This is a genomic window from Limnohabitans sp. 2KL-1, from assembly GCF_003063435.1.
In the GTDB taxonomy this organism is placed as follows: domain Bacteria; phylum Pseudomonadota; class Gammaproteobacteria; order Burkholderiales; family Burkholderiaceae_C; genus Limnohabitans_A.
Map to the genome: position 1 here is coordinate 1 of NZ_NESL01000009.1, position 115,343 is coordinate 115,343.

Below are 115,343 nucleotides of genomic sequence, written 5' to 3' on the forward strand. Positions count from 1 at the left end.
ATGGCGTGCCAAGTTAGCTATCGGGGTTGTGGTCCCCAAAAAAGTTTCTCGGCATCTACCCTTGGCTCCTCCACCCTCAAGTTTCTTTCATCATTCGGGGCGTCGCTCTGGATTCATGACAGTTAGCACTCAGAACCGATATGATCAAAGGGTGGGGTCAACCCGTGTTGCGCAGCCCCGCCGCAATCCCGTTGATGCTGATGTGAATCCCGCTCTGCACGCGCTCGTCGGCCAGCCCTGCCCGGTAGCGTCGGATCAGCTCGACTGGCAGTTGGTGCAGGGGGGGCGATGCAGGGGAAGCGGTGACGGCAAGCACTCAACAGTTCAGACAACTGCTGTCAGGGCTCACAAAATTAGTTAGTTGACAGAATCGGGGACAACGGTCTCTTGGGCATTGGCTTTGGCAAAAGTCAGAATGATCTCTCGGATGATCTTGCGCTGCCCTATCGGGAGCTTTAGAAAAGCATCAAAAGTTTCGCGCTCCAGATAACTCACCCCATCATCCCATCGCTTCTTGCGCTCTTGAATGGTGTGATGCACGGTCTCACCAAAACGCAAAATTTCAGGCGGAATGTTCAACGCAGTGGCCAAAACCACCAATTTGTCCTGTTCGGGAATGGCCTCGCCCCTCAACCAGCGCGATGCAGCCTGAAAGCTGACAGATCGTCCCCAATAGTTGGTGTTGAAGACATTCAACAAAACACCCGGCCGCGGCTCCAAGCCCGCTGCCTGCATGGCATCACGTAATCGCTGACCAAATTCGAGCTTGTTGTCCATGGACGCACTTTGAATTTTGGTTGCAGTTTTTATGAACTTTTTGTTGTATGATTAGTTCACTTGTTGATTTAATTGATCATTCAACTGCTTCAACCATTGAAAGACTGTACGGTCCGTTACAGCAAGCGCGGTCTTCCAAATGAACACCCTGAAAAGGTGATCTGTAACACATCACATGTTCGGTGGGTGGTAAGCGTGCAACCTGAATCCAATCTAGACACAGATAAAGCCAGTATCAGCAGGGTGCAGGTCTTGTGATGCAGTTGATTGCGGTCAGGTAGTAAGTGAATTCCGAATAAATAAGATTTTTAATCAATTAATCAAATCAGACTTTAAAAATGAATTCATCAAAAGCCATCGATCATGATAATGACAATTATAAATATTCGTTCATTTGTTGTGTTGAAGCTGGAAGACTTTAATACCAAACTTGTTTGATGATCAGCACCTTCAGGAAAAATGCAGGTGAGAAATTGAAGAATTCTCCTTTATATGTTGTATCTGGTAGGAGTGGTTCGCGATTGTCAAATCAAACCATGGAATTTTTCGTGAAAAATAATGTGCAGTATGTTAAGGCACATAAAAATAATCCAAAACCTTGGTTTAATTATTCAAATAAAGTGGCAGCGGTTAGTTGGGCGCAGGCGAATTTAAAATCGGAATATATAGCTTGGCTGGATTCGGATATTTTGATTGCCGGTGATTTTATTGATGATCTATCAGGCGATTTTGATTTTGCGGGGCGCTGTGAGACACATGCGCCGGTCGTTGCATATGGAGATGAAAAGTATATTTCATATTGGAAAAGGATATGCGATCTAGCCCATTGTAGTTTTGATCAGATACCCTGGATGAACATTGAAAATATAGAGTCAAAATTAAAGCTGTATTTTAATTCTGGATTTTTCATTTGGAAGAGGTCATCTGTTTTTGCTGAAAAGTACAGGGAGGTTTTTGTTGATTTATTGAATTCAAGATATGCTACATCAGATGGTACTGCATGGTTTGCTGATCAGGTGATCATTTCACCGATAGTTATTGCTAATAGATTGAATTGGCGGCATATTTCACTGAGGAATCATCATATGGTATTTTCAGGACATATTGATGGTCAAGATCCTTCTCCTGACATGAGAAATTCCAATTTAATTCATTATTCAAAATATCTGACGGGGGATTATAAAAGTAGGATGATGGCGAGACTCAAAATTGAATTGCCTGAAATATATAATCATGTACTTCATTTTGAAATGAATTTCACTATATCTGATAGTTTATTTAATAAATTAAATCTAATTGCGATTTTAAGGAAATTTCGCCAAATGTTATTTATGAAAACTGCGCTGAAGGTTTGATTTTTAATTAATTAATTAATAAAACAAAATTTGATGAGCGTCGTAAATTTTTTATTTTGAAATTAAGATATGCAATCTATTCAGATTATAAATCACAGCCATCTTGATCCAAATTGGTACTGGCTTGAAAATCTCGCGAATCTACCACAATGTGAATGGCACCACTTTAGTTCATTGAGTCACCGAAATTTGGCCAAAATTCCGTTGGTAGGAACATACAGCACACGTTTACTGGCTGCACACAATGCAGTAAAGATTGCTGAAAAAATGTCCAATCCAATGATGGTTTCACATGGACCACGTCCAGGTTATTTTGCTGAACGATTCATTCAACGTAGAAAAAGCAACTCCATTCCTCACCTGATTTTTTCATTTAATTTCACATCACTTCCAAAAGATAGACAGCGCTTGGCGATGAGTCGAGCTTACAGCACAGTCTCTCGTTTCACTGTTTTTTCAAATATGGAAAAGCAGTTGTATGCCGATTATTTTGATATTGATCCAGCACGAATAGACATGTTGCACTGGGGGGTTCAACTTGCTGAGAAATCGAAGCTTCCTGCCTCAACGATCTCAGGCAGGTATGTTTGCGCCGTTGGAAGTCAGGGCCGAGACTATGCCGTTTTAGCTGAGGCCGCTGAACGTTTACCAACTGTGCCCTTTCATTGGGTCATTCACCCCGAAAATATCAAAGGACTCAGACTGCCTCCTAACGTGACACTGCATACCAGCGTTCCCTATTTTGTCGCCGCATCAATTGTGGCCCATGCGGACATTATGGTTTTACCTCTTGCGCACGGTAAGGTCCCGTGTGGCCATGTGACCGCAGTGATGGCTATGCAACTCGGATGCCCGATAGTTGCGACCGATTCTCTCGGCTTACACGACTATTTACAACATGGAAAAACAGCTAACTTGATCGAACCTGCAAATACTAAGGCTCTTGCCGATGGTATTTTGGAATTATGGGAAAATTCAACACTAGCATCAGAGTTAGGGCAACGTGCTCAAGTCTTTGCACAAAGATATTGCCTGGAAAAAAATACAATAGACTACTTTGAGTCTTTCATTCAAAAATCTTTCCAATGAGGTTGGTTGGAAAAAATAACGAAAGAAGAACGTTCGTTATTTTTTTATACTAATTTGATTGACTCAACCCTATGCGAAGTCGTTCGTCTTCTGATCATTTCAATAAAAAATTCAATCGAATCGTGATCATATGAAGATGAATGATCCGAATGATTAGCGCTTGTTTCACTTGAGCGATATGCCGCACGATCATGACCGTCAGACTGTCATGATTCCACTTCACCCCGTATTCCTCAATCCCGCCGCAATCCCGTTGATGCTGATGTGAATCCCGCGCTGCACGCGTTCGTCGGCCAGGCCTGCCCGGTAGCGGCGGATCAGCTCGACTTGCAGGTGGTGCAGCGGATCAATGTACGGGAAGCGGTGGCGGATCGAGCGGGCGAGAGCCGGGTTGCTTTCCAGGCGGTTTTTCTCACCCGTGATCTGGGCCAGCGCATCGGCAGTGCGGTGCCACTCGGCCTCGATCGCGGCAAAGATCTTTTTGCGCAGGCGGCTGTCGCTGACCAGCTCTGCGTAGCGCGAGGCCAGGGCCAGGTCGCTCTTGGCCAGCACCATGTCCATGTTGGACAGCAGGGTGCGGAAAAACGGCCATTGGCGGTACATTTTTTGCAGCAGGGCCAAGGCGGCTTTGCGCTCGGCCGCGTCGGGCTTGTCCAGGTAGGCTGCCACGGCCGAGCCAAAGCCCAGCCAGCCGGGCAGCGTCAGGCGGCACTGGCCCCAGCTGAAGCCCCAGGGAATGGCGCGCAGGTCTTCGATTTTTTCCAGCGCTTTGCGCGAGGCGGGGCGCGAGCCGATGTTCAGCTGGGCCAGTTCTTTGAGCGGCGTGGCACCAAAAAAGTAGTCGGTGAAGCCGGGGGTCTCGTACACGAGGGCGCGGTAGGCGTCCATGCTGGCTTCGGACAGTTCGGCTGCCGCGTCCAGAAAGGCCCGGCTGGCGGGCTTGGTGGGTTGCAGCAGCGTGGCTTCGAGCGTGGCGGCGACCAGGGTTTCCAGGTTGCGGCGGCCGATTTCGGGGTTGGCGAATTTGGCACCGATGACTTCGCCTTGTTCGGTCAGGCGGATTTGCCCGCGCACAGTGCCAGGTGGCTGGGCCAGGATGGCTTGGTAGCTCGGGCCACCGCCCCGGCCCACGGTGCCGCCCCGGCCGTGGAACATGCGCAAGGTGATGCCGTGGCTGCCTTGGAGTTTGTCAAACAGTTCCACCAAAGCGATTTCGGCGCGGTACAGCTCCCAGTTGCTGGTGAAGATGCCGCCGTCCTTGTTGCTGTCGGAGTAGCCCAGCATGATGTCTTGCTCGGCTCCCGAGCGCTGGATCAGCGCAGCCACACCGGGCAGGGCATAAAAGTCGCGCATGATGGGTGCGGCGTTGCGCAGGTCTTCGATGGTCTCGAACAGCGGCACCACGATCAGGTCGTTGTGGGCTTCGCCGTCCAGTGTGCCGCGCAGCAGTCCCACTTCCTTTTGCAACAGCAGCACTTCCAGCAAGTCGCTCACGGTTTCGGTGTGGCTGATGATGTAGTGGCGAATGGCTTGTCGGCCAAAGCTGGCCAGCATCCTGCGGGCGGTCTCGAAGATCGCCAGTTCCGACACCGCATGTTCGCTGTAGGCTGCGCCGGGCACGCGCAGAGGGCGCGCATCGTTGAGCAGGCCAATCAGCAGGGCTTGTTTGGCGTGTTCGTCGAGCTGGCTGTAGTTCTTTTCCACGCGGGCGGTGGTCAGCAGTTCGGCCACCACTTCTTCGTGCTTGTCCGAACTTTGGCGCAGGTCCACCGTGGCCAGGTGAAAGCCAAACACCTCGACGGCACGGATCAGCGGGTGCAGGCGCTGCGCGGCCACGGCTTCGGCGTGGTGGCTGCACAGCGAGGCTTCGATGATGCGCAGGTCGGCCAAAAATGCTTCGGCATGGGCATAGGGGTTTTGCGGGGCCACGGCGTGGCGGGCGGCTTCACCGCCCGTCAAATGGGTGAGTGTGGCGGCCAGGCGGGCGTAAATGCCCGTCAGCGCCCGGCGGTACGGCTCGTCCTGGCGGTGTTCGTTGGTGTCGGGCGATTGCGCGGCCAGGGCCTGCATGTCGGGGCCAAAGGGCACCAGCATGGCCGACAGCGACAGCTCGCTGCCCAGGTAATGCACTTCGGTCAGGTAGTGGCGCAGGGCCACGTCGCTTTGGCGGGTCAGGGCGTGTTCCAGCGTTTGCGCGGTCACATTGGGGTTGCCGTCGCGGTCGCCGCCAATCCACTGGCCCATGCGCAAGAAGCTGGCAATCGGCTGGCCGGGTAGAGCCTCTTCCAGCTCGGCATAGAGCTTGGGGATTTCGCGCAAAAAAGTGGCCTCGTAATAGCTCAGCGCGTTTTCGATCTCGTCGGCCACCGTGAGCTTGGTGAAGCGCAGCAGGCGGGTTTGCCACAGCTGCATCACGCGGGCGCGCATTTGTTGCTCGTTGGCGGCCAGCTCTTTGGGGCTCAATGCGTCCTTAGCGGCATTGACGGCGGCAGCGCGGGCCTTGATGGCGTCGCGCTCGGTCAGCAGGTGGGCGATGTCGCGCTCGGCGTCCAGAATGCTTTTGCGCTGCACTTCGGTCGGGTGGGCGGTGAGCACGGGCGATACGTAACTCGTGGCCAGCATGTCCGAGATGCTTTTGGGCGTGATGCCCGCCCAGCGCAGGCGCTGCAGCGCCACATCGATGCTGCCCTCTTGCGTGTGGCCAGCGCGCTCGTGGATGGCGCGGCGGCGGATGTGGTGGCGGTCTTCGGCCAGGTTGGCCAGATGCGAGAAATAGGTGAAGGCGCGGATCACGCTCACGGCGCGGTCGCCTGGCAGGCCTTTGAGCAGCTTTTTCAGGGCCTTGTCGGCCTCGTGGTCGGCGTCGCGCCGAAAGGCCACCGACAGCTTGCGGATTTGCTCAACCAGCTCGAAGGCTTCGGGGCCTTCCTGCACCCGGATCACATCGCCCAGAATGCGGCCCAGCAAGCGGATGTCTTCCACCAAAGGGCGTTCGCTGTCGCGCTTTGCGTTTCGAAGCGAGTTCTGCTGGGCCTTGGGGGAGGTGTTGGATGCTGGAGAGGCCTGTTTCATCGAAAGCTTTGCGCTGAAGGTGGGGGTGTTGTGTTGCGGGGTGTGTCAATCTCCCTTGACGTCATGCTAGCATCGCTTGGAGAGACAAAATTACCAATTGATTTCATTTTGATGGGATCAAAAATTTTCAGAAAGCCCGCCGTGACCGAGACCACCCAGCCCACCATCGTCATTGCCACCCGAGAAAGCCGTTTGGCTTTGTGGCAGGCCGAACACGTCAAGTCTTTGCTCGAAGCCCGTGGTTGTCAGGTCAGGCTGTTGGGCATGACCACCCAAGGCGACCAGATTCTGGACCGCAGCCTGTCCAAGGTGGGCGGCAAGGGTCTGTTTGTCAAAGAACTCGAAGTGGCGCTGCAGGAGGGCCATGCCGACATCGCGGTGCATTCGCTCAAGGATGTGCCCATGGACATGCCCGAGGGTTTTGAGCTGGCTTGCGTGATGGAGCGCGAAGACCCGCGTGATGCATGGGTGTCATCGCAATACGCCCGCCTGGAGGATTTGCCGCAGGGCGCGGTGGTGGGCACGTCGAGCCTGCGCCGCACGGTGTTGCTGCGCGCCTTGCGCCCCGATTTGAAGATCGAGCCCCTGCGCGGCAACCTGGACACCCGCCTGCGCAAACTCGACGAAGGCCAGTACGCGGGCATTGTGCTGGCGGCTGCGGGTCTCAAGCGCTTGGGCCTGTCCGAGCGGATTCGCCACATTTTTGAAACCGACCAGATGCTGCCGGCCGCAGGGCAGGGTGCTTTGGGCATCGAAATCCGCAGCGACCGGGCCGATTTGCGTGCCTTGTTGGCCCCGTTGGCCGATGCGCCGTCGTGGCGGCGTGTGGCGGCCGAACGCGCGGTGAGCCGTGCCATGGGCGGCAGCTGCTCCATGCCTTTGGCCGCGCACGCCACCATCGAGGGTGGTGTGCTCAAACTGCAAGCGGCTTGGGGCGACCCGGAAGGCGCGACCACTTTGGTCACCGCCGATGCGCAGGCCAGCACCGATGGCTTGCAGGCCGCAGAAGCACTGGGCCTGAGTGTGGCGCAGGCTTTGCGCGACGGCGGAGCGCATTGAGGCCTGGCGCTGACATGGCGCTGTCGACTTCCATTTCCTCTGCCGCAATCCCTTTGCGGGTGATCGTCACCCGTCCCGAGCGCGAGGCCCGGCCTTGGGCAGACGCCTTGCAGGCGAGGGGTGTGCCTTGCGAGACCTTGCCCTTGATCGAGATTGCCGCCTTGCCCGAGCCTTCGGCACTGAAGTCGGCCTGGCAGGCGGTGACTGGCCATTTGGCGGTGATGTTTGTCAGTGCCAATGCGGTGCGTTTTTTCATGGCGGCCCGGCCGGCGGGCATGCCGATTCAAAGCTGCCGCGCCTGGTCGACTGGCCCCGGCACCCGGGCCGCTTTGCTGGCGCAGGGCTGGCCAGAAGAACTGATCGACTCCCCCCCCGAGAGTGCCGAGCAGTTCGATTCGGAGGCCTTGTGGGCCTTGGTGGCGCAGCGGGTGCAGGTGGCGGTGGACGCTTGTCCGTCCAGGCTTTCGGTGCTGATTGTGCGTGGGGCCGATGCCCGGGGGCAGCTGGCCGGGCGCGATTGGCTGGCGCAGCAGCTGGAAAGCGCAGGCCTGCAGGTGCTGCAGACCGTGGCTTATGTGCGCCAGGCCCCCGTGCTGACGGCTGCACAGCAAGGCCGTGCACTCCAAGCCATGCGCGATGGCAGCTGGTGGTTGTTCAGCAGTTCCGAGGCGGCGCAGCACCTGCTGCAGGCTTGTCCGGACCTGGCTGTAGGGCAAGCACGGGCACTGGCCACGCACCCGCGCATTGCACAGCGGTTGCAGCAGTCAGGCTGGGGGCGGGTGGACTTGGTGCCGTCAGGCTTGGATGCCCAGGCCCTGTCGATAAAATCCACCGCATGACACTTTCTTCAGAAGCCGCTTCCGACGCTTTGCCAACGCCCCCTCCGGTCCTGGCCGGGCAGCCCGAGCCAAGGGCCCGGCTTGTTTTGTCTTTGGTGGCGGTGGTGGCCGTGATCGCCTTGGGGGTGTCTGTGTTGCTGTGGCAAAAGCTCTCGCGCATCCAGGAGCAACTGGCGCGACAAAGTGCCGACACCGGGCAACAGGCGTTGGAGGCCAAAACCTGGGCCAAGCAGTCGCAGGAACTTGTGCAAGACAGTGCAGCCCGGGTCACGCTCATGGAGGCGCGTTGGGCCGAGGTGGCGTTGCAGCGCACCCAGCTGGAAGAGCTGATGCAAAGCCTGTCGCGCTCACGCGATGAGAATTTGGTGGTGGACATCGAGTCGGCCTTGCGCATGGCTCAGCAGCAGGCGCAGCTCACGGGCAGTACCGAACCCATGGTGGCCGCGCTCAAATCGGCCCAGAAACGGGTCCAGCGGGCTGCCCAGCCTCGTTTGGCCCCGGTGTTGCGTGCCCTGGAGAAAGATCTGGAGCGACTGGGGGGCACTGAAGTGGTGGATTTGCCGGGTTTGCTGATCAAGTTGGACGAGGGCGTGGCCTTGGTCGACGGTCTGGCGCTGGCCAATGAGGATTTGCCTTCCCCAAGCAGGTCCCGCAGTCAAGCCCAAGCTGCCGCGAACCAGCCGGCACCCGCGTGGTGGGTGTCGGGCTTGACCCAGTTGGGCGATCAAATCAAGGGCTTGGTGCGCGTGAGCCGCATTGATTCGCCAGAAGCGGCTTTGTTGTCACCGGAACAGAGTTTTTTTGTGCGTGAAAACCTCAAACTGAAACTGCTCAATGCGCGTCTGGGTTTGCTGGCACGCCAGAAAGATGCGGCCCGTGCCGATCTGAACTCAGCCGCCGTGATGGTGCGCCGCTATGCCGATGTCTCATCGCGCAAGACGGTGCAATTGCTGCAATTGCTGGAGCAAGCGGCAGGACAGATGCGGGCGGTGGAAATGCCCCGATTGGATGCGTCCCTGACAGCGCTTGGCACCGCTGCGGCAGGAAGGTAGGTACACCATGCGTGCAGCTTTGTGGCTGATCAGTTTGTTTGCTTTGGCGGTGGCAGGTGCCTGGATCGCGGGCAACAACCAAGGCACGGTCACCTTGTTTTTGTCCCCCCACCGGGTGGATGTTTCCCTGAACCTGGCCGTGCTGGTGTTGCTGGCGGTGGTGTTGTTGGTCGTGCTGGCTCAAAAGGCCTTGGAAGCCTTGCTGTCATTGCCCCAGCAGGCCAGGCGATGGCGCATTCAGCAAAAAGAAAGGGCCTCGCATGCGGCGCTGCTCGATTCGATGGCCTATTTCATGGCCGGACGGTTTTTGCGCGCGCGCAAATCGGCCGAGCAGGCACTGGAAAAAGAATCCCTTTTGAGCAACGCGGGCCTGGTACTGGACCATTCGACGTCGTTGCGCGCGTTGGCCCACGTCATGGCGGCCGAGGCCTGCCATGCGCTGCAGGACAAAGAGCGTCGTCAGCACCATCTGGCGCAGGCAGCGCTTCAGGCGCAGCGGGGGCAGGTGGTGGCCGAACGCCAAACCTTGACAGAAGGAATTCAGTTGCGCGCTGCGCGCTGGCTGATCGATGACCGCGATGCACAGGCCAGTCTGGTGCGTTTGAAAGCGCTGCCACCGGCTGTGGGCCGCCGGATGGCTGCCATGCGTTTGCAGCTCAAGGCGGCACGTTTGGCAGGTCAATCTGCCCAGGCGCTGGACACGGCTGTGATGCTGGCCAAGCACGGGGCTTTTTCGCCAACGGCAGCACACAGCCTGGTGGTTCGCCTGGTTCTGGCGTTGATTGCCGACACGCACGATGCCGAGGCCGTGCAAAAGATGTGGCTCAGGTTGTCTTCGGGCCAGCGCCTCATGCCCGAGGTTGCGGCTGAAGCGGCGCTGAGGCTTTTGTCGCTGGGCGGAGCACCTTGGATGGCCAGGCAGTGGCTCCAGCCTTTGTGGGAGCCAGCGCTGGCTTGTCTGCGCCAAGGCGATGTGTCTTTGCGTCTGGTCCAGGCTTTTGAGGCGAGCTGGGTGGATTTTCAGGCCGATGACGCGCGCGTGTGGCTGAGCCAGGTTGAAGGCGCGCAACAGGCCCAGCCCAGAGATCCCCATCTGCAGTACCTCGCGGGCATGCTGTGCTTGCGCCATCGGCTTTGGGGTAAGGCCCAGGGCTTGCTGGGGCAGTCGGTCAAAGGACTCAACGCCCCTGTTTTGCAGCGCAAGGCCTGGGTGGCATTGGCCGAAATGGCCGAGCAGCGCCAAGAGCCGCTCGAAGCGTCTGCGGCCTGGAAGCAGGCGGCTTTGATCAGCCTGTCTTGAGCGCCCCCTGAGCCATCCGAGCTATCTGAGCCATCCGAGCTATCGGATCTGACGGGCAGGGCGTAGACAGCCCTGACACGCAGCTGCTTAACAGCGGCTTGGGCCACTGCCCTGCAGAACCTTCGTGCGACAGGCTGGAATGGGCTGAAACAGGCATGAAAAAGCCGGGCGACAGGCCCGGCTTGTTTCAAGCAGCAGTCGCTTTGCCAAGCGCGCTGCTGTGGGGTTGGATCAGAACGGGACTTGGAGCTGGTTCAGATCTTTGCGTGTTTCCACCAAAACCAGCGGACCTTCACTCACCACCACGGCCGCAGGACGCTCACGCGGCACGCGCACAGGTTGGGGTTCTGCCGCTATCGCAGCCTGAACGGCAGCCACTTTGGCCTGGTCCGAATTCACCCAGACCAAACCCGATGTTTGGGCGATCTGCTGCAAACTGTCGATGGGAAGAGCGTAGCTCGTCACAACAGGCAATGCCGGGGTGTCGGTTTGAGGTGCCGATGTCGACACGGTTGCCGCAGCAGGCGTGGCCTTGACTTCTGGTGCAGCCACGGCAGCAGGACGGGCTGCTTCTGCCGGTGCGGGCTCCGAGCTGGTCTGTGCCTGTGCGGGGGCGCTGTCGAGGGCCGGTTCTGCCGGCGCTGCCATCACGGGTGCTGCCACCACGGACGCTGCCACCACGGGCACTGCAACAGGCGCTGCAACGCTGAGGGGGGCTGCCATGGGCGGCGTGACCTCGGCCGGACTGTTGGCCTCAGCGCTGACCGCTTGTTGAGCACGCTCAAAATATGAGCGCGGGGCCGGGCGATCCAGGTCAGCTGCGGGGGCCGCTGCCATGGGGGCTGCGTTCACATCGGTTGAGCCGGTTTCGTTGGCGGTGTCTTGACGAGATTCGCCAGCGCGCTCACGGCGCTCACGGCCGTAGCGGTCACGCGAACGGCGCTCACGGCGTTCGCCGTTGTTCTCGGGCGTCTGACCGTTGGCTTGACTGTCCAGGCCTTCTGATGAGGTGGGCTGCAATTGCAAAGCATTGCCGTCGTTGAGCGGGGCGTCGTCGCCTTGGCGGCGCTCGCCACCGCGGTCAGCACGTTCGCGGCGGCCTTCGCCACCCCGTTCACGGCGACCTTCCGACCGGGCCTCGGTGCGACCATCGCCGCGGGGCGTACGTTCACTGCGCACTTCAGAGCCTTCGCCGTTCAGTTCCAACGGTGCATCGGTGCGCGCATCTTGGCGCTGATCCGACCGAGGCTCGTTGCGGCTTTCACGACGGCCTTCGCGTGGCGGACGTTCGCCAGCAGGGCGCTCGGTACGCTCTGCGCGCTCGCCGCGTTCAGTCCGCTCGCCGCGAGCGGGGCGGGCTTCGCCCTCACGCAATTCGCTGCGGGCTTCGCGGTTTTCGCCACGGCGACCGCCTTCGCGAGGTGCGCGGACATCCGCTGTTGGATTTTCGCTGCGCTCTGTGCGGCGACCATCTCGGCCACCCCGGCGACCATCGCCACGGCCGCCTTCGCGACCTGATTCGCGGCGTTCGCCGTCACGGCGGCTGTCACGCGCTTTGCCATCCTTTTTGTCAGCAGGTTCGGTCACGGCTGGTGCCGCTGAACCACCGAACAGGTTTTTCAACCAGCCAAAGAAGCCGCCAGAAGCGGCCGCTGCAGGCGCAGCCACCGGAGCTGCTGCTGCGGCTTTGGCCACGGGCTTGGCCGCAGCCACGGCGGCTTCGGGCTTGGGGGGGGCCATCGGAGCCGGTGCGTCCGGCAACACACCCTTGATGACGGGTGTTTGCTTGTTGGTGGGCTCTTGCGAACGGCGCGTCACGGTGGTGGCGTCTTCGATTTCTTCGGCCATCTTGTAGCTGGCTTCGATGCGGTCCAGACGCGGGTCGTCGTGTTTCAAGCGCTCGAGCTTGTAGTGCGGGGTTTCCAGCGACTTGTTGGGCACCAACAGCACGTTGATGCGTTGCTGCAGTTCGATCTTGGCGATCTCGGAGCGCTTTTCGTTCAGCAGGAAAGACGCCACTTCCACCGGCACTTGGGCGTGCACAGCGGCGCTGTTGTCCTTCATGGACTCTTCTTGGATGATGCGCAGAATTTGCAGCGCCGAGCTTTCGGTGTCGCGGATGTGGCCTGCGCCGCCACAACGTGGGCAAGGAATCGAGGCACCTTCTGACAAGGCGGGTTTGAGGCGCTGGCGGCTCATCTCCAGCAGGCCGAACTTGCTGATCGAGCCGAACTGCACGCGGGCACGGTCCTGGCGCAGCGCGTCGCGCAGGCGGTTTTCCACTTCGCGGCGGTTTTTGGCCTCTTCCATGTCGATGAAGTCAATCACGATCAGGCCGCCCAGATCGCGCAAGCGCATCTGGCGGGCCACTTCGTCGGCGGCTTCCAGGTTGGTGCGGGTGGCGGTTTCTTCGATGTCGCCGCCTTTGATGGCGCGGGCCGAGTTCACGTCCACCGACACCAAGGCTTCGGTGTGGTCGATCACGATGGCGCCGCCAGACGGCAATTGCACGGTGCGGGCGTAGGCCGATTCGATCTGGTGCTCGATCTGGAAGCGGCTGAACAGCGGCGCGTCGTCGCGGTAGCGCTTCACGCGGTTCGCAAACTCGGGCATGACGTGGCTCATGAACTGCTGAGCTTGGTCATAAATGTCATCGGTGTCGATCAAGATGTCGCCGATGTCGTTGTTGAAGTAATCACGGATGGCGCGGATCACCAGGCTCGATTCCTGATAAATCAGGAAAGCGCCTTTGCCCTGCGTGGCGCCGTCAATGGCGGTCCACAGCTTGAGCAGGTAGTTCAGGTCCCACTGCAGCTCGGGCGCAGAGCGGCCGATGCCTGCGGTGCGCGCGATGATGGACATGCCCTTGGGGTATTCCAGCTGGTCCATGGCTTCTTTGAGCTCGGCCCGGTCATCGCCCTCGATGCGGCGGCTGACGCCACCGCCACGGGGGTTGTTGGGCATGAGCACCACATAACGGCCCGCCAGGCTGACGAAGGTGGTCAGGGCCGCGCCCTTGTTGCCACGCTCTTCTTTTTCGACCTGCACCAAAAGGGACTGGCCCTCCTTGATGACGTCCTGGATGCGGGCCTGGCTGACGGACACGCCTTCAGCAAAGTATTGGCGCGAGATTTCCTTGAAAGGCAAGAACCCATGGCGGTCTTCGCCGTAGTCCACAAAGCAGGCTTCGAGCGAAGGCTCGACGCGCGTCACGATGGCTTTGTAGATGTTGCCTTTGCGCTGTTCGCGCCCTTCGATTTCGATTTCGTAGTCGAGGAGTTTTTGTCCATCGACGATGGCCAGGCGGCGCTCTTCAGCTTGCGTGGCGTTGATCAGCATCCGTTTCATGATGCGTTCCTTCTCTTGTCAGCGTTGGCCCCAGTGCAGAAAAAGGTCTGCAGACTGGAGACTGTTTACACAACCGGCTTTGGCTTCCTGGGAAACTCAAAGCCCACGTTGCCGGAGCTGACGCCTGAAACGAAGGGAATTGCCGAAGGTGACCGACCACTCAGCTGCGCGTGAGCACAGGAATGGGGATCGTGGCGCGTGGATGGGGCGAGGCAAAAGGCGTGTCTAGATTCGTCCACTGCCGGGGGCTTCCCCCGGTGTCCAAGACAAACTGCCGGGCACAAGGCGTGACGGCGGAGCATGGCTTCGTGAGCCACTCCAACCACATCAGCAAAGTTCCGAACATCACAACCATCTCGCTTTGATCCGTCCAACAGCGCTTCAACGCTGCTGGACTTGGGGTATTCCGTATCTGGGTTTCTGGGCGTCGGCCCAACCTTCAGGCGTTTTGCCACTGTCGGCAGGGGCCTTCAGTCTGCAAAATCGAGCCGAGGGTGGCATCGACCATCTGGTTTGGCGCGGTGGTGGTGGACTAAACTCCTGTCTTCAGGAATTCATTTCCATTTGAATCAACCACTTACAGCCAATTGCCAGTGAATCACATTATAGGGTCCAAGTCCGCCACTGCGACGCCTGCCGTCAAATGGTTGTGGGTGGACGAAGAGTCGGCCGGTCAGCGATTGGACAACTTTTTGATGCGTCACCTCAAAGGGGTGCCCAAAACCCATGTTTACCGCATCATCCGCAGCGGTGAGGTGCGCATCAACAAGGGCCGTGCTTCGGCCGAAACGCGGGTGGAGACCGGCGATGAGGTGCGCCTGCCCCCGGTGCGGGTTTCCGACAAGGTGGCCGAAAAAGCCGCCCGGCCTGCGCCGGGGCGCGAATTTCCGGTGCTTTTGGAAGACGACAGCCTGATGGCCATCGACAAACCGGCCGGTGTGGCGGTGCATGGCGGCTCGGGCGTGAGTTTTGGCGTGATTGAGCAATTGCGCCAAGCCCGCCCGCAGGCCAAGTTGCTGGAATTGGTGCACCGGCTGGACCGCGATACCAGCGGGATTTTGCTGGTGGCCAAAAAGCGCAGCGCCTTGAAGCATCTGCAAGACCAGTTCCGCGAACGTGAAACCGGCAAGACTTATCTGGCGCTGGTCAAAGGCGACTGGCCTGCCAAACTCAAGGTGATTGACCAGCCGTTGCACAAATTTTTGTTGCCCGATGGTGAACGCCGCGTGCGGGTGACCACGCCGGAAGACCCGGACGGCATGCGCTCGATCACGCTGGTCAAGGTGTCCCAGCGTTTGCCGGGGGCGACCTTGCTGGAGGTGACCATCAAGACCGGGCGCACCCACCAGATTCGGGTGCACCTGGCCTCGCAAGGGCACCCGATTGCCGGAGACGACAAATATGGCGATTTCGACTGGAACCGCCAATTGCAAAAACCGGGTGCGAACCCGGGCCTCAAGCGCATGTTTTTGCATGCCTGGCGCTTGCAGTTCAACCACCCGGTGACGGCCGAGCGGGTGGCCCTGCAAGCCGATTTACCCCCCGAATTGAAAGCGTATGTAGACCATGCCCAACGCAAGACCCCGCCAGTTTGACCTGATCGCCTTCGATTGGGACGGCACGCTGTTCGACTCCACCGCCATCATCACCCGCTGCATCCAGCGTGCGGTGGTGGATGTGGGCGGGCAGGAGCCCACCCGCGAGGCTGCTTCTTATGTGATCGGCATGGCGCTCATGCCGGCGCTGGCCCATGCTGCGCCCGATGTGCCGGCCGACCGATACCCGGCGCTGGGTGAGCGTTACCGCCACCATTACATCCAGCATCAAAATGACATCAGCTTGTTTGATGGGGTGCTGGACTTGCTGGCCGATTTGAAATCGCGTCACCACTGGCTCACGGTGGCCACTGGCAAGAGCCGCCACGGGCTGAACGAGGCCTTGCAGGCGGTCGAGTTGCGCAGTGTGTTTGATGGCTCTCGCACCGCCGACGAGACCGCAGGCAAACCCCACCCGAGGATGCTCCACGAGTTGATGCGCGAGTTTGGTGTGGACCCCGAGCGCACCTTGATGATTGGCGACACCACGCACGACTTGCAGATGGCGCTGAACGCCGGTTGCGCCAGCGTAGGGGTGAGTTATGGCGCGCACGAGCCCGATGCCTTTCACGCCCTGAACCCACGCCATGTGGCGCACAGCGTGCGTGATTTGCACGACTGGCTGCTGCAAAACGCCTGAGCCGGAAGACACCATGGAGCCGATGATCCCTTTGTGCAACAGCGCCGATCTGGTCCAGGGTGGCCGGGCCGTGCCGTTTGACATCGTGTACGCCGGGCAGACCTGCCGGGCTTTTGCCATCCGGTACCAGGGGCAGGTGCATGCCTACCTGAACCGCTGCACACATGTGGCGATGGAAATGGATTACCAGCCGGACCGTTTTTTTGACGACACCGGGCGCTGGCTGATCTGCGCCACGCACGGCGCAAGCTACCAGCCCGACACCGGCGCTTGCGCGGGCGGGCCCTGCCGGGGCGGACTCGTGAAAATAGACTTGTCAGAGCGGGACGGTGTGGTTCACTGGCATACTGCCTACAACTTGAAACCTCTTGAATTTTGACCATGCAAGACCCCCAGGACCTCACGTCCGCCCCGGCCCCGACTGCCCCCCAAGAAACCACTGTTGCCGTTGAGGAAGCTTGGGCCCGGCAGACGTTGTCGCAATGGGCCTTCGCGCATCTGAACGAACAAAAAGCAGCCCGCCGCTGGAAAATGGGTTTGCGCTTGGCTTGGCTGGTGTTGGTGGCGATGGTGTTCTGGCAGGCATTCAGCTACAACTCGCCCGTCAGCCACCCCAGTTTGCCGCACACGGCCATGGTGTCCATCGTGGGTGAAATTGGTTCGGAGACCGAAGCCAGCGCCGAAAATGTCATGTCGGCTATGCGCCTGGCCCTGGAAGATCCGGGCTCGCAAGCCTTGGTTTTGCTGATCAACTCGCCTGGCGGCAGCCCGGTGCAGGCCGGGCTCATCAACGATGAAGTCGGCCGTTTGCGTGCTTTGCACAACAAACCCATTTATGCCGTGGTCGAGGAATCCTGCGCTTCGGCCGCTTATTACATTGCCGCTGCCGCTGATCAAATTTATGTGGACAAGGCCAGCATCGTCGGCAGCATTGGGGTGTTGATGGACGGTTTTGGGTTCACCGAATTGATGAACAAGCTGGGGGTGGAGCGTCGCCTGATGACGGCCGGGGCCAACAAGGGTTTTCTGGACCCGTTCAGCCCTCAAACCGAGCCTCAGCGCAAACACGCCCAGGCCATGCTGGACCAGATCCACACCCAATTCATCGAGGCGGTCAAAAAGGGGCGGGGCGATCGCCTGAAGGAAACGCCCGAGATGTTCAGTGGCTTGTTCTGGAGCGGTCAGCAAGCCGTGGACATGGGCCTGGCTGACAGCCTGGGCAGTCTGGACGGCGTGGCGCGTGACGTGGTCAAAGCCCCTGACGTCATCGATTACACCCAGCGTGAAAACGTGGCTGAGCGTCTGGTTAAGCGTTTTGGCGCCGCAGTGGGCGAGGGCACGGTACGCGCCTTGCGCACCAGCACCGGTTTGCGTTGAACGTCAAGGCCCGATGGCGTAAACCGCGGGCGTGTGACCATCAGGGCCTTTTAGGCCCTTTTTCCATTGCGCCACGGAGTGACTCTGGATGCTGGCCGAAGGCAGCGTCAGGCCACTGGCAATGGCCAGCCGGGTGTTGGCATTCAGGCTTTGCAGCAAGCTGCCGAGCATGGCGGCGTTGCGGTAGGGGGTTTCTATCCACAACTGGGTCTGACCGGTCTTGAGGGCCAGCGATTCCAGTTGTTTCAGGCGGGCGGCGCGTTCCCCTGCGTCTTGCGGCAGGTAGCCCACAAAGGCGAAGTTCTGGCCATTGAGCCCACTGGCAGCCAGGGCCAGCAGCAGGGACACAGGCCCCACCAGCGGCACCACGCTCAGGCCCAGATCGTGCGCTGCGCGCACCACCGAGCTGCCGGGGTCGGCCACGGCGGGCATGCCCGCTTCGCTGATCAGCCCGATGTCTTGGCCTTGCAAGGCGGCGGCTAGCAGCGGCTTGCCGTCAAACCCCGATTGGTGATCGCCTTTTTTGTGCACATGGCGAGGCAGCTCGGTGATCTGCTGTTCGGCCAGCGGTGCAATCAGCGGGTGGGTTTCACCCACGCGTTTGAGAAAAGCCCGGGTGCTTTTGGCGTTTTCGCACACCCAATGGCGCAGACCGGCGGCTGCGGCCAGTGTGGCTTCGGGCAAGACGTGGCTCAGGGGGGCTTGCTCCTTGCAGCCAAAGTCCAGTGGCGTGGGCACCAGCAACAGGCGGCCTGGGTGTTGTGGCGTGCTCATAGCAGTTTCACTCCGGCTTGGCGCAGCAGGCGTGCGGTGCGGATCAGCGGCAAGCCGACCAGCGCGGTCGGGTCGTCGTTGTCGATGGATTCGAGCAAGGCAATGCCCAGCCCTTCGCTTTTGGCGCTGCCTGCGCAGTCATAGGGTTTTTCGGCTTGCAGGTAGTTTTCAATCTCGTCGTCGCTCAGGTCGCGAAACACCACCTTCACTTCGGCCAGGTCCACCGCTTCAAAGCCGCTGGCCAAGCAGACCACGGCCAGGGCGGTCTGAAAAATCACGGTCTGACCACGCATCTGGCGCAGTTGCTGTACGGCGCGGGCGTGTTCGCCTGGTTTGCCCAAGGGTTGTCCGCCCAGATCGGCCACCTGGTCGGAGCCGATCACCACCGCATCGGGGTGTTTGGCGGCCACGGCTTTGGCCTTGGCCAGCGCCAGGCGCAGCGCCAGATCGCGGGGGGATTCGCCGGGCGCGGGCGTTTCTTCCACATCCGGGGCGCTCACGCTGAAGGGCAGGCGCAGGCGTTCCAGCAGTTCACGGCGGTAACGGGAGGTGGAGCCCAGCACCACAGGGCGGGCAAAAGTCTCAGAAGGGAAAATGCTCATGGGGGTGATTCTCTTACACTGCGGGGATGGAAAAAAAGTTTGATTCTCAACACTTGGATGTGGTGGCATTTGCCCGGGACGGGGCCGTTCTGGAGGGGCAAGATGCTTTGCAGGCCATGCCTCGCCTGCTCGAAGAGCAAGTCACGGGCAGTTTGCAGCCGGGCCCGGTGATCTGGCGTCTGTCCGGACGCCTGCTGCCGCAATCGGGCGGTGCCGACCAAATCTGGCTGGATTTGCAGGCCTCAGTGGCCTTGCCCATGCAGTGCCAGCGGTGCCTCACGCCAGTGCTGGAGACCGTTGAGGCCGAGCGGTCCTTCCGTTTTGTGGCCGACGAGGCCACGGCGGCGGCTCTGGACGATGAGGCAGAAGAAGACATTTTGGTGGTCAGCCGGGATTTCGATGCGCTGGCGCTGATTGAAGACGAGCTGATTTTGTCTTTGCCTCTGGTGCCTTTGCATGAGGTGTGCCCTGAAAAGCTGCCCATGTCGGCTGTCGACCCGGAGTTTGAAGTTGCAGCAGAGCGTCCCAATCCTTTTGGCATTCTGGCGGGCCTGAAAACGGGTAAACCTTCATAAGCGGTCAAAAGTGTGTGCCCATAGGGCTCAGCTTAGGCTATAATCAATGGCTTCGCCCAGTTCTGCCGGGTGACATTTCCATTAACCAGAAGCTGCGTTTTTATTTGCGCGGCCTCCCAGCTTCCAAGGAGCCATCATGGCTGTTCAGCAAAACAAAAAGTCGCCTTCCAAGCGCGGTATGCACCGTTCGCACAATGCCCTGAACGTGCCGGGCATCGCTGTCGAGCCCACCACTGGCGAAACGCACCTGCGTCACCACATCAGCCCCAACGGTTTCTACCGTGGCCGTCAGGTGTTGAAAAACAAATCCGAAGCCTGACCGGCGTCAGCCCTCAAGCCCGCAGAGGCCCGGCGCTACTTTTAAAGTAGCATCGGGCTTTTGTTTTTGTGGCTTTGATTCTTACACTCCGGTTTTGTGCCCAAGGATTTCATGACTTCGCCCACCCCGATCACGCTGGCTGTCGATTGCATGGGCGGCGACCACGGTCCCAGCGTCACGCTGGCGGCTTGCCGCCGTTTTTTATCGACCCACCCCGATGCCCGTTTGCTGCTGGTCGGTCGGCCTGAGGCTTTGTCCGGGTTTTCCGATCCTCGCGCCCAAGTGGTGGGGGCTACAGAAGTGGTTGAGATGGATGACCCGCTTGAATTGGCGCTGCGCAAGAAAAAAGACTCGTCCATGCGCGTGGCCATTGAGCAGGTGCGCGATGGCAAAGCCGCTGCGGCCGTCTCGGCGGGCAACACGGGTGCGTTGATGGCGATTGCCCGCTATGTGCTCAAGACCATGGATGGCATTGACCGCCCGGCCATTGCGGGCCAGATGCCCAACTTCAAAGGTGGCGGCACCACCATGCTCGATCTGGGGGCCAATGTGGATTGCACGCCGGAGCATTTGCTGCAGTTTGCGGTCATGGGCTCGGCGCTGGTGTCGGTGCTGCAAAACAAACCCAACCCCACGGTGGGTCTGCTCAACATCGGTGAAGAAGCCATCAAAGGCAACGAAATCATCAAAAAAACGGGTGAATTGTTGCGATCTGCGGCCAGTTCGGGTGATTTGAACTTCCATGGCAACGTGGAAGGTAATGACATTTTCAAGGGCACGGTCGACATCGTGGTTTGCGATGGTTTTGTCGGCAATGTGGCGTTGAAGGCCAGCGAAGGCCTGGCAACCATGATTGGCGGCTTCCTGAAAACAGAGTTTTCTCGCAACATCTTCACGAAAATTGCGGCACTTTTGGCTTATCCGGTGCTATCTGCATTCAAAAATCGTGTGGACCACCGCCGTTACAACGGTGCCGCTTTGCTGGGCTTGCGCGGTCTGGTGTTCAAGAGCCATGGCTCCGCCGATGAGATCGCTTTCGAGACGGCCTTGAACCGGGCTTATGATGCAGGCCGAAACCAATTGCTGGACCGCGTTCGTGAACGCATCGCGCATGCCGCGCCCTTGTTGATGGGTGCGCAGGCCGAGCGGGCAGAACCAGCGGTCACACCCGTATGAGAATTTATTCACGCATCATTGGCACAGGCAGTTACCTGCCGGAAAAACGCCTGACCAACGCCGACTTGGCCGCCGAACTGGCGCAGCAGGGCGTTGAAACCTCCGACGACTGGATCGTGGAGCGTACGGGCATCCGTGCCCGCCACTTTGCTGCCGACAACCAGGGTTGCAGCGATCTGGCCACCGAAGCCGCGCGCAAAGCATTGGATGCTGCCGGTTTGGCTGCGAGCGACATCGACCTGATCATTGTGGGCACGTCGACACCCGATATGGTGTTCCCGTCGGTGGCGACCATGGTCCAGCACAAGCTGGGCACTGCGGGTTGCCCAGCGTTTGACGTGCAAGCCGTGTGCAGCGGTTTCATTTATGCCTTGACGATTGCCGACGCCATGATCCAGACGGGATCGGCCAAGCGCGCACTGGTCATTGGTGCTGAGATTTTTAGCCGCATCCTCGACTTCAAGGACCGCACCACTTGCGTGCTGTTTGGTGATGGCGCTGGTGCGGTCGTGCTCGAAGCGTCGGACCAGCCAGGTATTTTGGCTACCGATTTGCATGCCGATGGCAAATACAAAGACATCCTGTGCGTGCCCGGGCACGTCAACCGGGGTGGCATTCTGGGCGACCCGGTGCTCAAGATGGACGGCCAAGCTGTCTTCAAGCTCGCCGTGGGCGTGCTCGAAGAAACTGCCCGAGCCAGTCTGGCCAAGGCGAACTTGACCGATGCCGACATTGACTGGCTGATCCCGCACCAGGCCAACATTCGCATCATGCAAAGCACGGCCAAAAAGCTCAAGATGAGCCCCGACAAGGTGGTGGTGACGGTGGACCAGCACGGCAACACCTCGGCGGCCTCGATCCCGCTGGCGCTGGACACCGCCGTGCGCGACGGGCGCATCCAGCGAGGCCAGACCCTCATGCTCGAAGGCGTGGGCGGCGGCTTCACCTGGGGCTCGGTGCTCTTGCGGTATTGATGCGCTGTTGATTTGACAGGCCCGGGTCAGCGATGCGCGGCACGCTGCCCCCATTTTTCTCTGATAAAAAATTTTGCACATGACCTCATTTGCTTTTGTTTTTCCCGGTCAGGGCTCCCAGTCTGTGGGCATGCTCGACGCCTGGGGTGACCACCCCGTGGTGCTCGAAACCCTGAAAGAAGCCTCTGACGCGCTTGGCGAAGACGTGGCCAAACTGATCCACGAAGGCCCTAAAGAAGCGCTGGCCATGACGACCAACACCCAGCCGGTGATGCTGGTGTCGGCCGTGGCAGCCTACCGCGCCTGGCTGGCTGAGGGGGGTGCCAAGCCGTCCGTGGTGGCCGGTCACTCGCTGGGTGAATACAGTGCTTTGGTCGCTTCGGGTGTGTTGACGCTGACGCAAGCTGCGCCACTGGTCCGCCTGCGCGCCACCGCCATGCAAGAAGCCGTGCCTGTGGGCGTGGGCGCGATGGCCGCGATTTTGGGCCTGGCCTCTGACAAAGTCATTGAGGGATGCAAAGAAGCCCAGGCCACATTTGCCGCAGGCAGCGCCGAAGTGGTCGAAGCCGTGAATTTCAACGACGCGGCGCAGACCGTGATCGCGGGCAGCAAGGCGGCGGTCGACAAAGCCTGCGAAGTGCTCAAGGGGATGGGGGCCAAGCGTGCATTGCTGCTGCCCGTGTCGGCACCGTTCCATTCGAGCCTGATGAAGCCCGCCGCCGAAAAGCTGCGCGAGAAGCTGGCGACCCTGACTTTGGGTGTGCCGCAGATCCCGGTGCTCAACAACATCGACGTGGCCATCGAAACCGATGCCGACCGCATCCGCGATGCGTTGTACCGTCAGGCTTTTGGCCCGGTGCGCTGGGTCGAGTGCGTGCAGGCCATCAAGGCCCGCGGTGTGCCCACGGTGGTCGAGTGTGGCCCCGGCAAGGTGCTGGCCGGCATGACCAAGCGGATTGATGCGGAATTGAACGGCGTGGCGCTGTACGACCCCGCCACCTTGGCCGAAGTGAAAGGACTCCTCGCATGAGCGAAGCACAAAAACAAATTGCCCTGGTCACAGGGGCGTCCCGTGGCATCGGTGCCGCCATTGCCCTGCATCTGGCCAAAGCCGGTTATGTGGTCATTGGCACCGCCACGAGCGATGATGGCGCTGCCAAAATCAGCCAAGCCCTTTCGGCCTTCCCCGGCAGCCGGGGTGCCAACCTGAATGTCAACGATGCCGCCGCAGGTGAAGCCCTGATCGATGCCATCGTCAAAGAGCACGGCGGCCTGCAGGTGTTGGTCAACAACGCGGGCATCACCCGCGACACGCTGGCCATGCGCATGAAAGACGACGACTGGGACGCGGTGCTCGACACCAACCTCAAAGCGGTGTTCCGCATGAGCCGGGCAGTGATCCGCCCCATGATGAAACAGCGCTATGGCCGCATCATCAGCATCACCAGCGTGGTGGGTGCCTCCGGCAACCCCGGTCAGGCCAACTACGCCGCTGCCAAGGCCGGCGTGGCGGGCATGACCCGTGCGCTGGCCCGCGAACTGGGCAGCCGCAACATCACCGTCAACTGCGTGGCCCCTGGTTTCATCGAAACCGACATGACCGCCAGCCTGCCCGAAGAACAACAAAAAGCCTTGCTGGGCCAGATTCCTCTGGGTCATCTGGGCAAACCCGATGACATTGCGCATGCCGTGGCTTACCTGGCCGGAACGCACGCGGGCTATGTCACCGGACAAGAATTGCATGTCAATGGTGGCATGTTCATGGCCTGATTTTCGGAAACCCCTTCCGGACAGGTAAAATCTTCATTTTTCACAACCCTCAGAGGGACCCCATGAGCGATATCGAAGCACGTGTCAAAAAAATCATTGCTGAACAACTCGGCGTTGAAGAGTCACAAGTCACCAACGAAAAAGCCTTCGTGGCCGATCTGGGTGCCGACTCCCTGGACACGGTGGAACTGGTGATGGCACTCGAAGACGAGTTTGGCATCGAGATTCCTGACGAAGACGCAGAAAAAATCACCACGGTGCAAGCTGCGATCGACTACGCCCAAAGCAAGAAGGCCTGATCGACGATGACCCGGCGCCGCGTTGTTGTCACGGGTTTGGGATGTATCAGCCCCGTGGGCAACACGGTCGCTGATGCATGGTCCAACCTGATTGCCGGTCAGTCCGGCATTGGTCCGATCACTCGTTTTGATGCTTCAGCCATAGCCTGCCGGTTTGCGGGTGAAGTCAAAAACTTTGATCTCGAGTCCTATATCTCAGCCAAAGAGGCTCGGACGATGGACCGTTTTATTCACTTTGGCATCGCTGCCGCAGCCCAGGCCATCCAAGATGCCGGACTGCTGACAGGCGAAGCCTTGAGCGAAGACGAGGCCTGCCGCATGGGTGTGGTGATTGGTTCGGGCATTGGCGGCTTGCCGCTGATCGAAGACACGCACACCGAATACACCGCACGCGGTGCGCGTCGGATTTCCCCATTTTTCGTGCCGGCCTCGATCATCAACATGATCTCCGGTCATGTGTCGATGCGCAGTGGTTTCAAAGGCCCCAATCTGGCCGTTGTGACTGCTTGCACCACAGGTTTGCACAGCATTGGCGAAGCCGGTCGTCTGATCGAGTACGGTGATGCGGATGTGATGGTGGCCGGTGGCTCCGAAGCTTGCGTGTCACCGCTGGGTGTGGGTGGCTTTGCCGCCATGCGCGCTTTGTCGACCCGCAACGACGACCCCACAGCGGCATCCCGCCCCTGGGACAAAGACCGTGACGGTTTTGTGCTGGGCGAAGGCGCTGGTGTGATGGTGCTCGAAGAGTACGAACACGCCAAAGCCCGTGGCGCGAAGATTTACGCCGAGCTGGGTGGTTATGGCATGAGCGCCGACGCCGGTCACATGACCGCGCCCAGCATGGACGGCCCACGCCGCGCGATGGTCAATGCCATGCGCAATGCCGGTGTCAATGCCGACCAGATCGACTATTTGAACGCCCACGGCACCTCCACGCCGCTGGGAGACATCAACGAAACCAATGCCATCAAGGCGGCATTGGGTGATCACGCTTACAAAACCGTGGTCAGCTCGACCAAGTCGATGACCGGTCACCTTTTGGGTGGTGCGGGCGGCATTGAAAGCGTGTTCACTGTGTTGGCTTTGCACCATCAAAAAGTGCCGCCGACCATCAACTTGGCTAACCCTGATCCTGAGTGTGATCTGGACTACTGTGCCAACACGGCACGCGACATGAAAATCGATGTGGCCCTGAAAAACAACTTCGGTTTTGGCGGCACCAACGGCTCGCTGGTGTTCAAACGCATCTGACGCGAGACGTCTCCATGCACAACGCCCCACCTGTGGCTTTCCCGGTGGGGCGTTTTGTTTGGGGGCGTGCACTTTGGTGGGGCACTGCTGCGCTTGCTGCGCTGGGCTTGATCGGCTGGCAGGTTGGGGCTCAGGTCGCTGGTTTTCAGGTGTTGATGGCTTGGGGATTCTGGGCATTTTGTGTGATCACTGCAGGCTTGTGGGGGCAACGGCAGACGCTGGCAGGCGGTCGTTTGCTGTGGAGTGGCGAGTCCTGGTTTTGGCAGAGGGATGAAGACTCGGCGTTGGATGCCCAAGCTGTGTCAGTGTCGGTGGGCTTGGATGTTGGTGTCGGCCTTTTGTTGTGGGTTCAGCATCTGGATGAGCGGGGCCATGCGTGCGGACAACTTGCCTGCGCCTGGCTGCAAGCGCAGACGATGCCCTCAAAGTGGCACGGTTTTAGATGCGCTGTATATTCGCGCCCTGAGTCAAATCCGTTGACCCAGGGTGCCGCACAAGGACAACTTTGATGCGGCTTGAATTTGCGATTTCCGCCCACATTTGTACTTGGATTGCAATCCGGTTTTGACCGACACAAGGAGGTTTTGTGCTGAAGAACAAATGGACGAGGACGGCCACATCGGCTTTGATGATCAGTGGCCTGTTGGGAGGGCTGGCATGGTTGCCATCCAGCGTTGCGGTGGCTCAGCCTGCCAATTTGGTGGTGCGCGGACTTCCCGACTTCACCGATTTGGTGGAGCAAGTCGGGCCCTCGGTGGTGAACATTCGCACCCTTGAAAAAGCGCGACCCAGCACGCCAGGGGCTGGTGGGTCTGACGAGGAAATGCAAGAGTTATTTCGCCGCTTTTTCGGCGTGCCCATGCCCAGTGTGCCGCGTCAAGGTCCAAGGCAAAACCGGCCTCAGGAAGAAGCGCAACCCCGCGGGGTGGGTTCGGGTTTTATCCTCAGCGCAGATGGTTACATCATGACCAATGCCCATGTGGTGGAAGGTGCAGATGAAGTCATGGTGACGCTGACCGACAAACGCGAGTTCAAGGCACGCATTGTCGGTGCCGACAAACGCACGGATGTGGCGGTGGTGAAAATTCAGGCCACCGGCCTGCCTGCCGTGAAAGTGGGCGATGTCAGTCGTCTGCGCGTGGGCGAATGGGTCATGGCCATTGGCTCACCTTTTGGCCTGGAGAACACCGTGACTGCCGGTATCGTGAGCGCCAAGCAGCGCGATACCGGGGATTATTTGCCCTTCATCCAGACCGATGTGGCGATCAACCCCGGCAATTCGGGCGGGCCCCTGATCAACATGCGTGGCGAGGTGGTGGGCATCAACAGCCAGATTTATTCGCGCTCGGGTGGGTTCATGGGCATCTCGTTCGCCATTCCCATGGACGAAGCGATGCGGGTAAGCGAGCAACTGCGCTCCACTGGGCGGGTCAGCAGGGGGCGCATCGGGGTCCAGATTGCGCCTGTGACCAAAGAGGTGGCTGAATCAATTGGTTTAGGAAAGGTACAAGGAGTGCTGGTGCGTGGTGTGGAAGAGGGCTCGCCGGCCGAAAAGGCCGGCATTGAGGCCGGCGATATCATCACCCGATTCGACGGCAAGACCGTTGAAAAACCGGCCGATTTGCCACGTGCGGTGGGCAATACCAAACCTGGCAGCAAAGTGGCGCTGACCGTGTTCCGCCGTGGGGCGACCAAAGACATGACGGTGGTGGTGGCCGAAATCGAGCCAGAGAAAGTCGCCACCGCTGCGCCCGAGAAAAAGGCCCCTGCGGCCAAGATGGCCCATCTGGGCCTGAGTTTGAGTGACCTAACGGATGCGCAGAAGAAAGAGTCTCGTGTGCGTGCGGGTGTGCGTGTAGACGCTGCCGTGGATGCCGCAGCCCGGGCCGGAATCCGCGAGGGTGATCTGATTTTGGCGGTGGCCAACACCGAAGTCAGTTCGGTCCAGGTTTTCGAGTCACTGATGGCACGGATTGACAAGACCCGGCCTGTCAGCGTGCTGATCCGTCGTGGTGATGGTGCGCAGTACGTGCTGATTCGCCCCACGCCTTGATGTGCGTCAAGCCTTTCGACCCTGAAACCCTGATGGTTTTGGGGTTGTTGGGCTGAAACGTCATTTGTGGACGGCAAATCACGGGAGACTGAAAATATTTATCAAGTTTGCGACTGCTAACTTTTTAGGTGTCTCATACCGAATTTGGATAAAATCAGTCGTCTTGATCCGTGATTCATGGCGTAAAGCGCAGGTCGGGATTCACCATGCGGGATTTGCAGCAGGTGTCCACCGATGATCCACAGACAGCCCACAACTTGTTCATGCAGATGCATGGCGAGCTGTGGATAAGTTGTTGAAAACATTCATGTTGCATAGCAGCAACGACCTGACGAACCCGATTTTGGGGCTGTGCGAATGGGCCAATTTGCCTACAATGAAGTCCCAACTATCGCAGTTGCCATTGATTGTTGGTTCAGGGCGCGTCGCATCAGACGCGCCCTTTTTTCTTTTCCGGATCGTTGATCCACAAACACTTGCAGAACTTCCTTGATGAATCACATCAGAAATTTTTCGATCATTGCCCACATTGACCACGGCAAATCCACTTTGGCCGATCGCTTGATTCAACGCTGTGGCGGTCTGGAAGCCCGCGACATGGAAGCGCAGGTGCTGGACTCGATGGACATCGAGAAAGAGCGCGGCATCACCATCAAGGCGCAAACCGCTGCGCTGCACTACAAGGCCAAAGATGGCCAGATTTACAACCTCAACCTGATCGACACGCCGGGCCATGTGGACTTCTCTTATGAAGTCTCGCGTTCGTTGTCTGCCTGTGAAGGGGCCTTGCTGGTGGTCGATGCCAGTCAAGGTGTTGAGGCGCAAACCGTGGCCAATTGCTACACCGCGCTCGACCTGGGTGTGGAGGTGGTCCCTGTGCTCAACAAAATGGATTTGCCCAACGCCGATCCAGACAATGCACGGGCCGAAGTGGAAGACGTGATTGGCATCGACGCGACCGATGCGATTCCTTGTTCCGCCAAAACAGGCATGGGCATCGAAGAAATCCTTGAAGCCGTGGTGGCCCGCATTCCGCCGCCCAAAGGCAACCCCGATGCGCCGCTGCGCGCCATGATCATCGACAGCTGGTTCGACAGTTATGTGGGCGTGGTCATGCTGGTGCGTGTGGTCGATGGTCAATTGCTCAAAAACGAGCGCATCCGCATGATGGCCAGCAACGCGGTGTACGAAGCGGGCAGCTTGGGCGTGTTCACCCCTGCCAACCAGCCACGTGAATCGCTCAAAGCGGGCGAGGTGGGTTACATCATCGCGGGCATCAAAGAGTTGCAGGCGGCCAAAGTGGGCGACACCGTCACTTTGGAAAAGAAGCTGCCCAACAACCTGGGCCCTGCTACCGAGGCCTTGCCTGGCTTCAAGGAAATCCAACCTCAGGTGTTTGCCGGTTTGTACCCGACCGAGGCCAACCAGTACGACGGTCTGCGCGACGCGCTGGAAAAACTCAAACTCAACGATGCTTCTTTGCATTACGAGCCCGAAGTCTCGCAAGCGCTGGGCTTTGGTTTCCGTTGTGGCTTTTTGGGTTTGTTGCACATGGAAATTGTGCAGGAGCGTCTGGAACGCGAGTTTGACCAGGACTTGATCACCACCGCGCCCAGCGTGGTGTACCAAGTGGTCCAGCCGGGTGGCGAAGTCGTGATGGTCGAAAACCCCTCCAAGATGCCCGACCAGGGCAAGCTGCAGGAAATCCGTGAGCCCATCGTCACGGTGCATTTGTACATGCCGCAAGACTATGTGGGCCCGGTCATGACGTTGGCCAACTTGAAGCGCGGTGTGCAGATGAACATGGCCTACCACGGTCGCCAGGTCATGCTGACCTATGAAATGCCGCTGGGCGAGATCGTGCTCGACTTCTTTGACAAACTCAAATCGGTCAGCCGGGGCTATGCCTCGATGGATTACGAATTCAAGGAGTTCCGCGCATCTGACGTGGTGAAGGTCGATATTTTGCTCAACGGCGAAAAGGTCGACGCGCTGTCCATCATCGTGCACCGCTCACAGTCGCAGTACCGAGGCCGGGCGGTGGTGGCCAAGATGCGCGAGATCATCTCTCGGCAGATGTTCGATGTGGCCATTCAGGCTGCCATTGGTGCCAACATCATTGCCCGTGAAAGCATCAAGGCCTTGCGCAAGAACGTGCTGGCCAAGTGCTACGGTGGCGATATTTCGCGCAAACGCAAGCTGCTTGAAAAGCAAAAAGCGGGTAAAAAGCGGATGAAACAGATTGGCTCGGTCGAGGTGCCCCAAGAGGCGTTTCTGGCCATTTTGCAGGTGGAAGATTGATGCAGTTTTTAACGTCTTTGGTGTTGGCCGCTTTCGTGGCTTACGCTGGCAGTTGGTACCTCGGATTCATTGAGGGCAACTTCGCGCTGCTCTTGCTTTTGGCCACGGTCGTCACTGGCATCTACTGGTTGGCCGAACGCTTTGTGTTCTTGCCCCAGCGCCAAAAAGCCGTGGCGCAGCTGGAGGCCGAAACGGTGCAGCGCCGGGCCGATCTGGCCAAGATGGGCATCGACAAGGTGGACACCGACATCGGTGAAGCCCGCGAAAAGTTGTTGATGCAACCGTGGTGGCTCGATTGGACAGCGGGCCTGTTCCCGGTCATCGTGGTGGTTTTCATCTTGCGATCGTTCCTCTTTGAGCCCTTCAAGATTCCGTCGGGTTCCATGATCCCGACCTTGCACATCGGCGATCTGATTTTGGTGAACAAATTCCACTACGGTATTCGTTTGCCGGTGGCCAACACGAAGTTGACCGAAGGCGCACCGGTGCAGCGTGGTGATGTGATGGTGTTCCGTTACCCACCCAAGCCCAGTGTGGATTACATCAAGCGTGTGGTGGGGGTGCCGGGCGACGAGGTGGCGTATCTGAACAAGAAGCTCACCATCAATGGCAAAGCGTTGCCCACCCAGGCCTTGCCCGACTTTTTCGACGAGTCGACCATGCGTTACTTCAAGCACCGCAGCGAGACGCTGGGTGCCAAGCCGCACCAGACCATCCAGGACGATGAGCGTCCGGCGTTTATCCCCGGTGCAGACCAGTTTCCCGGCCGCGAAAATTGCAACTACACCGTCGAAGGTGTGACCTGCAAGGTGCCTGCGGGCCACTACTTCATGATGGGCGATAACCGCGACAACTCGCTCGATTCGCGCTACTGGGGTTTCGTGCCCGATGCCAACATCGTCGGCAAGGCCTTTTTCGTGTGGATGAATTTTGGCAACCTCAAGCGCATTGGCGCTTTTGACTGAGGTGAGCGTGGCCACATCTCCTGCACTGTCTGAACTGCAAATCCGCCTGGGCTATGCCTTTCGCCGAGCGGCGCTGCTGCAGCAGGCCGTCACACACCGCAGCTTCAGCGCAGACCATAATGAGCGCCTGGAGTTTTTGGGTGACTCGGTGCTCAACTTGTCGGTGGCGCACTTGTTGTACGCCCAACTGGCCAGCTTGCCCGAAGGCGATTTGTCGCGGGTGCGGGCCAATCTGGTCAAGCAAGACACCTTGCACCAACTGGCCAAAACCCTCGACTTGTCTGCCGTGATGCGGCTGGGCGAGGGCGAAATGCGCTCCGGTGGGCAAGGTCGCCCCTCCATCCTGGCCGACGCGTTGGAAGCCATCATTGGTGCCGTGTATCTGGATGGTGGCTACAAGGATGCACAAGCCTTGGTCGAGCGCCTCTTTGCCCAGGTCGACATCAAACCCGACATGCAGGCCGTGGGCAAAGACCCCAAGACCGAGCTGCAAGAGTGGTTGCAAGGGCGCAAGCTCGCGCTGCCCAAATACACCGTGGTCGGTACCTCCGGCGCGGCGCACCGGCAGCAATTCGAGGTCTCGTGCGAAGTGACCGAATTGCGCCAAACCCAACAAGGCTCGGGCGCATCGCGTCGCGCGGCCGAACAAGCAGCGGCTGCCGCCATGCTGCTCACCTTGAAATCCGAAAGCGCCGCATGAGCACCGATAAAAAATCCACCCCATCCGCACCTGAACCCGAACGCATGCCGCAAGAACAAGCGATGCGCCGCCCCGTTCAAATCGCGGGTGTGACCATTCAACCACGCGACGCATCGGAAGATGCAGCCTTGCCCCCCGTCGCTGCTGCCCCCGCGCCTGTGCCGGTGAAAGGCCAGCGCTGCGGCCTGGTGGCCATTGTGGGCAAGCCCAACGTGGGCAAGTCGACTTTGCTCAACGCCTTGGTGGGCCAAAAGATCAGCATCACCTCGCGCAAAGCGCAAACCACGCGCCACCGCATCACCGGCATTCGCACGCAGGGCGCAGCGCAGTATGTGTTTGTCGACACGCCCGGTTTCCAGACCATCCACGGCACCGCGCTCAACAAGTCGCTCAACAAAACCGTGGTCGGCGCTGTGAGTGATGTGGACCTGGTGCTGTTTGTCGTCGAGGCGGGCAGCTTCACCACGGCAGACGCCAAGGTCTTGGCCCTGCTCAAACCCGGCATTCCGGTCTTGCTGGTGGCCAACAAGCTGGACAACGTGCACCGCCGTGGCGACATCGCACCCTGGCTGCAAAGCATGCAAGAGCGCCATGCCTTCACCGAGTTTGTGCCCATGTCGGCCAAGCAGCCCAAGGACATCGTGCGCTTGCTGGACATTTGCGAAAAATACCTGCCCGAGCAGCCCTGGTGGCATGCCGAAGACGAGTTGACCGACCGCAGCGAGAAGTTCCTGGCCAGCGAAATGGTGCGCGAAAAACTGTTCCGCCTGACCGGTGACGAGCTGCCTTACACCTCCACGGTCGTGATCGACAAGTTCGAAGAAGAAGCCGGTCGCACCGCCAAACGCATGCTGCGCATTGCGGCCACCATCGTGGTCGAGCGCGAAGGCCACAAGGCCATGGTGATCGGTGACAAGGGCGAAAAGCTCAAGCGCATCGGCACCGAAACCCGTGTCGAGCTGGAAAAGCTGCTGGACGCCAAGGTCTTCATCGAGCTGTGGGTCAAAGTGCGTTCGGGCTGGGCCGACGACGAAGCGCGTGTGCGCAGCTTCGGCTACGAGTAATTCCAGCGCCAATGGCCACCAAGCGGATCGCAGACGAGCCAGCCTATGTGCTGCACCGCTACGACTGGAGCGAGACCAGCCTGATCCTGGAGGTCTTCACCCGCCACCATGGTCGGGTGGCCCTGGTGGCCAAGGGGGCCAAGCGGCCCACATCGAGCTTCCGTCCGGTGCTCTTGCCTTTGCAGCCTTTGTCGCTGGCCTTCGGGGGTGACGGTGACATTCGCACCCTCAAATCGGCCGAATGGGTGGGCGGCCACGTCATGCCCACCGGCGAGGCGCTGCTGTCGGGCTATTACCTCAATGAATTGCTGATGCGCCTGACGGCGCGAGACGACCCCCATCCGCATTTGTTTGAGGTGTATGCCGCCGCCGTGCGCTTGCTCGCCAGCGGTGACCCCGATGCACTGCAATGGGCTTTGCGGGCGTTTGAGTTGCTGCTGCTCAAAGAAATGGGCTTGCTGCCCGCACTCAATCTGCAAACCCTGACCCTCAAACCCTTGGAGCCGGCAGGTTTTTACACCCTGGTACCCGAGGCCGGCCTGCAATGGGTGCCCGAAGACAGCCGCCACGCCTTGCGCGGTGCGCAATGGCTGGCGCTGCAAGCGGCACTCGACGCCCCCAGCCCGCTGGCCGCCTTGCTGCGTGAATGCGCCGACCTGCTTGTGCAACTGCAGCGCCCCTTGCGCTTGATGCTCAACTACCATTGCGGCGTGGGCGCTTTGCGCACCCGCCAAATGATGCTGGACTTGCAAACCTTATGAACACCTCCTTGACGACCACCCCCCAACGCGTGGCCCTGTCGGTCAACGTCAACAAAGTCGCGCTGCTGCGCAACTCGCGCCACCTGGGCATTCCCAGCGTGAGGCGTGCTGCCGAGCTGTGCCTGCAATCGGGTGCGCAGGGCATCACCATTCACCCCCGGCCTGACGAGCGGCACATTCGTGCCAGCGACGTGCCCGAGCTGCACGCCCTCATGCAGGCCTGGCCCGACCGCGAATTCAACATCGAAGGCAACCCCTTCCACAACCTGATGGACCATGTGCGCGCCGTGCGCCCGCACCAGGTGACCTTTGTGCCCGACAGCGAAGGCCAGTTCACCAGCGACCACGGTTGGAGTTTTCCGCAAGACGCCGAACGCCTGAAGCCCCTGATCGACGAGTGCAAGGCCCTGGGCGTGCGGGTCAGCCTGTTCATGGACCCGATCCCTGAGCAAATGGCCGCCGCCCGCGCTGTGGGTGCCGACCGGGTGGAGCTGTACACCGAGCCTTATGCCGCCACTTGGGGCACACCAGACAACGCCGCGCAGTTGCAGCGCTACGCCGATGCCGCCGTTGCCGCCACGCAAGTGGGCTTGGGCCTGAACGCAGGCCACGACCTCAACCGTGACAACCTGCCCGCCTTTGTGGCGGCGGTGAAGGGCTTGCAAGAAGTCTCGATTGGCCACGCCTTCATGGCCGATGCGCTGGAGATGGGCTACGCTGCGACCGTACAGGCTTATTTGCAAAAGTTGAGCGCTTTGGGTTGAGCGTTGAGCGTTTAGAGTTGAGCGATAACATCCAAAACTCGATAAACGCTCTGCTTTGCACGCCCAACGCCCAACGCCCAACGCCCAACGCCAAAATATGATTTACGGTATCGGCACCGACATCTGCGACATCCGCCGCGTTAAAGCCAGCCTGGCGCGGCACGGCGAGCGGTTTGCCGCCAAGGTGCTGAGCGACGCCGAAATGGCCATCTGGAAAGCCCGCAGTGCCCGCTGGCCTGAGCGAGGTGTGCGTTATCTCGCCACCCGTTTTTCGGCCAAAGAGGCTTTCAGCAAGGCCATTGGACTGGGCATGCGCATGCCCATGACCTGGCGGCTGTGCGAGATCGGCAAACTGCCCAGCGGCCAGCCGGTGGTTGTGCTGCATGGGGTGCTGAAAGAGTGGTTTGAGGCCAAAAATCTCAGAGCCCACATCACCGTGACCGACGAATCCGAATACGCCGCCAGCTTTTGCGTGGTCGAGACGGCACCCCCTGGACCTTTGCCGGTTTCTGTCAGCGCAGCCCCTTGATATAGGGTGGTTCACCCCGAACTGCCTCTTGAACTTGAAACACCCATGAGCATCCACGCCCCCCTGATCATCGACATTGCCGGCACCACATTGACCGACGTGGACCGCCGCCGTCTGGCGCACCCGCTCGTGGGCGGCATGATTTTGTTTGGTCGCAACTGGCAAAGCCGGGCACAGCTGACCGACTTGTGTGCCGAGATCAAAAGCATCCGCCCCGACCTCTTGGTCGCGGTGGACCACGAAGGCGGTCGTGTGCAGCGCTTTCGCACCGACGGCTTCACCCATTTGCCACCCATGCGCGCCCTGGGCGAGCTTTGGGGGCAAGACGACAAGGGGCAACCCGGCTCGGGCGTGCTCAAGGCTTGCGAAGCGGCCACGTCGGCGGGCTTTGTGCTGGCGAGTGAGCTGCGCGCCTGCGGCGTGGACTTCAGCTTCACGCCTGTATTGGATCTGGACCACGGTGAGAGCGGCGTCATCGGCGACCGCGCCTTTGCCCGCGACCCACGCGTGGTGAGCCTGCTGGCCCGCAGCCTGATGCAAGGCCTGCTGCAGGCGGGCATGGGCAACTGCGGCAAACATTTCCCCGGACATGGCGCCGTCAAGGCCGATTCGCATGTGGCATTGCCGGTGGACAAGCGCAGCCTCAAGACCATCCTGGCCGACGACGCGCAGCCTTACCGCTGGCTCACCAGCGTGCTCACCGCCGTGATGCCCGCCCATGTGATTTACAGCAAAGTGGACAGCCGTCCGGCGGGCTTTTCGCCGCGTTGGCTGCAAGACATCTTGCGGGGGCAGCTCGGCTTTCAGGGCGTGGTCTGCACCGACGACTTGTCGATGGCGGCTGCCCGCCAGCTGGATGGGCGCACGCTCAGCTACACCGAAGCCGTGATCACCGCGTTGCAAGCCGGGTGCGACCTCGCCTTGCTGTGCAACCGCTCCGCCGTGAATGTTGGTGCTGAGCTGGACGAGGTGCTCGACCAGCTGGCCGAAGCCCAGCTCAAGGGCCGTTGGTTGCCCCATGAGGCGAGCGAAGAGCGCCGCCTGAACTTGCTGCCCCGCTCGCCTGCACGTCCCTGGGATGAGCTGGTGCGCTCGTCTGACTACATGCAGGCACTTGACCGTCTGCCTTGACCTGAACAGGAACTTTGAATGAACTGGATTTTGCGCATTGTCATGGGCCTGCTCGGGCTCGCTTTTCTGGCGGGCTTGCTGGTGGCGCTGGGCCTGTACATGGTCTTTGCCACGATCCGCTGGCTGCTGACGGGGCGCAAGCCGCAGGTGGTGATGGTCTGGCAACAGTTCAGCGCGCTGCGCAAAGGCGCGCGTTGGGGTGGCCAGCGTGGCTTTGAAGCCGGATTTGAAGCGCAGCGCCAGGACGACATCGTCGATGTGGAAGTGCGCGAGGTGGTGGACGACGCGCCGCGCTTGCCCCCTCATCAACCGCGATGATCGCGTTTGACGCTGGGGCTGCTCATGGAGCTTTGACTTGAGCTGAAACGACAAACCCGGCCTGGAGCCGGGTTTGTTTTGGGGGCGTGAGGCTTGTTTATTCCTGCACGTGGCGCAGCGCAGGGAACAAGATCACATCACGGATGCTGGCGCTGTCGGTCAGCAGCATCATCAAACGGTCAATGCCGATGCCGCAGCCTCCCGCAGGGGGCATGCCGTATTCGAGGGCACGCACGAAGTCGTGGTCGTAGTACATGGCTTCGTCGTCGCCATCGTCCTTGGCGGCCACTTGCGCGTGGAAGCGTGCGGCTTGGTCTTCGGCGTCGTTCAGCTCACTGAAGCCGTTGCCGAATTCGCGGCCCGTGATGTAGAGCTCAAAACGCTCGGTCACTTCGGGACGTGTGTCGTTGGCGCGGGCCAGCGGGCTGATCTCGGTGGGGTGTTCCATGATGAAGGTCGGCTCCCAGAGCTTGTCTTCCACGGTTTCCTCGAAATAGAACACCTGCAGGCTGGCCAAGCTGCGGGTGGACAGCTTGTCCTTGGCTTCGCTCATGCCCAGCTTTTTCAGGGCGTTGACCAGCCATTCGGCGTTGTCCACGTTGTCACCCGCTTCGGTGTGCTTGACGATGGCTTCGCGGATGGTCATGCGGGCAAAGGGCTTGTTCAGGTCGACTGGCTTGCCGTTGTACGTGAGGTCCAAAGTGCCAGCGGCGATCATGGCGGCATCGCGGATCAATTCCTCGGTGAAGCCCATCAGGTCCTGGTAGTTCCAATAAGCCGCGTAGAACTCCATCATGGTGAACTCGGGGTTGTGACGGACCGAGATGCCTTCGTTGCGGAAGTTGCGGTTGATTTCGAACACGCGCTCAAAACCGCCCACCAGCAAGCGCTTGAGGTACAGCTCGGGCGCAATGCGCAAGAACATTTCTTGCTCGAGCGCGTTGTGGTGCGTCACAAACGGCTTGGCGTTGGCACCACCGGGGATGGGGTGCAGCATCGGCGTTTCGACTTCGAGGAAACCGTGTTTGACCATGAACTCGCGGATGCCGCTGACGGCCTTGCTGCGGGCCATGAAGCGCTTGCGGGCGGCTTCGTCGGTCATCAAGTCGACATAGCGCTGGCGGTATTTGACTTCCTGGTCAGCCACGCCGTGGAACTTGTCGGGCATGGGGCGCAGGCTCTTGGTGAGCATGCGAATGCTGGTGGCGTGGATCGACAACTCGCCCGTGCGGGTCTTGAACAAATGGCCTTCCACGCCCACGATGTCGCCCAGGTCCCAGTGTTTGAACAGGGCGTACAGGTCTTCACCCACGTCGTCGCGGGTGACATAGACCTGGATGCGGCCCGTGGCGTCTTGCAGCGTGGCAAAGCTGGCCTTGCCCATCACACGCTTGAGCATCATGCGACCAGCGACCTTGGCCATGGTTTTGGCCACGCCTTCGCCGTTCAGGGCCTCGGCGTCTTTGTCGCCATGTGCTTGGTGCAGGTTGGCCGCATGGTGCTCGGGCTTGAAGTCATTGGGAAAGGCCACTCCTTTGCCATCGGCCTGCGCCTGTCGCATGGCCTTGAGTTTTTCGCGGCGCTCGGCGATCAGTTGGTTTTCGTCTTGTGCAGGAGCGGCGGGAGTGGCGTGAGCGGCTTGGGCAGTCGTGTCAGACATGGCGAGGTGCAGTTGGGACCGTGGCGCGTGGACGCCACCCGATCCGGGGTTGTGGGGTGCGCGAAGGCGCAAAGCCTTCTATTTTAAGAGTTTGCGGACGGCTTCTGGCCGGGCTGTTGTTCCGTCGCTCCGGCTGGGGCCACCATGTCACCCACCAGCTCCAGCCGCATCAGGGGTTCTTGCAGTGCAAACAGCCGGTATTTCATCTGCAGCGGCAAGGGCAGCAGCTCACCCCAGCGGTTGGACAGCCAGCTGCAGTCCTGCAGCCGCCAGGCTTCGTTCCAGGGCGGCACCACGCTGGGCTGCTCGCTCAGCTGGGTCAGGGCCTTGTGCATTTGCACCGACAGGTGTTGCAGGTCTGGGGGCACCTGCACCGCGGGCTCGGGCGGCAGCAGCTCCACCCGACCAAGCCACAGGCCGTCGCTGCGCTGCTGCGTGGCCGCGATGCGAAACTTCTCCACCCCTCGGCACCAGACCATCACCAAGCCGGGCTGGGGCCGCTCGATGCGTTCGATCTGCACCCGCGTGCCCATGGCCTCGAACTGTTCGGCCGCTGCGCCGGGTCGGTGCACTTCTCGGCCTTGGGTGAGCGTGACCACCCCAAAGCCCGTGCCTTGGCGCTCGCATTCGCCAATCATTTGCAGGTAGCGCAGTTCAAACAACTGCAGGGGCAGCAAAGCCCCCGGAAACAGCACCGTACCCAGCGGGAACAGGGGCAATTCGGTCAGGGCTTGTGGGTGTGGGGTGTCGCGATCGGGCATCTGGGTATCATCGCACGAGCAGGAGAAAAAACGATGTGGTTCCAGATGGTCAGTATGGTGTTGGATGTGGTGGCGGGCTTGATGGCCGGCACTTGTTTGCTGCGGTTTTTGATGCAATGGCAGCGCATTTCCTTTCACCAGCCCTTGGGTCGCTTCGTGTTTGCCATGACCGATTGGCTCGTCTTGCCCTTGCGCAAGGTCATCCCCGCCTGGACGCAGTGGGATTTGTCGAGTTGGGTAGCCGCTTGGTTGATCAAGCTGCTGCAGTTTTTGCTGCTGTGGTTGCTGGCGGGCGGGCAGGGGGCTTTGGGCTTGTTGCCCTTGGTCAGTCTGGTGGGCTTGGCCCAGTTGGTGGTCTCGGCCCTGAGCGCCTTGGTGTTGGTCTTGGCCATCATGTCCTGGGTCAACCCAGGCTCACCCATGTACGCTCTGACAGCGCGTTTGTGCGACCCTTTCCTGCGCCCATTTCAGCGCGTGGTGCCTTTGATCGGTGGCATTGACTTGTCGCCTTGGGTCTTGTTGCTGCTGTTGCAGATTTTGGGGATGCTGTTGTCGGGGCTGCAGATGAGCTGGATGCACTGAGGCCCTTTCAGACACGCCCCATGAACAAAGCCCTCATCTGAGGGCTTTGTTCATGGGGGTTGCTGGCCTTGGCGAGTTTCAGCTCACCGCATCGGCTGGCTGGCGCTGGAGCATGGCCAGGGTGCTGGCGATGGTCTTGCGCAGTTCGCGGCGGTCGCAGATCAGGTCCACAGCGCCCTTGGTTTGCAGGAACTCGGCACGCTGGAAGCCTTCGGGCAGGGTCACGCGCACCGTGGTTTCGATCACGCGGGGACCGGCAAAGCCGATCAGGGCTTTGGGCTCGGCGATCACCAAGTCGCCCAAGAACGCAAAACCAGCCGACACACCGCCCATGGTCGGGTCGGTCAGCACGCTGATGTAGGGCAGGCCTTTTTTGGCCAAACGGGTCAGGGCCGCATTGGTTTTGGCCATTTGCATGAGCGAGAGCAGGCCTTCTTGCATGCGCGCACCGCCCGTGGCGGTGAAGCAGACGAAAGGCACTTTCTGGGCGATGGCGGTTTCCACGCCGCGCACAAAACGCTCGCCGACCACCGAACCCATGGAGCCGCCCATGAAGTCGAACTCAAAGCAGGCGGCCACCAGTTCGATGTTGTGCACCGCGCCGCCCATGACCACCAGCGCATCGGTTTCGCCGGTGTTGTCCATGGCTTCTTTCAGGCGCTCGGGGTATTTGCGGCTGTCCTTGAACTTCAGGGGGTCAACCGGCACCACTTCCTGGCCGATTTCATAACGGCCTTCGCCGTCCAGAAAGCTGTTCAGGCGTGCGCGTGCACCGATGCGCAGGTGGTGCGCGCAGCCGGGGCAGACGTTCTGGTTTTCTTCGAGATCGGTCTTGTAGAGCACGGTCTCGCAGCTGGGGCATTTGACCCACAGGCCTTCAGGCACCTGACGGCGATCGGCCGGGTCGGTGTGCTGGATTTTTGGGGGGAGCAGTTTTTCGAGCCAACTCATGAGGGTTTCTCCTTGTGCGGCGGATTATCGTTGAAACGGCAGATGGACCGTTTCAGCGCAGAAAGTGGCGGGCTAGCCTGCCTCGGGCGGGTGGGCCTGGGCCGTTCAGGCGTCGAGTGCCTGGCGGATGCCGCGCAGGAAATCACCTGCCACGGTGTCGATGCTGCCCGCCGGGGCGGCGTCGATCAGCTGGATCAAGCGTGAGCCGATCACCACCGCATCGGCCACGCGGCTGATGGCTTTGGCGGTCGCTGCGTCGCGGATGCCAAAGCCCACACCGACCGGCACGCTGACGTGCTGGCGAATGCGCGGCAGCATGGCTTCCACGGCATCGGTGTCGAGGGTGCCTGAGCCTGTGACGCCCTTGAGTGACACGTAATACACATAGCCGCTGGCCACTTGGGCCACTTGCTGCATGCGCTCGTCGGTGGAGGTGGGGGCCAGCAAAAAGATCAGGTCCATGCTGTGGGCACGCAGCTTGGCGGCAAATTCCACGCACTCTTCGGGCGGATAGTCCACGATCAGCACGCCGTCCACGCCCGCAGCCGAGGCGTCGCGGATGAAGCTGTCGCTGCCGTGTTTTTGGTCGTAGCGCTCCACCGGGTTGGCGTAACCCATCAGCACCACCGGGGTCGTGGTGTTGGTCTGGCGGAATTCGCGCACCATGGCCAGCACCTGCACGGTGCCAATGCCTAAAGCGAGCGCTTTGTCGCCCGCTTTCTGGATCACCGGGCCGTCGGCCGATGGGTCGGAAAACGGCACCCCCAGCTCAATGATGTCGGCCCCGGCAGCGGCCATGGCGTGCATCAGGGGCACGGTGGTTGTGGCCTGGGGGAAGCCTGCCGTCACATACGGGATCAGGGCTTTGCGGCCCTGTGCTTTCAGGGCGGAGAGGGTGGGGTCAATGCGGCTCATGATGGGTTTGGCGTTAAGCGTTGAGTGTTTGGCGTTGGCTGATGCTTGGCAAGGCGCATGACGCTTTACGCTGAACGCTGAACGAAGATACCCTTGACCGACTGGCCCTGGCAGCTGGGGCGGCAATAGAAATCGGCGTTTGACAAATCGGCCACGGTGCCGATGTCCTTGTCGCCTCGGCCCGACAGGTTGACCAGGATGGACTGGTCCGGGCGCATGGTTTTGGCCAGCTTCATGGCGTAGGCCACGGCGTGGCTCGATTCGAGGGCGGGAATGATGCCTTCGGTGCGGCACAGGTAGTGGAAGGCTTCGAGCGCTTCTTTGTCGGTGATGCCCACGTATTCAGCACGGCCGATGTCCTTCAAGAAGGCATGCTCGGGGCCGACGCCGGGGTAGTCCAGACCGGCGCTCACGCTGTGGGTTTCGGTGATCTGGCCGTTGTCGTCTTGCAGGATGTAAGTGCGGTTGCCGTGCAGCACGCCGGGGCTGCCCAGTTGCAGTGAGCACGAGTGCTTGCCCGAATCCATGCCTTCGCCTGCGGCTTCCACGCCGATCAGGCGGGTGTTTTCGTGGGCGATGTAGGGATAGAAGATGCCCATGGCGTTGCTGCCGCCACCCACACAGGCGATCACCGCATCAGGCTGTTCCTCGGCCATCTTCAGGCTCTTGAACATCTCGGGCATTTGCGTGAGGCACTCTTCGCCTATCACGCTTTGGAAGTCGCGCACCATCATGGGGTAGGGGTGGGGGCCCGCCACGGTGCCGATGATGTAGAAGGTGTTGTCCACATTGGCCACCCAGTCGCGCATGGCTTCGTTGAGCGCGTCTTTCAGGGTCTTGCTGCCCGACTCCACCGGCACCACGGTCGCGCCCAGCAGTTTCATGCGGTAGACGTTGGGGCTTTGGCGTTTGACGTCTTCGCTGCCCATGTAGACCACGCACTCCAGACCGTAGCGGGCGCAGATGGTGGCCGTGGCCACGCCGTGCTGGCCAGCGCCAGTCTCGGCGATGATGCGTGGTTTGCCCATGCGCTTGGCCAGCATGGCCTGTCCGATGGTGTTGTTGATCTTGTGGGCACCGGTGTGGTTCAGGTCTTCTCGCTTGAGGAAGATCTGCGCACCGCCCATTTCACGGCTCATGCGGGCCGCGTGGTAAATAGGCGAAGGACGCCCCACAAAGTGCGCCAGCTCGGACTTGAATTCGGCGATGAATTCAGGGTCGTTCTGGTATTTGGCGTAGGCGTCTTTGAGTTCGTTGATGGCATGCGTCAGCGTTTCGCTGACGAAGCTGCCGCCGTAAATGCCAAAGTGGCCCTTGACGTCGGGTTGTTGGTAGTCGTACATGGCGTGTCCTGTCGGAATTCAATCCGGGGAAAAATTCAAAGGGGGTCAGCATCGGCGGCACGCACGGCCGCTGCAAATTGCTGGATTTTTTGGGCATCTTTCAGGCCTTTGCCTTCTTCGATGCCGGAGCTGACGTCAATGGCCAGTGACAGGCCGCACGAGCGCAGCGCCCGAATGCCATCGCCCACGTTTGCAGGTGTGAGTCCACCAGACAAAACGAGGTGAGCATTGACGTTTGGTGGCAGGAGTGACCAATGGAATGTTTTTCCGCCGCCACCGTATCCGTCGACATGGGCGTCGAGCAAGAGGGCTTGGGCTTTGTGGTGTTGGGTCGCAAATTCTAGCAAGTCGAAGTCATGGACCTCGGACAGGGGGATTCGGGCGGCTTTGAGGTGCGGGCGACCCGTGAGTTGGGTCATGGCTGCACAAAAATCGGCCGATTCGTCGCCGTGAAACTGCAGCAAGGCGCCTGGCACTGCCGCACAAGCGGCCTGGATGCGCTCGGCTGTCTCGTTGACGAAGAGCAGCACGGGCGTCACAAAAGCGGGCAGCAGGCGGGCCAGCCCGGCCGCGCGGGCGATGCTCACGCTGCGTGGGCTGGGAGGGTAGAGCACAAAACCAATGGCGTCAGCCCCGGCGGCGCAGGCTGCCAGCACATCGGCTTCACGGGTGAAGCCGCACATTTTGATGCGCGTGCGTTGTTGCGGGGCGGGGCGGGGCGGCGTGTGGGTGGATGTGTTGCTGAGGCTCATGGCAACCAATCAAAGGCTGGGGTGGTGTCTGGCAGGCCCCATTCAGGGCTGTAGATGGGCCCGGCGAAGTACAAGCCGTCGGGCGAAAACGTGGGGGCGGCTGCATCGCGGCTTTTGGCATGCAGCACCTCGCGCATCCAGTCCGGCGACTGGTTGCCCTGGCCAATGGTGACCAGGCAGCCCATGATGTTGCGGATCATGTGGTGCAAAAAGGCGTTGCCTTCAAACTCAAACCGCCAGTAAGCGCCGTGCCGGGTGATGCGGATGTGCCGCAGTGTTTTGACGGGCGACAGCGCCTGGCAGCTGCTGGCCCGAAACGATGAAAAATCGTGCTCGCCCAACAGATGCTGGCTGGCTTCGCGCATGGGCGTCTGCGCCAGTGGGCGGTAGACCCAGCCCACGCGACCGGCTTCCAGGCTGGGGCGCACCAAAGAGTCGAGCACCACATAGATGTATCGCCTGCCCGTGGCACTGGCACGGCAATGGAAAGTCTCGGGCACGACCTGCGCCCATTGCACCGCGATGTCTGAGGGCAGATACCGGTTGGTTCCACGCACCCAGGAATGGGTATCGCGCTCCAAGTGGGTGTCAAAGTGCACCACCTGCATCAGGCCATGCACGCCTGCATCGGTGCGGCCTGCGCACAAGGTGCTGACACGGGGCACGTCACCAAACTGCGCCAGGGCTTTTTCGAGTTTGTCCTGAATCGTCAAGCCCGAGCTTTGGCTTTGCCAGCCCTGGTAAGCCGTGCCCGAATAGCAGACGCCCAGGGCCAGCCTCACCGTATTTGACCGAGCAATTGCACGGCACGGGCTTTGATGTTGCCGTCTGCAGAGGAGGCGACAGACAGCACCAGGGCGCGTGCCAGATCATGATCCCCGGCCGCCATCAACTGGCTTGCCAGTTCCAGCTTGTTCAGTTGCGTTTCTTCAGATGGCGTCGGTTTGGGCATTTCATGCAGGGTTGCATTTGTGGCCGTCCCCATGGGCATGGCGGGCGCGCTCTTCATGACCGGATCTTGCGGTGTCAGGTTCAGGTCGATCGAGGCCATTTGCGGTGGAATTTCTGATGCAGCCGAAGACTTTTCTGAAGAGGGCTCCAGGCCATCGGTCAAGTGATCGTTGTAGGACGGCGCATACACCTCTTCGACGGGCTGAGATGTTTTACGGATCCAGACCACCAGCAAGAGCATGGCCGCCAGCAATCCTGCAGCCCAAGCCCAAATTTGTTTGTCTTGGCTGAGCCGGTCCATGATCGTGTCTTGCGTTGCAGGCGACGGTGGTGTGACCGCCGGCTCGGGCATCGGCGTCGCTGTGCTGACTGCCATGGTGCCTTTTTCACCTTTGGCCAAAGATTCGAGTTCGGCCAGGTTTTTGTTCAACGCAGCGAGTTGTTCCGAGGTGTCTTTGTGCTCTTGCGCTTTGGCCAATTGGGCTTCGGCAGCGCCGTCTTTGGCTTGTGGCTTCGACAGCGTCAATTTGTCTTGAGGTGGTGTTTTGCTGTCGCTGTTGGGGACCTCGGTGACCGCTTGACCAGAAATTTCGCGGGTGTTCTTGGCACCTACCGCCAGCGTGGATTCGGCCAGACGTCTGGCGTAGGCCGCAAAGTCATGCGTCTGCGAGAGGACTGTTTGCCGCGCTTCAGAGCGTGGAATTTTCCCGGCATCTTCGGTCGAGGGCATGCGCAATACGGCCCCAGCCTTGATCAGGTTCACGTTGCCCTCAATGAAGGCATCGGGATTGGCCTTGAGCATGGCCAAAAGCATTTGATCGACTGATACATCGCCGCTCAGATGCTGCAAAGCCAACCGTGAGGCCGTATCTCCGCGCTTGACGGTGATCGTTCCACTTGATTCGTCGCCTGAAGGGCGGGGTGGTCTGGCCGATTTCGATGTTTTGGCCGTAACCGGCTGGCGCTCGGCCACGGCAGGTGGTTGTGCTGCCTTGACGGCTGCAGGCGGCGCATCGGGCGATGCAAACCGGTAAACAGGAACGTTTTTGTCGTTCAGTTCGATGCTGGTGGGGTTGAGTGCACTTTTGGAGGTCTCCAAAAGGCTGCTGGCGGGGGCTTGCGGCGCTTTGGGTGCAGCTGCTTGGGGCGTTGCCAAGGCGGCGATGACCGGAGGCGTCACCACGGGGGGGGGTGTTGTGGCTTTGTTGTCTACCGCATTGAGCAGCAAGGCGTAGTTTTTCACCAACCTGCCCGTAGCCCACTGCATTTCCAAAATCACATCAATGAAGGTATCTTGGATCGCGTTTTGGCCGCGCAAGGCGACGTAAAAACTGCCATCATTTCGACCATGCAAACTGGCGGTGACACCAGACAGGCTGGGGTTGTATTCCAGTCCGGCTTGACGAAAGCTGTTGGGTGAGCCCAGTTGCGCACGCAAACTGCGAAGCTCCTCTGAAGAAGCTTGTGCAATCTCAACTTCTGCACGCAAGGGCTCGCCAATGGCCGATTGAATTTGAAGACGCCCCAATTCCAAAGCCGACACGGGCAAGGTCAACGCCGAGACCACCAAAGCACCGAAGAAGTTCAGTGGGTAATTCTTGGTTGGCTTGTGGTTGAAATGACCCATGTTTATTTTCCCTGTAGCTTGTTTTTTGAGGCGTTGAGCAATCAGGCGTCCAGCAAGATGCGCAGCATGCGGCGCAGCGGCTCGGCTGCTCCCCAGAGCAACTGGTCGCCAATGGTGAAGGCGCCAATATACTCCGGTCCCATGGCTAACTTTCGTACTCGTCCCACGGGGATGGTCATGGTGCCGGTCACAGCTACCGGTGTCAAGTCTTTCACGGTCGCTTCGCGGGTGTTAGGAATCACTTTGACCCACTCATTGTCGGCGGCGATCATGGCCTCGATGTCGGCCACGGGCACGTCTTTTTTGAGCTTGAAGGTCAGGGCCTGGCTGTGGCAGCGCATGGCACCCACGCGCACGCAAAAACCGTCCACAGGAATAGCGGAAGAGCCAAAACCCTCGCCCATGCCCAAAATCTTGTTGGTTTCGGCCATGCCTTTCCATTCCTCTTTGGACACGCCGTTGCCCAGGTCCTTGTCGATCCAGGGGATCAAGGAGCCACCCAAGGGGACGCCAAAGTTGGCGGTCTCAGCCGCGGTCAGTGCGCGCTGCTTGGCGACCACCATGCGGTCGATTTCCAGGATGGCGCTCTTGGGGTCGTCCAGCAGGGCTTTGACTTCGGCGTTCAGCGTGCCGTATTGGGTCAGCAGCTCGCGCATGTGTTGTGCGCCGCCGCCCGAAGCCGCTTGGTAAGTCTGTGTGCTCATCCACTCGACCAGACCGGCCTTGTAGAGCGCGCCCACGCCCATCAGCATGCACGAGACGGTGCAGTTGCCGCCTACCCAGTTGTTGCCGCCATTGGACAGGGCATTCTTGATCACCGGCATGTTGACCGGGTCCAGAATGATGACCGCGTCTTTTTCCATGCGCAGGGTTGAAGCTGCGTCGATCCAGTGGCCGTTCCAGCCGGCAGCGCGCAGCTTGGGGAAGACTTCCGAGGTGTAGTCGCCGCCTTGGGCGGTGATGATGATCTCGCAGCGCTTGAGCTGCTCGATGTTGAAAGCGTCTTGCAGTGTGGTTTCGTTCTTGGCCATCGAGGGGGCTTTGCCGCCCGCGTTCGATGTGGAGAAGAACAATGGCTCGATCAGGTCAAAGTCTTTTTCCTGAATCATGCGGTCCATCAGAACCGAGCCGACCATGCCGCGCCAGCCGACCAAACCTACTAACTTGCTCATTTCAACGCCCTTTCAGTTTTTAAAACAGTGGTTGACCTGACTGTTTGCCCGGCTCGTCTGGCCGGGAGGGCGCACGACGAACCAGGCTGGATCAGCCCTTAATGGTCGTGGTTTTTGTGGAAGTTGCACGCGCGCCAGCCCATGCCGTGGTGGCAAAAGCAAAGTTCAGGTTGAACAAGCAGGCGTGGAACATGGCCGAAATTGTAACGGATGCTGCCTGAGTGCTACCTGACAGCATCCGTTAGGGCTCAGCCCAGCGCCTTGACCACCGCATCGCCCATTTCGCGGGTGCTGACCTTGGTGGTGCCTGCGCTGTAAATATCGCCGGTGCGCAGGCCTTGGGCCAGCACTTTTTGCACGGCCGCTTCGATGCGTTGAGCCGCTGCGTCCTGGTTCAAGCTGAAGCGCAGCATCATGGCCGCGCTCAGGATGGTGGCCAGCGGGTTGGCGATGCCTTTGCCCGCGATGTCCGGTGCGCTGCCGTGGCTGGGTTCGTACAAGCCCTGATTTTTAGTGTTCAGGCTGGCCGAAGGCAGCATGCCGATCGAGCCCGTCAGCATGGAGGCTTCGTCGCTCAGGATGTCGCCAAACATGTTGCCGGTCACCACCACGTCAAAACGCTTGGGCTCTTTCACCAATTGCATGGCCGCGTTGTCGACATACATGTGGTCCAGGGCGATGTCGGGGTACTCTTTGCCGACTTCGGTGACCACGTCTTTCCAGAACTGGAAGGTCTCGAGCACGTTGGCTTTGTCTACGCTGGTCACTCGGCCTTCTTTGCCAGCGGCTTTGCGCTTGCGGGCGGCCTGGAAGGCGACGTGTGCGATGCGCTCGATCTCGGGCTTGGAGTAGCGCATGGTGTCAAAGGCTTCTTCCGCTCCGGGGAAATGGCCATCGGTGGCGATGCGTCGGCCGCGTGGCTGACCGAAGTAAATATCGCCGGTCAGCTCGCGGATGATCAGGATGTCCAGACCCGCGATCAGTTCGGGCTTGAGGCTGGACGCACCGACCAACTGCTCGTAGCAAATGGCAGGGCGGAAGTTGGCGAACAGACCCATGTTTTTGCGCAGGCCCAAAATGGCTTGCTCAGGGCGCAGAGGGCGGTCGAGCTTGTCGTATTTCCAGTCGCCCACCGCGCCAAACAGCACGGCGTCGGAGTCCATCGCCAGTTTGAGTGTGGCTTCTGGCAGGGGGTGGCCATGCGCGTCGTAGGCGGCGCCACCGACCAGGGCGGTTTCCATCTCGAACTTCAAGTCGAGCGTGTTCAGGACTTTGACGGCTTCGGCGACGATTTCAGTGCCGATGCCATCACCGGGGAGGACTGCGATTTTCATGGGGTTTCTCGTGTTCTTTTAGGCGTTGACGGCGGTGTGGGCCAACCAAGGCTTGGTGGCCAGGCGCTCGGCTTCATAGGCCTTGATCTTGTCGGCGTGGCGCAAAGTCAGGCCGATGTCGTCCAAGCCGTTGAGCAAGCAATATTTGCGGAAGGCCTGCACCTCGAACGGAATTTCTTCGCCTTGCGGGCGCACCACCACTTGGCGCTCCAGATCGACCGTGAGTTCGTAGCCGGGGAAGGCCGCCACTTCGTCGAACAGTTGGGCGACCACGGCTTCGGGCAGCACGATGGGCAGCAGACCGTTTTTGAAGCAGTTGTTGAAGAAAATGTCGGCAAAGCTGGGCGCAATGACCGCGCGGAAGCCGTATTGGTCAATGGCCCAGGGGGCGTGTTCACGCGATGAACCGCAGCCGAAGTTCTTGCGGGCCAGCAAGATGCTGGCACCCTGATAGCGCGGCTGGTTCAGCACGAAGTCCGGGTTGGGCTTGCGGCTGGCCGGGTCCTGGCCGGGGTAGCCCACGTCCAGGTAGCGCCATTCGTCGAACAGGTTGGGGCCAAAGCCGGTCTTGCGGATCGACTTGAGGAATTGTTTGGGGATGATGGCGTCGGTGTCCACGTTGGCGCGGTCCATCGGGGCCACCAGGCCTTTGAGTAAAGTGAATTTTTGCATGGCTTTATTTCTTGGCAGCGCCTTCGATGGTGGAGCCCAGTTTTTCGATGTCCTGGCCAATGCCGCGCACGGTGTTGCACGCGGCCAGGCTCAGCAGGCTGGCGATCAGGGTCAGGCGAATCAGTGTTTTCATGACCAGGCTCCTTGGGTTCAGGCGAATTTGCGGATGTCGACAAAGTGGCCGTGCACAGCCGCGGCGGCGGCCATGGCGGGGCTGACCAGGTGGGTGCGGCCACCTGCGCCCTGACGACCTTCGAAGTTGCGGTTGCTGGTGGATGCGCAGCGCTCGCCGGGCTCCAGGCGGTCGGCATTCATCGCCAAGCACATGGAGCAGCCGGGCTCGCGCCATTCAAAGCCTGCGGCCTTGAAGATTTCGTGCAGACCTTCGCGCTCGGCTTGTTCCTTGACCAAGCCCGAACCAGGCACCACCATGGCCAGCTTGACGTTCTTGGCGACTTTCTGGCCGAGCTTTTTGACCACCGCAGCGGCTTCGCGCATGTCTTCGATGCGGCTGTTGGTGCACGAGCCGATGAAGACTTTGTCGATGGTGATGTCGGCCAAGGCCTTGCCGGGCTGCAGACCCATGTAAGTCAGGGCGCGTTCGATGGCGTCGCGCTTGACGTCGTCTTTTTCCTTGTCCGGGTCGGGCGTGTGGCCGTCGATGCCCAGCACCATCTCGGGCGAGGTGCCCCAGGTGACTTGCGGCACGATGGCGCTGGCGTCCAGCTCGACCACCGCGTCAAAGTGCGCACCGGGGTCGGACTGCAGGGTCTTCCAGTACGCCACGGCGTGGTCCCACTCGACGCCCGTGGGCGAGAGCAAACGGCCTTTGACGTACTCGATGGTCTTCTCGTCCACCGCCACCAGGCCCGCGCGGGCGCCGCCTTCGATGGCCATGTTGCAGACCGTCATGCGGCCTTCCATGCTGAGTGCCCGGATGGCCGAGCCTGCGAATTCAATGGTGTAACCGGTGCCGCCTGCGGTACCGATCTTGCCGATGATGGCCAGCACGATGTCTTTGCCGGTGAGGCCTTTGGCCAGCGTGCCTTCGACCTTGATGAGCATGTTCTTGGCTTTTTTGGCCAACAAAGTTTGCGTGGCCATGACGTGCTCGACTTCGGAGGTGCCGATGCCGTGGGCCAATGCGCCAAACGCGCCGTGGGTGGAGGTGTGCGAGTCACCGCAGACCACGGTCATGCCGGGCAGGGTGGCACCGTTTTCAGGGCCGATGACGTGCACGATGCCTTGGCGCTTGGACAGAAAGGGGAAGAAGGCTGCAGAGCCGTATTCCTTCATGTTCGCGTCAAGCGTGGTGATTTGTTCTTTGCTGATCGGGTCGGTGATGCCGTCGTAGCCCATTTCCCAGCCGGTGGTGGGGGTGTTGTGGTCGGCGGTGGCCACGATGGAGCTGACGCGCCAGACTTTGCGTCCAGCTTGGCGCAGGCCCTCAAAGGCCTGGGGGCTGGTGACTTCGTGCACCAGATGGCGGTCGATGTAGAGGACGGAGGTGCCGTCTTCTTCGGTGTGGACGACGTGTTCGTCCCAGATCTTGTCGTAGAGCGTGCGTGCCATGGAGCTTCCTTGCTGTGCAACCTGCCATTTTATGCGGTTCGCATGCTGTGTCAGTCGCGTTGGCTGATGGCTAGCCAAGGTTTGTGTCAATGGACAGATGAAGTGCCCCCCTCGCGTGGACTTGAGGGGACGAATCCGGGGCCTGCCAGGCCGCATCAGTCGCTTCGCGCCAGCAAATCGGCCAGCCAGGCCCCGGACCCGTCCCCTCAAGTTGTGGTGATTTTGTCGGTCGGTGGCTCCAGCCCCGAGAGGCTGCCCACGCCGAAGCTCACAACGTTGGACCTGAAGGTGCCGACCTGCGGGCGCAGCAGCGATGAAAAAAGCCCGCACAAGGCGGGCTTTCGGGTTCGGTTGAAAACCGATCAACGCTGCACGTCGCGGCGTGGGGAGCCGGTGAACAGCTGACGTGGGCGGCCGATTTTGTACTCGGGGTCGCTGATCATTTCGTTCAATTGGGCGATCCAGCCGACGGTACGGGCCAAGGCGAACACGCCGGTGAACAGGTTCACAGGGATGCCGATGGCGCGCTGCACGATGCCGGAGTAGAAGTCCACGTTGGGGTAGAGCTTGCGGCTGACAAAGTATTCGTCTTCCAGGGCAATCTTTTCCAGCTCTTTGGCCAGCTTGAACAGGGGGTCGTTTTCCAGGCCCAGTTCGGCCAGCACTTCGTTGCAGGTTTCCTGCATGAGCTTGGCGCGGGGGTCGTAGTTTTTGTAAACGCGGTGACCGAAGCCCATCAGCTTGACGCCGGAGTTCTTGTCTTTCACCTGGTTCATGAATTCGCCGACTTTGGACACGCCGCCCATTTTCTGGATGTCTTCCAGCATGTTCAGGCAGGCTTCGTTGGCACCGCCGTGGGCAGGACCCCACAGGCAAGCCACACCGGCTGCGATGGCGGCGAACGGGTTGGTGCCGGACGAACCGCACAGGCGCACCGTGGAGGTCGAGGCGTTTTGCTCGTGGTCAGCGTGCAGTGTGAAGATGCGGTCCATGGCGCGCTCGAGCACGGGGTTGACCACGTAGTCTTCGCAAGGGGTGCCGAACATCATGCGCAGGAAGTTGCCCGCGTAGGACAGGTCGTTGCGAGGGTACATGTAAGGCTGGCCCACGCCGTATTTGTAGGCCATGGCCACCAGCGTCGGCATCTTGGCAATCAGACGGATCGCCGCGATGTGGCGGTGATCCGGGTTGTTGATGTCTGTGCTGTCGTGGTAGAAGGCCGACAAAGCGCCAATCAGACCGGTCAACACCGCCATGGGGTGCGCGTCACGGCGGAAACCACGCAGGAAGAACTGCATCTGCTCGTTGACCATGGTGTGCTGGTTCACCAGCTTGTGGAAGTCCTTGCTTTGCTGGCCGACGGGCAACTCGCCGTTGAGCAGCAGGTAGCAGGTGTCCAGGTAGTCGGCTTTGTTGGCCAGTTGTTCGATGGGGTAGCCACGGTACAGCAACTCGCCCTTGTCGCCGTCGATGTAGGTGATGGCCGATTGGCAGGAGGCCGTGGACAGGAAACCCGGGTCGTAGGTGAACATGCCGCTTTGTGCGTACAGCTTGCGGATGTCGATGACATCCGGTCCGATGTTGCCCGAGTAGACGGGCATGTCGATGCTGGGGCTGCCGTTGGTGAACGACAGGGTGGCTTTGTTATCGGCGAGTTTCATGGTGGGTTTCCTCTAAATTTCCAGGTGTGAACCATTGGGGTTCACGCTCTCAGCATGTCCAGGACTTCGCGCACCTCTTCGGTGCTGATCTCGGGCTGCAGTTCCTTGCGGCGCAACAGCAAGTCCATGAGATCGTTGTCAGACAGGTCCATCAGCACATACATGCCCCGGGCCTGGCCAACCGTCAAGCAAGCTGCATGCCGGTTGAAGAAGCGCTCGATGAACAAATCGTTCTCGAGCAAGCCGCGACGGCTGCGCCAGCGCAGTTTGCTCAGTGACCGCTCGCTCAAAGGGGCGAGGCGGTCAGCGCCGACCAGTGACGCGTCTTCCAGGATCGGGGTGACGGTCATCAGACAGCGCGGCGAACCATCATCTCTTTGATCTTGCCAATCGCCTTGGTGGGGTTCAGACCCTTGGGGCAGACATCGACGCAGTTCATGATGGTGTGGCAACGGAACAAACGGTAAGGGTCTTCCAGGTTGTCCAGGCGCTCTGCGGTGGCTTCGTCGCGGCTGTCGGCGATGAAACGGTAGGCTTGCAGCAAACCGGCTGGGCCCACGAACTTGTCGGGGTTCCACCAGAAGCTGGGGCAGCTGGTCGAGCAGCTGGCGCACAAGATGCACTCGTACAAACCGTTCAGCTCGTCCCGCTCTTCCGGGCTTTGCAGGCGCTCGGTCTCAGGCGGGATGGTGCTGTTGATCAGGTAGGGCTTGATCGAGTGGTACTGCTTGAAGAACTGGGTCATGTCCACGATCACATCGCGGATCACGGGCAGGCCGGGCAGGGGCTTCAACACGATGGTGCCGGGCAGGGTGTTCATGTTGGTCAGACACGCCAAGCCGTTTTTGCCGTTGATGTTCATCGCGTCTGAACCACACACGCCTTCGCGGCAAGAGCGGCGGAAGGAAATGCTGGGGTCCACAGCCTTGAGCTTCATCAGGGCGTCGAGCAACATGCGTTCGTTGCCGTCCAGTTCGACCTGGATGGTTTGCATGTAAGGCTTGGCGTCCTTGTCGGGGTCGTAGCGGTAGATTTGAAAAGTGCGTAGGGTCATGAAAGAACTCCTGGTGTATTTGGGGTGGACCGCAGGCCTTGAGCGAGCGGTCCAGACAATATTTAGAACGTGCGAACCTTGGGTGGCACGGAGTCCACAGTCAGTGGCTTGAGCTTGACCGGCTTGTAGGTCAAGCTGTTGTCGGCGCTGTGCCACAGGGTGTGCTTCATCCAGTTGGCGTCGTCGCGGCCCAATGGGGCCACGGCGTCATCCACTGGGCGCTCGTAATCGCTCACGGTGTGGGCACCACGGCACTCGCGGCGGGCAGCGGCAGACACCATGGTGGACTGGGCGGCTTCGATCAGGTTTTCCACTTCCAGAGCTTCGATGCGGGCGGTGTTGAACACTTTGGAGGTGTCCTTCAGGCCGATCGCGTTGACGCGCTCGCGGATGGCGGCGATCTTTTGAACGCCTTCGTCCATAGACGCTTGTGTGCGGAACACGCCGGCGTGTTGCTGCATGGTGGCGCGCATGTCGTTGGCCACGTCTTGGGCGTATTCACCGCCGCGGCCTTCGAGCTTGTTCAGGCGTTCCAGCGTGCGGTCAGTGGCATCGGCAGGCAGGTCTTTGTGTGACTTGGTTTTGGAGGCAAAGTCCACGATGTGGTTGCCTGCAGCACGGCCGAACACCAGCAAGTCGAGCAGCGAGTTGGTGCCCAGGCGGTTGGCACCGTGCACCGACACGCATGAGCATTCGCCCACGGCATACAAACCGTTGACCACAGCGTTGTTGTCTGTCGCGGTTTGCGTCACCACCTGGCCGTTGATGTTGGTGGGGATACCGCCCATCTGGTAGTGGATGGTGGGCACCACGGGGATCGGCTCTTTGGTGATGTCGACGTTGGCGAAGTTGACGCCGATTTCGTACACCGAGGGCAGGCGCTTGTGGATGGTGTCTGCACCCAGGTGGTCCAGCTTGAGCATCACGTAATCTTTGTTAGGACCGCAGCCACGGCCTTCCTTGATCTCCTGGTCCATGCAGCGCGACACGAAGTCGCGTGGGGCCAAGTCTTTTAGAGTGGGTGCATAGCGCTCCATGAAGCGCTCGCCATTGCTGTTGAGCAAGATCGCGCCTTCGCCGCGGCAGCCTTCGGTCAACAACACGCCAGCACCGGCCACGCCAGTGGGGTGGAATTGCCAGAACTCCATGTCTTCCAGGGGAATGCCCGCGCGTGCTGCCATGCCCAAGCCGTCGCCCGTGTTGATGAAAGCGTTGGTGGAGGCGGCATAAATGCGGCCAGCGCCACCGGTGGCCATCAGCACGGTCTTGGCGTGCAAGACGTGCAGGTCGCCGGTTTCCATTTCCAGGGCGGTCACGCCCACCACGTCGCCTTCGGCGTCACGGATCAGGTCAAGCGCCATCCACTCCACGAAGAAGCTGGTTTTGGCCGCGACGTTTTGCTGGTACAGGGTGTGCAGCATGGCGTGACCGGTGCGGTCAGCCGCAGCGCAAGCGCGTTGCACCGGTTTTTCGCCGTAGTTGGCGGTGTGGCCGCCAAATGGACGCTGGTAAATCGTGCCATCAGGGTTGCGGTCAAACGGCATGCCCATGTGCTCCAGGTCGTAAACGACCTTGGGTGCTTCACGGCACATGAATTCGATCGCATCCTGGTCGCCGAGCCAGTCGGAGCCTTTGATGGTGTCGTAGAAGTGGTAGTGCCAGTTGTCGTCGGACATGTTGCCCAGCGAAGCACCGATGCCGCCTTGGGCCGCTACGGTGTGCGAGCGTGTGGGGAACACTTTGGAGAGCACGGCCACGTTCAGGCCGGCACGGGCCAGTTGCAGCGAGGCACGCATGCCCGAACCACCGGCGCCGACGATCACGACGTCAAACTTGCGGGTGGTGATGTTGTCTTTGGTATAGCTCATGGTTTATTGGGGTTGGTGTGGTTTCAGCGCAATGACAGGCGAGGGCTGACGCATCAAAGGCGCCACAGGGCTTGAACAGCCCAGCCGGCACAGCCGATCAGCCAGACGAGGGTGAAGACGTGCAAGACCAGACGCACGGCCAGGGGCTTGACGTAGTCCATCCAGATGTCACGCATGCCCACCCAGACGTGGTACAGCAGGGAAAGGATGACGCAGAAGGTCAGGACCTTCATCCATTGGGAAGCAAAAATGCCCGCCCACTCTTCGTAACCGATGGGGCCGGCGGTGAAGATCACCTGGGCCAGCAAGATCACAGTGAAAAGGGCCATCAAGGTGCCGGTCACGCGTTGTGCGAGCCAGTCACGGAAGCCATAGCCAGCACCGGTCACGATGCGTTTGGAGCCGTAATTCACGGACATAGGTCAGTTTCCTTTGTTGTTATGGGGCAGATCAGTACAAGCCAAACATCTTGGCGCCGAGCACGGCGGTCAGGCCGATGCTGAGCACCAAGGTGACGATGGCGGAAGATTTGCCGAACTCTTTGGTGACGGCGTGGCAGATGTCCATGTACAGGTGACGCAGACCGGCAATGAAATGGTGCAAGTACGCCCAGATCAGCGCCAGTGCCACCAGTTTCATGAACCAGCCGGGCACGAAGCCGATGCCGACATTGAAGGCGGCCGACAGTTTGGCAAAGGAAATTTCGGAAGTGATCGAGCTGTCAAACATCCAGATGATGAGTGGCATCAGCAAAAACATCAGGAAACCGCTGATGCGGTGCAAGATGGAGACGATGCCCGCCGCCGGGAGGCGGTACGTGGGCAGGTCTTTCAAGGCGTTGATGTTGCGGAATTCAGGCCGCTTTCGGGCGAGTTCAGTCATGTGGGTACTTTCTGGATGTAACGCGTTCGTAATGGGGATGACAAACCGATGGATTCTATTGCAACGCAACAAACTGACATGAGCATTTCAGTGACAGTTTTCAGAATGGGGTGCCACGGGCTTCAATGTTCAGTTCAATGCGTTGTGGTAGTGGTGTGTGTCGGTGCGGTAAAAGCCCCGTCGCAACTCCATCGGGGTGTCGTTGTAGGTGTAGGCAATGCGCTCGACACTGAGCAAAGGGGTGTTGACGGGCAATTGCAGCAAATCCCTTTGACCCTTGTCAGGTAAGACCGCCCGGATTTTCTCTTCGGCCCGCACCATGCGCACGCCGAATTCGGTTTCAAACAGGGCGTACATGGGGCCGTGGTAGTCGGCAAGGCGCTCGGCGGTCAGGCCTTTGAAGGGCGTGCCAGGCAGCCAAAGGTCTTCCAAAATGGTGGGGACGCCTGCAAACGACAGGACTCGGCGCACTTGCAACACGGCATCGCCAGGGCGTAAACCCAGCGCCCGTGCAATGTCTGCGGAGGCGCGCAAGCGCTTGCAGTCCACGATTTCACGTTGGGCCGGACCTTCTGTGTTCAGGTCGCCTTGGTCGGGGACCAGCTTCAAAAAGCGGTATTGCACCTGGTGCTCGGCATGCGTGGCCACAAAGGTGCCTTTGCCCTGTTTGCGGATGAGCAAATGGTCGTTGGCCAGTTCGTCAATGGCTTTGCGTACGGTGCCTTGGCTGACCCTGTAGCGGGCGGCGAGCTCCATCTCGCTGGGAATGGACTCCCCCGGCTTCCACTCGCTCGATTGCAGGCTTTGCAAAATCAGGCCCTTGATCTGCTGGTAGAGCGGACTGAAAGCGGGCGTGACGACGGGGGCTTCCTGTGCGGTTGCCGGGGCGTCGGTCTGAGGCGATGAGTTGTTCATGGAGGAATGTCAGGCATGCAGGTCAGGTGCATGTCAGCTGCGCCATCATATCTTATATAAGACATAAGACAAATTGACGGATCAGGGTTTTCGCGGGTACACTCAATGGCTGTTTGCTAGCGCTTTCGACCTTGTTTGATGAGGCAGTTTGCGTGGGTCCGGCGCACCGGACGGCCTTGCTGACATGGATGTTGGCAATGGGCTGCAACCCTTGTTTTCATCACTTTGGAGTTTTCCACCATGAGCAAAAAGCCCGTCCGCGTTGCCGTTACCGGCGCAGCAGGTCAAATCGGTTACGCATTGTTGTTCCGCATCGCCTCCGGCGAAATGCTGGGCAAAGACCAGCCCGTCATCCTGCAATTGCTCGAAGTGCCCGTCGAAGGCCCTCAAAAAGCGCTCAAGGGCGTGATGATGGAACTCGAAGACTGCGCGTTCCCATTGTTGGTGGGCATGGAAGCCCATGGCGACCCGATGACGGCTTTCAAAGACGTCGACTACGCTTTGCTGGTCGGTTCGCGTCCACGCGGCCCCGGCATGGAGCGCGCCGAGTTGCTCGCCATCAACGGTGCCATCTTCACTGCCCAGGGCAAGGCCCTGAACGCTGTCGCTTCGCGTGACGTCAAAGTGCTGGTCGTGGGCAACCCTGCCAACACCAACGCCTACATCGCCATGAAGGCTGCGCCTGACCTGAAACCCGGCAACTTCACCGCCATGCTGCGTCTGGACCACAACCGCGCTGCTTCGCAAATCGCTGCCAAGACCGGCAAAGCCGTGGCCGACATCGAAAAACTGTGCGTCTGGGGCAACCACTCTCCAACGATGTACGCTGACTACCGCTTCGCCACCATCAAGGGCGAGTCTGTCAAGGCCATGATCAACGACCAGGAATGGAATGCCAACGTGTTCTTGCCCACCGTCGGCAAGCGCGGCGCGGCCATCATCGAAGCCCGTGGCCTGTCTTCGGCTGCATCGGCTGCCAACGCCGCCATCGATCACATGCGCGACTGGGCCTTGGGCACCAACGGCAAGTGGGTCACCATGGGCATCCCATCGCAAGGCTGGTATGGCATTCCCAAAGATGTCATGTTCGGTTTCCCCGTCACCTGCGAAAACGGCGAATACAAAGTCGTGGAAGGTCTGGAGATCGACGCGTTCAGCCAGTCTTGCATCGACAAGACCCTGAAAGAGTTGACCGACGAGCAAGCTGGCGTTGCTCACCTGATCTGATTCTCAGCAGAGAAACAGAGTGAGTCATCCGCGCAACATTTTGCTGGGGGCGCAAGCCGGTAGCGTGCAGCTGCCGGTTTGTGACCATTACAGCGGAGTGGAAGCGCGGATGCGCAAGAGCCTGCAACTGCAGGCCGACATGACGCAAGAGTTTGGCACCTGCGTCTTTGATGTCACCCTGGACTGTGAAGATGGCGCACCCGTCGGCGGCGAAGCCGAACACGCTGCACTGGTCACCGAACTGGCCCTGACCACCACCGCAGCCACGCCCGATGCCCGCATCGCGGTGCGCGTCCACCCTGTGGACCACCCCAGTTTTGAAGCCGACATGGCCCACATCGCAGGCCGAGCTGGCCGGGTTTTGACGCACATCATGGTGCCCAAAGTCGAAACCGTGGCCGATGTCGAGCACGTCCAAGCTGCCCTGCTGGCCGCCGGTGCCCCTGATCTGCCTTTGCATGTGCTGATCGAGTCGCCCGCCGCCGTGCACCGCGCTTTTGACATCGCCGCCCACCCCCGTGTGCAGTCGCTCAGCTTTGGCCTGATGGACTTTGTCTCGGCCCATGGCGGCGCGATTCCGGCTGACGGCATGGGTATCCAGGGTCAGTTCACGCACCCGCTGGTGCTGCGCGCCAAGCTCGAGATCGCCAGTGCCTGCCATGCCCACGGCAAAGTGCCCTCGCACTGCGTGGTCACCGAATTCAAGAACCCCGATGCCATCCGCCAAGCGGCCCAAAAAGCCGCCCGCGAGCTGGGTTACACCCGCATGTGGAGCATCCACCCCGACCAGATCCGCCCCATCCTGGAGGCCATGGCCCCCAGCGAAGCGCAAATTGGCCAAGCCAGCGACATCATTGCCGCTGCGCACGCCGCCGACTGGGCACCCATCAGCCATACCGGTCAGCTGCATGACCGCGCCAGCTACCGGTTTTTCTGGCAATTGCTGGAGCGCGCCCACCAGACCGGGCGGCACCTGCCCCCAGAAATTCAGGCCTTTTTTGATGCCAGTACCTTGGCCCCGGAGCGCAGCCCGTCATGATGCGCACTGAATTGAAAGGGTTTTTGATGTCCGAAACCATGCACGTTCTGGTCTGCGCTCTGCTTTTGCTGCCCGTTGTGGCCCACAGTCAGAGCAAACCCAACGCCAAGACGCCTTCGGCCCAGGCGACTTCAGCGGCCAAAGCACGCGCGGATGCCGATGTCGTGGCACGCCTGCAGGCCCAGGCCGTTGCCGAGGCGGCGGCCAAAGCGCGCCCATTGGCCAGCCCAGCTCAGCGCTTGACAGGCCGAGGTGATGTTCCTGCGGGCTGGTCCGGTGTGGGAAGTTCGCCCGCCATGACGGCCACAGCTACATCTACAGCGACCGCCACACCCCGTACAGCCGAAGTCATTCCGCCTGCACCTGTCGAGGCGGCGCCTGTCGAGGCGGCGCCTGTCTGGCGCGCTGTTGTGCCATCTGCCGCCTTGCCTTTGAGCGCTGCTGCTGTGGCGGCCCCAGCGGTGCAGGCACCTGTGTTGCTGACTCCGCAGGCACAGACGCCAGTGGCGTCGTCGGCACCCGCAAAGCCCCAGACCTTGGACGGTGCCGATCAGGTTTCGCAAGAATTGGCGATCGCCCAGCAAATTCATCAAGGTGTGTTGCCTTGCGAAATGGGTGCCAGCGTGCGTGTGGAGGCCGATGTCGCGCAGCCGGGTTACTTCAACGTACTCGGCAAAGGTTTTCGCTACCGTATGTACCCCGTGCGCACCAGCACCGGCGCATTGCGACTGGAAGACAAAAAAGCCGGTGCCGTGTGGTTGCAACTGGCCAACAAGTCCATGTTGATGGACCAGAAAAAAGGCCGACGCATGGCCGATGAATGCGCCCACCCCGAACAAGTGGCCTATGGCCAAGCCATGAAAACCAACCCGCCGCCCAGCTTGTTTGACAAAACAGGCATGGGCAGATCCAACGATTGACTTTGACTGACCGGAGAAAAACCATGTTGAAAACCTACCGCGAACACGCAGCCGAACGCACGGCATTGGGCATCCCGCCCTTGCCACTTGATGCCAAGCAAGTGGCAGATTTGATCGAGTTGATCAAGAACCCACCCGCTGGCGAAGAAGCTTTCCTGATGGACTTGCTGACCCACCGCGTGCCACCAGGCGTGGACGATGCGGCCAAGGTCAAGGCCTCCTTTTTGGCCGCTGTTGCGCACGGCGAAATCAGCGTGGGTTTGGTCTCCAAGGCCAAGGCCACCGAACTGCTCGGCACCATGGTGGGCGGCTACAACGTGCACCCCCTGATCGAGCTGCTTGACAACGCTGAAGTCGCTGATGTGGCCGCACAAGGCCTGAAGAAGACGCTGCTGATGTTCGACTTCTTCAACGATGTCGCTGAAAAAGCCAAGGCCGGCAACGCCAAGGCCAAAGAAGTCATCCAAAGCTGGGCCGACGCCGAGTGGTTCACCACCCGGCCTGAAGTCGAGAAAAAAATCACCATCACCGTGTTCAAGGTCCCAGGCGAGACCAACACCGACGACCTGTCGCCAGCGCCAGATGCATGGAGCCGCCCGGACATTCCATTGCACTACCTGGCCATGTTGAAAAACACCCGCGAAGGTGCACCCTTCAAGCCTGAAGAAGACGGCAAGCGCGGCCCCATGGCCATGATTGAAGAGCTGAAGAAAAAAGGCCATTTGGTGTCTTATGTGGGCGACGTGGTGGGCACAGGTTCCAGCCGTAAATCGGCCACCAACAGCATCATCTGGGGCTTTGGTGAAGACATTCCGTTTGTGCCCAACAAGCGTTTTGGTGGCGTGACCTTGGGCGGCAAGATCGCCCCCATCTTTTTCAACACCCAGGAAGACTCCGGTGCATTGCCGATCGAAGTGGATGTGACCGCACTCAACATGGGTGACGTGGTGGACGTGTTGCCCTACGACGGCAAGATCGTGCGCAACGGCGAAACTGTCACCACCTTCCAACTCAAGAGCGATGTGCTGTTTGACGAAGTGCGCGCTGGTGGCCGCATCAACCTGATCATTGGCCGCAGCTTGACCGCCAAAGCCCGCGAATTTTTGGGTCTGCCCGCATCCACCGTGTTCCGCTTGCCGACTGCGCCTGTCGCCACGAAGGCCGGTTTCACGCTGGCGCAAAAGATGGTCGGTCGTGCGGTCGGTTTGCCAGAAGGCCAAGGCGTTCGCCCCGGCACCTACTGCGAACCCAAGATGACCACCGTGGGTTCGCAAGACACCACCGGCCCGATGACCCGCGACGAGCTGAAAGACCTGGCCTGCCTGGGCTTCTCGGCCGACATGGTCATGCAATCGTTCTGCCACACCGCCGCTTACCCCAAGGCGGTGGACGTCAAAACACACCGCGAACTGCCCGCCTTCATCAGTAACCGTGGTGGCGTTTCGCTGCGTCCCGGTGATGGCGTGATCCACAGCTGGCTCAACCGCCTGCTGTTGCCCGACACCGTCGGCACCGGTGGCGACTCGCACACCCGCTTCCCCATCGGCATCAGCTTCCCCGCTGGCTCCGGTTTGGTGGCTTTCGGCGCCGCCACAGGCGTCATGCCTTTGGACATGCCCGAGTCCATCCTGGTGCGCTTCAAAGGCGAGATGCAGCCTGGCGTGACCTTGCGCGATCTGGTGCACGCGATTCCGCTTTACGCCATCAAGCAAGGCCTGCTGACCGTGGCCAAGGCCGGCAAGATCAACGAGTTCTCGGGCCGCATCCTGGAAATCGAAGGCCTGCCCAACCTCAAGGTCGAGCAAGCGTTTGAGCTGTCCGACGCGTCTGCCGAGCGCTCTGCCGCCGGTTGCACCATCAAGCTCAACAAGGAGCCCGTGCAGGAATACCTCAAGTCGAACGTGGTTCTGATGAAGAACATGATCGCTGACGGCTATGCCGACGCCCGCACCCTGGCCCGCCGCATCGAGAAAGTCGAAGCTTGGCTGGCCGCGCCCAACCTGCTCGAAGCCGACAAAGACGCCGAATACGCGCACGTCATCGAGATTGATCTGGCCGACATCAAGGAACCCATCGTTTGCTGCCCCAACGATCCGGACGACGCCAAGTTCCTGTCGCAAGTGGCAGGCACCAAGATCGACGAAGCCTTCATCGGTTCGTGCATGACCAACATCGGTCACTTCCGCGCAGCCGCCAAGCTGCTCGGCGGCCAGCGCGACATCCCGGTCAAGCTGTGGGTCGCCCCACCGACCAAGATGGACGAAAGCGAGCTGATCAAAGAAGGTCACTACGCTGCATTCGGCACCGCCGGTGCCCGGACTGAGATGCCCGGCTGCTCGCTGTGCATGGGCAACCAAGCCCAAGTGCGCGAAGGCGCTACCGTGGTGTCCACCTCGACCCGCAACTTCCCCAACCGTCTGGGCAAAAACACCAACGTGTATTTGGCTTCTGCCGAGTTGGCCGCCATCACCTCCAAGATGGGCCAGTTCCCCACCGTGGCCGAGTACCACGAAGCCATGGGTGTGGTGAACAAAGACGGCGAAGCCATCTACAAGTACCTGAACTTCAACCAGATCGAAGAGTACGTGGAAACGGCCAAGGGCGTGACCGCCTGATCAACCCCGCGTGGATCACAAGCCCCGTCAGCGAAAGCTGACTGGGCTTTTTTTTACCCTTAACCCCTCGTTTTTTGCAAATTTATGGGTTTTCAAGGGCGTCTTGCCCCTTGATGGTGCATGGCTGTCTTGGTATTCATGAATTTAGTATTTAAATAGCAATTACTGTATTTTTAGAACACAAAAATGGCTGCTCAAGCGAAATTTTTAAGTTAAAATTTAATAAAACAATTTTGTTATTTTGTGATATTTGTTGATTTCAAATACCACTTAATGAATCTTATTTCAATTGAATTTCAGTATTTTCAGATGCTGATTCATGAGCCAACTTAACCCGATTGAGCACCCTGATGACGACCAACGTACAAATCATCATGACCAGCCGCGCTGCCTTGCCGCATTCCACCTTTGTTCACAAGGGACAAGGCGCCAAAGGTCAGCCCACTGTGATGAAGGCGATGCCGGGTGCGCGCTACGAGATCAAGGACTTGGCGCCGGCAGAACAGTCGGTGCCACCCAAAATCAAGTTGCAGCGGGTGGGCAAAGACTTGAACGTCTGGTTCGATGGGGAGTCGCATGCCGACCTGATCATTGAGGACTACTTTACTGAGCCGAAGTCGGAGGGGCCAAACAGTTTGTACGGTCACACCGAGAGCGGGCAGTTGCACGAATACGTGTTGCCTGAACAGATGCTGCCGCAAAAAATCTACAGCATCAGCGAGTCGGTGTCGGTTCAGGACTTGGGCATCGGGGCGACGGCGAGCGACAACGCCTCAGGGGCAGGGATCTGGGGCTTGAACTACCTGCAGTTGTTTTCAGGCGCGACAGGCGGATTGGCTGCGGTCAAGGGGCAAATCAGCAAGGCGTCATCGGTCAGCAAAGACCTGGTGGTGCAAGGGCAGGTCAATGCAGGGCCTGTGCACAGTGGCGTGACTGTGTATGCCTTTGATGACCAGGGACAGCTGCTGGGCGCGGCCGATGTGGATGGTCACGGTGCCTGGCGCATTGTCGTGGCGGGGCGGGCCGATTACACCGGGGCGGTTTTTGTCCGTGCCGAAGACAACAACGCGGCGGCTGTCAACTTCCTGGACGAGGTGACCGCCAACCACCAATCATTGGGCACCGACTTGCGTGCCATGGCCACGCAGGAGCTGAAAAACGTTGACATGCAGGCTGGCAATCGTGTGTTGACCATCCACATCACGCCGGTGACCGAATTGGCGGTGCGCGAGGCCAATGTCGTTGGCAACAAGGCACCGGCGGCAGAGTTGATCACCCGCGTCAACACCCAGGTTGCCAAGGCCTTGGGCACAGAAGGCTTGGACATCACCGGCCTTGCGGTCACGACCAACAGCTCAGGCTTCAACGCCCAAGACGGTCTCAGCAACGCCGAAAAATACGGCATTTTGCTGGCCAAACTTTCCGGTCTGGACAAAGCCAATGGCGGCAGCATCGATGCGAGCCTGAAGCAAATCAAAAGCACATTGTCCAGCGAGGCCGAGAGTCTTGACTTGCTGGATCAGGGGCGTCAACAAGCCTTGCTGGCCTTGCAAAAAGACCCGCAGGGTGCGGTATTTTTGGAAAATACCGAGCTCAACCGCCAGTTGCTTGGCGAGGTGGTCATCACCAGTCAGGCTTTGAATCCATCGGGTCAACTGCTTATCACGGGCAAAGCCTTGCCGGGGAGCACGGTCCAAGTGACCATTGCGTCTGGCACACAAAACGTCCTGGTCAATCCGCAAGGCCAGTTCAGCCTGCTTTCAACGGACGTCCAAAATCAACTCAACGTGCCGTTGAAAGTGGTGACGCAAGATGGATTGGGACAAAGTGTTTCCAGCACAGTTGGCCTGAAACCCCAGGTGACGGAGTCCAACAGCTTGACCGTCGATTCGGCATCCACACTCAGCCCGGATCAAATGGCGGGTGTGAGCAACCAGGCTGTGGCTGGATTGACCAGTGAACAGCTTCAAGCGGTCAAGCCAGATGCTTTGGCGGCCTTGTCGGTGGACCAATTGGCAGCCTTGACACCCGCGCAATGGGCCGCCTTGACGGTGGCGCAATTGGGGGCCATGGGTTTGACCGGCATCACGACGGTCAACCTGGCGGCCGTGTCTGCCGCATTGGGCAAGGCCGATGATGAGACGCAACTCAACACGCGGGCCAACGTGCAGTCCGTCGTTACCGCTGCGATTGATGCCTTGAATGCATCCACTTCGTTGGCGGCCGCATTGGCTGGCCAGGCAGGCGATGCGGCAGTGGCTGCAACGGAAGCCGCGCAGTTGGCCACTCAAGCGCAAGCCGAGTTGGCATTGGCCGTCGCTGCATTGGGGCAACCGCCCACACCCGCGCAGCTGGCCTCTGTGGAGTCCAAGCAAGCGGCTGCCATCGCCGCAGCGGGTAACGCCCAAGCCAAAGCCCAAGCCGCTGCTTCTGCAGCTACCGCGGCCACGGCGGCTGCGACGGCGGCAGGGACTGCCGCTCCTGCCAGCGCTGTTGCCGCGAACCAAGCTGCAGTTTCTGCCTTGGCTGTGGCCACTGCTGTTCAAGAGTCGGCGACCACCAGCGAACAAACCACGGATTCAGCGGTTGCAACTTTGTCTGCTGCGGCAGATCAGGCTGCACTGGCGGCGAACACCGCGGCGGCGGCAGCTTTGTCGGCCATGGCCGAACTGGCCGCAGCCGTGGCAGCGTTGGGGACACCCGCCACGCCAGAGCAACTGGCGCAAGTCGAGGTCAAGCAAGAGGCGGTGATTGTGGCTGCAGCACAAGCCAGTGCGAAAGCTGCCGAGGCCACAGCGGCAGCGAACGCGGCCAGCGCAGCGGCCACGGCGGCCAAAGAACCTGTACCCGCCAGTGTGGCGCTGGCAACCCAAGCGGCGCAGGCCGCTGCTGCAGCCGCCAATGCGGCCAATACAGCCGCCGTCAACAGCGAAGTCACCACGGATGGCCAAGTGGCCGAATTGTCTGCATTGGCCACCGCTGCAGCGACAGAGGCCAACAAGGCTGCAGCAGCAGCCACGGCCGCTTTGGCAGAGTTGACGGAAGCCGTGACGGCCCTGGGCACGCCTGCGACGCCAGAGCAACTGGCGGCCGTGGAAGACAAGCAGGCAGCCGCTATGACTGCTGCGACCACAGCCACAGCCAAGGCCGCAGAAGCCACAGCTGCGGCCCATGCCACCAGCGCGGCTGCCACGGCGGCCAAAGAAACGGTTCCCCAGAGTGCGGCTGAAGCACTGGCAGCAGCCGCTGCAGCCACTACAGCAGCAGATGCAGCCACTTTGGCCGTGAACAACAGCAATGCAGCCACAGGCGGCATTGTTGCGGCTATGGCCGCTTTGGCCACAACGGCCGCCACGGCGGCGAACGAGGCTGCTGTGGTTGCCTCGGCAGCGCAGGCCGAGCTAGAAACGGTGGTGTCAGCCATGAGCACGCCTGCCACGCCAGAACAGTTGGCGGCGGTGGAAGAGAAACAAGCGGCAGCGATTGCTGCAGCGACGATCGCAACGGTCAAAGCCGCAGAAGCGACAGCAGCCGCCAACGCGGCCAGCGCTGCAGCGACAGCGGCCAACGAAACTGTCCCGGCGAGCGTGGGAATGGCCACGACGGCTGCCGCCGCAGCGACAGCTGCCGCAACGGCAGCGAACTCAGCTGCGGCCAGCAGCGAAGTGACGACAGACGCCAAGGTGGCCGAACTGGCAGCCAGTGCCACGGCAGCGGCTGCAGCGGCGAACACGGCTGCAGCTGCGGCCAGCACAGCACAGGCTGAGTTGACGACGGCTGTTAACGCTTTGGGCACACCTGCAACGCCAGAGCAATTGGCAGCGGTGGAAGCCAAACAAGTTACAGCCCTTGCTGCAGCTATTGAAGCGAACACGAAAGCTGCAGAAGCGACAGCGGCAGCGAATGCTGCCAGCGCTGCAGCAACAGCAGCGAACGAAACTGTCCCGGTGAGCGTGGCAGCCGCCACGACGGCAGCCGTCGCCGCAACAGCAGCGGCTACAGCTGTCAACACAGCCGCAGCGAACAGCGAAGCCACGACAGACGCCAAAGTTGCCGAACTGGCCGCCAGCGCCACAACAGCTGCTGCTGCAGCCAACACGGCCGCAGCTGCGGCAAGCACAGCTCAGGCAGAACTGTCGGCAGTGGTTGCCGCGTTGACCGATCCAGCCACGCCAGCACAGCTGACAGCCATTGAAGCCAAACAAGCCGCAGCGCTTGCCGCTGCAACAACGGCCAACACGAAAGCAGCAGAAGCGACAGCCGCAGCGAACGCTGCCAGCGCTGCAGCAACAGCAGCGAACGAAACGGTCCCGGCGAGTGTGGAGGCCGCCACGACCGCCGCCGCCGCCGCGACCGCCGCCGCAGTTGCTGCGAACACAGCCGCAGCCAACAGCGAAGTCACAACAGACGCCAAAGTTTCTGCCCTGGCAGAAAGTGCCACATCAGCAGCGACTGCAGCTAATACAGCTGCAACAGCGGCCACGTCCGCACAGGCTGAGTTGACGACGGCCGTTAACGCGTTGGATACACCCGCCACACCAGAACAACTGGCAGCAGTCGAAACCAAGCAAGCCGCAGCCATTGCTGCTGCCGCAATAGCAAACACTAAAGCCGCAGAAGCAACAGCTGCAGCAAACGCGGCCAGCACTGCAGCGACAGCAGCCAATGAAACGGTCCCAGCCAGCGTGGAAGCAGCAACTACGGCTGCCGCTGTCGCAACAGCCGCGGCGACTGCGGCCAACACAGCCGCAGCGAACAGCGAAGTCCTAACAGACGCAAAAGTTGCGGACTTGGCCACCAGTGCCACGGCCGCAGCAACTGCAGCCAATACAGCTGCAGCAGCGGCCATGTCCGCACAGGCTGAGTTGACGACGGCTGTTAACGCTTTGGGCACACCTGCAACGCCAGAACAACTGGCGACAGTGGAAACCAAGCAAGCAGCAGCCATCGCCGCAGCCGTAGCCGCAAACACCAAAGCCGCAGAAGCGACAGCCGCAGCGAATGCTGCTAGCGCAGCAGCAACAGCGGGCAACGAAACGATTCCAGAGAGTGTGGCCGCAGCAACGACCGCCGCTGCAGCTGCGACAGCAGCCGCCACTTCAGCCAACACAGCCGCAGCCAACAGCGAAGTCACGACAGACGCCAAAGTTGCGACCCTGGCAGACAGTGCCACAGCCGCAGCGACTGCCGCCAACACGGCCGCAGCAGCGGCCACAACAGCTCAGACAGAGCTGGAAGCAGCCGTCACAGCCTTGGGCACACCCGCAACGCCAGAGCAGCTGGCAGCAGTGGAAGCCAAACAAGCCGCAGCCATTGCTGCAGCCGCGACGGCAACTTCCAAAGCCGCAGAAGCGACAGCCGCGGCGAGCGCAGCTAGCGCTGCAGCAACAGCAGCGAACGAAACGATTCCAGCCAGCGTGGCAGCAGCGACGACTGCAGCCGCCGCCGCTACAGCAGCTGCCACTTCAGCCAACACAGCCGCAGCTAACAGCGAAGTCACGACAGACGGAAAAGTTGCGACCTTGGCCGCCAGTGCCACAGCCGCCGCAACTGCAGCCAATACAGCTGCAGCAGCGGCCACAACAGCTCAGACAGAGCTGGAAGCAGCCGTCACAGCCTTGGGCACACCCGCAACGCCAGAGCAATTGGCGGCAGTGGAAACCGAGCAAGCTGCAGCCCTCGCTGCGGCTACTGAAGCGAACACGAAAGCGTCAGAAGCGACAGCCGCAGCGAGTGCGTCCAGCGCTGCAGCGACAGCGGCCAATGAAACGGTCCCAGCCAGTGTGGCAGCGGCAACTACGGCTGCCGCCGCCGCGACAGCAGCAGCCACTTCAGCCAACACAGCCGCAGCCGACAGCGAAGTCACAACAGACGCCAAAGTTACGGCCTTGGCAGACAGTGCCACAGCCGCCGCAACTGCAGCCAACACAGCCGCAGCAGCGGCCACGTCCGCACAGGCTGAATTGACGACGGCCGTTAACGCGTTAGGCACACCTGCAACGCCAGAACAACTGGCGGCAGTGGAAACTAAGCAAGCCGCAGCCATTGCTGCAGCCGCAACAGCAACTACCAAAGCCGCAGAAGCGACGGCTGCAGCGAACGCGGCCAGCGCTGCAGCGATAGCAGCGAACGAAACGATTCCAGCCAGCGTGGCAGCGGCAACGACCGCCGCCGAAGCCGCGACAGCAGCGGCGACTGCCGTTAACACAGCCGCAGCCAACAGCGAAGTCACAACAGACGCCAAAGTTACGGCCTTGGCAGACAGTGCCACAGCCGCAGCGACTGCAGCTAATACAGCTGCAGCAGCGGCCACGTCCGCACAGGCTGAGTTGACGACGGCCGTTAACGCGTTGGGCACACCCGCAACGCCAGAACAACTGGCAGCAGTGGAAGCCAAACAAACCGCAGCGATTGCTGCAGCCGCAACAGCAACTACCAACGCTGCAGAAGCGACGGCTGCAGCGAACGCGGCCAGCGCTGCAGCGACGGCAGCGAACGAAACAGTTCCAGCGAGCGTGGCAGCAGCGACGACTGCCGCCGCCGCCGCGACAGCAGCTGCCACTTCAGCCAACACAGCCGCAACCAACAGCGAAGTCACAACAGACGGCAAAGTTATGGCCTTGGCAGAAAGTGCCACAGCCGCAGCGACTGCCGCTAACACAGCTGCAGCAGCGGCCACTGAGGCACAGGCTGAGTTGACGACAGCAGTTAATGCGTTGGGCACACCTGCTACGCCAGAGCAATTGGCGGCAGTGGAAACCAAGCAAGCTGCATCCCTCGCTGCGGGTACTGAAGCGAACACGAAAGCGTCAGAAGCGACAGCCGCAGCAAACGCGGCCAGCGCTGCAGCGATAGCAGCCAACGAAACGGTCCCGGCAAGCGTTGCCGCAGCAACGACAGCCGCCGAAGCCGCAACAGCAGCGGCGACTGCCGTTAACACAGCCGCAGCCAACAGTGAAGTCACAACAGACGCCAAGGTCGCTGACCTGGCCGCCAGTGCCACAGCCGCAGCGACTGCAGCTAATACAGCTGCAGCAGCGGCCACTGCAGCACAGGCTGAGTTGACGACGGCCGTTAACGCGTTGGGTACACCAGCCACACCAGAACAGTTGGCAGCAGTCGAAACCAAGCAAGCCGCAGCCATTGCTGCTGCCACAGTCGCGAACATGAAAGCCGCAGAAGCAACAGCTGCAGCAAACGCGGCCAGCGCTGCAGCGATAGCAGCCAACGAAACGGTCCCCGAAAGTGTGGCGGTAGCCATGACCGCCGCTGCCGCCGCGACAGCAGCAGCCACTTCAGCCAACACAGCCGCAGCCAACAGTGAAGTCACGACAGACGCCAAAGTTGCGGCCCTGGCAGAAAGTGCCACAGCCGCAGCGACTGCAGCCAACACAGCCGCAGCAGCGGCCACAACAGCTCAGACAGAGTTGTCAGAGGCCGTTGCCGCTTTGACCGATCCAGCCACACCCATACAGCTGGCAGCAGTCGAAACTAAGCAAACCGCAGCGATTGCTGCAGCCGCGACGGCAGCTACCAAAGCCGCAGAAGCGACAACCTCAGCGAATGCAGCTAGCGCCGCAGCAACAGCGGCCAACGAAACGATCCCAGCTAGCGTGGCTGCGGCAACGACAGCTGCATCTGCTGCAACAGCAGCCGCAACTGCGGCCAACATAGCCGCAACCAACAGCGAAATCACGACAGACGCCAAAGTTACGGCCTTGGCAGAAAGTGCCACAGTCGCAGCGACTGCCGCTAACACGGCCGCAGCAGCGGCGACAACAGCTCAGACAGAGTTGTCAGAGGCCGTTGCCGCTTTGACCGATCCAGCCACACCCACACAGTTGGCAGCAGTCGAAACTAAGCAAACCGCAGCGATTGCTGCAGCCGCAACAGCAACTACCAAAGCCGCAGAAGCGACAGCCGCAGCAAACGCGGCCAGCGCTGCAGCGACGGCAGCGAACGAAACGATTCCAGCCAGCGTTGCCGCAGCAACTACAGCTGCATCGGCTGCAACAGCAGCGGCGACTGCGGCCAACACAGCCGCAGCCAACAGCGAAGTCACGACGGACGCCAAAGTTGCGACCCTGGCAGACAGTGCCGCAGCCGCAGCGACTGCCGCTAACACAGCCGCAGCAGCGGCCACGTCCGCACAGGCTGAGTTGACGACGGCCGTTAACGCGTTGGATACACCCGCCACACCAGAACAACTGGCAGCAGTGGAAGCCAAACAAGCCGCAGCCATTGCTGCTGCCACAGTCGCGAACATGAAAGCCGCAGAAGCGACAGCCGCAGCGAACGCGGCCAGCGCTGCAGCGATAGCTGCCAACGAAACGGTTCCAGCGAGCGTAGCGGCGGCCATGACAGCAGCATCGGCTGCCACAGCAGCGGCGACTGCGGCAACCACAGCCGCAACCAACAGCGAAGTCACAACAGACGCCAAAGTTGCGGCCCTGGCAGCCAGTGCCGCAGCTGCAGCGACTGCCGCCAACACAGCCGCAGTAGCGGCCACTGCAGCACAGGCTGAATTGACGACGGTCGTTAACGCGTTAGGCACACCTGCAACGCCAGAGCAACTGGCGGCAGTGGAAACCAAGCAAGCAGCAGCGATCACTGCTGCCACAGCCGCGAACACGAAAGCCGCAGAAGCAACAACTGCAGCAAACGCGGCTAGCGCCGCAGCGACGGCAGCAAACGAAACGGTCCCAGCCAGCGTGGAAGCGGCAAATACGGCTGCCGCTGCCGCGACAGCAGCAGCCACTGCCGCCAACACAGCCGCAGCCAACAGCGAAGTCACGACGGACGCCAAAGTTGCGACCCTGGCAGACAGTGCCACAGCCGCAGCGACTGCCGCCAACACGGCCGCAGCAGCGGCGACAACAGCTCAGACAGAGTTGTCAGAGGCCGTTGCCGCTTTGACCGATCCAGCCACACCCACACAGTTGGCAGCAGTCGAAACTAAGCAAACCGCAGCGATTGCTGCAGCCGCAGTCGCAAACACGAAAGCCGCAGAAGCAACAACTGCAGCGAACGCGGCCAGCGCTGCAGCAACAGCGGCCAACGAAACGATTCCAGCCAGCGTGGCAGCAGCGACGACTGCAGCCGCCGCCGCTACAGCAGCTGCCACTTCAGCCAACACAGCTGCAGCCAACAGCGAAGTCACAACAGACGCCAAAGTTGCGGCCCTAGCAGAAAGTGCCACAGCTGCAGCGACTGCCGCCAACACGGCCGCAGCAGCGGCTACAACAGCTCAGACAGAGTTGGAAGCAGCCGTCACAGCCTTGGGCACACCTGCAACGCCAGAGCAGCTGGCAGCAGTCGAAACAAAGCAAGCAGCAGCCATCGCCGCAGCAGCAACAGCAAACACCAAAGCCGCAGAAGCAACAGCCGCAGCAAACGCGGCCAGCGCCGCAGCAACAGCGGCCAACGAAACGATTCCAGCCAGCGTGGCAGCAGCGACGACTGCAGCCGCCGCCGCGACAGCAGCAGCCACTTCAGCCAACACAGCCGCAACGAACAGCGAAGTTACGACGGACGCCAAAGTTGCGATCTTGGCAGACAGTGCCACAGCCGCAGCGACTGCCGCCAATACAGCTGCAGCAGCGGCCACAACGGCTCAGACAGACCTGCAAGCAGCCGTTGCAGCGTTGGGCACGCCTGCAACGCCAGAACAGCTGGCAGCAGTCGAAACCAAGCAAGCAGCAGCCATTGCTGCAGCCGCAGTCGCAAACACCAAAGCCGCAGAAGCAACAACTGCAGCAAACGCGGCCAGCGCCGCAGCGACAGCTGCCAACGAAACGATTCCAGCCAGCGTGACAGCAGCAACTACAGCTGCATCGGCTGCAACAGCAGCGGCGACTGCGGTAACCACAGCCGCAACCAACAGCGAAGTCACAACAGATGGCAAAGTTGCCGATCTGGGCGCAGCAGCAGACGCCGCAGCCGTTGAAGCCAACGCCGCCGCCCAAGCAGCGACGGCCGCCAAAGCTGATCTCAATTCAGCCATAGCTGCCCTGAGTGAGCCAGCGACACCCGCAGAACTTGCGGCCATTGACGCCAAGCAAACAGCTGTCCAAGCCGCAGCCACCGATGCGATGAATAAAGCGACGGCAGCAACAGCCGCAGCGACAGCCGCACACAATGCGGCATTGGCCGCGATCGAAGCTGATCCTGTAGGCGTGGCCAACGCCACGGCAGCGGAGGCTGCTGCAAACACAGCAGCCTCCATCGCCACCAACGCCAACCCAACAGTCCTGGGCTTGTCCATCACGGATGCCGCTGGGGTGGTCAACAGCACCCTCAACGCGGGTGACACCCTTACCTTCAGCGTCACATTGAGCGAAGCAGTGGTGGTCACGGGCACAGCCCCCAATACACCCCGCCTGGCCTTGAACATAGGTGGAGCGGAAAGCGTCTATGCCACCTATGACAGCGCCAGTTCCTCCTCCACCGTCCTCAAGTTCAAGTACACCGTGGCGGCCACCCTCAACGACGCCAACGGCATCAGTGTGGACGCCAACGCCCTGCGTCTCAACGGCAGCACCATCAAAGACCTGGCCGGCAACAACGCCATCCTGACCGCGTCGGCCTTGACCGACAACGCCAGCTACATGGTGGACACCAACGCCCCCGCAACACCTGTGCTGACCCTGGGCACCGGCGTCACCGGTGGTGCCACCTCCGCCGAAGCCACAGCGGCCACCGGTGTGATCACGCTCACGGCCGAGCAGGGTGTCAACGTGGTCGTGACCTTCACCAACGGCAGCAACACGGTAGAAAAAACCGTCATTGGCAATGGCGCCACTCCCGTGGCAGTGGTGCTCAGCGCAAGCGACTTGACGACGCTCTCCAACGGCACCATCGCCGTCACGGCCGTGGCCACCGACGCCGAAGGCAACGTCAATGCAAGCAACGGCACCACCAGCTTTGAACTCGACACCTTGCTCCCCGACACGCCCACGGGTGCACCGAGCGCGTATGCGGACGATGTGGGTCCTGCGCAAAACACCGTCAGCACCGCCGCCAGCACCGATGACACCACGCCAGGCATCCAACTTCCAAGCGGGCTGCTCACCTCAGGTGGCCGCATCAACCTGTATGTCGACGGCGCGCCTGTACCGACCACCTACGACAACACCACCGGTGTGCTGACGCTGACCGGCGCCCTGACCACCAGCGCCACGGCCAGGAGCTTCACCTACAGCCTGGTCGATGCCGCAGGCAACGAAAGCGGCCAAAGCCCGGCCATGAGCCTGATCATCTTGGCATCCCCTGTCTTCACCAGCGACATCACCGCCAGCGTGCCAGAAAACACGGCCACCAGCACAGCGGTATACACCGCAGCCGCAGGCACCGACATCACCTACAGCATCGACACCGCTGTGGGTTCCGATGGCAGCCAATTCGCCATTGACAGCAGCACCGGCGCGCTGACCTTCATCGCCTCGCCCAACCACGAATCGGCCACCGATGCGGGGACCAACAACGTGTACGACGTGACCGTGCGCGCCACCAATGCAGCCGGGGCCTACACCAACCAAAACGTGGCCGTGACGGTGACCAACGTCAATGAGGCACCGACCAACACCGTACCTTTGACCACACTGACAGTGAACGAAGACACTGCCTTGGTCTTCACAGGTGGCCACCTCATCACCGTGGCTGACCCCGAAGGCAGCGGCAACATCAGCACCACGCAACTGAGCGTGTCCCACGGCAGCTTGAGCGTGAGCCTGGCCGGTGGGGCCACCGTGAGTGCGGGCACCAACGGATCGTCGGGCATGACCCTGAGCGGCACAGCCGTGCAAATCAACGCGGCACTGGACACGCTGAGCTACACCGCCAGCGCCCACTACAACGGCAGTGACGTGCTGACCGTGCTGACCACCGACGCCGGTGGCCTGACCGACGCTGACTCGGTCAACATCACGGTCACCGCAGTCAATGACGCAGCCGTCTTGGCCACCACATCGACCTTGGCCTACACCGAAAACCAAATCGCCACAGCCATCAACACCGCCATCGGTTTGAGTGATGTGGACAACACCACGTTCGCCTCGGCTACCGTGACCGTCAAAGACGCCAGCAACAACGTGCTGGCCGAAGACGTGCTTGGCTTCACCAACGTGAGCATGGGCAACATCACCAGCAGCTTTGCCGATGGCGTCATGACGCTGACCTCTGCAGGCAACACGGCCACGAAAGCACAGTGGGAAGCCGCCTTGCATGCTGTGGCGTACAGCAACACATCGGACAACGCCAGTACCAGCACACGCACTGTGAGCTACAAAGTGAACGACGGTGCGGCTGATTCGAATGCAATCACCTCGACCATCAACGTCACCGTTGCCAACGACGCACCGGTGATCGTGACACCGACCACAACACTCACAACCTTGGAAGACACCGCCACAAGCTTCGTCATTGCCGATCAATTGGCTGGCAAGGTGACGGATGCAGAGGGCACGGCTCTCAAAGGCATCGTGATCGTTCAAAACACATCCACCAACGGGACCTGGGCATACAGCACTGACGGTAGCAACTGGACCGACTTCCCAACCACTTACCTTGGCCTGGTGGATTGGACCAAGGTCATGTATCTCAATGCCAGCGACAGTTTGCGTTTTACCCCGAACGCCAATGCCAATGGCACGGTTCTGGGCGACTTGAACTTCCGTGCAGTCGATGCCACTTTCACGGGCACCGCTGTTTCGGGGGCGCAAAACAACGTCAATGGCATGATTTCTGCCACGGGTTCCATCAGTAATCAGCCAGGCCACTTTTTGGTCGATGTCACTGCGGTCAACGACGCCCCCGTGGTGACCCCAACCATCTCCGCCGCTTCATACACCGAGCTGGGCACAGGTGTGGTAATCAACAGCGGACTGACTGTCACCGATGTGGACAACACCAACCTCGTGAGCGCCACGGCCAGCATTGGCAGCGGTTTCACCTCTGGTGACATGCTGAACTTCACCAACGCCAACGGCATCACGGGCAGCTACAACAGCAGCACCGGTGTGCTGATGCTCACAGGCAGCGCCACCGTGGCGCAATACCAGACTGCGCTGGGCAGCGTGACCTACAGCAGCACCAGTCACAACCCCACTGTCAGCAGCGCAACGCGCACCATCCTTTGGCAAGTGGATGACGGGGCCAGCACCAACAACGCGTCCAATCTGGGCAGCAACACCATCAACATCACCGCTGTCAACGACCCAGCCGTCTTCGGCGGTGTGAGTACCGCCAGCTTGACCGAGACGAATGAATTCCAAACTGCAACCGGCACGCTGACGATCACCGACGTGGACAGCCCTGCGACCTTTTCGGCGCAGACAGCGACCGTTGGTAGCGGAGGCTACGGCAAGTTCGATTTGACCAGTGCAGGCGCGTGGACGTACACCATGAACGCGGCGCAAAACCAGTTCGTGGATGGTCAGACTTATACCGACAGCTTCACAGCAGCCGCTGCAGACGGTACGACCCAAGTGGTCACTGTGACCATCAGTGGAACGAACGACGCCGCAGTGATTGCAGGCGTTAGCACCGCCAGCCTGACAGAGAGCGACGCCGCTCAAAGCGCGAATGGCACACTGACCGCCACCGACGTTGACGGCACAGCCAATCTGTTCACTGCTCGTACTGATGTGGCTGGAACCAATGGTTTCGGCAAGTTCACTCTGACCACGGCCGGTGCCTGGACTTACACCATGAACGCGGCTCAAAACCAGTTCGAGGATGGTCAGACATACACCGACAGCTTCACCGCTGCCGCTGCAGACGGTACGGCCCAAATTGTCACTGTGTCCATTACGGGTACAAATGACGCCGCAGTGATTGCAGGCGTCAGCACGGCCAGCTTGACCGAAAGTGATGAAGTTCAAAACGCTAACGGCACACTGACAGCCACCGACGTTGACGGCACGGCCAACCTGTTCATTGCTCGTACTGATGTGGCTGGAACCAATGGTTTCGGCAAGTTCACTCTGACCATGACTGGTGCCTGGACTTACACCATGAACGCGGCGCAGAACCAGTTCGTGGACGGCCAGATTTACACCGACAGCTTCACCGCTGCCGCTGCAGACGGTACGGCCCAAATTGTCACTGTGTCCATTACGGGTACAAATGACGCCGCAGTGATTGTAGGCGTCAGCACCGCCAGCCTGACAGAGAGTGATGCGGCTCAAAACGCGAGTGGCACGCTGACCGCCACCGACGTGGACGGCACGGCCAATCTGTTCACTGCTCAGACAAACGTGACGGGTAGTGGCGGTTACGGCAAGTTCACGTTGACTACTGCCGGTGCCTGGACCTACACCATGGACTCGGCGCAAAACCAGTTCGTGGGCGGCCAGACTTACACCGACAGCTTCACCGCAGCCGCCGCAGACGGCACGACGCAGATCGTCACCGTCACCATCACCGGCACAAACGATGCTGCCGTGATTGCAGGCGTCAGTACCGCTAGTTTGACCGAAAGCGATGCAGCTCAAAACGCGAGTGGCACACTGACCGCGACCGACGTTGACGGCACAGTCAATCTGTTCACAGCCCGAACCGACGTGGTTGGAACTAACGCCTACGGCAAGTTCAGTCTGACGACTGCCGGTGTCTGGACTTACACCATGAACACAGCGCATGACGAGTTCGTGGGTGGCCAGACGTACACCGACAGCTTCACCGCAGCCGCCGCAGACGGCACGACCCAACTGGTGACGGTGACCATCACCGGCACGAATGACGTCGCAGTGATTGCAGGCGTTAGCACGGCCGGCCTGACCGAAAGCGACGCCGTTCAAAATGCGAGTGGCACACTGACCGCCACCGACGTGGACGGTACGGCCAATCTGTTCACTGCTCAGACAAACGTTAGCGGAACCAACAGCTACGGCAAGTTCAGTCTAACGACTGCCGGTGCCTGGACTTACACCATGAACGCGGCTCAAAACCAGTTCGAGGATGGTCTGACTTACACCGACAGCTTCACCGCTGCTGCCGCAGACGGTACGACCCAAGTGGTGACGCTGACGATCATCGGCACGAATGACGCCGCAGTGATTGCAGGCGTCAGCACCGCCAGCATGACAGAGAGCGACACCGTTCAAAACGCAAGTGGCACACTGACCGCGACCGACGTGGACGGTACTGCCAATTTGTTCACCGCACAGACAAACGTAAACGGAAGCAACGGTTACGGCAAATTTATTCTGACCACGGCAGGCGCTTGGACTTACGCCATGAACACGGCTCAAAACCAGTTCGTGGGTGGCCAGACGTACACCGACAGCTTCACCGCAGCCGCTGCAGACGGTACGACCCAAGTGGTGACGGTGACCATCACCGGCACGAATGACGCTGCAGTGATTGCAGGTGTCAGCACCGCTAGCTTGACCGAAACCGACGCCGTCCAAAACGTCAACGGCACGCTAACCGCCACCGACGTGGACGGCACGGCCAACCTGTTCACAGCCCGAACCGACGTGGCTGGAACCAACGCCTACGGCAAGTTCAGTCTGACCACTGCCGGTGCCTGGACCTACACCATGAACACGGCTCAAAACCAGTTCGAGGATGGTCAGACTTATACCGACAGCTTCACCGCTGCCGCCGCAGACGGCACGACGCAGATCGTCACCGTCACCATCACCGGCACGAATGACGCTGCAGTGATTGCAGGCGTTAGCACGGCCAGCCTGACCGAAAGCGACGCCGTTCAAAACGCGAGTGGCACACTGACCGCGACCGACATAGACGGCACAGCCAACCTGTTCACAGCTCAGACAAACGTCAGCGGAACCAACAGCTACGGCAAGTTCAGTCTGACCACGGCGGGTGCCTGGACCTACACCATGGACTCGGCGCAAAACCAGTTCGAGGATGGTCTGACTTACACCGACAGCTTCACCGCAGCTGCTGCAGACGGCACAACCCAAGTGGTGACGGTGACCATCACCGGCACGAACGACGCCGCGATCATCAGCGGTGTCAGCACCGCCAGTTTGACCGAGAGCGACGCCGCTCAAAACGCAAGTGGCACGCTGACCGCCACCGACGTGGACGGCACGGCTAACCTGTTTACAGCCCGCACCGACGTGGCGGGAACCAACGGCTTTGGCAAGTTCACACTCACGACTGCCGGTGCATGGACCTACACCATGAACACGGCACAAAACCAGTTCGAGGATGGTCAGACTTATACCGACAGCTTCACCGCTGCCGCCGCAGACGGCACGACGCAGATCGTCACCGTCACCATCACCGGCACAAACGATGCTGCCGTGATTGCAGGCGTCAGCACCGTTAGTTTGACCGAAAGCGATGCAGCTCAAAACGCCAACGGCACGCTGACCGCGACCGACGTAGACGGCACGGCCAATCTGTTCACAGCACAAACAAACGTGACGGGTAGTGGCGGTTACGGCAAGTTCAGTCTGACCACTGCCGGTGCCTGGACCTACACCATGAATGCGGCGCAAAACCAGTTCGTGGACGGCCAGACATACACAGACAGCTTCACCGCTGCTGCCGTAGACGGCACGACCCAAGTGGTGACGGTTACCATCAGTGGCACGAATGACGCAGCAGTGATTGCAGGCGTCAGCACCGCCAGCCTGACAGAGAGTGATGCGGCTCAAAACGCGAGTGGCACGCTGACCGCGACCGATGTTGACGGCACGGCCAACCTGTTCACCGCTCGTACTGATGTGGCTGGAACCAACAGCTACGGCAAGTTCACTTTGACCACTGCCGGTGCCTGGACTTACACCATGAACACGGCTCAAAACCAGTTCGAGGATGGTCAGACATACACCGACAGCTTCACTGCAGCGGCAGCCGACGGAACGAACCAAGTGGTGACGGTGACGATTACCGGCACCAACGACGCAGCAGTGATTGCAGGCGTCAGCACGGCCAGTTTGACCGAGAGCGACGCCGCTCAAAACGCCAACGGCACACTGACCGCAACCGACGTGGACGGCACAGCCAATTTGTTTACAGCCCGTACCGACGTGGCTGGAACCAACAGCTACGGCAAGTTCAGTCTGACGACTGCCGGTGCTTGGGTCTACACCATGAACGCGGCTCAAAACCAGTTCGTGGATGGTCAGTCTTATACCGACAGCTTCACCGCTGCCGCTGCCGATGGCACGACTCAAGTGGTGACGGTGATCATCACCGGCACCAACGACGCCGCAGTGATTGCAGGCGTCAGCACGGCCAGTTTGACTGAAACCGACACAGCTCAAAACGCGAGTGGTACGCTGACCGCCACCGACGTGGACGGCACAGTCAATTTGTTTACAGCCCGTACCGACGTGGCGGGAACCAACGCCTACGGCAAGTTCAATCTGACGACTGCCGGTGCCTGGACCTACACCATGGACTCGGCGCAAAACCAGTTCGAGGATGGTCTGACATACACCGACAGCTTCACCGCTACCGCCGCAGACGGTACGACCCAAGTGGTGACGGTGACCATCACCGGCACGAACGACGCAGCAGTGATTGCAGGCGTTAGCACGGCTAGCCTGACAGAGAGCGACGCCGTTCAAAACGCGAGTGGCACGCTGACCGCCACCGACGTTGACGGTACGGCCAATCTGTTCACAGCACAAACAAACGTGACGGGTAGTGGCGGTTACGGCAAGTTCACTTTGACCACGGCCGGTACTTGGACCTACACCATGAACGCGGCTCAAAACCAGTTCGAGGATGGTCAGACATACACCGACAGCTTCACCGCAGCTGCTGCAGACGGTACAACCCAAGTGGTGACGGTGACCATCAACGGCACCAACGACGCCGCAGTGATTGCAGGTGTCAGCACAGCCAGCTTGACCGAGACCGACGCCGTTCAAAACGCGAGTGGCACACTGACCGCCACCGACGTGGACGGCACGGCCAATCTGTTCACTGCTCAGACAAACGTGACGGGTAGTGGCGGTTACGGCAAGTTCACGTTGACCACTGCCGGTGCATGGACCTACACCATGAACACGGCACAAAACCAGTTCGAGGATGGTCAAAGCTATACCGACAGCTTCACCGCTGCCGCTGCAGACGGTACGACCCAAGTGGTAACAGTGACCATTACGGGCACCAACGACGCCGCAGTGATTGCAGGCGTCAGCACGGCCAGCCTGACCGAAACCGATGCCGCTCAAAACGCGAGTGGCACACTGACCGCGACCGACATAGACGGCACAGCCAACCTGTTCACAGCTCAGACAAACGTTAGCGGAACCAACAGCTACGGCAAGTTCAGTCTGACCACGGCCGGTGTCTGGACTTACACCATGAACTCGGCGCAGAACCAGTTCGTGGGTGGCCAGACTTACACCGACAGCTTTACTGCAGCGGCAGCCGACGGTACGACCCAAGTTGTCACTGTGACCATTACGGGTACGAACGATGCCGCCATCATCAGCGGCGTCAGCACGGCCAGCTTGACCGAAAGCGACGCGATTCAAAGCGCTAACGGCACGTTGACCGCCACCGACGTGGACGGCACGGCCAATTTGTTTACAGCCCGTACCGACGTGGCGGGAACCAACGCCTACGGCAAGTTCAATCTGACGACTTCCGGTGCCTGGACCTACACCATGGACTCGGCGCAAAACCAGTTCGAGGATGGTCAGACTTACACCGACAGCTTCCCTGCATCGGCAGCCGACGGAACGACCCAAGTGGTGACGGTGACGATTACCGGCACCAACGACGCAGCAGTGATTGCTGGCGTCAGCACCGCTAGTTTGACCGAAAGCGACGCAGCTCAAAACGCGACGGGCACACTGACCGCCACCGACGTTGACGGTACGGCCAATCTGTTCACAGCACAAACAAACGTGACGGGTAGTGGCGGTTACGGCAAGTTCACTTTGACCACGGCCGGTACTTGGACCTACACCATGAACGCGGCTCAAAACCAGTTCGAGGATGGTCTGACATACACCGACAGCTTCACCGCTACCGCCGCAGACGGTACGACCCAAGTGGTGACGGTGACCATCACCGGCACGAATGACGCAGCAGTGATTGCAGGCGTCAGCACGGCCAGTTTGACCGAGAGCGACGCCGCTCAAAACGCCAACGGCACACTGACCGCAACCGACGTGGACGGCACAGCCAATTTGTTTACAGCCCGTACCGACGTGGCTGGAACCAACAGCTACGGCAAGTTCAGTCTGACGACTGCCGGTGCTTGGGCCTACACCATGAACGCGGCTCAAAACCAGTTCGTGGATGGTCAGTCTTATACCGACAGCTTCACCGCTGCCGCTGCCGATGGCACGACTCAAGTGGTGACGGTGACCATCACCGGCACCAACGACGCCGCAGTGATTGCAGGCGTCAGCACGGCCAGTTTGACTGAAACCGACACAGCTCAAAACGCGAGTGGTACGCTGACCGCCACCGACGTGGACGGCACAGTCAATTTGTTTACAGCCCGTACCGACGTGGCGGGAACCAACGCCTACGGCAAGTTCAATCTGACGACTGCCGGTGCCTGGACCTACACCATGAACGCGGCTCAAAACCAGTTCGAGGATGGTCAGACATACACCGACAGCTTCACCGCTGCCGCCGCCGACGGTACGACCCAAGTGGTGACGGTGACCATCACCGGCACGAATGACGCTGCAGTGATTGCAGGTGTCAGCACCGCTAGCTTGACCGAAACCGACGCAGCTCAAAACGCAAGTGGCACGCTGACCGCTACCGACGTGGACGGCACGGCTAATCTGTTCACTGCTCAGACAAACGTGAGCGGAACCAACAGCTACGGCAAGTTCAGTCTGACCACGGCCGGTGTCTGGACTTACACCATGAACGCGGCTCAAAACCAGTTCGAGGATGGTCAGACATACACCGACAGCTTCACCGCTACCGCCGCAGACGGTACGACCCAAGTGGTGACGGTGACCATCACCGGCACGAACGACGCAGCAGTGATTGCAGGCGTTAGCACGGCCAGCCTGACCGAAAGCGATGCCGCTCAAAACGCGAGTGGCACGCTGACCGCGACCGACGTAGACGGCACAGCCAATTTGTTCACCGTACAGACAAACGTGAACGGAAGCAACGGTTACGGCAAATTTAGTCTGACAACGGCGGGTGTTTGGACCTACACCATGAACACGGCGCAAAACCAGTTCGTGGGCGGCCAGACATACACCGACAGCTTCACCGCTGCCGCTGCCGACGGCACGACGCAGATCGTCACAGTGACGATCACCGGCACCAACGACGCCGCAGTGATTGCAGGCGTCAGTACGGCCAGTTTGACCGAAACCGACGCCGTTCAAAATGCGAGTGGCACACTGACCGCCACCGACGTGGACGGTACTGCCAATTTGTTCACCGCTCGTACTGATGTTGCGGGGACCAACGGCTTTGGCAAGTTCAGTCTGACCACTGCCGGTGCTTGGACCTACACCATGAACGCGGCTCAAAACCAGTTCGAGGATGGTCAGACATACACCGACAGCTTCACCGCTGCTGCCGCAGACGGTACGACCCAAGTGGTGACGGTGACCATCACCGGCACGAATGACGCTGCAGTGATTGCAGGTGTCAGCACCGCTAGCTTGACCGAAACCGACGCAGCTCAAAACGCAAGTGGCACGCTGACCGCTACCGACGTGGACGGCACGGCTAATCTGTTCACTGCTCAGACAAACGTGAGCGGAACCAACAGCTACGGCAAGTTCAGTCTGACCACGGCCGGTGTCTGGACTTACACCATGAACTCGGCGCAGAAACAGTTCGAGGATGGTCTGACGTACACCGACAGCTTCACCGCATCCGCCGCCGACGGCACGACGCAGAGCGTCACCGTCACCATCACCGGCACCAACAACGCTGCAGTGATTGCAGGCGTTAGCACGGCCAGCCTGACAGAGAGCGATGCAGTTCAGAACGCAAACGGCACGCTGACCGCTACCGACGTAGACGGCACAGCCAATTTGTTTACAGCCCGTACCGACGTGGCGGGAACCAACGGCTTCGGCAAGTTCACTCTGACCACGGCCGGTGCGTGGACTTACACCATGAACACGGCTCAAAACAAGTTCGTGGGTGGTCAGACTTACACCGACAGCTTCACCGCTGCCGCCGCCGACGGCACGACGCAGATCGTCACAGTGACGATCACCGGCACCAACGACGCCGCAGTGATTGCAGGCGTCAGCACGGCCAGTTTGACCGAAACCGACGCCGTTCAAAATGCGAGTGGCACACTGACCGCCACCGACGTGGACGGTACTGCCAATTTGTTCACCGCTCGTACTGATGTTGCGGGGACCAACGGCTTTGGCAAGTTCAGTCTGACCACTGCCGGTGCTTGGACCTACACCATGAACGCGGCTCAAAACCAGTTCGAGGATGGCCAAAGCTATACCGACAGCTTCACCGCTGCCGCTGCAGACGGTACGACCCAAGTGGTAACAGTGACCATCACCGGCACGAACGACGCCGCAGTGATTGCAGGCGTTATCACGGCCAGCTTGATCGAAAGTGATGAAGTTCAAAACGCTAACGGTACACTGACAGCCACCGATGTAGACGGCACAGCCAACCTGTTCACAGCCCGAACCGACGTGGCTGGAACCAACGCCTACGGCAAGTTCAATCTGACGACTGCCGGTGCCTGGACCTACACCATGAACACGGCACAAAACCAGTTCGTGGGTGGTCAAAGCTATACAGACAGCTTCACCGCAGCCGCCGCAGACGGCACGACCCAACTGGTGACGGTGACCATCACCGGCACCAACGACGCAGCAGTGATTGCAGGCGTCAGCACGGCCAGCCTGACCGAAAGCGACGCCGTTCAAAACGCGAGTGGCACACTGACCGCGACCGACATAGACGGCACAGCCAACCTGTTTACAGCCCGTACCGACGTGGCGGGAACCAACGCCTACGGCAAGTTCAGTCTGACCACTGCCGGTGCCTGGACCTACACCATTAACGCGGCTCAAAACCAGTTCGAGGATGGTCAGACATACACCGACAGCTTCACCGCAGCCGCCGCAGACGGTACGACCCAAGTGGTAACGGTGACCATCACCGGCACGAATGACGCAGCAGTGATTGCAGGCGTCAGCACGGCCAGCCTGACCGAAAGCGACGCCGTTCAAAACGCGAGTGGCACACTGACCGCGACCGACGTTGACGGCACAGCCAACCTGTTCACCGCTCAGACGGACATTAACGGAACCAACAGCTTCGGCAAGTTCAGCCTGACCACGGCCGGTGTCTGGACTTACACCATGAACACGGCGCAGAACCAGTTCGTGGACGGCCAGACATACACCGACAGCTTCACCGCAGCAGCCGCAGACGGCACGACCCAAATCGTCACCGTCACGATCACCGGCACCAACGACGCGCCGGTGCTCAATACCAGCACGGTCGTCACCATGACCGCGATCAACGAAGACGCCGCAACCCCCAGCGGTGTTGATGGCATGCTGGTCAGTGACTTGTTTGCTGCCGTTTCCGACGCCGATGCGGTCCCTCTCAAAGGCCTGGCCATCACCAGCGTCAACGGCAACGGCACGCTGTACTTCAGCACCAACAGCGGCACCACTTGGACAGCAGCTTCGGGCACCTTGAGCGACAGCAATGCCTTGCTGCTCGACGGTGCCAACCGCATCTATTTCAAGCCCGGTGCCAACTGGAACGGCACGGTCGACAATGCCTTCCTGTACCGCGCATGGGATCAGACCAACACTGCGACAGTGGGCAGCCAAGTCAGCATCACTGGCACGGGCGGTATCGGCGGCAGCGCAGCTTATTCCACCGCCTTCGGCAAAGTTGGTATCACCGTCAATGCCGTCAACGATGCGCCGTCCACAGTGTCCATCACCTACACCTGTCTGGAAGAGACGCCAGCACCCGTCAACGGCACTACCACCGGCACAGCCATCGCTGACCTGCCTGGCCTCAGTGGCCTGGATGTTGATGGCACCGTATTGGGTCTGGCGATTGTCAGCCCAGTCCAACTCGGTTATAGCAATTTCTGGTACAGCCTTAACGGCGGCGCCACCTGGACGAACCTGAACACCATCGCCAATATTTCCGACACCAATGCCTTGGTGCTGGACAAAACCGCGCGCATTTACTTCCAACCCAACGCAAACTTGTCCGGCAACATCGGTTATGTCCTGCAGCGCAGTTGGGACGGCACGGACGGTGCCATCTCGGGCTCGATGGTGGATCTGACTGGCAAGACGGGCGGCACAGGCGCTTATTCATCGACTTCTAACCGGGTGCAACTCTCGGTGACAGACATCAACGATGCGCCTTCGCTGAGCGTCACCGCACTGGGTGGCAATTACACGGGCACGCCTGTGTCGGCCTTTGGCAGCGCCAATCTGTACCCTGGTGGATCAAGCGGCGAGGGCGCACAAAAATACATCAAACTGGTCCTCACCGTCAGCGGTTTGATCGATGGCGCCAATGAAACCTTGACGGTCGATGGCAGCACCTTCAGTTTGACCCAGAGCACAACAGGCACGACGACCACCAACGGCGTGACCTACGCCGTGAGCGTGACCGGGTCGACTGCCACCGTCTCGCTCACCAAAGCGGCAGGTGTTGACATAACATCTTTCAATACGCTCATTAACAGCATCGCCTACAGCGATCTGTCGAGCGTGCCCAGCATTGGCAACCGCGTCATCACCCTCACCAGCCTGCAAGACAGCGGTGGTGTGAGCAATGGCGGCATCGACACCGCCAGCCTCAACCTGACCAGCACCGTGACAGTGCCCAATGTGGCACCTGTCAACCTTGTGCCCGGTGCACAGACAGTGGCAGAAGAAGCCGCCTTGAGCGTCCCTGGCCTGAGCGTGAGCGACATCAACGGCAACCTGGCCAGCACCCAACTGAGCGTGAGCCACGGCACCTTGAATGTGAGCATCGCAGGCGGTGCAACTATCAGCGCAGGTGCCAACGACGCAGCCAGCTTGACCCTGAGTGGCACGGCCACGCAGATCAATGCGGCACTGGCCACCCTCAAATACACCGGCGTGCTCAACTACAACGGCGCTGACACACTGACCATGCTGTCCACGGACAGCGCGGGCACACCGCTGCAAGACAGCGACACCGTGGCCATCACCGTCACCGCCGTCAACGATGCACCCGTGCTGGCCGACAGGGTGCTCAGCATGCCTGCGCTCCTCAAAGGCAACACCGCAGCGCCCGTCAACGGCACGGCCGTGGGGGCTTTGGTCAGCAGCTTGGTCGGCGGCATCACCGATGTGGATGCCGATGCTCAAACCGGCATCGCCATCACCGGCGTGAGTGCTGGGGGCGCGCTTTACTACAGCACGGACAACGGGACTACTTGGACCTCGTTCACAGACTTCACCGCCAACCGCGCTTTGGGCTTGCTGAGCAACAGCACCAACCGCATTTATTACGTGCCCGCCAGCACCGACACAGGCACCGTGGCCAGCGCCTTGACCTTCCGCGCCTGGGACCGTTCCGGCGGGGCCGCAGAGGGCGCAGTCACTTGGTTCACCGGGCCTACAGCCTCGTATTCGATAGCTACCGACGTCATCAGCGAGTACATCGTGGCCCCTGTCACGGTCAACCCCGTGTCCACCGACAACTTGGTGGGCGCGTCTGAAGCGCTGGTCGTCAGCGGCACGTCCGATGCGGGTGCCACGGTGGCTGTCAGCATTGGCGGCAACAACTACAACGTCACGGCCAATGGCAGCGGCGTTTGGACCTACACCGGTGCTGCCAGCTCGACCCTGCTCAGCGCAGGGGCCAACACCATCACCGCCACCGAAGTGGTGTCGGGTGTGAGCAGCAGCGCCAACGTGTCGGTGAGTTTGGATGCCATAGCGCCCACCGTGACCAATGTGGTCATCACGGGCAACACGGGCATTCAGAACAACACGCTCAATGTAGGCGACACCATCACATGGACGGTCACCACCAGCGAAGCGGTGACGGTGACCGGCACGCCTCAGCTGACCCTGACCATGGGCAGCACCCCTGTGCTGGCCAACTACGTCAGCGGCTCGGGCAGCACGGCGTTGACCTTCAGCTACACCATCAAGGCGGGCGACACCGATGCCAACGGCATCAGCGTGCCGGCCAATGCCTTGGTGCTCAATGGCGGCACCATCAAAGACACGGCCACCAACAACGCCACCCTGACCACCACGGCACTTACCGACAACGCCAGCTACCTGGTCGACACCGCGGCCCCAACGGTCTCAAGCGTGTCACTCACCAGCTTTACTGGTGGTTATATCGGCCCGTATCTGAACGCCAATGACGTGCTCACGGCCACCGTCAACTTCAGCGAAGCCGTGACGGTGACCAACACCCCACAACTGGCCCTCAACATTGGCGGCACCATCGTGCAAGCCAACTATGCGGGCGGTTCGGGCACATCGGCGTTGACCTTCACCTACACGATTCTGGCGAACCAGACCGACACCAACGGCATCAGCATTGAGGCCAATGCGTTGTCGCTCAACACCACTGGCACCATCAAAGACGCCGCTGGCAACAACGCGACGCTGACGAGCGCGCTGGTGGCAGACAACGCGGGTTTCAATGTAGACAACACCGCACCCGCTGCGTTGACGTTGAGTTTGTCGCAAGACAGCGGCACCAACCCCACCGATTTGGTGACCAACAACGCCCGCATCAAAGACGGTGCGTTTGAAGTCTATGGCGGTTTAGACCTCAAGAGTGGCAACACCACAGGCACCCTTTTGTCTGGTGTGACCAGTGTGACTGGCCTGAATGCCGCTCGTATCTCGGCCACGATGAACGGTACAGGAATAGGCGTCTCTTTTGTTTCGAAAGTGGTGACCGAAGACACGTCGGTGGCAGGTCAATACACGGCGTGGGTGGCTGTGTATGACGGTAATGAAACCAAGGCCGTGAAGATTCGATTCATCGAAGAATTGGTCAATGGTCAAACCGTGGTCAAAGCCTATGGTTTGGCAGAACGTAAATACGCGGGCGACCTGACCAGTTCGACGGGCTACAACTTTGATGCGAGTGGCACGGGAGGCAGTTATTCGGTGTACGAAATCCGCATCAAACCCGCTGTCAGCACCGATGTGTTTGATGCAGCCAACGGCAGTATCGTCACATACAACATTGACGGCGCAGGTTTCAGTGCGTCCTCTTACACCGCCCCCACCTCAACGGGTACGCACACCGTGCAAATGCGCCAGACCGATGCGGCTGGCAACGTCACCGACAGCAACGTGCTCAGTTTCACGTTGGATGCCACGGCCCCAACCGGCGGCACCTTGGCCTTGGCAGCTGACACTGGCACCAGCACCAGCGACGGGATCACCAAGAACAACCAGATCAACCTGACGGGCCTCGAAGGTGGCACGACCACCTGGGAGTACAGCACCAACTCGGGTAGCACCTGGACGACCGGCACAGGCACCAGCTTCACGCTGGCCGAGAGCACCTATGTCGCCAACGCCGTGCAAGTGCGCCAGACCGATGCCGCAGGCAATGTGCAAGCCACGTCGGTTAAAAATGCCGCGCCAATCACGGTAGACATCACCGCACCGACCGGCGGCACCTTGGCCTTGGCGGCCGACACGGGCACCAGTGCGAGCGATGGAATCACCAGCAACAACCTTATCAACGTGACGGGCCTTGAAGGCGGCACCACCAGCTGGCAGTACAGCACCGATGCGGGTGTGACGTGGAACAACGGCACAGGAACCAGCTTCACGCTGGCCGATGGCACGTATGCCGCCAACGCCGTGCAAGTGCGCCAGACCGATGCCGCGGGCAATGTGCAAGTCACATCGGCCAAATACGCTGCGATCATCAAAATCGACACAGGCCTGCCTGCTGCGCCTTTGGCGGTGTACATGAGCGACGATCACGGCACCAGCGGCAGTGACTGGACCACCACCAGCGACGGCGGTTACACCACCTTCTACGTGCTGTCTACAGCTGGCACTCGTCCTTTTGGCGAAATGGCGCAATACAGCACCGATGGTGGCACCAGCTGGTCGGGCACCAGCGCCACGGTGATGACCGATACAGGCTATGGCATCGTGATGCAGGGGGCTTTGCCCACGGTGACCACCACTTACACCTTCCGCGTTCTCGATACGGCGGGTAACGTGTCATCGACTTTCAGCAAAACCTTCACGCCCAGTGCCTTGCCCACGGGGGCGGCATCGGCCACCACCTTCACGGTGCCAAGCACGGCAGACAACAGTACACAAATCGGCTCTGCCAGTGACGACACGTTTGTGTTGAGCCAAGCAGGCATCACCAACTACCTGAGCCAAGCTACGGCTTACATTGAGGGTCAAGGCGGTCAAGACACTTTGCGTTTGACGGGCACAGGCACCAGCTTGAACCTGCTCAACTACATGAACGACTACACCCTGAACAAGATTCAGGGCATGGAGTTCATCGACATGAGCACCGATGCAGGCGCACAAACCTTGATCGGTAACGCGCAGGCCTTTTTGGCGTTGACCAAAGGGGCGTGGTTGAACAACTCGAACTTGGCCACCGGCAATTACCAAATGGTGATCAAGGGCACCAGCGCCGACACCTTGGTGTTGGGCAAGGGCGATGGTTTTGATGTGTCTGGTTTTGTCAAAGGGGCCACTATCAGCAGCGCGGCCAATCAGGGGGCTGCCTACGATGACGACATCAGCTACGACATCTGGACCGACAGTTACTTGAGAGTGCAGCTGCTGGTGCAAACGGGCATTAACGTCAACGTTGAAACCGCGGCCACCAATGCGGCACCTGTGTTGGCCGACACGGTGCTGAGCTTGACGACGACGACCAAAAATGCTGCTGTACCTACAGGTGCCGTGGGCGATTTGGTCAGCAGCTTGGTGGGCGGCATCACCGATAGCTTTGTGGCCTCACAGAAGGGCATTGCCATCACCGGCGTCAACGCCAATGGCACGCTTTACTACAGCACCGATGGCGGCACCAACTGGACCGCCGCTTCGGGCACGTCCGACAGCAACGCCTTGCTGTTGGCTGCTGACGGCGACAACCGCGTCTTCTTCAAGCCCAACGCCAACTACACCGGCACCTTGGCTGACGCCATCACGCTTCGCGGTTGGGACCGCACCAGCGGTATCGATGGTGCATATTTCAGCGCAGGGACCAATGGTGGCACCACGGCGTTCTCGACGGCTACCGACACGGTGTCTCAACTGGTGATGGTTCCTGTCACCATCAACGCCGTATCAACCGACAGCGTCATGGCCAGCAACGAAGTGCTGGTGGTCAGCGGTACGGCTGCGGCCAATGCCACGGTGGCTGTGGGTGTGAACGGCCAGACCGTCAACGTGACCGCCGATGCCTCGGGCAACTGGACCTATGACGGCACCAAGGTTCGCTACATCATGGTGCGCAAGACATTGGCCAACACGTCAGCTACGCCGGATGGTTTCCTGACCGTGGGTGATGTGTCTGCCATTCAAACTGGCACAGGCACCAACGTGGCCTTGAATGCAGGCGTAAATCAGAGCTTTTCGAATACCAATGCGTTTTATTACACAGCTGGATTCTACGCAACAGGCAACATTCATGACGGGAGCGCAATCGATAACGTCAACACGTTTGCCGAAGCCTATGGCACGCAAACCGCGTATCTGACGGCCGATGGCGATGCCTGGGTGCAGTTGGACTTGGGGGCTGCTTATTCGTTGTCCAGTATTTTGGTCAATTCGCGTGGCGGTGCGACGGGTTACACCGACCGAACGAACGGTGCGAGCATCTACGCGTCGGCCAACGACATGAGCGGCATGACACGGGCGCAACTCAATGCGTCTACGCTGGTCAATTCGGCGGTGATCAGCGGCTTGGTTGCCAGCGTCACTTCACAGGCATACACAGACAATGCGACGTCGATTTTAGGTAGCAAGTTGCCGGCCAGCACCACCATCACCGCGCAGCAAACGGTGTCGGGCTTAACCACCACCGCCTCGGCCAACGTGACCGTGTTCTCGTTGGTGAGCAGTAGCCCTGCTGACAACGGCCTTGTGGCTTACTCGGCCTTGGGTAACGACCTCACACTGACCTTCAACCAAAACACGGCCAAGGGCACGGGCAACATCGGTTTGTACTACTCAAATGGTGGTCAGATCGATTTGTTTGACGTGGGCAGCACCGCCATCACCGGTTGGGGCACCAAAACGCTGACCATCAATCCAAGTTCCAGCTTGGCGGCCAACGAAAAATTCTTCTTGCAGATCGCCCCCACGGCCATCAAGGACACGGCTGGCAACGCCTATGCAGGCATTGGCAATGCGACGGGATTGAACTTCAGCACGGCTGCGGCCGATGGCAGCATTTCCGTCAACCCGCTTTACACCGACTCCAACGCCACCAGCTATTTGGGCCAGACCGTGTCGGGCGCAGGCGATGTGAACGGCGACGGGTTCGATGACTACATCGTGGCGGCACCTGGCATCCACGCGGCGTTTGTCATCTACGGCAACGCCAGTGGCGTGGGCACGGATTTGCCCAGCGACGCGATTGCCGCTTCCAAGGGTTTCAAAATCTCGGGGGGCAACTCGCTGGGCTATTCAGTGTCTGGCGTGGGCGACGTGAACGGCGACGGGTATGCCGACGTGGCCGTCAGCACCAAGGAAACAACCGGTTCGGTATATGTGGTGTACGGCGGTGCCAACCTTGGCAATGCGGTGACCTTCACAGGCGCGAGCTTCGACATTGCCAGCAGCAGTGGTTTCAAAATCACCGGTGCTGCCAACGACAAATTGGGCGTATCGATTGCAGGTGCGGGCGACGTTAACGGCGATGGCTTGGCCGACATGATTGTGGGTGGCGAGGGGACCAACTCGGCCACTTACGTGGTCTATGGCCGTGCAGGCAGCACGGGCCTGAGCTTGGCCGGTGGCACCATTGCGCCTGCCGATGGCTTTGAAATTGTGGGCCCAATCACCAATTACTTTGGCTCTGCCGTCTCAGGCGCAGGCGATGTGAACGGCGACGGCTTGGCCGACCTGATTGTGGGCGCCTACGGTGCGCACGCTGCCTTTGTGGTGTTTGGCAACAGCACCGGTACAACGGCCACGATCAGTGGAACAGGCGATACAGCATCCATCGCCGCAGGCAGTGGTTTCAAGATTTTTTCTGCCGCTGCAAGCAACCAATTGGGCATCAGCGTGTCGAGCGCAGGTGACGTCAACGGCGACGGTTTGGCCGACGTGATTGTGGGTGAAAGGGGCAACTACAACGCTTATGTGATCTACGGCAAAAACAGCAACACCACGGTGGACATCAATACCGCCAACGATTTGGCGGTGTCCAGTACCGGCTTCAGGATCAAGGGTTCTTCAGGAAACCTTGGCCGCAATGTGTCTGGCGCGGGTGATGTGAACGGCGACGGTTTTGCCGATGTGCTGGTCTTGACGGAAGCGAATTACGCTTTCTTGGTGTACGGCAGTGCCAGCGGCACCACGGTGGATGTGTCCACTGGCACCATCGCCTCGTCTGCGGGGTTCAAGATCACGGGTTCAACCATCGGGACGTTTGCCTATTCGGCTTCATCTGCTGGCGACATCAACGGCGATGGTTTGAGTGACTTGGTATTGGGCACCTACAGCGGTGCTGTGCCAGGCTACAGCCTGCTCTTGGGCGGCACGCAGTGGATCAGCGCCGCTGTCAGCGGCAGTGGCACCGTGACGGGCACCGCAGTGGCCGAAGCCATCATCGGTTCGGCCAGTGCCGACGTTTTGACGGGCGGGGGCGGTGTGGACCGTTTCTTTGCAGGCTTGGGCACCGACACCATCGTGCTCACCGCCAGCGACATCACCAACTTGGGCAACAACGCAACGGGTCAAACCGCCAAGGCTGTGGTGAGCGGTGGCGGTGGTTTTGACACCCTGCGCTTGAGCGGTGGAGCAGCGCTGAATTTGACAACCATCAGCCACGCAGGTGCCATGGGTGTGGAAGAAAACAGCCGCATCGAAAGCATTGAGCGCATCAACTTGAGCACCGACACGGCGGCCAACACGCTGACGCTGACGGCCTCTGATGTGAAAGACATGGCAGGCTTTAACCAGATCCACACCGGTACGGCCAGCGCCGACGGCAATGTGTGGACCAATGTGACGGGTACGGCTTTGGGTCTGAACACGGCCTTTCACCAGTTGGTGGTGGACGGCACCTCGTCTGATGTGGTGAAACTGGCTGCAACCAGCGATGCCTGGGTCAACGCCGGTACGGTGAGCAATGGCACGAGCAACTACACGGTTTATCAGAGTGCTGCTTCTCGTGCGCAAGTGATCGTCCATGCGGGTATCACCAATGTGTTCACAGAGTCGTTCCCGGTGCTGGTAGGCAGCAACCCCAGCGACAACGGTTACATGATGGCGCTGGACAGCAACATTGTCCTCAACTTCAGTGAGTCGGTGCTCAAAGGCACAGGGGCCATCGGTATTTACAAGTCTTCTGACAATTCATTGGTTGAAAGTTTTGATGTGGTTGCCAGTGGCCTGGTGACGGGCTGGGGGACGAGCAGCCTGACCATCAATCCGACCAATGCTTTGCTTGCAGGTACGGGCTATTACCTCAAAATTGCAGCCACTGCCATCAAAGACTCGGCAGATCTTGCCTATGTGGGTATCAACGATGCCACGACGCTGAACTTCAGCACGGCAGATGCCAGCGGTGCGGTGACTGTGGCCATCAATACCGGTTCTGCCGCGGGGTCTTTGGGTTCCTCGGTTTCCAGCGCAGGCGACGTCAACAACGACGGTTTCGACGATTTCATCGTGGGCTCACAAGGCACCAACAAGGCCTATGTGGTGTATGGCGGCTCAGGTGTCACGGGTCTGAATTTGACCGGCCCGGACATGGCGAGCAAGGGTTTCCAGATTTCCGGCTCCAACCAGTTGGGTTACCGGGTGTCTGGCGCGGGGGATTTCAACGGAGATGGCTTCGCCGACCTGATCGTCAGTGGCGACAGCTCGACAGATAACGTTTATGTGGTGTTTGGCAGCGCCAGTGCCACGGCGGTGGCCATTGATGGCAGCGGCAACTTCACAGCCGGCAGTGGTTTGAAAATCACGGGGCCTGGCAGCAGTTTCTTTGGTACGGCTGTTTCGGGGGCGGGTGATGTCAACGGTGACGGTTTGGCCGATTTGATTGTCGGTGCCGACAACAGCGGTGCGGGCGGCTACGCTTCAGCTTTCGTGGTGTATGGCCGCACGGGCACGGCGAGTTTGAACCTCAGTTCGGGCACCATCGCGAATGCCGATGGTTTCAGGATGTCAGGGCCAGCCGGCAGTAAATTTGGTCAGATGGTGTCGGGTGCGGGCGACGTCAACGGCGATGGCCTGGCGGATTTGGTGGTGGGGGCTTCGGGCATCAGCAGCGCCTACGTTGTTTTTGCCAGCACCACAGGCACCGGCATGACCCTCGATGTCAGCAACAACTTGCCTGTGGGCCGTGGTTTCAAGATCAGTTCAGCACAAACCGGGAGCACGCTGGGCTATCGCGTTTCCAGCGCGGGCGATGTCAACGGAGATGGCTTGGCCGACGTGGTGCTCAGCGCAATGGGCACCAACAATGCCTATGTGGTGTATGGCAAAACCACTGACACGGCCATCAGCATCGACAGTGCAGGGGTCATTGCCGCGGCCAGTGGCTTCATCATCAGTTCTGCAGCTGCCATCAGCTTAGGCGTGTCGGTTTCCAGTGCCGGTGATGTCAACGGCGACGGATTGGGCGATTTGCTGGTGGGTGCGAGTGGGGCAAACAGTGCCTACCTGGTCTATGGCAATGCCAGCGGCACCTCGGTGAGCATTGACAGTTCAGGCACCATCGCTGCGGGCAGTGGCTTCAAAATTGCGGGGCCGGCCAGCAGCGGTTTGGGCAACTCGGTGTCTGGCGCAGGCGATCTCAACGGCGATGGCCTGGCTGACCTGATCGTGGGCGGGTCTGTGGCCACGGGGGCTTACAGCCTTATTTTTGGGGGCACACAGTGGGTGACGAGCGCCATCAACGGCACAGGCACGGCAGCGTCTGAAGCCGTCTTGGGCACGGCCAACAGCGACACGCTTTCGGGTGGTGGCGGTGTGGACCGGTTCTTTGCCGGTGCGGGCAACGACACGGTGTTGTTGACCGCCAGCGATGTGACCAACCTGAACAGTGCGACCACCGGCCAGATAGCCAAGGCGATGGTCAGTGGCGGCACTGGCTTTGACACCGTTCGCCTGAGCGGCGGCGCAGCCTTGGATCTGACCGCCATGAGCAACGCAGGTGCGATGGGTCTGGAAGAAAACAGCCGCCTCGAAAGCATCGAACGCATCGACTTGAGCACAGACACAGGCGCCAACACGCTGACGCTGACCGCCAAAGATGTGAAAGACATGGCCGGCTTCAACGTGATCCACACCGGTACAGCCAGCGCAGATGGCAAGGTCTGGACCAATGTGTCGGGCACAGCCTTGGGTGCCACGACGCCCTACCACCAATTGGTGGTCGATGGCACGTCGGCAGACAGTGTGGTGATGCCTGCGACTGACTCATATTGGGCCTACAAAGGTGTGGTCAGTGACGGAGCCAGCACCTACAACGTGTATCAAAACTCTGGCGCTGGCACGCAAGTGTTGGTCAACACGGCTGTGACGAATGTGTCGTACCCGACGTATTCGATAGGCACGGCCAGCATCAGCCTTGGCTCGAGCGGAAGTTTGATCGCGCCAGTGCAGGTGGAAGGCAAGTGGTACTACTTCTGGGACAGAAACGGTAACGGCACGGCTGACTCTGAAGTCTCCGCTTTGGATACAGTCTCCAACACCACGTTGGATACGATATTTAAATACGATGTCAACGGCAATGTGAACCCTGGAACGACGACCAGCGACACCTATCGGTATGCCACTTTGAATGGCGTCAAGTTGGCATTGATCACCTTGAACGACGGCGCTGTGACCACGATGCACTTGGACGGTACAGGCAGTGCTTACCAAACCGGTACGGCCGTATCAGGTCAAGGTACAGCCGATAACCCCACGTTTGGCGGCATGTTGGCGATTTGGGATGCGTTCAACGGCTCATCGACAGGCACGCAAATTGGCGCTTTCCCATCGGGATGGGGTACGGGCGGATTTAAAACATCCACACCGGGCACTCAATATCACACATACGTTTATTTGAGTAATGGTGATGTGGGGTACACGCCAGACACGAAAGCCACATATGTGGCATTGCAAGTGGTCAATACCACCCCGGTTTTGGATGCGTCACAGTCGCCCACGATGACCGCAGCCATCGGCGGCGGCACGCCCACAGGCGCGGTGGGCCGATTGCTCAACACGATCGTGACCAATGGCATCAGCGATGTGAACGACAGTGTCATGAACACGGTTCGTGGCATCGCGATCACGGGTTTTGACAGCACCAACGGCACGCTGCACTACAGTACCAACGGCGGCACGACCTGGGCGGCTGTCAGCGGCGTCAGCACCACCAATGCGTTGTTACTGGCCATAGACAGTGACACCCGCTTGTATTTCAAACCTACCCTGAGCAACTACAGCGGCACGACCAGCCCCATCACGTTCTGTGCGTGGGACATGTCTGCCAACACAACCGAAGGGGTGTATGTCACGACCACATCAGGCGACACGACGCAGTTCAGCACGGCATCCGACACGATTGCGGTCACGGTGAACGGCAGCGTGGCCCCGTTGGTGTTCGACCTGAACCGCGATGGCGCTTTGTCTTACAGCCAAGTGACGATGGACGTGAATGGCGACGGCCAACTCGACACCACCGCCTGGGCGGCAGCGCAAGACGGCGTGCTGGTGTGGGACAAGTACGTCGATGGCTTGGTGCACGACAACAGCCAGTACGCGTTTGCGCAATACGCCACGCGCTACACCAGCGACAAGCCCGCGACCGACTTGCAAGGTTTGGCCGAGGTGTTTGACAGCAACCAGGACGGTGTGTTCGACGCGCAAGACGCCCAGTTTTCCGAGTTCAAGGTCTGGCGAGACGCAGACCAGGACGGTGTGAGCGATGCAGGCGAAGTGCGCAGCCTGAGCGATTGGGGCATCACCTCGATGAGCTTGGTCAGCGATGGTGTGGTGCGCCAGCCTGCAGCCGGTGTCACCGAGGCGGGCCGGACCTTTGCCCAGGCCAGCGATGGTTCTTCGGTGTTGGTGGCTGACGCCAGCTTTGAAGTGCAAAGCCTGGCTTACCGCATCAACCCGCAGGGCGATCTGAGTGTGCTGGGTGCCGAGATGGAGTTGGACCTGGCCAGCTTTGTGGCCTCGCACGGTGCGATCCGCAGCGTGGACTTGACGGGCACGGGGGCCAACAGCTTCAAAATTGACCTGAACGATCTGCTGCAAAGCGGTGTCGATGCGCCGTTGCAGGTGGACGGTGACGCGGGAGACCGCGTGCTGTTCAACGAGGCGGACTGGCGTGTGATGGGGTCGGTGGAGGCCAATGGCCACAGCTACACCGACTATGCGGCGTTCAACGGCGCATCGGCCTGGCTGCGCATTGACCAGTTGTTGATCGACCGGATTGCCTGAGCGGGCGCTGTCCATGCCGGGGTGAATGCCCTTGCATGGACCGTGGGCAATGCCGGGCCTTGCCATGGCTTGTCGTGTGCGACGTATTCTGATTACTGAATTTTTTCAGGAGACACCGTCATGAACCGCCGTCATTTTCTGGGCGCAGGCCTGGCCAGCGCCACCGCCCTGAGCTTCTCATCCGTTTGGTCGCAGGGCACCCCCCAATTCGGTGCGCCCGATTTGCCTGCGGTGGGTTTTCGACGCATGAAGCTGGGCAGCATGGAGATCATTGCGCTCAACGATGGTGCAACGCGCCGCCCCTTGGGGCAAGAGTTTGTGCCCGCCGTGCCGCTGGACAATGTGAAGGCGCTGCTGGCTTCGCAAAACCTGCCCACCGATTACATCGATGTGCCTTACACGCCGTTCTTGCTGGTCAACGGCAACCAGCGTTATTTATTCGACACCGGTTTTGCCGACAACGGCCCGCCCACCACCGGCAAGCTGCTGGGCAACCTGGCGGCCGCTGGCTTCAAGCCGGAAGACATCAACAACGTGGTGTTGAGCCATTTCCATGGCGACCACATCAATGGCTTGCGCTTTAAAAACGGCAATTTGGTGTACCCGAATGCCCGCGTGCATGTGCCTGCGCCCGAGCACGCTTTCTGGACGGATGAAGCCCGCATCGCGGCAGCGCCTGCGCAGATGCAAGGTGCTTTTGGGGCCGTCAAGCGTGCGCTGACGGGCTTGACGTCTGACCAGCTGGTCAAGTTTGAGCCGGGCAGCACCGTGGCCCCGGGCATCCAGTCGGTGGCCGCGTTTGGCCACACGCCTGGCCACACCTTGTTCACCGTGCGCTCAGAAGGGCAGTCGTTTGCGTATGTGGCCGACATCACCAACGTGCCATCTTTGTTTGCGCGCAACCCCGACTGGGCTGTGCTGTTTGACATGAACCCCGACATGGCCCGCCAAAGCCGCCGCCGCATTTTTGACATGCTGGTCAAGGAAAAAATGATGGCCGGTGGTTTCCATTTCCCGTTCCCGGCTTTTGGCTCCATCACGCCCTCGGGCAATGGCTACCAGTTTGTGCCGGTGGCCTGAGCAGGCTTTGCAGCTTTGCACCCCAAAGCCCGTGCCTGGTGGTTCGGGCTTTTTTACTTGTGCAACAGATCAGGGGGGCGTCGTCTGCGGTCAGACAAGTCGGCACTTGGCCCTCATGCCGCCAGTAGCTTCACCTTGCGTTTTTGGGCCTTGAGCAGTTTGACGGCTTGTTGGTCGAAAGTCACAAATTCTGTGCCGCCCAACAAGTCGCCTTCGGCCGCCATCACACCATCGGCAAAGTCGCCTCCACTCTCCAGCAGGGCCAACCCGGCCAGCACCGTGGGCGTGTGGCAGACCACTTGCCGCACTTGCAGCAGCGTGCGCAGGGCATGCGCCACCTGTGCTGGCGTGTAGCGGGAACCGCGCAGCAACACCCACACCATTTCGCACAGCGCCGGGGTGGGCACCGCGATCAAACTGGCCTTTTGCAGCACACGCAGCGCCAGTGCGGCTTGTGCAGGATCGTCTTGTGTGGCCAGTCGCACCAGCACATTCGTGTCGAGCGTGACTTTCATGACTGGCCAGTCCAGCCGTTGGCGATGATGGCATCCATGTCATCGACGCTGAGTGCTTTGGGTGGCGGTGGCAAGCAGCCCGCGAAGGCCTCTAAACCTTCGGGGGCCTTGGCTTGCAATGTCAACACGCCATTGGCTTGTTTGTGAATCTCCACCTGCTGACCCGGTGCAATGCCCAAGTCTCTTCAGAGGTGACAGCACCAGCGAAGCATTGCGTTTAGCCTTGGCTAACTGACTTCCTCCGCCAAGGATATTGACCATGAAAACCACCACCCTGGGTAAAAGCCCACTGAAAGTTTCTCGCCTGTGCCTGGGCACCATGATGTTTGGCGACCAAACGTCCCTGGACGACGCCCGCCACATCGTGGCCGATGCGCAAGAAAAAGGCTGCAACTTCATCGACACCGCCGATGTTTACACGCTCGGAAAATCCGAAGAGATCGTGGGCCAGGTGCTTCAGGGGCAGCGCCATCGCTGGGTGCTGGCCAGCAAGGTCGGTAACGCCATGTCGGATCTGCCCAACACCCAAGGCTACTCGCGCAGCTGGATGCTTCGGGCCTGTGAAGACAGTCTGCGCCGTTTGGGCACCGATCATCTGGACATTTATTACCTGCACCGCGACTACAACGGCATGAACCTGGAAGAGCCGCTTCGGGCCATTGAAGCCCTGCTGCGCGACGGCAAGATCCGTTATTGGGGCGTGTCCAATTTCCGGGGCTGGCGCATTGCCGAGATGGTCCACCTGGCCCGCCAGATGAACATGCCCGGCCCCGTGGTGTGCCAGCCTTATTACAACCTGCTCAACCGCTTGCCCGAGGTGGAAATTCTGGAGGCCTGCGGGCATTACGGCCTGGGCGTGGTGCCCTACAGCCCGATTGCACGCGGCGTGTTGACGGGCAAATACTCACCCGGCCAGGCCCCCGCAGAGGGCAGCCGCGCAGCGCGTGGCGACAAGCGCATTCTGGAGACGGAGTTCCGTGAAGAGTCGCTGCAAATTGCGCAAACGCTTAGGCAGCATTGCGAGGCCAAAGGCGTGTCGCTGGCGCACTTTGCCACCGCCTGGGTGCTGGCCAACCGCCATGTGAGCGCGGTCATCGCCGGGCCGCGCACGCTGGCCCAATGGCAAGACTATGCGGGCGCTTTGGAGGTGAGCCTCACTGCCGAAGACGAGGCCTTGGTCAACAGCCTGGTGGCCCCCGGGCACCCGTCGACGCCGGGGTACAACGACCCTTCTTATCCGTTGAATGGGCGCTGAAATCCAGACCTCTGTGACTCCTTGGCTGTCCATCGGGGCAGCGGTGTTCATTGACAAACATCATTGAAATTCTGTACAGTCTGTACATAAGTCAAGGAGTTGGCCATGTCAGACACCCCGCAATACGGACTCGAACAAGCTCGGGCACAGCTTCCGCTCATCGCCTCAGAAGCGGTGGCGGGTTACAGCAGTGTGATCACGCGCCACGGCAAGCCGGTGGCGGTGGTGGTGCCGGTGGACCAATGGCGCGAGCAGCAAGCCCGCTCACTCCAGCAGGGGGGTGTTTTGGCCTTGCGCGGCACGGGGCGCGGCTTGTGGCCAGAGGGTGCGGCGAATTCGGTGGCGCAGCTGCGCGATGAGTGGGCCTGAGCGGTGGCGACCCGCGCCCGAGTCCGTGCTTCGGCGTCCCTGTGGGGTGGCCTGAGCGAAGGGGCCAGCGTGCTGGTGGACACCGCGCCCTGGATTTACCTGCTCGAAGACCATGCCGAATTTGCGCCCCGTTTTGTGGGCCTGTTTGAGGCGGCAGAGCGTGGCCAGATTCAGCTGGCTTTGAGCACCGTGACCTTGGCCGAAGTGCTGACAGGGCCTTTCAAGGCGGGTCAGACGGCCTTGGCCAAACGCTACGAAACGGCTTTGAGCGCGTACCAGGTGGTGCCTTTGTCGGCGGCTGTGGCCAGTTTGGCGGCGCAGTTGCGGGCGTCATACCGCCTCAAGCTGCCCGACGCGGTGCAACTGGCCACGGCACTGCAGATGGGCGCAGCGGCGTTGGTCACGCATGACCGGGACTTTTCTGCTGTGCAGGGCTTGCCAGTGTTGATGGGCGAGTAGCGCGGGCGTTTGGGGCCTCTGGCCCCTGCAAGATTCGGGTCAGCGCATGGAGGTTCAGAACATTCGGGCGATCAAAGCACCTTCGGCCGGGCCGTCCAGCGGAATCCACACCTTGAGCGGGTTGCCCGCCGCCACGGCGATGGCTTCGCCTTTTTCGCTTTTCATTTGGGTCAGAGGCACTTTGCGGTTGCCACTGGGGTGAATGATCTCGATGGTGTCGCCCACCGAGAATTTGTTTTTGGTCTCGACCAGCGCCCAGCCGTCGCCCACCGAGCGCACCTCGCCCACAAACTGGCTGCGGTGGCCGACCGAGTGGCCGGTTTCGTAGTTTTGATAATCCTGCGCGGGGCGGCGCTCCAAAAAGCCCGAGGTGTAGCCGCGTGAGGCCAGGCCATCGAGTTCGCTGATCAGCTCGGGGTTGAAGGGGCGTCCGGCCACGGCGTCGTCAATCGCCCGGCGGTAGACCTGCGCGGTGCGGCTCACGTAATACAGGCTCTTGGTGCGGCCTTCGATCTTGAGCGAGTCCACACCGATCTTGACCAGGCGCTCGATTAGTTCCACCGCCCGCAGGTCCTTGCTGTTCATGATGTAGGTGCCGTGCTCGTCTTCCATGATGGGCATGAGCGCACCGGGCCGGTTGGCTTCTTCGATCAGGTACACCTTGTCGGCGGCCGGGTGGCGCTGCCCGTCACCGCAGGCCGAGAAGTTCTTCTCGGCGGCTTCTTGCTCTTGTTCAAAGCTGAAATCGCCCTCCATGCGGGTGGGTTTGACTTCGCCGGAATCGGTTTCGTCGGTGGCTTCTTGTGTGCCGTAGCTCCAGCGGCAGGCGTTGGTGCAGGTGCCCTGGTTGGGGTCGCGCCGGTTGAAGTAACCCGACAGCAGGCAGCGGCCCGAGTAAGCGATGCACAGCGCGCCGTGCACGAACACCTCCAGCTCCATGTCCGGGCATTCCTGGCGGATTTTTTCGACTTCGTCCAGGCTCAGTTCGCGGCTCAGGATGATGCGGGCCACGCCCATTTTTTGCCAGAACTTGACCGCCGCCCAGTTCACGGTGTTGGCCTGGACCGAGAGGTGTATGGGCATTTCGGGCCATTTCTCACGCACCATCATGATCAGGCCGGGGTCGGCCATGATCAGGGCGTCGGGCTTCATGGCGATCACCGGTTCGATGTCGCGCAGGTAGGTGCGCACCTTGTCGTTGTGCGGCAGCAGGTTGCTGGTGACAAAAAACTTTTTGCCCCGGGTGTGCGCCTCGGCAATGCCGATGCCGATCTGCTCCAGTTTGAATTCGTTGTTGCGCGCTCGCAGGCTGTAGCGGGGTTGGCCGGCATAAATCGCATCGGCACCAAAGTCGTAAGCGGCGCGCATTTTGTCGAGCGAGCCGGCGGGCAATAAAAGTTCGGGGGATTTGATCGCGGTCATAGCCTTTGATTGTCCAATTTTTTGAACCTGCCACGCGCCGTGCACAATTGACGAATGACAAGAAACATGGCCGAAACAGGGCTCAAACAGGTGTTGATCGCAGGCGGCGGCATTGGCGGCTTGGCTGCGGCGTTGGCCTGTGCGCGGCAGGGCGTGCCGGTGCAGCTGCTGGAGCGGGCGGCGCAGCTGAGCGAGGTGGGCGCGGGCATCCAGATCGGACCGAACGTGACGCGCATTTTGAAGGCTTGGGGTTTGGGGGATGCGCTGGCGCAGGTGGCGGCTTTTCCGAAGCGCTTGCAAGCGAGGGACGCACGGACCGGGCAGGTGCTCGGCCGTTTGCGTCTGGGCGAACGGGCGCAGGCCCTGTATGGCGCGCCTTACGCCACCATCCACCGGGCCGATTTGCAGGGCTTGTTGTACGACGCGGCGAAGGCGGCGGGCGTGGATGTGCGCCTGGGCCAAACCGTGCAGGGCTGGCGCGAGACCGCCGAGGGTCTTGCCGTGACCACGGCACAAGAGCTGGTCGCTGGTGTAGCCCAACAGCGCGGGGAGTCCGCCGCAAAAGAGCCCCCGTTGATGGCCGATGTGTTGATCGGTGCCGATGGCGTGTGGAGCGCCGTGCGCCAGCAATTGCTGGGCGATGGCCCGGCGCGATTTACCGGACATTTGGCGTACCGGGCGCTGGTGGCGCAGGCCGATTTGCCCACGCATTTGCGCAGTGACCAAGTCACCGTCTGGATGGGGCCGCGCCTGCATGTGGTGCATTACCCGGTGCGCGGCGGTGAATGGCTGAATTTGGTGGCCATCGTGCATGGCGATAAACCCGCACAAGCCGATGCATGGGACGCTGCAGGCCATGCCCAAGCGCTGATGCAAGCCTTGGGGGCCGTTTCAGGTGTGGTGGGCCAGGATTTGCATGAGCGTCTGGCCTCGGTTCCGTCTTGGCGGCAATGGGCGCTGCACGACCGTGCACCCATGACGGCGGCGCGTGAAATGGCCCAAGGCCGTGTGGCCCTGCTGGGTGACGCGGCCCACCCGATGCGGCCTTATTTGGCGCAAGGCGCAGGCATGGCCATCGAAGACGCGCAGGTGCTGGCGCAGTGCTTGGCCCAAGGCTCGGGCAGTGTGGTGCAGCGCTTGCAGGCCTATGCCGAGCAACGCTGGGCGCGCAATGCCCGCGTGCAAGCGCGTGCGATCCGCAACGGCCGCATCTTCCACGCCACCGGCCCTGTGGCCATGGGCCGCAACCTGTCGATGCGACTGATGGGCGAGCGGCTGATGGATGTGCCTTGGTTGTATGGAGAGGAAATGAAGTGAATGGCGAGGCGCGAAAATGGCCTGAGCATGGATCACGCCTGCCATGAACCAGCGGATTGAAGGGCCAATGTTGATCTAACATTCATCAGACAATCTTTGATGAATGTCCCCGGTTTGCGTCCATTCCATAAGGCATCGCTTGATTCGAAATTCAGAATCCCTCACCGTCGAATTCAAAAGCGACCGCAAGCGCCTGTCGGATGCCGAGCTGGTCGAGGCCTTGGTGTGCCTGGCCAACACCGAAGGCGGCGAGCTGTGGCTGGGTGTGGAGGACGATGGTCAAGCCACGGGCCTGCATGCCGAACAGATGTTGCTGAGTTACATCCGCCAACATGGGCAGATCAAGCGGGCGGAGGTCATGGCGCTTTGCCGGCTGACGGAAGGGCAGGCCAAGCATTTGCTGAAAAGAATGTCTGATGCAAAGCAGATCGTGATGCGCAGGCATGGCAATTTGACGGCTTATGTCGAATCGCAGTGACTCATGTGTCGCCCGCTTCGGATGATCTTCGGATCATTTGAATTTCATAAGTCATTGATTTTTAATGATATTTCCCAAATTCCACGTTGGACAAGTCCTTGCGGATCAAAATAAACGGGGGTTTTTTTCGGACATATGACACCTCTCAAACGCGCTCTCATCGAAAAAGCGGGCAAGACCGTTACCGCCAGGCCATGCTCGAATATTTGCTCCATCGCAGTGACCAGTTCCAAAATGTGAATGCTTTGATGGTCTGAAATTCACATCCTTTCCTCCAAAGGCCAGGCCTTTGGCCGTGTGCCCGCTTGACGCTGTACAGTCGCTGGCGCGCAATCAGACACATTCAAAACTTCAGGGACTTTTTTCATGACACCAAGTCAATCGAACCCATGCACTGCAGCCTGGGTACGGACCGCCTGCATCAGTGCGGTTTTGGCCGTCTCTTGGCTCGCACCCACCGCCTGGGCGCAAAGCACCGATTTGTCGGCCTGCATGGCCGAGTTGCGCCCGGCAGCACGCAGCGGCAAAGTGAGCGACGCCACCTGGTCGCGCCACACGGCGGGGCTGCAGGCCGACTTCAGCGTCATTGAAAAGCTGAACTTCCAGCCCGAATTTCGCACCGCCATTTGGGACTACATGTCGGCCCTGGTGGACGAAGAGCGTGTGGCCGATGGCAAGGCCCGCCTGACTGAACACCGCCAGGCGCTCGAACGCGCCGAGCAACGCTTTGGCGTGGACGCGGCCACGGTGGTCGCGGTTTGGGGTGTGGAGAGCAATTTCGGCCAGACCTTTGGCAAATACCCGCTGGTGCAGGCGCTGGGCACACTGGCGTGTCACGGGCGGCGGCAAAGCTATTTCCGGGGCGAGTTTTTCTCGGCGCTGCGTATTTTGCAGGCCGGCCACATCGCGCCCGAGCGTTTGGTGGGTTCGTGGGCGGGGGCCTTTGGCCACACCCAGTTCATGCCCAGCACCTTCGAGCGCTTGGCGGTGGATTTTGACGGCGACGGCCGCGCCGACCTGATGGACAGCAGCGTGGACGCGCTGGGTTCGACCGCGAACTTTTTGGCCCGCGCGGGTTGGCAAAGTGGCTTGCCATGGGGCATTGAAGTCAAGCTGCCTGCAGGCATCTCTTTGGCAGGCGAGGGCCGACGCAGCAAACGCCTGGTGGCCGATTGGGCGGCGCGGGGCGTGCGCCGGGTGGACGGCTCGGCCTTGCCTGCCAGCCTGGGCCAAGTGGGTTTGCTGGCGCTGGCGGGGGCCAATGGCCCAGCGTTTTTGGTCACGCGCAATTTTGATGCGCTTTACAGCTACAACGCGGCCGAAAGCTATGGCCTGGCCATTGCCCACCTGAGCGACCGTTTGCGCGGCGGCGGCCCCTTCGCTACGCCCTGGCCGACCGATGACGCCGGCCTGTCCCGCGCCGAGCGGCGCGAGTTGCAAGGCCTGCTGGTGATGCGCGGCCACGACATCGGTCCCGTGGATGGCATGTTGGGCGATAAATCGCGCGAGGCGATCCGCGCCGAACAGCAGCGTTTGGGCATGGAGGCCAATGGCCGAGGCGGACAGAAAGTCCTCAAGGCTTTGCGCGGGGGGTGAGCGCCCGCCGTGTGCTGGCCGATTTTGCGTTGCACGCCCGGTTGGCCACGCTCTGTCTTTGCGGACGTAACTTGGCAGCCCGGCACTGCGCCGGACTTCACGCCACCAATGGCAATGTCCTTGACCGCTTGCCGGTCAAAGCAAACAGCGCATTGCCCACCGCCGGGGCCAGCGGCGGCACCGCCGGTTCGCCCACGCCTGCGGGGTGGCGGGTGCTGGGCACGATGTGGGTTTCCACCAGCGGGGCCTGGCTGAGCGTGACCATGGGGTAGCTCGGGAAGTTGCTTTGCTGCACCACGCCCGCCACGATGTCGATCTTGCCGAAGAGGGCGGCGCTCAGGCCATACAGCACGCTGCTTTCGACTTGCTGGGCCACGGTGTCTGGGTTGACCACGGTGCCGCAGTCGATGGCGCAGACCACGCGGTGCACGCGAATTTGTCCCTGGTCCAGCGACACCTCGGCCACTTGCGCCGTGATGGAGCCAAACGATTCGTGCAGCGCAATGCCTCGGGCATGACCGTCAGGCAGTGGCTTGCCCCAGCCTGCTTTTTGGGCGGCCAGTTTCAGCACGGCCGCATAGCGCGGGGCGTCTTTCAGCCAGTTCAAGCGGAAAGTCAGTGGGTCTTGCTTGGAGGCCACGGCCAGTTCGTCGATGAAACTTTCCGAGAAGAAGGCATTGTGTGAATGGCCGACCGAGCGCCAAAAGCCCACAGGCACGCCCGATTGGGTAGCCACATGGCTCATGTGCTGGCTGGCAAAGCCGTAGGGCAGGTCGAACAGGCCTTCGGCTGTGGTCTTGTCGGGCATGTCGATGGGGCCGGACAGGTGGGGCGCTGCACGCGCCATCCAGCGCGGCGTGATGGCGTCGCCCGCCGACTTGATGCGCAGGCTGGTGACTTCGCCTTTGTCGTCCAGTGAGGCCTGGAACTTGGCCAGGTGCATGGGGCGGTAAAAGTCGTGCCCCATGTCTTCTTCACGCGACCAGCTCAGCTGCACCGGTGCGCCATTGCAGGCCATCGCCACTTGCACTGACTGACCCACAAAGTCGACTTCGAGCCTGCGGCCAAAACCGCCGCCCAGGAGCGTCACATGCACGGTGACTTGGCTTTCTTTCACGCCCGTAACCTTGGCTGCCATGGCGCGTGCCATTTGGGGCACTTGTGTGGGCACCCAAATTTCGACTTGGCCGTCTTTGACTTGTGCGGTGCAGTTCATCGGCTCCATCGTGGCGTGGGCCAGATAAGGCGCTTGGTACAACGCGTCGATGCGGGTGGCGGCTGACTTTTCGGCTTGGCTGGGCACGCCTTGTTCGTGGAAGGTGAAGCCGCTTTCGGTGTTCAAGGCTTTGAGCAGGTCGGCCTGGATGCGGGTGGTGTCTGCTGCTGTGGTGCCGGGCGCTGCCCACTGCACCTGAATCGCTTGAGCACCTTGGCGGGCATGCCAGGTGCTTTTGCCCACCACGGCCAAGCCACCCGTGCCGCCGCCCCAGGCGTCGATCTGCACGACTTTTTCCACACCGGCGATGGCCAAAGCGGCTTTCGTGTTCATGGACGAGGCCGTGCCGCCCAGCACAGGGCTCATGCGCACGGCGGCAAACAGCATGCCGGGCAGGCGCACATCCAGCCCAAACTGGGCTTGGCCCGTGACCTTGCTCGGGATGTCGGTGCGTGCAGTAGGCTGGCCGATCAGCTTCCAGTCTTGGCGGGCTTTGGTGCTGATGCCTTGGGGCGTGGCGCCTGCAGCAGCTGCGGCCATCTCGCCGAAATGTGCGGTCTTGCCCGAAGCGTGCTTCATCAGGCCATTGGCGATGGTGATGTCGCTGGCAGGCACTTGCCATGCGGTGGCCGCTGCCTGCACCAGGCTGGCCCGCGCCGTGGCTGCGGCCATGCGCAGGGGGTCCCACAGGTCGGCGATGGTGGACGAGCCGCCGGTGGCGTTGATGCCCAGCTCGCGGGCCAATTTGCCCACGATCCATTCGGCCATCTTGATCTTGGTGGGTTTGTGCTCGCCTTCGCTGTCCAGCGGGTGAAAGGGCAAGCTGGCCACCAGCATGGCGACGTTGCCGTAAATGCTGTCGGCCCCGGCTTGCTCCAAGCGCACGCGGCCCAGCGGCACATCGAGTTCTTCGGCCACCAGCATGGCCAGCGCGGTGTGCACGCCCTGGCCCATCTCGCTGCGGGGCATGGCCAGGATGACGGTGCCATCCTTGGCGATCTTGATCCAGCCGTTCAGGGCCACATCGCCTTCGGTTTTGAGCATCAGCTCGGGCGAGCCCATGCGCGAACGGGCAGGCATCACGCCCCAGCCAACGACCAGTGCGCCAGTCGCGCCCAGGGCGCTCAAGATCCAGGTACGGCGTTTCATGCGGCACCGCCTTTCTGGTCGGTCGGGGATTGCATGGTTTTTGCGGCGCGGTGAATGGCGGCGCGCACGCGTTGGTAAGTGCCGCAGCGGCACAGGTTGGTCATGGCGATGTCGATTTCGGCATCGCTCGGGTTGGGGTTCTTGTCCAGCAGGGCGGCGGCCGCCATCAGCATGCCGCTTTGGCAGTAGCCGCATTGCGGCACTTGCTCGGCGATCCAAGCCGCCTGCAAAGGGTGGGGCTTTTCCGGGGTGCCCAAGGATTCGATGGTCCGAATTTTCTGATTCGCCACCGCAGACACCGGCATCACGCAAGAGCGCACAGGCTGTCCATCCACATGCACGGTGCAGGCCCCGCAAGCGGCCACGCCACAGCCGAATTTGGTGCCCGTCAAGTTCAGTTCATCGCGCAGCACCCACAGCAAGGGCATGCTGGGGTCGGCGTTGGCGGTGCGGCTTTCGCCGTTGATGTTCAGTTGCACGGTGGTTTCCCGGGAGTGTTGCTGGTGCGCGATGTTAACGGTCTGGGGGCTGTGTACGGCGGGTAGGAGAAATTTGAACCTGTAGGAGCCAATGCCTGGGGTTGGCTTCTGTCAATTCGTCATTTCTTGGGGGCGGCAGCTTCGCAGCGCTTTGGCGTTCAAAGCTGCGTGCGCAGCGTCCAGATTTCGGGGAACAGCACCACATCGAGCATCTTGCGCAGGTAGCTCACACCGCCGGTGCCCCCGGTGCCGCGCTTGAAGCCGATCACGCGCTCCACCGTGGTCACATGGCGGAAGCGCCACAAGCGAAAAGCGTCTTCCAAGTCGGTGAGTTCTTCGCCCAGTTGGTACAGGTCCCAGTGCTGCTGGGGGGCGCGGTAGACTTCAAGCCAGGCGTTTTCAACCGCAACGCTTGCCGGGTAGGGCTGACGCCAGTCGCGTTGCGTGTGGCTGTCGGGTACGGCCAAGCCACGTCGCTTTAAAAGGCGCAGGCATTCGTCGTACAGCGATGGCGCTTCGTAAGCGGCCTGCACGATGGCCGACAGGTCGGGCCGGTGGGCGTGGGGTTGCAGCATGGCGGCGTTTTTGTTGCCCATCGAAAATTCGATGCAGCGGTACTGCCAACTTTGAAAACCGCTCGACTGCGCCAGGTAGGGGCGGATCGCGCTGTACTCGGGCGGTGTCATGGTGGCCAGCACATCCCATGCGTGAACGAGTTGCTCCATGATCTTGCTGACGCGGGCCAGTTTTTTGAAGGCATCGGGCAGTTCGTCGGCCGCGATGTTGTGGATGGCCGCTTGCAGCTCGTGCAGCATCAGCTTCATCCACAACTCGCTGGTCTGGTGCTGCACGATGAACAGCATCTCGTTGTGGTCGGGCGAGAGCGGTTTTTGGGCGTTCAGGATGGCGTCGAGCTGCAGGTAGTCGCCATAACTCATGCGGCCGTCAAAGTCGAGCTGGGCTTTTTCTTCTTGCACGATGCGTTCGCCTTGCGCTGTGCTGGCGCTGGCCGTGTGGGCGGTGGATGAGAAAGGGCAAGAACTCATGACAGGTCTCTCAAGTCACGGCGTTCTTTTGCGCAAAGCGGGCGTCTTGCCATTCGCCGCTTTCCATGACTTGGCACAGGTGTTCAGCGGCCTGCCACACGTCGGCATAGCCCACATAAAGCGGCGTGAAGCCAAAGCGCAGGATGTCGGCGTGCTGGCCGCCATCGCCTGCACGGAAATCGCCAATCACGCCGCGTGCGATCAAGGCTTGCACGATGGCGTAAGCGCCTTCTGTACGCGTCAGGCTCACTTGCGAGCCGCGCAGGGCTTCTTGTGCGGGCGTGGCGATGCCAAAGTCGTGGCCGTGCAGGCGCGTGCGCACCAGCTGCATGAACAGGCCAGTGAGGGCCAGGGATTTTTGGCGCAGCGCGCTCATGCCGCCCAGTGCTTCAGCGGCCAAAAAGGCGTCAAGCCCGCAGTCGAGCGCCGTGAGGCTCAAGATGGGTTGCGTGCCGCATTGGTAGCGCGTGATGCCCTTGGCAGGCTGGTAGTCGGGGGTGAATGCAAAGGGCGCGGCATGGCCCCACCAACCGGCCAACGGTTGCCAAAATCGGTCGGTGTGTTGTGGGTGCACCCATACAAATGCCGGTGCGCCAGGGCCACCGTTGAGGTACTTGTAGCCGCAGCCCACCGCAAAGTCGGCGCCCGAGCCGTTCAGGTCGACCGGCACAGCACCCGCGCTGTGCGCCAGGTCCCACACGGTCAAAATGCCTTGCGCATGGGCTTGTGCCGTCACCGCTTGCATGTCGTGCATGGCCCCGGTGCGGTAGTTGACGTGCGTGAGCATCAGCACCGCCACGTCGGCCTGCAGCGCGGCGGCAATGTCTTGTGCTTCTACCAATTGCAAGGTGAAGCCACGCTCTTGGCACAAGGCCTCTGCGATGTAAAGGTCGGTCGGGAAGTTGCTGCGTTCGCTGACGATTTTGGTTTTGTGCGGGTGGTCGGCTTTGGCGATGTGGAGGGCTGCGGCCAGCACTTTGAACAGGTTGATCGAGGTGCTGTCGGCGGCCACCACTTCACCGGCTTGCGCGCCGATGACGCGGGCGATCTTGTCACCCACGCGCTGGGGCAGGTTGAACCAGCCTGCGGTGTTCCAGCTTTTGATCAGGTCTTGCCCCCACTCGTGTGTGACCGCATGGGCCACGCGGGCAGGGGCGGTTTTGGGCAGCACACCCAGCGAGTTGCCGTCCAAATAAATCACGCCGGGTGGCAAATCGAATTGGTCGCGCAGGGCGCGCAGCGGGTCTTGTAGGTCCAACAGTTCGCAGTCTTGCAGGGTGGGGGTGAGGTTCATCATGGAGGTGGCTTTCAGATCGTTGTTCAAAGTTCGCGCAAGATCGCCCGCACAGGGCTGGCGTCGGCGGTCATGAGTTTGAGGGGCAGGGCGATCAGTTCGTAATCGCCTTCGGGCACCTCATCGAGCAGCAGGTTTTCCAGCACGCGCAAGCCGCGTTGGCGGATCATCTGGTGGCTGGGCAGCTGCTTGCTGTCGGCTGGGTCGATGCTGGCGCTGTCGGTGCCGATCAGCTGCACGCCCAAGTCGGCCAGGTGTTGCACAGTGGCTGGATGAAAGGCGGTGAGCTGGGTGTCGAAGTGTTGGTGCGGAAACTGGCGGTAGGTGCGCACCAACACCCGTGCAGGCACCTCGTTCAGAGCGTGCTGCAAATGCCCAACAGTGATCAAGGGGCCAGAGTCCAGCGCGTGGATGACGCGGCAGCGGCCCAGAAAGGGCAGCAGGTCCAAAGCGCCCACCGCCGCGCCTTGCGGGTCGTAATGCAGCGGGGCATCGGCATGCGCGCCCACATGGGGCGACAGGGTGATGGCGCTCACGTTCACGGGGCAGTCGTCAGACAGCGTGGCGGCCCATTGCTGGGTGTAGGGCGTGTCGCCCGGAAAGACCGGGCTTTTCGCATCGACGGGCGGAGAAATGTCCCAAAGTTTTTTCATGGTGTGCGAAGGTAGCACTTGAGAAAAAACCGTGGTGTCGGTTATTTCCAACACCCGCCAAAAAGACTTCAGCCGTTCAGTGCAGGCAGGCCTTGTCGGCGGCGTGCTTGCTCGCAGGCGGGGCTGCCTTCCTCGAATTCCCGGCAGGGCGAGGGACGCCATTCGTAGATGCCGCAAATGGCTTTTTCGCCCGTTTTGCCATACAGCGCAGCACAGCGCGGTGGGCTGTGGTCGGTGCCGCGCATGCGGCAAGTGTGTTCAGTGATGGGCGAGGCCAACCCGGCCGGCACATCGCCGCCGCCTTCTTCGTATTCGTAGACGGAAAAGTCCACCCGAAAGCTCACGCAGCAAGCGCCGCAAGTGGTGCAGTTGGACATGGCATGAAGAGCGGATGGACTCCGGAGCGAGTCCGGGGTGACAAATCAGGCTTGGACGCGGCCGAGCAGCAAAAACTCCATGAGCGCCTTTTGCACATGCATGCGGTTTTCGGCTTCGTCCCAGACGACCGATTGCGGGCCATCAATGACTTCGGCGCTGACTTCTTCACCTCGGTGGGCGGGCAGGCAGTGCATGAACAGGGCGTCCGGTTTGGCGACTTGCATCATGGCTTCGTCCACGCACCAGTCGGCAAAGGCTTTCTTGCGCGCTTCGTTTTCGGCCTCGTAGCCCATGCTGGTCCACACGTCGGTGGTGACCAGGTCGGCACCCCGGCAGGCGTCTTGTGGGTTTTGGAAGATTTTGTAGCAGTCGGCGCTGCGCAAACCGGCCACGGCCTGGTCCACTTCGTAGCCGCTGGGCGTGCTCAGGTGCACCGTGAAGTCCAGCAACTCGGCCGCCTGCAACCAGGTGTTGGCCATGTTGTTGCCATCACCAACCCAAGCCACCACTTTGCCTTTGAGGTAAGACGGGTCAGGCTTGCCCTGGGCGTCTAGGCCCCGGTGCTCCAGCAGGGTGAACAGGTCGGCCAGGATCTGGCAGGGGTGAAATTCATTCGTCAGGCCGTTGATGACGGGCACGCGCGAGTGAGAGGCAAAGCGCTCAATCTTGTCCTGCCCGAAGGTGCGGATCATGACAATGTCGGTCATGCGGCTGATGACGCGGGCGCTGTCTTCGATGGGTTCAGACCGACCCAGCTGGCTGTCGCCCGTGGTCAGGTGCACCACCGAGCCGCCCAGCTGGTACATGCCCGCTTCAAAGCTCACACGCGTGCGAGTGCTGGCTTTTTCAAAGATCATGGCCAGCGTGCGGTCGGCCAGTGGGTGGTACTTTTCGTAGGCCTTGAACTTGCGTTTGATCTCGGCAGCGCGTGTCAGCACATGCGCGTATTCGTCGGCGCTCAGGTCGGTGAATTGCAGGTAATGCCGCACGGGCGCTGGGGCGGGTGTGCTCATGGTTTTTCTGCCAAAAAGGTCTTGATCAAAGGCACCAAAATGGCCACGACTTCGTCGGCTTCGGCCTCGGTCATGATCAGTGGAGGTACCAGGCGGATCACGCTGTCGGCGGTCACGCTCAGCAGCAGCCCGGCTTCGGCAGCGCGGCTCCAGATGGCGCCGCAGGGGCGGTCGAGTTCCACACCTAACATCAGGCCCTGGCCACGGATTTCCTTAACGCCTTGAACGCCTGCCAATGCCTTTTCAAGGGCACCGCGCAAATGGTCGCCAACCCGCGCCGCGTTAGCCATCAGGCCGTCTTTTTCCATGATGCGGATGGTTTCGACCCCGGCGCGCATGGCCAACGGGTTGCCGCCAAAGGTGGTGCCGTGGTTGCCGGGCTGAAAGATGTTGGCGGCCTTGGGGCCAGCCACCACCGCGCCGATCGGCACGCCCGAGCCCAGGCCCTTGGCCAGCGGCATCACATCAGGCACGATGCCTGCCCACTGGTGGGCAAACCACTTGCCGGTGCGACCCATGCCGCACTGCACTTCGTCGATCATCATGAGCCAGTCGTTCTGGTCACACAGGGCGCGCACTTGTTTCAGGTATTCAATGCGCATCGGGTTGACGCCGCCTTCGCCCTGGATGGTTTCCATGAACACGGCCACCACATTGGGGTTGCCTTGTGTGGCTTTTTTCAGGGCTTCGATGTCGTTGACCGGCACGCGCACAAAGCCTTCAAGCATGGGGCCAAAGCCGGTTTTGAGCTTTTCATTCGCTGTGGCGCTCAGGGTGGCAATGCTGCGGCCATGGAAGGCTTTTTCATAAACCACGATTTCGGGCTTGTCGATGCCCTTGTCGTGACCAAATTTGCGGGCCAGTTTGATGGCGGCTTCGTTGGCTTCGAGGCCTGTGCAGCAGAAAAACACATTGGTCATGCCCGACAACTCAACCAACTTGGCCGCCAGCACCTCGGCATTGGGCACATGGAAATAGTTGCAGCTGTGGATCATCTTGCCCAGCTGGTCTTGCAGCGCGGGCACCAGCTCGGGGTGGTTGTGACCCAAGGTGTTCACCGCAATGCCGGCCAGCGCGTCCAGATAGGACTTGCCATTGACGTCCCAGACTCGGCAACCCTGTCCATGGCTGAGTGCGATCGGCAGTCGGCCATAGGTGTTCATGGTGTGCGGTGAGGCGGCTTCAATGAAAGCGGACATGCGTGAACTCCTGAAATAAAAATCGGCCCAACGAAGAGGGCCGCTGAAATGAGATTCTAGAGGCAGTTTGATGACAACTTCGTGAGCGCTGTCATCGGTTTGAAGTCTTATATAAGATACAATACTTGGGTTAACCCGCATACGGCGATCCCGTGCGGCGAGTCTCACCTCAACACACCTCTATCCGATGGTTTCCAATACGGCCAAAGAAGTTTTCATCCAGGGCATCACCGAGGATGGCAAACCTTTCAGACCCAGCGACTGGGCAGAACGCTTGGCGGGCGTCATGAGCCCTTTTCGCCCCGGCGGAGCCACGCCCGGTAGCCACTTGAGCTATTCACCTTGGTGCATTCCCACCACGCTGGGCGGCGTGAAATGTGTCGTCGTCAACCACGAGCTGCGTGAGCACCACGTCATGGCTTGGGATTTTGTGATGAATTTTGCCCGCGACAACCACTTGCAAGTCGTTGAAGCGTGCTTTCTGCCCGACCCCATGACTGGGGACAGCAGAAAATAAACGACAGTTTCCGGGGCTGTTTTAAGTGGGTTGGCTGAG

Annotated in this window: 80 protein-coding genes and 1 pseudogene (1 of these 81 running past the window's edge); 43 read left to right on the plus strand and 38 right to left on the minus strand. The window is 60.4% G+C overall.

Annotation, left to right across the window (positions count from 1 at the left end):
• Nucleotides 1–157 precede the first annotated feature (157 nt).
• Nucleotides 158–308: pseudogene (locus B9Z47_RS15120) on the minus strand (phosphoenolpyruvate carboxylase); the annotation flags it as partial.
• A gap of 49 nt (nt 309–357) precedes the next feature.
• Complete coding sequence (locus B9Z47_RS15125; RefSeq protein ID WP_108332070.1) at nt 358–777, minus strand: helix-turn-helix domain-containing protein; 420 nt, start codon at nt 775–777, stop codon at nt 358–360.
• A gap of 437 nt (nt 778–1,214) precedes the next feature.
• Between B9Z47_RS15125 and B9Z47_RS18475 the strand changes: the two genes are divergently transcribed.
• Together B9Z47_RS18475 and B9Z47_RS15130 are read left to right on the plus strand one after the other, a co-directional pair.
• Entirely contained in the window at nt 1,215–2,132 is a 918-nt protein-coding gene (locus B9Z47_RS18475) for a hypothetical protein (protein ID WP_146185814.1), read from the plus strand.
• Between the two features lie 69 nt (nt 2,133–2,201).
• Nucleotides 2,202–3,221, plus strand: a complete 1,020-nt coding sequence (locus B9Z47_RS15130; RefSeq protein WP_108332071.1) for a glycosyltransferase family 4 protein — start codon at nt 2,202–2,204, stop codon at nt 3,219–3,221.
• Between the two features lie 219 nt (nt 3,222–3,440).
• Here the strand turns inward: B9Z47_RS15130 and ppc are convergent, their stop codons facing one another.
• Nucleotides 3,441–6,293: a phosphoenolpyruvate carboxylase gene (gene ppc / locus B9Z47_RS15135; RefSeq protein ID WP_233253836.1), complete on the minus strand. Its 2,853-nt coding sequence runs from the start codon at nt 6,291–6,293 to the stop codon at nt 3,441–3,443.
• Between the two features lie 111 nt (nt 6,294–6,404).
• Here ppc and hemC point away from each other — a divergent pair, with 111 nt between their 5' ends.
• From hemC to B9Z47_RS15155, 4 genes are read left to right on the plus strand one after another with little or no spacing between them, the layout of a single operon-like run.
• Complete coding sequence (gene hemC / locus B9Z47_RS15140; protein ID WP_108332072.1) at nt 6,405–7,352, plus strand: hydroxymethylbilane synthase; 948 nt, start codon at nt 6,405–6,407, stop codon at nt 7,350–7,352.
• A 14-nt stretch (nt 7,353–7,366) separates the two neighbouring features.
• Nucleotides 7,367–8,191: a uroporphyrinogen-III synthase gene (locus B9Z47_RS15145; RefSeq protein ID WP_108332073.1), complete on the plus strand. Its 825-nt coding sequence runs from the start codon at nt 7,367–7,369 to the stop codon at nt 8,189–8,191.
• Nucleotides 8,188–9,243 carry a uroporphyrinogen-III C-methyltransferase gene (locus tag B9Z47_RS15150; protein ID WP_108332074.1) on the plus strand — a complete coding sequence of 352 codons (1,056 nt, stop codon included), beginning with the start codon at nt 8,188–8,190 and terminating at the stop codon, nt 9,241–9,243. Before B9Z47_RS15145 ends, B9Z47_RS15150 begins: the two co-directional genes overlap by 4 nt.
• 7 nt (nt 9,244–9,250) lie before the next feature.
• Entirely contained in the window at nt 9,251–10,543 is a 1,293-nt protein-coding gene (locus B9Z47_RS15155) for a heme biosynthesis HemY N-terminal domain-containing protein (RefSeq protein WP_108332075.1), read from the plus strand.
• A 231-nt stretch (nt 10,544–10,774) separates the two neighbouring features.
• Here B9Z47_RS15155 and B9Z47_RS15160 read toward each other — a convergent pair whose 3' ends face one another.
• A complete protein-coding gene (locus B9Z47_RS15160; RefSeq protein WP_108332076.1) occupies nt 10,775–13,891 on the minus strand; it encodes an Rne/Rng family ribonuclease in 3,117 nt (1,038 codons plus the stop codon).
• 593 nt (nt 13,892–14,484) lie between these two features.
• Here B9Z47_RS15160 and B9Z47_RS15165 point away from each other — a divergent pair.
• The 4 genes from B9Z47_RS15165 to B9Z47_RS15180 are packed head-to-tail and all read left to right on the plus strand — an operon-like array spanning nt 14,485 to nt 17,503.
• The gene (locus B9Z47_RS15165; RefSeq protein WP_108332077.1) at nt 14,485–15,486 is read left to right on the plus strand and encodes an RluA family pseudouridine synthase; all 1,002 of its coding nucleotides are present in this window, start codon (nt 14,485–14,487) and stop codon (nt 15,484–15,486) included.
• On the plus strand, nt 15,458–16,126 hold the full coding sequence (locus B9Z47_RS15170) for an HAD family hydrolase (protein ID WP_108332078.1): 669 nt from the start codon (nt 15,458–15,460) through the stop codon (nt 16,124–16,126). Before B9Z47_RS15165 ends, B9Z47_RS15170 begins: the two co-directional genes overlap by 29 nt.
• A gap of 13 nt (nt 16,127–16,139) precedes the next feature.
• Nucleotides 16,140–16,505: a Rieske 2Fe-2S domain-containing protein gene (locus tag B9Z47_RS15175; RefSeq protein WP_108332079.1), complete on the plus strand. Its 366-nt coding sequence runs from the start codon at nt 16,140–16,142 to the stop codon at nt 16,503–16,505.
• A gap of 2 nt (nt 16,506–16,507) precedes the next feature.
• Nucleotides 16,508–17,503 (plus strand): S49 family peptidase, encoded by a 996-nt coding sequence (locus tag B9Z47_RS15180; protein ID WP_108332080.1) that lies wholly within the window; start codon nt 16,508–16,510, stop codon nt 17,501–17,503.
• Nucleotides 17,504–17,506: 3 nt separating this feature from the next.
• Here B9Z47_RS15180 and B9Z47_RS15185 read toward each other — a convergent pair whose 3' ends face one another.
• A complete protein-coding gene (locus B9Z47_RS15185) occupies nt 17,507–18,277 on the minus strand; it encodes an SAM-dependent methyltransferase (RefSeq protein ID WP_108332081.1) in 771 nt (256 codons plus the stop codon).
• Nucleotides 18,274–18,879 (minus strand): Maf family nucleotide pyrophosphatase, encoded by a 606-nt coding sequence (locus B9Z47_RS15190; RefSeq protein ID WP_199226429.1) that lies wholly within the window; start codon nt 18,877–18,879, stop codon nt 18,274–18,276. Before B9Z47_RS15190 ends, B9Z47_RS15185 begins: the two co-directional genes overlap by 4 nt.
• Nucleotides 18,880–18,905: 26 nt before the next feature.
• Here B9Z47_RS15190 and B9Z47_RS15195 point away from each other — a divergent pair, with 26 nt between their 5' ends.
• From B9Z47_RS15195 to B9Z47_RS15280, 19 genes are all read left to right on the plus strand, one after another.
• Nucleotides 18,906–19,454: a DUF177 domain-containing protein gene (locus B9Z47_RS15195; protein ID WP_108332082.1), complete on the plus strand. Its 549-nt coding sequence runs from the start codon at nt 18,906–18,908 to the stop codon at nt 19,452–19,454.
• A 136-nt stretch (nt 19,455–19,590) separates the two neighbouring features.
• Nucleotides 19,591–19,773, plus strand: coding sequence for a 50S ribosomal protein L32 (gene rpmF / locus B9Z47_RS15200; RefSeq protein WP_005794249.1), 183 nt, complete (start codon nt 19,591–19,593; stop codon nt 19,771–19,773).
• A 111-nt stretch (nt 19,774–19,884) separates the two neighbouring features.
• Nucleotides 19,885–20,949, plus strand: coding sequence for a phosphate acyltransferase PlsX (gene plsX, locus B9Z47_RS15205; RefSeq protein WP_108332139.1), 1,065 nt, complete (start codon nt 19,885–19,887; stop codon nt 20,947–20,949).
• A complete protein-coding gene (locus B9Z47_RS15210) occupies nt 20,946–21,923 on the plus strand; it encodes a beta-ketoacyl-ACP synthase III (protein WP_108332083.1) in 978 nt (325 codons plus the stop codon). Before plsX ends, B9Z47_RS15210 begins: the two co-directional genes overlap by 4 nt.
• A 79-nt stretch (nt 21,924–22,002) precedes the next feature.
• Nucleotides 22,003–22,953, plus strand: coding sequence for an ACP S-malonyltransferase (gene fabD / locus B9Z47_RS15215; protein ID WP_108332084.1), 951 nt, complete (start codon nt 22,003–22,005; stop codon nt 22,951–22,953).
• Nucleotides 22,950–23,693 carry a 3-oxoacyl-ACP reductase FabG gene (fabG, locus tag B9Z47_RS15220; protein ID WP_108332085.1) on the plus strand — a complete coding sequence of 248 codons (744 nt, stop codon included), beginning with the start codon at nt 22,950–22,952 and terminating at the stop codon, nt 23,691–23,693. Before fabD ends, fabG begins: the two co-directional genes overlap by 4 nt.
• 62 nt (nt 23,694–23,755) lie before the next feature.
• Nucleotides 23,756–23,992, plus strand: coding sequence for an acyl carrier protein (gene acpP, locus B9Z47_RS15225; RefSeq protein WP_019427049.1), 237 nt, complete (start codon nt 23,756–23,758; stop codon nt 23,990–23,992).
• Between the two features lie 6 nt (nt 23,993–23,998).
• Entirely contained in the window at nt 23,999–25,243 is a 1,245-nt protein-coding gene (gene fabF / locus B9Z47_RS15230; protein WP_108332086.1) for a beta-ketoacyl-ACP synthase II, read from the plus strand.
• A gap of 628 nt (nt 25,244–25,871) precedes the next feature.
• Entirely contained in the window at nt 25,872–27,296 is a 1,425-nt protein-coding gene (locus B9Z47_RS15235) for a DegQ family serine endoprotease (protein WP_108332140.1), read from the plus strand.
• Nucleotides 27,297–27,603: 307 nt separating this feature from the next.
• On the plus strand, nt 27,604–27,789 hold the full coding sequence (locus B9Z47_RS18480; RefSeq protein ID WP_146185815.1) for a fatty acyl-AMP ligase: 186 nt from the start codon (nt 27,604–27,606) through the stop codon (nt 27,787–27,789).
• A complete protein-coding gene (lepA, locus tag B9Z47_RS15240) occupies nt 27,789–29,597 on the plus strand; it encodes a translation elongation factor 4 (protein WP_108332087.1) in 1,809 nt (602 codons plus the stop codon). Before B9Z47_RS18480 ends, lepA begins: the two co-directional genes overlap by 1 nt.
• Nucleotides 29,597–30,562 (plus strand): signal peptidase I, encoded by a 966-nt coding sequence (lepB, locus tag B9Z47_RS15245; protein ID WP_108332088.1) that lies wholly within the window; start codon nt 29,597–29,599, stop codon nt 30,560–30,562. Before lepA ends, lepB begins: the two co-directional genes overlap by 1 nt.
• Nucleotides 30,563–30,569: 7 nt before the next feature.
• Nucleotides 30,570–31,262: a ribonuclease III gene (rnc, locus tag B9Z47_RS15250; protein ID WP_369912424.1), complete on the plus strand. Its 693-nt coding sequence runs from the start codon at nt 30,570–30,572 to the stop codon at nt 31,260–31,262.
• A complete protein-coding gene (gene era / locus B9Z47_RS15255) occupies nt 31,259–32,326 on the plus strand; it encodes a GTPase Era (protein ID WP_199226431.1) in 1,068 nt (355 codons plus the stop codon). The genes rnc and era overlap by 4 nt, the downstream gene beginning before the upstream one ends.
• A gap of 11 nt (nt 32,327–32,337) precedes the next feature.
• Entirely contained in the window at nt 32,338–33,087 is a 750-nt protein-coding gene (gene recO / locus B9Z47_RS15260) for a DNA repair protein RecO (protein ID WP_108332089.1), read from the plus strand.
• Nucleotides 33,084–33,851: a pyridoxine 5'-phosphate synthase gene (locus B9Z47_RS15265; protein ID WP_108332090.1), complete on the plus strand. Its 768-nt coding sequence runs from the start codon at nt 33,084–33,086 to the stop codon at nt 33,849–33,851. Before recO ends, B9Z47_RS15265 begins: the two co-directional genes overlap by 4 nt.
• 97 nt (nt 33,852–33,948) lie before the next feature.
• A complete protein-coding gene (gene acpS, locus B9Z47_RS15270) occupies nt 33,949–34,380 on the plus strand; it encodes a holo-ACP synthase (protein WP_108332143.1) in 432 nt (143 codons plus the stop codon).
• Nucleotides 34,381–34,425: 45 nt separating this feature from the next.
• Nucleotides 34,426–35,511, plus strand: coding sequence for a beta-N-acetylhexosaminidase (gene nagZ, locus B9Z47_RS15275; protein WP_108332091.1), 1,086 nt, complete (start codon nt 34,426–34,428; stop codon nt 35,509–35,511).
• Nucleotides 35,512–35,529: 18 nt separating this feature from the next.
• On the plus strand, nt 35,530–35,829 hold the full coding sequence (locus tag B9Z47_RS15280; RefSeq protein WP_108332092.1) for a hypothetical protein: 300 nt from the start codon (nt 35,530–35,532) through the stop codon (nt 35,827–35,829).
• 97 nt (nt 35,830–35,926) lie between these two features.
• On the opposite strand, the gene lysS is transcribed toward B9Z47_RS15280, so the two are convergent.
• Entirely contained in the window at nt 35,927–37,489 is a 1,563-nt protein-coding gene (gene lysS, locus B9Z47_RS15285) for a lysine--tRNA ligase (RefSeq protein WP_108332093.1), read from the minus strand.
• Between the two features lie 83 nt (nt 37,490–37,572).
• Nucleotides 37,573–38,250, minus strand: coding sequence for an LON peptidase substrate-binding domain-containing protein (locus B9Z47_RS15290; RefSeq protein WP_108332094.1), 678 nt, complete (start codon nt 38,248–38,250; stop codon nt 37,573–37,575).
• Between the two features lie 33 nt (nt 38,251–38,283).
• Between B9Z47_RS15290 and B9Z47_RS15295 the strand changes: the two genes are divergently transcribed.
• Entirely contained in the window at nt 38,284–38,832 is a 549-nt protein-coding gene (locus tag B9Z47_RS15295; RefSeq protein WP_108332095.1) for a YggT family protein, read from the plus strand.
• Nucleotides 38,833–38,910: 78 nt separating this feature from the next.
• On the opposite strand, the gene accD is transcribed toward B9Z47_RS15295, so the two are convergent.
• From accD to B9Z47_RS15385, 18 genes are all read right to left on the minus strand, one after another.
• Nucleotides 38,911–39,783: an acetyl-CoA carboxylase, carboxyltransferase subunit beta gene (gene accD / locus B9Z47_RS15300; protein WP_108332096.1), complete on the minus strand. Its 873-nt coding sequence runs from the start codon at nt 39,781–39,783 to the stop codon at nt 38,911–38,913.
• A gap of 105 nt (nt 39,784–39,888) precedes the next feature.
• On the minus strand, nt 39,889–40,698 hold the full coding sequence (trpA, locus tag B9Z47_RS15305; protein ID WP_108332097.1) for a tryptophan synthase subunit alpha: 810 nt from the start codon (nt 40,696–40,698) through the stop codon (nt 39,889–39,891).
• A gap of 65 nt (nt 40,699–40,763) precedes the next feature.
• Entirely contained in the window at nt 40,764–42,041 is a 1,278-nt protein-coding gene (gene trpB, locus B9Z47_RS15310; protein WP_108332098.1) for a tryptophan synthase subunit beta, read from the minus strand.
• Between the two features lie 35 nt (nt 42,042–42,076).
• Nucleotides 42,077–42,793 (minus strand): phosphoribosylanthranilate isomerase, encoded by a 717-nt coding sequence (locus B9Z47_RS15315; RefSeq protein ID WP_108332099.1) that lies wholly within the window; start codon nt 42,791–42,793, stop codon nt 42,077–42,079.
• Complete coding sequence (truA, locus tag B9Z47_RS15320; RefSeq protein WP_108332100.1) at nt 42,790–43,575, minus strand: tRNA pseudouridine(38-40) synthase TruA; 786 nt, start codon at nt 43,573–43,575, stop codon at nt 42,790–42,792. Before truA ends, B9Z47_RS15315 begins: the two co-directional genes overlap by 4 nt.
• Nucleotides 43,572–45,371, minus strand: a complete 1,800-nt coding sequence (locus B9Z47_RS15325; protein ID WP_108332101.1) for a FimV/HubP family polar landmark protein — start codon at nt 45,369–45,371, stop codon at nt 43,572–43,574. The genes truA and B9Z47_RS15325 overlap by 4 nt, the downstream gene beginning before the upstream one ends.
• A gap of 41 nt (nt 45,372–45,412) precedes the next feature.
• Nucleotides 45,413–46,543 carry an aspartate-semialdehyde dehydrogenase gene (gene asd, locus B9Z47_RS15330; protein ID WP_108332102.1) on the minus strand — a complete coding sequence of 377 codons (1,131 nt, stop codon included), beginning with the start codon at nt 46,541–46,543 and terminating at the stop codon, nt 45,413–45,415.
• A gap of 248 nt (nt 46,544–46,791) precedes the next feature.
• Complete coding sequence (gene leuB / locus B9Z47_RS15335) at nt 46,792–47,877, minus strand: 3-isopropylmalate dehydrogenase (protein ID WP_108332103.1); 1,086 nt, start codon at nt 47,875–47,877, stop codon at nt 46,792–46,794.
• Nucleotides 47,878–47,895: 18 nt separating this feature from the next.
• Nucleotides 47,896–48,549 (minus strand): 3-isopropylmalate dehydratase small subunit, encoded by a 654-nt coding sequence (gene leuD / locus B9Z47_RS15340; RefSeq protein WP_108332104.1) that lies wholly within the window; start codon nt 48,547–48,549, stop codon nt 47,896–47,898.
• A gap of 4 nt (nt 48,550–48,553) precedes the next feature.
• Nucleotides 48,554–48,682: an entericidin A/B family lipoprotein gene (locus tag B9Z47_RS15345; RefSeq protein WP_108332105.1), complete on the minus strand. Its 129-nt coding sequence runs from the start codon at nt 48,680–48,682 to the stop codon at nt 48,554–48,556.
• Nucleotides 48,683–48,699: 17 nt separating this feature from the next.
• Complete coding sequence (gene leuC, locus B9Z47_RS15350; RefSeq protein ID WP_108332106.1) at nt 48,700–50,121, minus strand: 3-isopropylmalate dehydratase large subunit; 1,422 nt, start codon at nt 50,119–50,121, stop codon at nt 48,700–48,702.
• Nucleotides 50,122–50,483: 362 nt separating this feature from the next.
• Nucleotides 50,484–51,782 (minus strand): citrate synthase, encoded by a 1,299-nt coding sequence (gltA, locus tag B9Z47_RS15355; protein ID WP_108332107.1) that lies wholly within the window; start codon nt 51,780–51,782, stop codon nt 50,484–50,486.
• A gap of 41 nt (nt 51,783–51,823) precedes the next feature.
• Entirely contained in the window at nt 51,824–52,132 is a 309-nt protein-coding gene (locus B9Z47_RS15360; protein ID WP_108332108.1) for a succinate dehydrogenase assembly factor 2, read from the minus strand.
• Complete coding sequence (locus B9Z47_RS15365) at nt 52,132–52,836, minus strand: succinate dehydrogenase iron-sulfur subunit (protein WP_019427020.1); 705 nt, start codon at nt 52,834–52,836, stop codon at nt 52,132–52,134. Before B9Z47_RS15365 ends, B9Z47_RS15360 begins: the two co-directional genes overlap by 1 nt.
• Nucleotides 52,837–52,898: 62 nt before the next feature.
• Complete coding sequence (sdhA, locus tag B9Z47_RS15370) at nt 52,899–54,704, minus strand: succinate dehydrogenase flavoprotein subunit (protein WP_108332109.1); 1,806 nt, start codon at nt 54,702–54,704, stop codon at nt 52,899–52,901.
• A gap of 53 nt (nt 54,705–54,757) precedes the next feature.
• Nucleotides 54,758–55,123, minus strand: a complete 366-nt coding sequence (sdhD, locus tag B9Z47_RS15375; RefSeq protein ID WP_108332110.1) for a succinate dehydrogenase, hydrophobic membrane anchor protein — start codon at nt 55,121–55,123, stop codon at nt 54,758–54,760.
• 31 nt (nt 55,124–55,154) lie between these two features.
• Nucleotides 55,155–55,586 (minus strand): succinate dehydrogenase, cytochrome b556 subunit, encoded by a 432-nt coding sequence (gene sdhC, locus B9Z47_RS15380; protein WP_108332111.1) that lies wholly within the window; start codon nt 55,584–55,586, stop codon nt 55,155–55,157.
• Nucleotides 55,587–55,715: 129 nt separating this feature from the next.
• On the minus strand, nt 55,716–56,501 hold the full coding sequence (locus B9Z47_RS15385) for a GntR family transcriptional regulator (RefSeq protein WP_108332112.1): 786 nt from the start codon (nt 56,499–56,501) through the stop codon (nt 55,716–55,718).
• 240 nt (nt 56,502–56,741) lie between these two features.
• Between B9Z47_RS15385 and B9Z47_RS15390 the strand changes: the two genes are divergently transcribed.
• From B9Z47_RS15390 to B9Z47_RS15420, 6 genes are all read left to right on the plus strand, one after another.
• Complete coding sequence (locus B9Z47_RS15390; protein ID WP_108332113.1) at nt 56,742–57,728, plus strand: malate dehydrogenase; 987 nt, start codon at nt 56,742–56,744, stop codon at nt 57,726–57,728.
• A 109-nt stretch (nt 57,729–57,837) separates the two neighbouring features.
• Complete coding sequence (locus B9Z47_RS15395; protein ID WP_369912443.1) at nt 57,838–58,767, plus strand: CoA ester lyase; 930 nt, start codon at nt 57,838–57,840, stop codon at nt 58,765–58,767.
• Between the two features lie 26 nt (nt 58,768–58,793).
• On the plus strand, nt 58,794–59,687 hold the full coding sequence (locus B9Z47_RS19230; protein WP_199226433.1) for a hypothetical protein: 894 nt from the start codon (nt 58,794–58,796) through the stop codon (nt 59,685–59,687).
• A 23-nt stretch (nt 59,688–59,710) separates the two neighbouring features.
• Nucleotides 59,711–62,302 carry a bifunctional aconitate hydratase 2/2-methylisocitrate dehydratase gene (acnB, locus tag B9Z47_RS15410; protein ID WP_108332115.1) on the plus strand — a complete coding sequence of 864 codons (2,592 nt, stop codon included), beginning with the start codon at nt 59,711–59,713 and terminating at the stop codon, nt 62,300–62,302.
• A gap of 350 nt (nt 62,303–62,652) precedes the next feature.
• Nucleotides 62,653–97,869: a VCBS domain-containing protein gene (locus B9Z47_RS15415; protein ID WP_146185816.1), complete on the plus strand. Its 35,217-nt coding sequence runs from the start codon at nt 62,653–62,655 to the stop codon at nt 97,867–97,869.
• Nucleotides 97,870–97,989: 120 nt separating this feature from the next.
• Nucleotides 97,990–98,949, plus strand: a complete 960-nt coding sequence (locus B9Z47_RS15420; protein WP_108332117.1) for an MBL fold metallo-hydrolase — start codon at nt 97,990–97,992, stop codon at nt 98,947–98,949.
• A gap of 113 nt (nt 98,950–99,062) precedes the next feature.
• Here the strand turns inward: B9Z47_RS15420 and B9Z47_RS15425 are convergent, their stop codons facing one another.
• Nucleotides 99,063–99,464 (minus strand): type II toxin-antitoxin system VapC family toxin, encoded by a 402-nt coding sequence (locus B9Z47_RS15425; protein WP_108332118.1) that lies wholly within the window; start codon nt 99,462–99,464, stop codon nt 99,063–99,065.
• Entirely contained in the window at nt 99,461–99,643 is a 183-nt protein-coding gene (locus B9Z47_RS15430) for a hypothetical protein (protein ID WP_108332119.1), read from the minus strand. Before B9Z47_RS15430 ends, B9Z47_RS15425 begins: the two co-directional genes overlap by 4 nt.
• Before the next feature lie 80 nt (nt 99,644–99,723).
• On the opposite strand from B9Z47_RS15430, the gene B9Z47_RS15435 reads away from it, so the two are divergent.
• The 3 genes from B9Z47_RS15435 to B9Z47_RS15445 all read left to right on the plus strand — a co-directional run bounded on the left by B9Z47_RS15435 (nt 99,724) and on the right by B9Z47_RS15445 (nt 101,547).
• Nucleotides 99,724–100,719 (plus strand): aldo/keto reductase, encoded by a 996-nt coding sequence (locus B9Z47_RS15435; protein WP_108332120.1) that lies wholly within the window; start codon nt 99,724–99,726, stop codon nt 100,717–100,719.
• Nucleotides 100,720–100,824: 105 nt separating this feature from the next.
• Nucleotides 100,825–101,088, plus strand: coding sequence for a type II toxin-antitoxin system Phd/YefM family antitoxin (locus B9Z47_RS15440; protein ID WP_146185817.1), 264 nt, complete (start codon nt 100,825–100,827; stop codon nt 101,086–101,088).
• 3 nt (nt 101,089–101,091) lie between these two features.
• Entirely contained in the window at nt 101,092–101,547 is a 456-nt protein-coding gene (locus B9Z47_RS15445; protein ID WP_199226435.1) for a PIN domain-containing protein, read from the plus strand.
• 54 nt (nt 101,548–101,601) lie between these two features.
• Here B9Z47_RS15445 and yegQ read toward each other — a convergent pair whose 3' ends face one another.
• On the minus strand, nt 101,602–102,969 hold the full coding sequence (yegQ, locus tag B9Z47_RS15450; RefSeq protein WP_108332122.1) for a tRNA 5-hydroxyuridine modification protein YegQ: 1,368 nt from the start codon (nt 102,967–102,969) through the stop codon (nt 101,602–101,604).
• 66 nt (nt 102,970–103,035) lie between these two features.
• Here yegQ and B9Z47_RS15455 point away from each other — a divergent pair, with 66 nt between their 5' ends.
• From B9Z47_RS15455 to B9Z47_RS15465, 3 genes are all read left to right on the plus strand, one after another.
• Nucleotides 103,036–104,286: an FAD-dependent monooxygenase gene (locus B9Z47_RS15455; protein ID WP_108332123.1), complete on the plus strand. Its 1,251-nt coding sequence runs from the start codon at nt 103,036–103,038 to the stop codon at nt 104,284–104,286.
• 139 nt (nt 104,287–104,425) lie between these two features.
• The gene (locus tag B9Z47_RS18765; RefSeq protein WP_199226437.1) at nt 104,426–104,764 is read left to right on the plus strand and encodes a helix-turn-helix domain-containing protein; all 339 of its coding nucleotides are present in this window, start codon (nt 104,426–104,428) and stop codon (nt 104,762–104,764) included.
• 366 nt (nt 104,765–105,130) lie between these two features.
• The gene (locus tag B9Z47_RS15465) at nt 105,131–106,360 is read left to right on the plus strand and encodes a lytic murein transglycosylase (protein ID WP_108332124.1); all 1,230 of its coding nucleotides are present in this window, start codon (nt 105,131–105,133) and stop codon (nt 106,358–106,360) included.
• A gap of 97 nt (nt 106,361–106,457) precedes the next feature.
• Here B9Z47_RS15465 and B9Z47_RS15470 read toward each other — a convergent pair whose 3' ends face one another.
• The 8 genes from B9Z47_RS15470 to B9Z47_RS15505 all read right to left on the minus strand — a co-directional run bounded on the left by B9Z47_RS15470 (nt 106,458) and on the right by B9Z47_RS15505 (nt 114,787).
• Nucleotides 106,458–108,725, minus strand: coding sequence for a xanthine dehydrogenase family protein molybdopterin-binding subunit (locus B9Z47_RS15470; protein ID WP_108332125.1), 2,268 nt, complete (start codon nt 108,723–108,725; stop codon nt 106,458–106,460).
• The gene (locus tag B9Z47_RS15475; RefSeq protein WP_108332126.1) at nt 108,722–109,204 is read right to left on the minus strand and encodes a (2Fe-2S)-binding protein; all 483 of its coding nucleotides are present in this window, start codon (nt 109,202–109,204) and stop codon (nt 108,722–108,724) included. Before B9Z47_RS15475 ends, B9Z47_RS15470 begins: the two co-directional genes overlap by 4 nt.
• 158 nt (nt 109,205–109,362) lie before the next feature.
• Nucleotides 109,363–110,250, minus strand: coding sequence for a tryptophan 2,3-dioxygenase (gene kynA, locus B9Z47_RS15480; RefSeq protein ID WP_108332127.1), 888 nt, complete (start codon nt 110,248–110,250; stop codon nt 109,363–109,365).
• A 10-nt stretch (nt 110,251–110,260) separates the two neighbouring features.
• Nucleotides 110,261–111,547, minus strand: coding sequence for a kynureninase (kynU, locus tag B9Z47_RS15485; RefSeq protein WP_199226439.1), 1,287 nt, complete (start codon nt 111,545–111,547; stop codon nt 110,261–110,263).
• A 23-nt stretch (nt 111,548–111,570) separates the two neighbouring features.
• A complete protein-coding gene (gene kynB, locus B9Z47_RS15490; RefSeq protein ID WP_108332128.1) occupies nt 111,571–112,197 on the minus strand; it encodes an arylformamidase in 627 nt (208 codons plus the stop codon).
• A 68-nt stretch (nt 112,198–112,265) separates the two neighbouring features.
• The gene (locus B9Z47_RS15495) at nt 112,266–112,574 is read right to left on the minus strand and encodes a YkgJ family cysteine cluster protein (protein ID WP_108332129.1); all 309 of its coding nucleotides are present in this window, start codon (nt 112,572–112,574) and stop codon (nt 112,266–112,268) included.
• Between the two features lie 45 nt (nt 112,575–112,619).
• The gene (gene argF / locus B9Z47_RS15500; RefSeq protein ID WP_108332130.1) at nt 112,620–113,588 is read right to left on the minus strand and encodes an ornithine carbamoyltransferase; all 969 of its coding nucleotides are present in this window, start codon (nt 113,586–113,588) and stop codon (nt 112,620–112,622) included.
• On the minus strand, nt 113,585–114,787 hold the full coding sequence (locus B9Z47_RS15505; RefSeq protein ID WP_108332131.1) for an aspartate aminotransferase family protein: 1,203 nt from the start codon (nt 114,785–114,787) through the stop codon (nt 113,585–113,587). The genes argF and B9Z47_RS15505 overlap by 4 nt, the downstream gene beginning before the upstream one ends.
• Nucleotides 114,788–114,974: 187 nt before the next feature.
• Between B9Z47_RS15505 and B9Z47_RS15510 the strand changes: the two genes are divergently transcribed.
• A complete protein-coding gene (locus B9Z47_RS15510) occupies nt 114,975–115,304 on the plus strand; it encodes a DUF3579 domain-containing protein (protein ID WP_108332132.1) in 330 nt (109 codons plus the stop codon).
• A 21-nt stretch (nt 115,305–115,325) separates the two neighbouring features.
• Here B9Z47_RS15510 and B9Z47_RS15515 read toward each other — a convergent pair whose 3' ends face one another.
• Nucleotides 115,326–115,343, minus strand: the end of a protein-coding gene (locus B9Z47_RS15515; protein ID WP_108332133.1) for a hypothetical protein. Its footprint extends 435 nt past the window's final position; 18 of the gene's 453 nt are visible here — the last part of the coding sequence; the start codon falls outside the window, past its right edge; the stop codon is at nt 115,326–115,328.

Excerpts from the sequence above, each read along its gene's own strand:
- B9Z47_RS15360 (WP_108332108.1), bottom strand. The coding sequence starts at position 52,132 with ATGACCGTCACCCCGATCCTGGAAGACGCGTCACTGGTCGGCGCTGAC.
- sdhC (WP_108332111.1), bottom strand. The coding sequence starts at position 55,586 with ATGACTGAACTCGCCCGAAAGCGGCCTGAATTCCGCAACATCAACGCC.
- B9Z47_RS18480 (WP_146185815.1), top strand. The coding sequence starts at position 27,604 with ATGTTGCATAGCAGCAACGACCTGACGAACCCGATTTTGGGGCTGTGC.
- B9Z47_RS15295 (WP_108332095.1), top strand. The coding sequence starts at position 38,284 with ATGTGGTTCCAGATGGTCAGTATGGTGTTGGATGTGGTGGCGGGCTTG.
- B9Z47_RS15280 (WP_108332092.1), top strand. The coding sequence starts at position 35,530 with ATGAACTGGATTTTGCGCATTGTCATGGGCCTGCTCGGGCTCGCTTTT.
- trpA (WP_108332097.1), bottom strand. The coding sequence starts at position 40,698 with ATGAGCCGCATTGACCCCACCCTCTCCGCCCTGAAAGCACAGGGCCGC.
- B9Z47_RS15325 (WP_108332101.1), bottom strand. The coding sequence starts at position 45,371 with ATGGGTCATTTCAACCACAAGCCAACCAAGAATTACCCACTGAACTTC.
- kynU (WP_199226439.1), bottom strand. The coding sequence starts at position 111,547 with ATGATGAACCTCACCCCCACCCTGCAAGACTGCGAACTGTTGGACCTA.
- lepA (WP_108332087.1), top strand. The coding sequence starts at position 27,789 with ATGAATCACATCAGAAATTTTTCGATCATTGCCCACATTGACCACGGC.
- B9Z47_RS15235 (WP_108332140.1), top strand. The coding sequence starts at position 25,872 with ATGATCAGTGGCCTGTTGGGAGGGCTGGCATGGTTGCCATCCAGCGTT.
- B9Z47_RS15175 (WP_108332079.1), top strand. The coding sequence starts at position 16,140 with ATGGAGCCGATGATCCCTTTGTGCAACAGCGCCGATCTGGTCCAGGGT.
- ppc (WP_233253836.1), bottom strand. The coding sequence starts at position 6,293 with ATGAAACAGGCCTCTCCAGCATCCAACACCTCCCCCAAGGCCCAGCAG.
- leuD (WP_108332104.1), bottom strand. The coding sequence starts at position 48,549 with ATGCAAAAATTCACTTTACTCAAAGGCCTGGTGGCCCCGATGGACCGC.
- B9Z47_RS15510 (WP_108332132.1), top strand. The coding sequence starts at position 114,975 with ATGGTTTCCAATACGGCCAAAGAAGTTTTCATCCAGGGCATCACCGAG.
- B9Z47_RS15145 (WP_108332073.1), top strand. The coding sequence starts at position 7,367 with ATGGCGCTGTCGACTTCCATTTCCTCTGCCGCAATCCCTTTGCGGGTG.
- B9Z47_RS15505 (WP_108332131.1), bottom strand. The coding sequence starts at position 114,787 with ATGTCCGCTTTCATTGAAGCCGCCTCACCGCACACCATGAACACCTAT.
- B9Z47_RS15210 (WP_108332083.1), top strand. The coding sequence starts at position 20,946 with ATGAGAATTTATTCACGCATCATTGGCACAGGCAGTTACCTGCCGGAA.
- B9Z47_RS15180 (WP_108332080.1), top strand. The coding sequence starts at position 16,508 with ATGCAAGACCCCCAGGACCTCACGTCCGCCCCGGCCCCGACTGCCCCC.
- B9Z47_RS15190 (WP_199226429.1), bottom strand. The coding sequence starts at position 18,879 with ATGAGCATTTTCCCTTCTGAGACTTTTGCCCGCCCTGTGGTGCTGGGC.
- era (WP_199226431.1), top strand. The coding sequence starts at position 31,259 with ATGAGCACCGATAAAAAATCCACCCCATCCGCACCTGAACCCGAACGC.
- B9Z47_RS18475 (WP_146185814.1), top strand. The coding sequence starts at position 1,215 with ATGATCAGCACCTTCAGGAAAAATGCAGGTGAGAAATTGAAGAATTCT.
- B9Z47_RS15465 (WP_108332124.1), top strand. The coding sequence starts at position 105,131 with ATGACACCAAGTCAATCGAACCCATGCACTGCAGCCTGGGTACGGACC.
- B9Z47_RS15470 (WP_108332125.1), bottom strand. The coding sequence starts at position 108,725 with ATGAAACGCCGTACCTGGATCTTGAGCGCCCTGGGCGCGACTGGCGCA.
- B9Z47_RS15125 (WP_108332070.1), bottom strand. The coding sequence starts at position 777 with ATGGACAACAAGCTCGAATTTGGTCAGCGATTACGTGATGCCATGCAG.
- leuC (WP_108332106.1), bottom strand. The coding sequence starts at position 50,121 with ATGGCACGCACGCTCTACGACAAGATCTGGGACGAACACGTCGTCCAC.
- fabF (WP_108332086.1), top strand. The coding sequence starts at position 23,999 with ATGACCCGGCGCCGCGTTGTTGTCACGGGTTTGGGATGTATCAGCCCC.
- B9Z47_RS15440 (WP_146185817.1), top strand. The coding sequence starts at position 100,825 with ATGTCAGACACCCCGCAATACGGACTCGAACAAGCTCGGGCACAGCTT.
- kynA (WP_108332127.1), bottom strand. The coding sequence starts at position 110,250 with ATGAGTTCTTGCCCTTTCTCATCCACCGCCCACACGGCCAGCGCCAGC.
- recO (WP_108332089.1), top strand. The coding sequence starts at position 32,338 with ATGGCCACCAAGCGGATCGCAGACGAGCCAGCCTATGTGCTGCACCGC.
- plsX (WP_108332139.1), top strand. The coding sequence starts at position 19,885 with ATGACTTCGCCCACCCCGATCACGCTGGCTGTCGATTGCATGGGCGGC.
- B9Z47_RS15420 (WP_108332117.1), top strand. The coding sequence starts at position 97,990 with ATGAACCGCCGTCATTTTCTGGGCGCAGGCCTGGCCAGCGCCACCGCC.
- kynB (WP_108332128.1), bottom strand. The coding sequence starts at position 112,197 with ATGAAAAAACTTTGGGACATTTCTCCGCCCGTCGATGCGAAAAGCCCG.
- B9Z47_RS19230 (WP_199226433.1), top strand. The coding sequence starts at position 58,794 with ATGTCCGAAACCATGCACGTTCTGGTCTGCGCTCTGCTTTTGCTGCCC.
- sdhA (WP_108332109.1), bottom strand. The coding sequence starts at position 54,704 with ATGAGCTATACCAAAGACAACATCACCACCCGCAAGTTTGACGTCGTG.
- leuB (WP_108332103.1), bottom strand. The coding sequence starts at position 47,877 with ATGAAAATCGCAGTCCTCCCCGGTGATGGCATCGGCACTGAAATCGTC.
- B9Z47_RS15345 (WP_108332105.1), bottom strand. The coding sequence starts at position 48,682 with ATGAAAACACTGATTCGCCTGACCCTGATCGCCAGCCTGCTGAGCCTG.
- B9Z47_RS15365 (WP_019427020.1), bottom strand. The coding sequence starts at position 52,836 with ATGACCCTACGCACTTTTCAAATCTACCGCTACGACCCCGACAAGGAC.
- B9Z47_RS15415 (WP_146185816.1), top strand. The coding sequence starts at position 62,653 with ATGACGACCAACGTACAAATCATCATGACCAGCCGCGCTGCCTTGCCG.
- yegQ (WP_108332122.1), bottom strand. The coding sequence starts at position 102,969 with ATGACCGCGATCAAATCCCCCGAACTTTTATTGCCCGCCGGCTCGCTC.
- B9Z47_RS15495 (WP_108332129.1), bottom strand. The coding sequence starts at position 112,574 with ATGTCCAACTGCACCACTTGCGGCGCTTGCTGCGTGAGCTTTCGGGTG.
- B9Z47_RS15385 (WP_108332112.1), bottom strand. The coding sequence starts at position 56,501 with ATGAACAACTCATCGCCTCAGACCGACGCCCCGGCAACCGCACAGGAA.
- B9Z47_RS15390 (WP_108332113.1), top strand. The coding sequence starts at position 56,742 with ATGAGCAAAAAGCCCGTCCGCGTTGCCGTTACCGGCGCAGCAGGTCAA.
- B9Z47_RS15195 (WP_108332082.1), top strand. The coding sequence starts at position 18,906 with ATGGAAAAAAAGTTTGATTCTCAACACTTGGATGTGGTGGCATTTGCC.
- hemC (WP_108332072.1), top strand. The coding sequence starts at position 6,405 with ATGGGATCAAAAATTTTCAGAAAGCCCGCCGTGACCGAGACCACCCAG.
- lepB (WP_108332088.1), top strand. The coding sequence starts at position 29,597 with ATGCAGTTTTTAACGTCTTTGGTGTTGGCCGCTTTCGTGGCTTACGCT.
- trpB (WP_108332098.1), bottom strand. The coding sequence starts at position 42,041 with ATGTACGACTACCAACAACCCGACGTCAAGGGCCACTTTGGCATTTAC.
- B9Z47_RS15150 (WP_108332074.1), top strand. The coding sequence starts at position 8,188 with ATGACACTTTCTTCAGAAGCCGCTTCCGACGCTTTGCCAACGCCCCCT.
- asd (WP_108332102.1), bottom strand. The coding sequence starts at position 46,543 with ATGAGCAAGTTAGTAGGTTTGGTCGGCTGGCGCGGCATGGTCGGCTCG.
- acnB (WP_108332115.1), top strand. The coding sequence starts at position 59,711 with ATGTTGAAAACCTACCGCGAACACGCAGCCGAACGCACGGCATTGGGC.
- nagZ (WP_108332091.1), top strand. The coding sequence starts at position 34,426 with ATGAGCATCCACGCCCCCCTGATCATCGACATTGCCGGCACCACATTG.
- B9Z47_RS15155 (WP_108332075.1), top strand. The coding sequence starts at position 9,251 with ATGCGTGCAGCTTTGTGGCTGATCAGTTTGTTTGCTTTGGCGGTGGCA.
- B9Z47_RS15160 (WP_108332076.1), bottom strand. The coding sequence starts at position 13,891 with ATGAAACGGATGCTGATCAACGCCACGCAAGCTGAAGAGCGCCGCCTG.
- B9Z47_RS15435 (WP_108332120.1), top strand. The coding sequence starts at position 99,724 with ATGAAAACCACCACCCTGGGTAAAAGCCCACTGAAAGTTTCTCGCCTG.
- accD (WP_108332096.1), bottom strand. The coding sequence starts at position 39,783 with ATGAGTTGGCTCGAAAAACTGCTCCCCCCAAAAATCCAGCACACCGAC.
- B9Z47_RS15170 (WP_108332078.1), top strand. The coding sequence starts at position 15,458 with ATGCCCAACGCAAGACCCCGCCAGTTTGACCTGATCGCCTTCGATTGG.
- fabG (WP_108332085.1), top strand. The coding sequence starts at position 22,950 with ATGAGCGAAGCACAAAAACAAATTGCCCTGGTCACAGGGGCGTCCCGT.
- B9Z47_RS15455 (WP_108332123.1), top strand. The coding sequence starts at position 103,036 with ATGGCCGAAACAGGGCTCAAACAGGTGTTGATCGCAGGCGGCGGCATT.
- fabD (WP_108332084.1), top strand. The coding sequence starts at position 22,003 with ATGACCTCATTTGCTTTTGTTTTTCCCGGTCAGGGCTCCCAGTCTGTG.
- B9Z47_RS15185 (WP_108332081.1), bottom strand. The coding sequence starts at position 18,277 with ATGAGCACGCCACAACACCCAGGCCGCCTGTTGCTGGTGCCCACGCCA.
- rpmF (WP_005794249.1), top strand. The coding sequence starts at position 19,591 with ATGGCTGTTCAGCAAAACAAAAAGTCGCCTTCCAAGCGCGGTATGCAC.
- gltA (WP_108332107.1), bottom strand. The coding sequence starts at position 51,782 with ATGAAACTCGCCGATAACAAAGCCACCCTGTCGTTCACCAACGGCAGC.
- acpS (WP_108332143.1), top strand. The coding sequence starts at position 33,949 with ATGATTTACGGTATCGGCACCGACATCTGCGACATCCGCCGCGTTAAA.
- B9Z47_RS15425 (WP_108332118.1), bottom strand. The coding sequence starts at position 99,464 with ATGAAAGTCACGCTCGACACGAATGTGCTGGTGCGACTGGCCACACAA.
- B9Z47_RS15265 (WP_108332090.1), top strand. The coding sequence starts at position 33,084 with ATGAACACCTCCTTGACGACCACCCCCCAACGCGTGGCCCTGTCGGTC.
- argF (WP_108332130.1), bottom strand. The coding sequence starts at position 113,588 with ATGAGCACACCCGCCCCAGCGCCCGTGCGGCATTACCTGCAATTCACC.
- B9Z47_RS15395 (WP_369912443.1), top strand. The coding sequence starts at position 57,838 with ATGCGCAAGAGCCTGCAACTGCAGGCCGACATGACGCAAGAGTTTGGC.
- B9Z47_RS15290 (WP_108332094.1), bottom strand. The coding sequence starts at position 38,250 with ATGCCCGATCGCGACACCCCACACCCACAAGCCCTGACCGAATTGCCC.
- B9Z47_RS15130 (WP_108332071.1), top strand. The coding sequence starts at position 2,202 with ATGCAATCTATTCAGATTATAAATCACAGCCATCTTGATCCAAATTGG.
- lysS (WP_108332093.1), bottom strand. The coding sequence starts at position 37,489 with ATGTCTGACACGACTGCCCAAGCCGCTCACGCCACTCCCGCCGCTCCT.
- acpP (WP_019427049.1), top strand. The coding sequence starts at position 23,756 with ATGAGCGATATCGAAGCACGTGTCAAAAAAATCATTGCTGAACAACTC.
- sdhD (WP_108332110.1), bottom strand. The coding sequence starts at position 55,123 with ATGTCCGTGAATTACGGCTCCAAACGCATCGTGACCGGTGCTGGCTAT.
- B9Z47_RS15315 (WP_108332099.1), bottom strand. The coding sequence starts at position 42,793 with ATGAGCCTCAGCAACACATCCACCCACACGCCGCCCCGCCCCGCCCCG.